This window comes from Haliea sp. E17, assembly GCF_048323675.1.
Lineage (GTDB): Bacteria > Pseudomonadota > Gammaproteobacteria > Pseudomonadales > Halieaceae > Mangrovimicrobium.
In genome coordinates, this window is record NZ_JBLWFK010000006.1 from 57,672 (window position 1) to 173,014 (window position 115,343).

General features: G+C 63.7%; 100 protein-coding genes (2 of these 100 cut by a window edge). 47 read left to right on the forward strand and 53 right to left on the reverse strand.

Features of this window, described 5'->3' with window-relative positions:
• Positions 1-1,343 carry the 3' portion of an aldehyde dehydrogenase family protein gene (locus ACNKU3_RS16325; protein ID WP_418260608.1) on the forward strand. 190 nt of this gene lie to the left of the window's left edge, so 1,343 of the gene's 1,533 nt are visible here — the last part of the coding sequence; its start codon lies beyond the left edge, outside the window; it ends in the stop codon at positions 1,341-1,343.
• A 57-nt stretch (positions 1,344-1,400) separates the two neighbouring features.
• Here the strand turns inward: ACNKU3_RS16325 and ACNKU3_RS16330 are convergent, their stop codons facing one another.
• Both ACNKU3_RS16330 and ACNKU3_RS16335 read right to left on the reverse strand, forming a co-directional pair.
• Positions 1,401-2,411: an NADP-dependent oxidoreductase gene (locus ACNKU3_RS16330; RefSeq protein WP_418260610.1), complete on the reverse strand. Its 1,011-nt coding sequence runs from the start codon at positions 2,409-2,411 to the stop codon at positions 1,401-1,403.
• A gap of 124 nt (positions 2,412-2,535) precedes the next feature.
• Positions 2,536-3,768 carry an MFS transporter gene (locus tag ACNKU3_RS16335; RefSeq protein ID WP_418260611.1) on the reverse strand — a complete coding sequence of 411 codons (1,233 nt, stop codon included), beginning with the start codon at positions 3,766-3,768 and terminating at the stop codon, positions 2,536-2,538.
• Between the two features lie 252 nt (positions 3,769-4,020).
• On the opposite strand from ACNKU3_RS16335, the gene ACNKU3_RS16340 reads away from it, so the two are divergent.
• Positions 4,021-4,794 carry a GntR family transcriptional regulator gene (locus tag ACNKU3_RS16340; RefSeq protein WP_418260612.1) on the forward strand — a complete coding sequence of 258 codons (774 nt, stop codon included), beginning with the start codon at positions 4,021-4,023 and terminating at the stop codon, positions 4,792-4,794.
• A 102-nt stretch (positions 4,795-4,896) separates the two neighbouring features.
• On the opposite strand, the gene ACNKU3_RS16345 is transcribed toward ACNKU3_RS16340, so the two are convergent.
• The 5 genes from ACNKU3_RS16345 to ACNKU3_RS16365 all read right to left on the reverse strand — a co-directional run bounded on the left by ACNKU3_RS16345 (position 4,897) and on the right by ACNKU3_RS16365 (position 9,723).
• Entirely contained in the window at positions 4,897-5,526 is a 630-nt protein-coding gene (locus ACNKU3_RS16345) for an isochorismatase family protein (RefSeq protein WP_418260613.1), read from the reverse strand.
• Positions 5,527-5,593: 67 nt separating this feature from the next.
• Positions 5,594-6,460: an isocitrate lyase/PEP mutase family protein gene (locus ACNKU3_RS16350; RefSeq protein ID WP_418260615.1), complete on the reverse strand. Its 867-nt coding sequence runs from the start codon at positions 6,458-6,460 to the stop codon at positions 5,594-5,596.
• Positions 6,461-6,517: 57 nt separating this feature from the next.
• The gene (locus ACNKU3_RS16355) at positions 6,518-7,669 is read right to left on the reverse strand and encodes an iron-containing alcohol dehydrogenase (RefSeq protein ID WP_418260616.1); all 1,152 of its coding nucleotides are present in this window, start codon (positions 7,667-7,669) and stop codon (positions 6,518-6,520) included.
• A 24-nt stretch (positions 7,670-7,693) separates the two neighbouring features.
• Positions 7,694-8,317, reverse strand: a complete 624-nt coding sequence (gene leuD / locus ACNKU3_RS16360) for a 3-isopropylmalate dehydratase small subunit (protein ID WP_418260618.1) — start codon at positions 8,315-8,317, stop codon at positions 7,694-7,696.
• Positions 8,314-9,723: a 3-isopropylmalate dehydratase large subunit gene (locus ACNKU3_RS16365; RefSeq protein WP_418260620.1), complete on the reverse strand. Its 1,410-nt coding sequence runs from the start codon at positions 9,721-9,723 to the stop codon at positions 8,314-8,316. The genes leuD (ACNKU3_RS16360) and ACNKU3_RS16365 overlap by 4 nt, the downstream gene beginning before the upstream one ends.
• A gap of 258 nt (positions 9,724-9,981) precedes the next feature.
• Between ACNKU3_RS16365 and ACNKU3_RS16370 the strand changes: the two genes are divergently transcribed.
• Together ACNKU3_RS16370 and ACNKU3_RS16375 are read left to right on the forward strand one after the other, a co-directional pair.
• Positions 9,982-10,653 (forward strand): hypothetical protein, encoded by a 672-nt coding sequence (locus ACNKU3_RS16370; RefSeq protein WP_418260621.1) that lies wholly within the window; start codon positions 9,982-9,984, stop codon positions 10,651-10,653.
• 266 nt (positions 10,654-10,919) lie between these two features.
• Entirely contained in the window at positions 10,920-13,445 is a 2,526-nt protein-coding gene (locus ACNKU3_RS16375) for a TonB-dependent receptor (protein WP_418260622.1), read from the forward strand.
• A gap of 425 nt (positions 13,446-13,870) precedes the next feature.
• On the opposite strand, the gene ACNKU3_RS16380 is transcribed toward ACNKU3_RS16375, so the two are convergent.
• The 5 genes from ACNKU3_RS16380 to ACNKU3_RS16400 form a co-directional block, all read right to left on the reverse strand.
• Positions 13,871-15,451, reverse strand: a complete 1,581-nt coding sequence (locus ACNKU3_RS16380; protein ID WP_418260623.1) for an FAD-binding oxidoreductase — start codon at positions 15,449-15,451, stop codon at positions 13,871-13,873.
• 37 nt (positions 15,452-15,488) lie between these two features.
• Entirely contained in the window at positions 15,489-15,800 is a 312-nt protein-coding gene (locus ACNKU3_RS16385) for a c-type cytochrome (RefSeq protein ID WP_418260624.1), read from the reverse strand.
• A gap of 19 nt (positions 15,801-15,819) precedes the next feature.
• The gene (locus tag ACNKU3_RS16390; protein ID WP_418260625.1) at positions 15,820-17,244 is read right to left on the reverse strand and encodes a flavin monoamine oxidase family protein; all 1,425 of its coding nucleotides are present in this window, start codon (positions 17,242-17,244) and stop codon (positions 15,820-15,822) included.
• Positions 17,245-17,318: 74 nt separating this feature from the next.
• Entirely contained in the window at positions 17,319-18,323 is a 1,005-nt protein-coding gene (locus ACNKU3_RS16395) for a DUF1838 family protein (protein ID WP_418260626.1), read from the reverse strand.
• Between the two features lie 43 nt (positions 18,324-18,366).
• Complete coding sequence (locus ACNKU3_RS16400; protein WP_418260627.1) at positions 18,367-19,131, reverse strand: hypothetical protein; 765 nt, start codon at positions 19,129-19,131, stop codon at positions 18,367-18,369.
• A gap of 208 nt (positions 19,132-19,339) precedes the next feature.
• Here ACNKU3_RS16400 and ACNKU3_RS16405 point away from each other — a divergent pair, with 208 nt between their 5' ends.
• Positions 19,340-20,035, forward strand: coding sequence for a Crp/Fnr family transcriptional regulator (locus ACNKU3_RS16405; RefSeq protein WP_418260628.1), 696 nt, complete (start codon positions 19,340-19,342; stop codon positions 20,033-20,035).
• A gap of 4 nt (positions 20,036-20,039) precedes the next feature.
• Here the strand turns inward: ACNKU3_RS16405 and ACNKU3_RS16410 are convergent, their stop codons facing one another.
• The 9 genes from ACNKU3_RS16410 to ACNKU3_RS16450 form a co-directional block, all read right to left on the reverse strand.
• On the reverse strand, positions 20,040-21,068 hold the full coding sequence (locus ACNKU3_RS16410; RefSeq protein ID WP_418260629.1) for an alpha/beta fold hydrolase: 1,029 nt from the start codon (positions 21,066-21,068) through the stop codon (positions 20,040-20,042).
• Positions 21,069-21,104: 36 nt separating this feature from the next.
• Complete coding sequence (leuD, locus tag ACNKU3_RS16415) at positions 21,105-21,749, reverse strand: 3-isopropylmalate dehydratase small subunit (RefSeq protein ID WP_418260630.1); 645 nt, start codon at positions 21,747-21,749, stop codon at positions 21,105-21,107.
• A complete protein-coding gene (leuC, locus tag ACNKU3_RS16420) occupies positions 21,746-23,173 on the reverse strand; it encodes a 3-isopropylmalate dehydratase large subunit (RefSeq protein WP_418260631.1) in 1,428 nt (475 codons plus the stop codon). Before leuC ends, leuD (ACNKU3_RS16415) begins: the two co-directional genes overlap by 4 nt.
• A gap of 25 nt (positions 23,174-23,198) precedes the next feature.
• Positions 23,199-25,067, reverse strand: a complete 1,869-nt coding sequence (locus tag ACNKU3_RS16425; RefSeq protein WP_418260632.1) for a hydantoinase B/oxoprolinase family protein — start codon at positions 25,065-25,067, stop codon at positions 23,199-23,201.
• 17 nt (positions 25,068-25,084) lie between these two features.
• Positions 25,085-27,157, reverse strand: a complete 2,073-nt coding sequence (locus ACNKU3_RS16430) for a hydantoinase/oxoprolinase family protein (RefSeq protein WP_418260633.1) — start codon at positions 27,155-27,157, stop codon at positions 25,085-25,087.
• A 260-nt stretch (positions 27,158-27,417) separates the two neighbouring features.
• Positions 27,418-28,443, reverse strand: coding sequence for a DUF1838 family protein (locus ACNKU3_RS16435; protein WP_418260634.1), 1,026 nt, complete (start codon positions 28,441-28,443; stop codon positions 27,418-27,420).
• 61 nt (positions 28,444-28,504) lie between these two features.
• On the reverse strand, positions 28,505-29,722 hold the full coding sequence (locus ACNKU3_RS16440; protein ID WP_418260635.1) for a serine hydrolase domain-containing protein: 1,218 nt from the start codon (positions 29,720-29,722) through the stop codon (positions 28,505-28,507).
• Complete coding sequence (locus ACNKU3_RS16445) at positions 29,719-30,666, reverse strand: DUF1838 family protein (RefSeq protein WP_418260636.1); 948 nt, start codon at positions 30,664-30,666, stop codon at positions 29,719-29,721. Before ACNKU3_RS16445 ends, ACNKU3_RS16440 begins: the two co-directional genes overlap by 4 nt.
• A gap of 106 nt (positions 30,667-30,772) precedes the next feature.
• Complete coding sequence (locus tag ACNKU3_RS16450; RefSeq protein WP_418260637.1) at positions 30,773-31,861, reverse strand: DUF3089 domain-containing protein; 1,089 nt, start codon at positions 31,859-31,861, stop codon at positions 30,773-30,775.
• A 195-nt stretch (positions 31,862-32,056) separates the two neighbouring features.
• Between ACNKU3_RS16450 and ACNKU3_RS16455 the strand changes: the two genes are divergently transcribed.
• Positions 32,057-33,640 carry an FAD-binding oxidoreductase gene (locus tag ACNKU3_RS16455; RefSeq protein WP_418260638.1) on the forward strand — a complete coding sequence of 528 codons (1,584 nt, stop codon included), beginning with the start codon at positions 32,057-32,059 and terminating at the stop codon, positions 33,638-33,640.
• 5 nt (positions 33,641-33,645) lie between these two features.
• Positions 33,646-35,304: an alpha/beta fold hydrolase gene (locus ACNKU3_RS16460; RefSeq protein ID WP_418260639.1), complete on the forward strand. Its 1,659-nt coding sequence runs from the start codon at positions 33,646-33,648 to the stop codon at positions 35,302-35,304.
• Here the strand turns inward: ACNKU3_RS16460 and ACNKU3_RS16465 are convergent.
• From ACNKU3_RS16465 to ACNKU3_RS16480, 4 genes are all read right to left on the reverse strand, one after another.
• Positions 35,297-35,995 carry a Crp/Fnr family transcriptional regulator gene (locus ACNKU3_RS16465; protein ID WP_418260640.1) on the reverse strand — a complete coding sequence of 233 codons (699 nt, stop codon included), beginning with the start codon at positions 35,993-35,995 and terminating at the stop codon, positions 35,297-35,299. The two genes, ACNKU3_RS16460 and ACNKU3_RS16465, sit on opposite strands and share 8 nt — an antisense overlap.
• 961 nt (positions 35,996-36,956) lie before the next feature.
• Positions 36,957-39,107: a TonB-dependent receptor gene (locus tag ACNKU3_RS16470; RefSeq protein ID WP_418260641.1), complete on the reverse strand. Its 2,151-nt coding sequence runs from the start codon at positions 39,105-39,107 to the stop codon at positions 36,957-36,959.
• A 125-nt stretch (positions 39,108-39,232) separates the two neighbouring features.
• Positions 39,233-39,964, reverse strand: coding sequence for a hypothetical protein (locus ACNKU3_RS16475; protein WP_418260642.1), 732 nt, complete (start codon positions 39,962-39,964; stop codon positions 39,233-39,235).
• Positions 39,965-39,981: 17 nt separating this feature from the next.
• Positions 39,982-40,242: a hypothetical protein gene (locus ACNKU3_RS16480; protein ID WP_418260643.1), complete on the reverse strand. Its 261-nt coding sequence runs from the start codon at positions 40,240-40,242 to the stop codon at positions 39,982-39,984.
• A 424-nt stretch (positions 40,243-40,666) separates the two neighbouring features.
• On the opposite strand from ACNKU3_RS16480, the gene ACNKU3_RS16485 reads away from it, so the two are divergent.
• Entirely contained in the window at positions 40,667-41,401 is a 735-nt protein-coding gene (locus ACNKU3_RS16485) for an SDR family NAD(P)-dependent oxidoreductase (protein WP_418260644.1), read from the forward strand.
• Positions 41,402-41,426: 25 nt separating this feature from the next.
• Here the strand turns inward: ACNKU3_RS16485 and ACNKU3_RS16490 are convergent, their stop codons facing one another.
• The 4 genes from ACNKU3_RS16490 to ACNKU3_RS16505 all read right to left on the reverse strand — a co-directional run bounded on the left by ACNKU3_RS16490 (position 41,427) and on the right by ACNKU3_RS16505 (position 46,327).
• Positions 41,427-42,845: an MFS transporter gene (locus ACNKU3_RS16490; protein WP_418260645.1), complete on the reverse strand. Its 1,419-nt coding sequence runs from the start codon at positions 42,843-42,845 to the stop codon at positions 41,427-41,429.
• 101 nt (positions 42,846-42,946) lie between these two features.
• Positions 42,947-44,107, reverse strand: coding sequence for an FAD-dependent oxidoreductase (locus ACNKU3_RS16495; protein WP_418260646.1), 1,161 nt, complete (start codon positions 44,105-44,107; stop codon positions 42,947-42,949).
• 100 nt (positions 44,108-44,207) lie between these two features.
• The gene (locus ACNKU3_RS16500; RefSeq protein WP_418260647.1) at positions 44,208-45,128 is read right to left on the reverse strand and encodes a hydroxymethylglutaryl-CoA lyase; all 921 of its coding nucleotides are present in this window, start codon (positions 45,126-45,128) and stop codon (positions 44,208-44,210) included.
• On the reverse strand, positions 45,128-46,327 hold the full coding sequence (locus tag ACNKU3_RS16505; protein WP_418260648.1) for a CaiB/BaiF CoA transferase family protein: 1,200 nt from the start codon (positions 46,325-46,327) through the stop codon (positions 45,128-45,130). The genes ACNKU3_RS16500 and ACNKU3_RS16505 overlap by 1 nt, the downstream gene beginning before the upstream one ends.
• A 159-nt stretch (positions 46,328-46,486) precedes the next feature.
• Here ACNKU3_RS16505 and ACNKU3_RS16510 point away from each other — a divergent pair, with 159 nt between their 5' ends.
• Genes ACNKU3_RS16510 through ACNKU3_RS16520 form a run of 3 tightly spaced genes read left to right on the forward strand, consistent with a single transcriptional unit; the run spans position 46,487 to position 49,031 of the window.
• On the forward strand, positions 46,487-47,155 hold the full coding sequence (locus ACNKU3_RS16510) for an isochorismatase family protein (RefSeq protein ID WP_418260649.1): 669 nt from the start codon (positions 46,487-46,489) through the stop codon (positions 47,153-47,155).
• Between the two features lie 29 nt (positions 47,156-47,184).
• Complete coding sequence (locus ACNKU3_RS16515; protein WP_418260650.1) at positions 47,185-48,105, forward strand: polysaccharide deacetylase family protein; 921 nt, start codon at positions 47,185-47,187, stop codon at positions 48,103-48,105.
• A complete protein-coding gene (locus tag ACNKU3_RS16520) occupies positions 48,102-49,031 on the forward strand; it encodes a polysaccharide deacetylase family protein (protein ID WP_418260651.1) in 930 nt (309 codons plus the stop codon). The genes ACNKU3_RS16515 and ACNKU3_RS16520 overlap by 4 nt, the downstream gene beginning before the upstream one ends.
• Positions 49,032-49,040: 9 nt before the next feature.
• On the opposite strand, the gene ACNKU3_RS16525 is transcribed toward ACNKU3_RS16520, so the two are convergent.
• On the reverse strand, positions 49,041-49,580 hold the full coding sequence (locus ACNKU3_RS16525; protein WP_418260652.1) for a VOC family protein: 540 nt from the start codon (positions 49,578-49,580) through the stop codon (positions 49,041-49,043).
• A 300-nt stretch (positions 49,581-49,880) separates the two neighbouring features.
• Between ACNKU3_RS16525 and ACNKU3_RS16530 the strand changes: the two genes are divergently transcribed.
• The 6 genes from ACNKU3_RS16530 (at position 49,881) to ACNKU3_RS16555 (ending at position 54,336) form a co-directional block, all read left to right on the forward strand.
• Entirely contained in the window at positions 49,881-50,078 is a 198-nt protein-coding gene (locus tag ACNKU3_RS16530) for a hypothetical protein (RefSeq protein ID WP_418260653.1), read from the forward strand.
• Positions 50,079-50,347: 269 nt separating this feature from the next.
• Complete coding sequence (locus tag ACNKU3_RS16535; RefSeq protein WP_418260654.1) at positions 50,348-51,112, forward strand: glutathione S-transferase family protein; 765 nt, start codon at positions 50,348-50,350, stop codon at positions 51,110-51,112.
• A gap of 44 nt (positions 51,113-51,156) precedes the next feature.
• Entirely contained in the window at positions 51,157-51,654 is a 498-nt protein-coding gene (locus tag ACNKU3_RS16540; protein WP_418260655.1) for a nuclear transport factor 2 family protein, read from the forward strand.
• Complete coding sequence (nudC, locus tag ACNKU3_RS16545) at positions 51,654-52,628, forward strand: NAD(+) diphosphatase (RefSeq protein ID WP_418260656.1); 975 nt, start codon at positions 51,654-51,656, stop codon at positions 52,626-52,628. Before ACNKU3_RS16540 ends, nudC begins: the two co-directional genes overlap by 1 nt.
• A gap of 69 nt (positions 52,629-52,697) precedes the next feature.
• Complete coding sequence (locus ACNKU3_RS16550) at positions 52,698-53,315, forward strand: paraquat-inducible protein A (RefSeq protein ID WP_418260657.1); 618 nt, start codon at positions 52,698-52,700, stop codon at positions 53,313-53,315.
• A 34-nt stretch (positions 53,316-53,349) separates the two neighbouring features.
• Positions 53,350-54,336: an LLM class flavin-dependent oxidoreductase gene (locus ACNKU3_RS16555; RefSeq protein WP_418260658.1), complete on the forward strand. Its 987-nt coding sequence runs from the start codon at positions 53,350-53,352 to the stop codon at positions 54,334-54,336.
• Positions 54,337-54,369: 33 nt separating this feature from the next.
• Here the strand turns inward: ACNKU3_RS16555 and ACNKU3_RS16560 are convergent, their stop codons facing one another.
• Positions 54,370-55,212, reverse strand: coding sequence for a hypothetical protein (locus ACNKU3_RS16560; protein ID WP_418260659.1), 843 nt, complete (start codon positions 55,210-55,212; stop codon positions 54,370-54,372).
• 237 nt (positions 55,213-55,449) lie between these two features.
• Here ACNKU3_RS16560 and ACNKU3_RS16565 point away from each other — a divergent pair, with 237 nt between their 5' ends.
• From ACNKU3_RS16565 to ACNKU3_RS16605, 9 genes are all read left to right on the forward strand, one after another.
• A complete protein-coding gene (locus tag ACNKU3_RS16565) occupies positions 55,450-56,121 on the forward strand; it encodes a dienelactone hydrolase family protein (RefSeq protein WP_418260660.1) in 672 nt (223 codons plus the stop codon).
• Between the two features lie 316 nt (positions 56,122-56,437).
• On the forward strand, positions 56,438-57,424 hold the full coding sequence (locus ACNKU3_RS16570) for a zinc-dependent alcohol dehydrogenase family protein (RefSeq protein WP_418260661.1): 987 nt from the start codon (positions 56,438-56,440) through the stop codon (positions 57,422-57,424).
• A 4-nt stretch (positions 57,425-57,428) separates the two neighbouring features.
• Positions 57,429-58,673, forward strand: coding sequence for an MFS transporter (locus tag ACNKU3_RS16575; protein ID WP_418260662.1), 1,245 nt, complete (start codon positions 57,429-57,431; stop codon positions 58,671-58,673).
• Positions 58,670-60,580, forward strand: coding sequence for a pyrroloquinoline quinone-dependent dehydrogenase (locus tag ACNKU3_RS16580; protein WP_418260663.1), 1,911 nt, complete (start codon positions 58,670-58,672; stop codon positions 60,578-60,580). The genes ACNKU3_RS16575 and ACNKU3_RS16580 overlap by 4 nt, the downstream gene beginning before the upstream one ends.
• A gap of 3 nt (positions 60,581-60,583) precedes the next feature.
• Positions 60,584-61,018, forward strand: coding sequence for a nuclear transport factor 2 family protein (locus ACNKU3_RS16585; protein WP_418260664.1), 435 nt, complete (start codon positions 60,584-60,586; stop codon positions 61,016-61,018).
• A 3-nt stretch (positions 61,019-61,021) separates the two neighbouring features.
• Positions 61,022-61,999: a hypothetical protein gene (locus ACNKU3_RS16590; RefSeq protein ID WP_418260665.1), complete on the forward strand. Its 978-nt coding sequence runs from the start codon at positions 61,022-61,024 to the stop codon at positions 61,997-61,999.
• Positions 62,000-62,006: 7 nt separating this feature from the next.
• Complete coding sequence (locus ACNKU3_RS16595; RefSeq protein WP_418260666.1) at positions 62,007-62,684, forward strand: phosphotransferase-like protein; 678 nt, start codon at positions 62,007-62,009, stop codon at positions 62,682-62,684.
• A 121-nt stretch (positions 62,685-62,805) separates the two neighbouring features.
• Positions 62,806-64,062: a cytochrome P450 gene (locus ACNKU3_RS16600; RefSeq protein ID WP_418260667.1), complete on the forward strand. Its 1,257-nt coding sequence runs from the start codon at positions 62,806-62,808 to the stop codon at positions 64,060-64,062.
• Between the two features lie 941 nt (positions 64,063-65,003).
• Positions 65,004-65,465 (forward strand): hypothetical protein, encoded by a 462-nt coding sequence (locus ACNKU3_RS16605; RefSeq protein ID WP_418260668.1) that lies wholly within the window; start codon positions 65,004-65,006, stop codon positions 65,463-65,465.
• Positions 65,466-65,608: 143 nt separating this feature from the next.
• Here the strand turns inward: ACNKU3_RS16605 and ACNKU3_RS16610 are convergent, their stop codons facing one another.
• The 9 genes from ACNKU3_RS16610 to ACNKU3_RS16650 all read right to left on the reverse strand — a co-directional run bounded on the left by ACNKU3_RS16610 (position 65,609) and on the right by ACNKU3_RS16650 (position 75,353).
• Positions 65,609-66,376, reverse strand: coding sequence for an alpha/beta fold hydrolase (locus ACNKU3_RS16610; RefSeq protein WP_418260669.1), 768 nt, complete (start codon positions 66,374-66,376; stop codon positions 65,609-65,611).
• 74 nt (positions 66,377-66,450) lie between these two features.
• A complete protein-coding gene (locus ACNKU3_RS16615; RefSeq protein ID WP_418260670.1) occupies positions 66,451-66,795 on the reverse strand; it encodes a hypothetical protein in 345 nt (114 codons plus the stop codon).
• A 150-nt stretch (positions 66,796-66,945) separates the two neighbouring features.
• On the reverse strand, positions 66,946-68,529 hold the full coding sequence (gene ahpF, locus ACNKU3_RS16620; protein ID WP_418260671.1) for an alkyl hydroperoxide reductase subunit F: 1,584 nt from the start codon (positions 68,527-68,529) through the stop codon (positions 66,946-66,948).
• A 181-nt stretch (positions 68,530-68,710) separates the two neighbouring features.
• Positions 68,711-69,949, reverse strand: coding sequence for a cytochrome P450 (locus ACNKU3_RS16625; RefSeq protein WP_418260672.1), 1,239 nt, complete (start codon positions 69,947-69,949; stop codon positions 68,711-68,713).
• A gap of 53 nt (positions 69,950-70,002) precedes the next feature.
• Complete coding sequence (locus tag ACNKU3_RS16630) at positions 70,003-70,590, reverse strand: TetR/AcrR family transcriptional regulator (protein WP_418260673.1); 588 nt, start codon at positions 70,588-70,590, stop codon at positions 70,003-70,005.
• 3 nt (positions 70,591-70,593) lie between these two features.
• Entirely contained in the window at positions 70,594-70,977 is a 384-nt protein-coding gene (locus tag ACNKU3_RS16635; protein WP_418260674.1) for a nuclear transport factor 2 family protein, read from the reverse strand.
• 39 nt (positions 70,978-71,016) lie between these two features.
• Complete coding sequence (locus ACNKU3_RS16640; RefSeq protein WP_418260675.1) at positions 71,017-71,916, reverse strand: SDR family NAD(P)-dependent oxidoreductase; 900 nt, start codon at positions 71,914-71,916, stop codon at positions 71,017-71,019.
• Positions 71,917-72,441: 525 nt separating this feature from the next.
• A complete protein-coding gene (gene ahpC, locus ACNKU3_RS16645; protein ID WP_418260676.1) occupies positions 72,442-73,005 on the reverse strand; it encodes an alkyl hydroperoxide reductase subunit C in 564 nt (187 codons plus the stop codon).
• Positions 73,006-73,133: 128 nt separating this feature from the next.
• Positions 73,134-75,353: a diguanylate cyclase gene (locus ACNKU3_RS16650; RefSeq protein WP_418260677.1), complete on the reverse strand. Its 2,220-nt coding sequence runs from the start codon at positions 75,351-75,353 to the stop codon at positions 73,134-73,136.
• A 172-nt stretch (positions 75,354-75,525) separates the two neighbouring features.
• On the opposite strand from ACNKU3_RS16650, the gene ACNKU3_RS16655 reads away from it, so the two are divergent.
• Positions 75,526-76,416, forward strand: coding sequence for a LysR substrate-binding domain-containing protein (locus tag ACNKU3_RS16655; protein WP_418260678.1), 891 nt, complete (start codon positions 75,526-75,528; stop codon positions 76,414-76,416).
• Between the two features lie 105 nt (positions 76,417-76,521).
• Here the strand turns inward: ACNKU3_RS16655 and ACNKU3_RS16660 are convergent, their stop codons facing one another.
• Positions 76,522-78,300 (reverse strand): SLC13 family permease, encoded by a 1,779-nt coding sequence (locus ACNKU3_RS16660; protein WP_418260679.1) that lies wholly within the window; start codon positions 78,298-78,300, stop codon positions 76,522-76,524.
• A 166-nt stretch (positions 78,301-78,466) separates the two neighbouring features.
• Positions 78,467-78,667 (reverse strand): hypothetical protein, encoded by a 201-nt coding sequence (locus ACNKU3_RS16665; protein ID WP_418260680.1) that lies wholly within the window; start codon positions 78,665-78,667, stop codon positions 78,467-78,469.
• A gap of 663 nt (positions 78,668-79,330) precedes the next feature.
• On the opposite strand from ACNKU3_RS16665, the gene ACNKU3_RS16670 reads away from it, so the two are divergent.
• Positions 79,331-79,546 (forward strand): dodecin, encoded by a 216-nt coding sequence (locus ACNKU3_RS16670; protein WP_418260681.1) that lies wholly within the window; start codon positions 79,331-79,333, stop codon positions 79,544-79,546.
• A 244-nt stretch (positions 79,547-79,790) separates the two neighbouring features.
• Positions 79,791-79,922, forward strand: a complete 132-nt coding sequence (locus ACNKU3_RS16675; RefSeq protein ID WP_418260682.1) for a hypothetical protein — start codon at positions 79,791-79,793, stop codon at positions 79,920-79,922.
• Here ACNKU3_RS16675 and ACNKU3_RS16680 read toward each other — a convergent pair whose 3' ends face one another.
• The gene (locus ACNKU3_RS16680) at positions 79,923-80,540 is read right to left on the reverse strand and encodes a TetR/AcrR family transcriptional regulator (RefSeq protein ID WP_418260683.1); all 618 of its coding nucleotides are present in this window, start codon (positions 80,538-80,540) and stop codon (positions 79,923-79,925) included.
• A gap of 255 nt (positions 80,541-80,795) precedes the next feature.
• Between ACNKU3_RS16680 and ACNKU3_RS16685 the strand changes: the two genes are divergently transcribed.
• The 4 genes from ACNKU3_RS16685 to glsA all read left to right on the forward strand — a co-directional run bounded on the left by ACNKU3_RS16685 (position 80,796) and on the right by glsA (position 83,581).
• A complete protein-coding gene (locus ACNKU3_RS16685; RefSeq protein WP_418260684.1) occupies positions 80,796-81,737 on the forward strand; it encodes a homocysteine S-methyltransferase family protein in 942 nt (313 codons plus the stop codon).
• Between the two features lie 72 nt (positions 81,738-81,809).
• Complete coding sequence (locus tag ACNKU3_RS16690) at positions 81,810-82,124, forward strand: 4a-hydroxytetrahydrobiopterin dehydratase (protein WP_418260685.1); 315 nt, start codon at positions 81,810-81,812, stop codon at positions 82,122-82,124.
• Positions 82,108-82,428 (forward strand): antibiotic biosynthesis monooxygenase family protein, encoded by a 321-nt coding sequence (locus ACNKU3_RS16695; protein WP_418260686.1) that lies wholly within the window; start codon positions 82,108-82,110, stop codon positions 82,426-82,428. The genes ACNKU3_RS16690 and ACNKU3_RS16695 overlap by 17 nt, the downstream gene beginning before the upstream one ends.
• 130 nt (positions 82,429-82,558) lie before the next feature.
• Positions 82,559-83,581 (forward strand): glutaminase A, encoded by a 1,023-nt coding sequence (glsA, locus tag ACNKU3_RS16700; protein WP_418260687.1) that lies wholly within the window; start codon positions 82,559-82,561, stop codon positions 83,579-83,581.
• A 49-nt stretch (positions 83,582-83,630) separates the two neighbouring features.
• Here glsA and ACNKU3_RS16705 read toward each other — a convergent pair whose 3' ends face one another.
• From ACNKU3_RS16705 to ACNKU3_RS16730, 6 genes are all read right to left on the reverse strand, one after another.
• The gene (locus ACNKU3_RS16705) at positions 83,631-84,068 is read right to left on the reverse strand and encodes a DUF4334 domain-containing protein (protein WP_418260688.1); all 438 of its coding nucleotides are present in this window, start codon (positions 84,066-84,068) and stop codon (positions 83,631-83,633) included.
• Between the two features lie 127 nt (positions 84,069-84,195).
• Positions 84,196-85,875, reverse strand: coding sequence for an AMP-binding protein (locus ACNKU3_RS16710; RefSeq protein WP_418260689.1), 1,680 nt, complete (start codon positions 85,873-85,875; stop codon positions 84,196-84,198).
• Entirely contained in the window at positions 85,875-87,017 is a 1,143-nt protein-coding gene (locus tag ACNKU3_RS16715) for an acyl-CoA dehydrogenase family protein (protein ID WP_418260690.1), read from the reverse strand. Before ACNKU3_RS16715 ends, ACNKU3_RS16710 begins: the two co-directional genes overlap by 1 nt.
• Before the next feature lie 216 nt (positions 87,018-87,233).
• Positions 87,234-89,561, reverse strand: a complete 2,328-nt coding sequence (locus ACNKU3_RS16720) for a TonB-dependent receptor (RefSeq protein ID WP_418260691.1) — start codon at positions 89,559-89,561, stop codon at positions 87,234-87,236.
• A gap of 77 nt (positions 89,562-89,638) precedes the next feature.
• Entirely contained in the window at positions 89,639-90,682 is a 1,044-nt protein-coding gene (locus ACNKU3_RS16725; protein ID WP_418260692.1) for an NAD(P)H-dependent flavin oxidoreductase, read from the reverse strand.
• A gap of 33 nt (positions 90,683-90,715) precedes the next feature.
• A complete protein-coding gene (locus tag ACNKU3_RS16730) occupies positions 90,716-91,870 on the reverse strand; it encodes an acyl-CoA dehydrogenase family protein (protein ID WP_418260693.1) in 1,155 nt (384 codons plus the stop codon).
• A 165-nt stretch (positions 91,871-92,035) separates the two neighbouring features.
• On the opposite strand from ACNKU3_RS16730, the gene ACNKU3_RS16735 reads away from it, so the two are divergent.
• The 5 genes from ACNKU3_RS16735 (at position 92,036) to ACNKU3_RS16755 (ending at position 99,540) form a co-directional block, all read left to right on the forward strand.
• The gene (locus tag ACNKU3_RS16735) at positions 92,036-92,662 is read left to right on the forward strand and encodes a TetR/AcrR family transcriptional regulator (protein WP_418260694.1); all 627 of its coding nucleotides are present in this window, start codon (positions 92,036-92,038) and stop codon (positions 92,660-92,662) included.
• A gap of 48 nt (positions 92,663-92,710) precedes the next feature.
• Positions 92,711-93,919: an acetyl-CoA C-acetyltransferase gene (locus ACNKU3_RS16740; RefSeq protein ID WP_418260695.1), complete on the forward strand. Its 1,209-nt coding sequence runs from the start codon at positions 92,711-92,713 to the stop codon at positions 93,917-93,919.
• 55 nt (positions 93,920-93,974) lie between these two features.
• Positions 93,975-96,146, forward strand: coding sequence for a 3-hydroxyacyl-CoA dehydrogenase NAD-binding domain-containing protein (locus tag ACNKU3_RS16745; protein ID WP_418260696.1), 2,172 nt, complete (start codon positions 93,975-93,977; stop codon positions 96,144-96,146).
• A gap of 68 nt (positions 96,147-96,214) precedes the next feature.
• Positions 96,215-98,650, forward strand: a complete 2,436-nt coding sequence (locus ACNKU3_RS16750; protein WP_418260697.1) for a TonB-dependent receptor — start codon at positions 96,215-96,217, stop codon at positions 98,648-98,650.
• A 17-nt stretch (positions 98,651-98,667) separates the two neighbouring features.
• Complete coding sequence (locus ACNKU3_RS16755; protein WP_418260698.1) at positions 98,668-99,540, forward strand: oxygenase MpaB family protein; 873 nt, start codon at positions 98,668-98,670, stop codon at positions 99,538-99,540.
• Between the two features lie 63 nt (positions 99,541-99,603).
• Here ACNKU3_RS16755 and car read toward each other — a convergent pair whose 3' ends face one another.
• From car to ACNKU3_RS16775, 4 genes are all read right to left on the reverse strand, one after another.
• Complete coding sequence (car, locus tag ACNKU3_RS16760; RefSeq protein WP_418260699.1) at positions 99,604-103,131, reverse strand: carboxylic acid reductase; 3,528 nt, start codon at positions 103,129-103,131, stop codon at positions 99,604-99,606.
• A gap of 186 nt (positions 103,132-103,317) precedes the next feature.
• Positions 103,318-104,220, reverse strand: coding sequence for an enoyl-CoA hydratase-related protein (locus ACNKU3_RS16765; protein WP_418260700.1), 903 nt, complete (start codon positions 104,218-104,220; stop codon positions 103,318-103,320).
• A gap of 18 nt (positions 104,221-104,238) precedes the next feature.
• Entirely contained in the window at positions 104,239-105,447 is a 1,209-nt protein-coding gene (locus ACNKU3_RS16770; RefSeq protein ID WP_418260701.1) for an acetyl-CoA C-acetyltransferase, read from the reverse strand.
• 170 nt (positions 105,448-105,617) lie between these two features.
• Complete coding sequence (locus ACNKU3_RS16775; RefSeq protein ID WP_418260702.1) at positions 105,618-106,601, reverse strand: zinc-dependent alcohol dehydrogenase family protein; 984 nt, start codon at positions 106,599-106,601, stop codon at positions 105,618-105,620.
• A gap of 201 nt (positions 106,602-106,802) precedes the next feature.
• Between ACNKU3_RS16775 and ACNKU3_RS16780 the strand changes: the two genes are divergently transcribed.
• The 9 genes from ACNKU3_RS16780 to ACNKU3_RS16820 all read left to right on the forward strand — a co-directional run.
• Entirely contained in the window at positions 106,803-107,576 is a 774-nt protein-coding gene (locus ACNKU3_RS16780; protein ID WP_418260703.1) for a 5-formyltetrahydrofolate cyclo-ligase, read from the forward strand.
• A gap of 59 nt (positions 107,577-107,635) precedes the next feature.
• Positions 107,636-108,262, forward strand: coding sequence for a queuosine precursor transporter (locus ACNKU3_RS16785; protein WP_418260704.1), 627 nt, complete (start codon positions 107,636-107,638; stop codon positions 108,260-108,262).
• Positions 108,263-108,457: 195 nt separating this feature from the next.
• A complete protein-coding gene (locus ACNKU3_RS16790; protein ID WP_418260705.1) occupies positions 108,458-109,639 on the forward strand; it encodes a hypothetical protein in 1,182 nt (393 codons plus the stop codon).
• Between the two features lie 162 nt (positions 109,640-109,801).
• On the forward strand, positions 109,802-111,691 hold the full coding sequence (locus ACNKU3_RS16795; protein WP_418260706.1) for an amidohydrolase: 1,890 nt from the start codon (positions 109,802-109,804) through the stop codon (positions 111,689-111,691).
• 45 nt (positions 111,692-111,736) lie between these two features.
• Positions 111,737-112,549 (forward strand): transporter, encoded by an 813-nt coding sequence (locus tag ACNKU3_RS16800; protein WP_418260707.1) that lies wholly within the window; start codon positions 111,737-111,739, stop codon positions 112,547-112,549.
• Positions 112,550-112,703: 154 nt separating this feature from the next.
• Entirely contained in the window at positions 112,704-113,189 is a 486-nt protein-coding gene (gene ybaK, locus ACNKU3_RS16805; protein WP_418260708.1) for a Cys-tRNA(Pro) deacylase, read from the forward strand.
• A gap of 12 nt (positions 113,190-113,201) precedes the next feature.
• Entirely contained in the window at positions 113,202-113,612 is a 411-nt protein-coding gene (locus tag ACNKU3_RS16810) for a GFA family protein (RefSeq protein WP_418260709.1), read from the forward strand.
• 82 nt (positions 113,613-113,694) lie between these two features.
• Positions 113,695-115,257 carry a phospholipase D family protein gene (locus tag ACNKU3_RS16815; protein ID WP_418260710.1) on the forward strand — a complete coding sequence of 521 codons (1,563 nt, stop codon included), beginning with the start codon at positions 113,695-113,697 and terminating at the stop codon, positions 115,255-115,257.
• 60 nt (positions 115,258-115,317) lie between these two features.
• Positions 115,318-115,343 carry the beginning of an SDR family oxidoreductase gene (locus ACNKU3_RS16820; RefSeq protein ID WP_418260711.1) on the forward strand. The gene runs 271 nt beyond the window's last position, so only the first 26 of its 297 coding nucleotides appear in the window; the start codon lies at positions 115,318-115,320; its stop codon lies off the right edge, out of view.

A 115,343-nucleotide genomic window follows, 5' to 3' on the forward strand; every position in this document is an offset into this window, starting at 1 on the left:
TTGGCGACGCCACCGATATCGACCTGGCTGTGCGCGCAGCGCGCGAAGCCTTCAACGGCCCCTGGAGCCGCCTCACCCACTTCGAGCGCGCGCGCCTGCTGTCCCGCCTCGCCCGCCTGATCGAGGCGAATACCGATCTTTTCACCGAGATCGAGGTGCTGGATAACGGCATGCCGGTGGGCATCTCCCGACTGACCATCGACAACATCGCGGAGATGTTCGACTACTACGCGGGCGCCGCACAGCGCATCGAGGGCACCACCACCAGTCCGCCGCGGCACGTGTCCGCACAGGCGGAAGCGCTGACCTACACCCTGCGCGAACCGGTGGGAGTGGCGGGACTCATCGTGCCCTGGAACGTGCCCATCTCCACCGCGGTACTGAAGCTGGCACCGGCCCTCGCCGCGGGCTGCACCGTGGTGGTCAAACCCTCCGAGGAGACCCCCCTGTCCATCCTGCTGCTGGGCCGACTGGTCGCCGAGGCCGGTTTCCCCCCCGGCGTGGTGAATATCGTCAATGGCTTCGGCGCCAGCGCGGGCAGCGCGCTGGCGCGCCACAGCGATGTCGACAAGGTGTCCTTCACCGGTTCTACCGCCACCGGGCGCAAGGTCATCGAGGCGGCCATCGGCAACCTGAAGAAGCTGTCGCTGGAACTGGGCGGCAAATCGCCGGTAGTGGTCATGCCCGATGCCGACCTGCAACTGGCGGTACCCGGCGTGGCCATGGCGACCTTCTTCCTGCAGGGCCAGAACTGCATGGCCGGCACCCGCATATTCGTCCATGCCTCCATCTACGACAGCCTGGTTGCCGGGCTCAAGGCTTTTGCCGAAGGCATGGTCATCGGTCACGGACTCGACCCCGCCACCCACATCGGGCCGCTTATATCCGCTGCCCACTGTGAAAAAGTGATGGGCTACATCGCCCGGGGCATCGAGGAAGGCGCCACCCTGGTTACCGGTGGCCAGCGCATCGCGGGGCCCGGAAATTTCGTCCAGCCGACGATCTTCGGCGACTGCCGCCCGGACATGGCTGTCGTGCGCGAGGAGATCTTCGGCCCGGTCATGGCGATCCAGCGCTTCGACACCGACGATCTCGACGCCATTGCGGCGATGGCCAACGACACCGACTACGGTCTGTCCGGCAGCGTCTGGACCCGCGACCTGTCGACCGCCCACGCCCTGGTGGCGCGCATTCGCGCGGGTCACGTGTCCGTCAACTGCCATGGCGCCGTGGGCACCAACATTCCCTTTGGCGGCTACGGCCAGTCGGGCTGGGGTCGCGAGTTCGGACAGGAAGGACTGGACGCCTACCTCGAAACCAAGGCGGTTACCGTCCAGCTGTAGTGACAGGAAAATGCGGACTGCAGCGAGCGCCGTGACGCGCTCGCTGCGGGACAACGGTCAGCTGACCGCGATGACCACCTTACCGCGGTTTTCGCCGCGCATCAGGCGACAGAAGGCTTCCGGGGCCTGCTCCAGGCCGACGTAGCAATCCTCGAAGGGCTTGATCTCGCCGGAGCGGATCGCCGGCAGGCAGGCCGCCACGAACTCCTCGCGGCGCGGCTCGAAATCATAGACCACCAGGCCGTGCACCGTGGCCCGCGCCTTGATCCACAGCGCCGGGTGCGGCCCACCGCTGCGGGCGGCGGAATTCAGTTCCGACATGATCCCGCAGAGGATGACCCGGGCGCCAACCGCGAGGCGCATGGATACCTGGTTGAGCAGTTCGCCGCCCACGAGGTCGAAGTAGATATCGATACCCGCGGGACACAAACGGTCGAGTTCGGCGGCGAGATAAGCCATGTCGCCGGCCTTGCGGTCGATACAGGCGTCGTAACCCAGTTCTTCAACGGCCTCACGACATTTCTCCGGACCACCGGCGATACCGATGACACGACAGCCACGCTGCCGGGCGAGTTGCCCGACCATCGCGCCGACCCCGCCGGTCGCCGCCGGCACCACCACCGTATCCCCCGCCTTCGGTCCGGCCAGCCAGACCAGGCCCGCGTAGGCGGTGAGGCCCGGCATGCCGAGGACCGACAGGTAATTGGAAAGCGCCACATCGGTGGCGCTGACCCGACTGAGCGCCTCCGGTGCATGCAGCGAAAACTGCTGCCAGCCGCCGGGGCAGCGCACGATATCACCGGGACTGAATTGATCGCTGTGACTGCTGACGACCCGACTGACCGTTTCCCCCAGCATCACGTCGCCGGGCTTTATGGCGCCGGAGATATGGCGCCCCGCGATCTGGCTGCGCATATAGGGGTCCAGCGACAGGAACAGGGTCTGGCAGAGCACTTGCCCGGGCCCCGCTTCGGGGACGCTTCCCGCGGCGACCTCGAAGTCTTGCGGGACGGGCTCGCCTTCCGGCGTTCTCGCGAGTTTCACCTGCTGGTTGATGGATTCAGTCATGGGGGGTTTCCTGGCGCTTGTGCAAAGGGGACCGCTGCGGTCCAGCAGCCCCGGGGACAATTGAAAAAGCTAACAGCGGGACCCGCCGACGACCATGACAATAGTCACGCGCCGGGGCCGGGTATCAGGCGGCGGCCACCTGCAGCGCGCGTGGCGCCGGCTGGCGCACCTGGGTAATGGCAATGGCTGCGATCACAATCAGGGCGACAAAAATCTGGAAGGCGAGGTCATAGTTGCCGTAGCGGGTGTAAAGCACACCGGTCAACCAGATACCGAGACCGCCGCCAAAACAGTCCAGTACAGTAATGGTGCCGAGGATCTTGCCCGCGGACTTGAGCCCGAAGCAGTTGACGGCGGAGAGCTGCAAGGTGGTATAGACACCGCCCCAGCCAAGCCCGAACAGGGCGACAGCGGCCCAGATCACCTGGCCGTGCAGGTAGGCCAGGCAGAGCGCACCCGCCAGCATCACCACGATGTTGCCGAGGAAGACCTTCTTGAAATTGAGGTAGTCCGACAGCAGGCCGAACAGGAACTTGCCGGTGACCGCACAGGCGAAGAAAGCGCTGATGGCGTTGGTCGCGGTTTTGGCGTCGAAGTCGAGGTCGCGCATGTACAGGAAGAGGTGCGCCTGTACCGCGAGCACGGTGTAAAAGGTGGTCATCGCGGTGATGGCCAATGCCCAGAACGTGCGGGTTTTCAGGGCGTCGAGGTATTCCATGTCCGCACCCACGGCCATGCCGTTGGCCGCCGGGCCGCTGCTGCTCTCCTGCACCGGCTGCATGCCCAGTTGCGAGGGACGGTCGCGCACCAGCAGGAATACCAGAACGAACATGCAGGCGGGGAACACCAGGGCCCAGTTCATCGCCTCGCGCCAGCCGACGGATTGCGCCATCCACGTCCCGTACTGGGGAAACAGCATGCCGCCGAGACTGGTACCGACCAGCGTGATGCCGATAGCGACACCGCGCTTCCCCTGGAACCAGCTCGATACCAGGATGACCGCGGGGTTGAGACCGCAGAGCACCAGCACCAGCCCGAGGGCGGCGTGCACGAGGTACAGGGTGGTCAGCGAATCCATCTGGCTGTAGGCGAAGTAGGCGCCGCCGAGCACCAGCCAGCCGAACAGCATACAGCGCCGCACACCGAGGCGATCGATAAACACGCCGCCGAAGGGCGCCAGCAGGGCACTGGTGGAGAAGGTCACCATATCCCGGAACTTGAGTTCACCGCGGGTCCAGCCGAACTCGTCGATGATCGATTCGTCGTAAACGGACAGTCCGGTAATACTCATACCGTTGCTGACCAGCAGTACCACACAGGCCAGCAGGGCGATCACCCAGGGATAATATTTGTTCATACCTTACTTGCTCCACTTCACCGCAGGCCACCCGGCACGCGAGAGGTATCCATACTGCAACCGAATATTTGATCTAATGTAATATCATTACGCGTTTATGACAACAATGCGTAGGCACTGATTGCGCCGGGCGCCAAGCACAGGGGCGGGCTTCAGTTTCGGGCCGGACTTTGACACTTATCAATAGTCATAATGTACTATTTGCTATAACATTATACTCTTATACGACAAGGAAGCGCGAGAACGATAGTAATGAGCTCCATCGATGTATTGATCAGTCCCCAACAGCGGAAGGCACTGGACCCCGACAGCCATTCCCCACTCTACTACCAGCTCTACAGCCTGCTGAAAAACCTGATTCTGAACGGCACACTGCCCAACGGCACGCTGATGCCCACCGAACAACAGCTGTCGGACGCCTTCGGCGTTTCGCGCATCACCGCCAAGCGGGCGATGGATGAACTGGCCGGGGAAAAACTGGTCGAGCGACGCCGCGGCAAGGGCTCCCACGTCATCTTCAAGTACACGCCGGGGCCGGTCAAAGCGCCGCTGGTGGGCATGCTGCAGGAAATCGAAAGCATGGCCCGGCAGACCGAGGTGCGGGTGATCGAGGTCGCGCGCCTGCAGCCGCCCGCGGAAATTCGCGGCGAACTCTCGCTGGATCCGGGCGACACTGCGCTGCGCATCGTACGCGTGCGCTCGCGCGATGGCGAACCCTTCGGCTTTTACGAAAGCTGGACGGTCGGCCTGAAGAAAAAGCCCAGCCAGCGGCAGCTGGAAACCACCCCGCGCCTGGAAATATTCCGCGAGCAGGGCATCAACATCACCCACGTGAAACAGACCCTGACCGCAATCTCCGCATCCGAGGAGATCGCAACAGCGCTGAAGATCAAGCCGGGCATTCCCCTGCTGAGCATGGTGCGGCGCTCCTACGATTCCGACGAGCAGTTGCGCGACTTCCTGCATGTGCGCTACAACCCGGAATACTTCCAGTACCAGATGGACCTGACCATCGACGAAACCTGAGGCGGCCACAAAAAAGGCGCCTGGCGGCGCCTTATCAAAATCAGTGTGATTGCCCGTTGTAACGGGACAATCCGGATGCCGCTATCACCACCGGGCCCGGCTTCAACCCACCAGCCCTTCGAAGTACTCGACCACTTCAGCCTCCGACACCACATCCGCATACTTCGCGTTCATGTCGAACAGGTTGGCCTCGTGCGGCGCCTGGTGACGGTCGCCACAGGCGTCGCTAACCACGATGGTGATAAATCCGTTGGACATGGCATCAACACAGCTCGCGCGCACGCAACCGCTGGTGGTGAGACCGGTGAGGATGACACTGTCGATACCCTGGGCTGTCAGGGTTGCGGCGAGGGAAGTGCCAAAGAACGCGCTGGGGTACTGCTTGGTCACCACCAGTTCGTTTTCTGCGGGTTCCAGCCCCTTCGCCCAGGCGCCCATCGGCGAACCCTTGACCAGGTGACGCAGCGGCAGCGCCTTCTGGAAGAAGCGCCCGCCGTCGATACCGCTGGGGTGATACTCGACCTTGGTGTAGACCACCGGGATGCCCTGCTCGCGCGCCACCTCGACCAGCCGCAGGGCCGAGGCGAGCTCATCTTCCACGTCGGCGTAGAGATCGCAGTCGCGGTCGAAGTAGGCCTCGACAAAATCGATCAGTACCAGGGCCGGGCGCTTGCCGAAGCCGATCCGGTTGCCGTAGACGCCGGCGTAATTGTCCGCTGCATTTTCTGTCATACTGTTCACTCCACTGTAGCCATTCTGTTCAATTCGCCGCCGGCGCCAGTCACCGGGGTCGACGATATCAGTCCTTCGCCCACTTGCGCTCGAAGGCCCAAACCTCTTCGAAGCCGATCAGCGAGCAGAATTCCTTGAAGTCCATCATCGGCACACCCTCGGGCTGCGGCGAACCGCCCTGCCGCAGCGACTCGCGCAGCGCGTGCTCCACCGCCCAGGCCGAGGCCAGGCTGGTGAGGGAGGGCGCGATGGCGAAGTTGTAGCCCAGCGCTTTCATCTCCTCGATATTGCGCATCGGGGTCATGCCGCCGTTGGACATGTTGGCCATTGCCGGGCCATCGACTTCGGTACAGGCGGTGCGCATCTCCTCGTCGGAGTGCAGGGCCTCGACAAAGGTGACGTCCGCTCCCGCCTCGCGATAGGCCTGTGCGCGCTTGATGGCGCCGCTGAGCCCCTCGGACTGGCGGGCGTCCGTGCGCGCGATGATCTGCAGGTTGGGATCGGTCCGGGCGTCGACCGCGACGCGGATTTTCTCCACCATTTCCTCGCAGGATACCAGTCGCTTGTTGGGAGTGTGCCCGCACTTTTTCGGGAACTCCTGGTCCTCCAGCTGGATACCGCAGACCCCGGCTTCTTGGTAACCGCGCACCGTGTGGTGCACGTTCAGCAGGCCGCCGTAACCGGTGTCGGCGTCCGCCACCACCGCCGCCTTGCTGGTACGTACCAGGGTCGCAACCCGGTCGACCATCTCGGTGTAGCTGACGATACCGGCGTCGGGCAGGCCGTAAGCGGAGGCGGTGAGCCAGTAGCCTGTCGCGTAGACCACCTCGAAACCGACGCGGTCCGCGACCACGGCGGTGATCATGTCCTGGATGCCGGGGGCGAAAATAAACTCGCCGGCGGCGAGTTTGTCTTTAAAAATCGAAGGTACCATGTTCAGTCCAATACTCCAGAAATACGATAGTGGTTGAGGCGGGAGCGGGACCCCGCCTCAATAGGCCTGCCGGTAGATGGACAGGGCGTCATCCTGCGTGACAGGCCGGGGGTTGTTCACCAGCAGGCGCTGCTGCTGCATGGCGTCTTCCGCCAGCATCGGCAGGTCCGCTTCCGCGATGCCGAGGTCGCGCAGCCGTACCGGCAGTTGCACCGCCTCGATCAGGGCATCGATACAGGCGATGAAGGTCGCGCAGTCGGCGGCGACATCACCGCTGGCGGCCACACCGATACAGGGCAGCAATTCCGCATAGCGCGCTGCCGCCTGCGGCGCGTTGAAGCGCAGCACATGGGGCAGCACCAGCGAGTTACTCAGGCCGTGGGAGATGTGGTAGTGCCCGCCCAGCGGATAGGCCAGCGCATGCACCGCCGCCACCGGCGCGTTGGCGAAGGCCTGCCCCGCCAGCATGGAACCCAGCAACATGTGCGACCGCGCCTCGCGATTGCCGCCGTTGTGCACGACCTCCACCAGGTTGGCCGAGAGCAGGGACAGGGCCTCCCGCGCCAGCATGTCGGAATAGGCATTCTTACGGTGCAGGCTGGTAAACGCCTCGATCGCGTGGACCATGGCATCGATCCCGGTGGCCGCGGTCACTGCGGGCGGCAGGCCAAGGGTCAACCCGGCGTCGAGCACGGCGAGGTCGGGCAGCAGCTTCGGGGACACGACACCCGCCTTGGTGCTTTCCCCGGTAGTGATGATGGAGATCGGGGTCACTTCGGATCCGGTCCCGGCAGTGGTTGGCACCAGGACCAGCGGCGCGCGCTGGCCAACGATCTGGTCGACACCGAAATAATCGCTCAATACGCCACTGGAGCGCAGCATGACCGCGATGAGCTTGGCCACGTCCAGGCTGCTGCCGCCGCCAAAGCCGATAACCCCGTCTGCACCGCAGGCCCGGGCCTGCTGCGCACAGTCGACCACCACCGCCTCCGGCGGGTCGGGCTGCACATCCGAGAATACCTGCGCCGCCAGGCCGGCCGCCTCCAGTGAAGCGATCACCGGGTCCAGCAATCCGGTCGCCAGCAGGGGCGCATCGGTCACCAGCAGCGGGCGCCGGATGCCCAGGATCGCGCAGTGTGCGGCGAGTTCCATACTGGCGCCGGGTTTACAGACGATCCTCGGTGCGCTGGCAAATTCGAAATGGTGCATTGTCTATCTCCGCGGGGCGACGCTTCAGAGTTCGAACAACCAGGGCCTGCGCTGGCGCAGACCCTCTTCGAAGGCCTCAATTTCCTCCAGCCGGCACAGCGTACTGCCGATCTGGTCCAGCCCCTGCAGCAACATCTGGCGGCTGGAGGGCGCGATGTCGAAGCTGTAGGTATGCCCGCCGGGCGAGATGACCCGCTGCTGCTCCAGGTCGATTTCCACCTCGCTGCCCTGCGGGTCCGCCTCGACTTCCCCGGCGATGGCCTGCACTGCACTGTCGTCCAGCACGACCGGCAGGATGCCGTTGCGCTCGCAGTTGCCCTGAAAGATCACCCCGAAGCTCGGCGCGATAATGGCCCGGATACCGTATTCAGCCAGCGCCCACACCGCGTGTTCCCGCGAGGAGCCGCAACCGAAATTGCGCCCGGACAACAGAATGCTGGCGCCGCTGTATTCAGGCCGGTTGAGCACGAAGCAGGAGTCGGGTTCACGCCCGCCCGGCGCGGTATAGCGCCAGCCGGCGAACAGTCCTTCACCCAGGCCCTGCTTTGACACCAGCTTCATTTCCCGGGAAGGGATAATCGCGTCGGTGTCGACATTGACCCGCAGCAGTGGCGCCGCCACACCGCGATGAACAGTAAATTTTCTCACGGCAGGTACTCCCTGGGATCGGCGATGTGCCCGGCTAGCGCGGATGCCGCGACCGTCACCGGACTGGCGAGATGGGAGCGCACCCCCGGCCCCTGACGGCCCTCGAAATTGCGATTGGTGCTGGTCGCCACCCGCTGCAGGGGTCCGAAGCCTTCGCCTCCGGCGTAGAAGCACATGGAGCAACCGGGCTCGCGCCATTCGAAGCCCGCAGCGATGAACACCTGGTCGAGGCCCTCCGCCTCGGCCTGGCGCTTGACCGCCTGGGACCCGGGCACGCAGATCGCTCGCACCCCGGGCGCGACCTCGCGGCCCCGCAGAATCGCAGCGGCCTCGCGCAAATCGCTGATACGGCTGTTGGTACAGGAGCCGATAAACGCACCATCGATGGCCAGGTCCTGCAACGCCTGACCCGGCTTCACGTCCATATACTCGAAAGCCTTGCGCATGCTGGTGCTGTCCGTCTCGTCGAGGCTGGCATCGATCGCCGGCACCATGCCGGTCACTTCGCAGGCCTGCTGGGGGCTGGTACCCCAGCTGACGAAAGGACTCAACTGTGAACAGTCGACCTCGATCTCGCGGTCGAAGACCGCGTCGGCGTCAGAGCACAGGCTGAGCCAGTAATCCACCGCCCGGGTCCAGTTCTCTGCGGCAGGCGCATAGGTTTTGCCCTGCAGGTAGTCGATGACTTTCTCGTCGGGCGCGATGAGCGCGGTGAACGCGGAAAACTCCACCGCCATATTGCACAGGGTAAGCCGCCCCTCCACATCCAGCGCCGATACCGCTTCTCCGGCGAACTCGATGGCATAGCCGGCACCGCCCGCCGTGGTGTAGCGCGCGATGAGGTGCAGGATCATATCCTTTGCCGACACCAGTGGCGGCAATTCACCGCGAAAGTTCACCCGCATGGTGCGGGGTTTCTTCACCACCAGAGTGCTGGTCGCCATGGCGTGCTCGGCCTGGCTGGAACCGATTCCCCAGGCGAGCGCGCCGAGCGCGCCCTGGGAGCAGGTATGGCTGTCCGGACAGACCAGGGTACAGCCGGGCTGCACGATACCCAGCTCCGGGGAGACCACGTGAACGATGCCCTGGTCATGGTCGTTGACATCGAAGAGCCGAATACCCGCCTGGCGGGACGCCTGGCGGGTGGACTGGATAAAGTTCTTGCCGTTGGGCACCAGGGTCTCGTCACCGCGACCGGGCAGGGTATCGACGATGTGATCCATGCTGCAGAATACGCGGGCAGGCGCCCGCACTGTACGGCCCTCGCTGGAGAGACTTTCCAGGGCCACGGAACCAGTGCGCTCGTGGAGGAATACGCGGTCGATGTAGACCAGCGAGTCGCCGTCGTCGAGGCGTGCGATCTCGTGGTCAAACCACAGCTTTTCGAATAGTGTCTTTGTCGTCATGTCCCCTGCCCGCTACCTCTCCCCGCGAACCCGCCATCAGCCCATTTGATATAATTATATATCAATAGGTTTTAGAGATTCAATTACCCAGTTCTACAGGAAACCCTACGACGATACGGCGGCCCGCCACTTGACAATTGTTAAGGTAGCTACAAATTCAAGGGACTAGTCTACGCGCAGTTCTAGCGAGCTATTTTCACCAAGTTTTTTGCCAGGAGCGCCCGGTAACGGGGCGCCTGTCCCGAGAGGAAACACATTATGGAACTCGCAATCCTGCGCTGGCTGCACATTCTCGCCATGGTCTACTGGCTGGGCGGCGAATGGGGGGTCTTCCAGACCTCCTACAATATCGTCAACCGCAAGCTGTCCATGGAGGAGCGTCGCCGGCACCTCGAAACCGCTTACCGCATCGACATCCTGGCGCGCACCGGCATCATCATGCTGCTGCCGCTCGGTCTCCATATGGGCTATTTCTGGGGCGTGCAGCCCTGGGGTGGCGCGTTCCTGGTCGGCGTCTGGATCGCCCTCGCCGCCTGGCTGGCCCTGTGCTGGTCGGCGTTTTTCTTCCGTGAAACCGACCTCGGCATCCGCCTGACCAAGCTGGATGAAGCCATCCGTTACGTCCTGATACCGGTTCTGGCTATCGCCGCCATCAGTTCCCTGCTCGGCCACGGTCCCTTCGCGGGCGGCAGCGGCCAACTCTGGTACTCCACCAAGATCCTGATCTTCTCCGGGCTGCTGGTCATCGGCCTGTGGCTGCGCTACGTAATGCGCGAATGGACGATGATTTTCCGTGTGCTGGCGCAACGGGAAGACCCGGCGCTGGAAGCGCGCCTGGAAAAGCAGATCGCGCTCTCCCGCTACATCGCCTACCTGTACTGGATCGGCATCGCCAGCGTTGGCTTCCTCGGGGCGACCAAACCGTTCTGACGCAGGTCAGGGCGACCTTGGTCGTTCCACAACCCGCCCTTGAGGCGGGTTTTTTTTGCCCGCGTTGCAGCGCTATCACACCTGCTCCGCAGCAATTTAAACAGACATGATTAAATAACATTGATATATCAAAATACCTATAGGATTATCACTCGAGTGCTGTTGCCGCGGCGCTCTCGCCGCGCTGATTCCAAGCCACCCATAACCGGCAATGGCCTCTGAACTGAAACGATATTCACGGCAATCACCAGCCTGGAGGTAGGGGAATGAACAGGAAAAGCAGCAAGGTCGTTACAGGGTTGCTCGCGGCCAGCGCCGCCTGGAGCGGAAGCCTTCCCGCACAGGCGCAGACCGATGGCCTGGCGATAGAGGAAGTGGTGGTCACCGCGCGCAAACGCACGGAGAACCTGCAGGATGTACCGATCGCCATCAGCGCCATCGACCAGACCACCATCGAGCGCGCCGGTATCGAGCGCCCCGCGGATTTCATCGGCCTGATTCCCAACGTCACCATGGTGGACGCCGCCAATATCGGCGACACCCAGGTCAGCATTCGCGGCGTGGTCTCCACCCGCGACGCCGAATCGACCTTCGCCTATGTCGTCGACGGCATTCTCAGCACCAACCCCAACAGCTTCAACGAGGAGTTGTTCGACGTCCAGCAGATCGAAGTGCTCAAGGGCCCGCAGGGCGCGCTCTACGGGCGCAACGCCGTCGCCGGCGCGGTACTGGTGACCACCGTTCCACCGAGCAACGAATTCGAAGCCAGGGTCACCGGCGGTATCGCCAACAACAACGCCTACAAGGCCAACGCCATGGTCAGCGGCCCGCTGATCGAGGACACCCTGCTTGCGCGCCTGGCGGTCAGCAACCGGAAAACCGACGGCTTCTACAAGAATATTTTCACCGGTTCCGACGATGCGGTGGACTACCTCGAGGACACCAGCGCAAGGGGCCGAATGATCTGGAATGTCAGTGATGATCTCTCGCTGGATTTCCGCGCCGGCTATTCCAGGGCTGAGTCCGGCGCGATCAACTTCAACGCCGCCTTCGCCATCCCGCTATTTGTCGATGTGCTCGGTTCACCGGAATATTTCAAGGACGTCAACGACCTGGATTTCAACTTTACCTTCAACGTGCCCGGGGAGAACAAACAGGAAACCACCGAGTTCGCAGTGAAGGCGGACTGGGATCTCGGCTTTGCCGACCTGAGCGCCAGCCTGGCCTACAACGATCTCGAGGAGTACCTGCTCTCCGACGGCACCAGCGCCACCTTCTACGGCTATGAGTTGACCCCGGCGTGCCAGAGCGACCGCGCAACGCTCAACAGCTTTACCCGCCCCGACCTGTTCGGCGACGTGCTGGCGCCCTTCCTGGTATTGCCCCCGGGACAGGATTTCCAGGGTGTCTACGGCCCCTACACCGCACTCTCCTGTGACGGCTACCAGTACCAGGAACGCAACCAGGAAGACCTCAGCTTCGACGCTCGCCTGAGCTCACCGGACGACCAGTCCCTGCGCTGGATCGGCGGTATCTACCTGGCGGAAATCGAGCGCGAGGTAGTGGTCGCCTACGGCGCCGACCAGGGCCTCGGCTTCAAACGCGCGCCCTATGTACCGGCCACCGGCCCCAACCCCACCGACCTGCTGTTCTGGGACGACTTCAACACCTCGGTCTACGCGGTGTACGGCCAGATCGAACTGGACCTGACCGACACCCTGGAACTGGCCCTCGCCGCCCGCTACGACCGCGAGGACCGCGAGGTGAAAAACAAGGTGCCCAACGTGAGCAACTCGGGCCTTAACGTCAACCTGCTCGACCCCGTCACTGGCGCCCCGGGACCGCTCAACCCGGCTTACAACAGCAACCCGGATGGCATTCCCAAACGCGACGACACCTACAGCCAGTTCCAGCCCAAGGTCACCCTGAACTGGGCGGCAACCGACAGCGTCAACCTTTACGCCAGCTACGGTATCGGCTTCCGCAGCGGCGGCTTCAACTCGGTGGGTACCGAGGACCTGATCAACTACTGGTTCAACGCCGGCTACGGCGGCCCGGGAGAAACGGTGGATGCCGGGCTGAGCGTTACCGACGACTACGACAAGGAAGTGTCCGAGGCCTGGGAACTGGGCATGAAATCCGAATTCTTCGGGCGCCGCCTGCGCCTGAACGCTTCGGTATTCCGCACCGATGTCGAGGACAACCAGTTCTTCGAGTTCTTCGCCGGCCCCTTCGGCCTGCTGCGCTCGGTCACCACCATCGACAAGATGTACGTGCAGGGCGCAGAAGCGGACTTCACCTTCGTTGCCGCCGAAGGCCTGACGCTTTACGGCGGCATCGGCCTGCTGGATTCCGAGATCGAGAAAAACCGCAACCGGCCGCTGTCCGAGGGTAACGACGTTCCGCAGGCACCGGACACCACCGCCAACCTCGGCGCGGAATGGGTTTTGCCGCTGACCGGCGATCTCAACCTGGTAAGCCGGCTGGACTGGCAGTATGTCGGGGAGACCTGGTTCCACACGCTGCAGGGAGAGCAGACCCCCACGATCTGGAACGCCTTCTTCGGGCCCGGGTTCAACCAGGACTTTTCCAAGGCCTCCCGCGATCCCTATGACACCATCGACATGCGTGTCGGGCTGGAAGCCGAGCACTGGACGCTCACCGCCTGGGGCCGCAACCTGACCGACGAGGACTACCTGCAGGAAGTGATCCCGGCGCCGGAGTTCGGCGGTAGCTTCGACCACCCGTCGGCGCTGCGCTCCTATGGCGTGGATTTCTCTTATCGCTTCTAGTTGCTTCCCCGGGTTTGCGTGGCGGCCTTTCGGCCGCTGCGTGGGAGCCGGGAGCCAGGCTGCCGATTACGGACCAGAGTGCGAAGGCCTGGGGTTGCCCCCGCGTTGCCAGTGGGTGGGAAGGCTCTTTTACGGACTTGGAGGGCGTCGGTGCGAGCTCGATCCTCATGCGGAACCGCCACAGCAACGCGATGCGCCAACCCACCCCACCAGCTACCGTGGACTTCAGTAGCATGTAACCTCAAGCCTTAATCAAAACCCCACAGCCACGCGGCAATTCCGGACACCAAAAGGCCAACGCGCCGCAAGCGCCCGGAATGGAGTAAAAGAGCTTTCCCGCCCGCAGGCCACGCAGCGGCCGCCAGGCCGCCAACCCAAAGGTACAAGAGAGATTCAGCGGGAACCCCAGGGCCCCCGCGGGAGATTTACAGGCCGAGGGATCCCGGGTTGACCCGGTTCTGCGGATCGACCAGTTCCTTGATCGAGCTGATCAGTTTCAGGGTATTGGCATCGAGCCCCTCACGGTAGCGATAGCTCTTGCCGATCTGCAGGTGCACGCCGCCCATTCCGGTGAACAGTTCGATAATGTCCTGGCGGATGGTCGCCACCGCCGCGCGGGAGGCCTCGTTGGCGGGGAAACCCTTCAGGCGCTTGAGGTGGTCCGGGGTAATGCTCTTGCGATGCAGTTCGTTGAGTTCGTCGGGCCAGAAGAACACCGGTTCCAGGGCGAAACAGTTAGTGGACACCGTGGCGAACAGGTAACCCATACCGATACCGTGCTCCTCGATCAGGGCCGCATGGCGTTCCTTGATTGCCTCGACACCGGCGAAGGCCGCGATCACCTTCGAGTGCGGCAGCAGCGCGTGCACCGGCACCCAGCGCTCGCCCTCGGGGCCGACCATGTTGTTGACCGGGCCGAAAGGATTGGCGCGCACGATCTTCGGGATGCTGTTCTCGATCTCGCGGCCATTGTGGCGGGCGATGATATCCCGCACCTGGCGCGCCATCAGCTGTGCGGCTTCCGGACAGCGCTCCTCGACAATCACCTGGATGGAGAAATCCACCTCGTTCATGTAGCGGCGTCCGGCGAACGCGACTTTCGCGCCCTCTTTCAGCGCGCCGAACACGGAGCCGCTGCTTTTCATCACCCCGGTCAGCGACTTCACGTCCGCCGCGAGGCTCTCGCGCTTCATGCGCTGGGACTGCAGGTACGGGTCGAAGCCGAAGCATTCCATGGCCAGGCCCTTGCGGCCAATTTCGCTCATGGCCGCCAGCGCATCTGCACCGCTTTTGAAGTCCATGGCCAGGTATTCCTTCGCCGGGAGCTGGGGAATCAGGCGCAGGGTGATGACCGCCTTGAAACCGAGGGCACCGCTGTCGCAGGTGAACAGGCCGGTGAGGTCGGGCCCATAATGGCGGAAGAACGGGCTGCCGTTGACCTGGGCGCCGGAGCCGGTACGCACGACGGAGCCATCCGCCAGCACGACCTCAAGGCCGATCACCGAATCCGCAGCGCTGCCGAACTGGCCGGAGCCCCAGAAAATCGCGTTCTGCGAAAGGCCGCCACCCACGGTGGCGTAGCGCCCGGAGAGCGTTCCCCAGTAGGGCGTGCGCAAGCCGGTATCCGCCAGCGCCTCGTGCAGGGCCTGCCAGGTACAGCCGCACTCCACCGTGACGTACATGTCCTCGGCATTGATCTCCAATACCCGCGACATCCGCGAGGTATCGACGACCACGCTGTCCGGCTCGGCCGGCACATAGCCGCTGGTATAGGACATGCCGCCGCCGCGGGGAATCACCGCGTAGCCAGCTGCAGTGCAAGCCCTGACCACCGCGGACAATTCCGCGGTTGAGCCCGGACGCGCGACCGCCAGGGCAGGGGTGCCCTGGCTATAGACGTCCTGGGCATAGAATGCGCACGAATAGTCGTCCGTGAGTACGTGCTCCTGGCCGAGACAGCCGGAAAGTTGTTCCAGCAATCCGCTTGACGGTTGGGGCATCGACATCAATTTACTCCTGACAGTTAAAGCCTGGTTCTGGACATCACAGGTTGGCGAAATAGTCCGCAATCGCCGTGATCTGCTCTTCGTTCAGGCTCTTCGCCATCGGACTCATCATCGGGTCCTTGCGGGCGCCACTCTGGAAATCCTTCATCTGCTTGACCAGGTAGGCCGGTTTCTGCCCCGCGAGATTGGGCCACAGGCCACTGGAGCTGATGCCGTCGCTGCCGTGGCAGCTGAAGCAAACTACCGCGCCCGGCGGCGGAGTGGGTTTCTCCGCGCCTTCAGCTGCGACCAGCTGGCAGGTAACCAGCAACAGGGACAGGGACAGGCCCCGGGTAATCTTCGATGTCATAACTAATCTGCCTGAATACTTAAATACGGGAAATGATTTCGCCGGCAGCACGTTCACCGGACTCCAGTGCGCCCTCCATGCCGGAGGCCCACGTGGCGGTGTGCTCGCCTGCGAAAAACAGGTTGCCGTGGGGTTCGGCCAACGCGCTGGCATAGCGCGCGATCTGCCCTGGACGCCACACGGCGAAGGAGCCGCCGCTGAAGCGGGAATCCTGCCAGGACCATACTTTACTGACTTCGACAGCGCCCTTCGCTTCCGGCATGGCTTTGTAGAACTGCGCCATCACCGCCGCTTGCAGCGCTTCGGGGGCCATACCCTCGTAACGCTCCGCGCCCTTGCCGTTGATCCAGATGGTCAGGTTGGTGATCTGCCCGGTTTTCTCCGGGTCGGTCGCGAACACCCGCTCTATCGGGCCGTCGGACCAGATGTTGGGCATGAAGCCGACACCCTTCCAGAAAGGGGCAGTCACCCGCAGGTGCAACTGGGTTACCTTGCCGTAGGCGACGTTCTGCGCCGCCTCTGCCTGCAATTGCGGCAGTCCCGGGCTAATCTCGATGGCGGCCAGGGCCGGCAGTGGCAATGTACAGAGCACATAGCGCGCGCGAAAAGCGGTGCCGTCCTCACACAGGACCTGCATACCCTCGCCGTCGCGGGCGATGGACTTCACCACCTTGCCCTGCAGGACCGGCGTGGCCAGGGCCGCGGCCATGGCCTCCGGCAGGCGCTGGTTACCGCCCACGACCACCTTGTAGCCACCCGGGGTCGAAAAGCCTTTCAACAGCAGCGCCTTGACCCGCAGCATGAACAACAGCGAGGTTTCATCCAGGGTGCGGCCGTAGTTGTTGTTCACGCCCAACAGCTCCACCGCGGGATCGCTCACACCCTGCTCGCGCAGGAACTCGCCGAGCGAGCGGTCCAGATGGAAGAACGACGGTTTCGCCCAGTCGTCGGCGCTGGCGAAAGGCGTATCACCGAGCAACTGCAGCAGCGCCTGGTCCGGCGGCAGCTGTTTCAACGCCTCGGGCAAGGGGTTCAGCGGCGAAGTGGGCCAGTCCGCGGGCATGAGTCGCTGCCCGGCGATATCCATGATCTGCGGCACCGGCTCCGAGCCCTTGCCGAAATCCAGGGTTTCCAGTTCCACCCCGTGCTTGAGGGCGCTGAAAATGAAGCGGCCGTAGGTCGGCCCCACGGTCTGGCCGCCCGCCTCGGGGCGACCCGGCACATCGTCCATGGTGTAGACGCGGCCACCGATCCGCTGACGAGCTTCCAGCACCTGTACCTTCAGGCCCGCGGCCTCCAGCTGCTCCGCGGCGTACAGCCCCGACAGCCCGGCGCCGATAACCACGACATCAAGCGACGAATCGGCAGCGCGCAAGCCCAGGGGCAGCAGCGAACCCGCGGCCAACAGGCCGGCACGGGAAATCAATTGCCTTCTGTTGATCAAGTCATGCTCTCCATTCGCTCCCCCGCGGGATTACCGCAGGGGGAGCCTTCGCACTGAGCGACGCCCGCGGGCAATCACTCAGCGGTTTTCTTCACCGGCGCCGGCTTCTGCTCGCGCGCGTAATGTTCCAGGCTCGAGAAACTGGGCTCCTCGTACTCGGTGGGCGCGTTGAAATACTTCGGATAGTGTTTCTCTGCATAGGCCTTGACCTTCGGCGAGAGTACTTTCATGTCATTGTAGGCGCCCATCATGCAATCGTAGTAGATGTGCCCTTCTGTCTGACCCATCAGCATCCAGGGCAGCCAGGGTGTAATCCGCGACCAGGTACCGGAGTACTCGACACTGGTCTTGCTCGGGTCCGCCAGGTCCTCGCGGTCGATGACATAGGTAAACATCTCGGATACCCGGTTCATCGGGCCGGAAGACTCTCGCGGCCACGCCTCCGGTTGCAGCGCCGAGGGGTAGTACAGGTGAATCGGGGTGCGCAGGAAGACCTTGTTGTCACCGGTTTCGCGCCAGTTGAGCAGCAGCGGGCGCTTCGGCGGCTTTTCCTTGTTGAGACCGCCATAGGAGGGCGGATCCGGGTAGAAGGGGCCGATCTTGTAGTTGAACGGGTCGTTGGCGATGGGCACGACTTTCACCCGCTCGCCTGTGTAGGGGTTGTCCCAGTGTTCGAGAATTTCGCCAGTTTCAAGATCGGTGTAGAAACCGACTTCACGCAGCAGCTTCTGGTAGACACCGTCGCCAATATCCTGCAGGCGGGCAAAGGAGAAACCCTCGAATCCGAACAGCGGCTTGACCTTTTCACCGGGGCGCACGCCGTTGACCGTGCCGGCGTACCAGCCGAATTTCTGCTTGCCGATGTCGAGGTCCGCCTGCAGTCGCGCCATGGCGTCGCGGTTCCAGATGTTGTCATCGTACTTAAGGGTCGAGTAGTCCACCTTACTGGTCGTATCGGTGCCCGCGGCGAGGGCGGAGGCACCCACGCCGGCAATGCCGGCACCGACGGCGGCCTTGCCGGCCATACCAAGAAAATCCCGGCGCGCGTTGTCGACGCCCGGCTGGTGATCTTTCTTCATAGTTCATTCCTCGCTCTGTGTTTCGGTGCCACTGGCATGTTGGTCACTGGCTGCTGTTGTCGATCAAGCTGACGTCTCGTTTTTCATCATTCCCGGCGGACACGATTCCCCCGACTGCATGTACCCGACGCAGTCGCTCGCGCTGGCCTTCCACGTCGTCGGCGCTGATGCGAATACCGCGGGAAATCGCGAAACCGCGCAAGCCGCCGAGGCCTGCACCCGTGTCATTCGGGTCGGACACCATCCCCATGTTGAGAATATACCGCCTGTCCGGCGGGTTGAGGCTGACATACTGGCGGTAGTGTTCGTAGCCGGTCTGCGAATCCAGAACCCGCCGGATTGCGCTGTCCTCGGCGACAACCCGGGTTTCCATGCCTCCGGATTCGACAATCTCAGGGCGGATTGATTCCTGCCGTACAGAGGCCGTATCGGCTATGGCGACATGCTCGCTGATGGTGACCAGTTCCACGCCCTGGCTCGCCAGTATCTGCCCATAACTCAGGTAGGGGCTGGCCTCGCCGGGGGGATAGAACTTGTATTCGGTCTCAATGACGCGGTCACCGCGCACCTCGATACCGGTAAGGGTGTGGTATTCGCGCAGACGGGGGTTCATATCACCATCGAAGTAACTGTTGGTACCGAGCCACCACCCCGCAGCGTGTTGCCAGAAAGGAACGTCTCCGAGATTCATCGCCGCCTGTGCGACACCCAGCTGGGGTAGCAGAGCAGCCAGGAGCGGCAGGACCAGGCGCAGCGCGAACCCGACCCCGACCGGGCCCGATTCCAGCTTCGTTGCACTGCACGCCATTCGCCTCTCCATTAAAATACTATTGATATACTATTAATACTTTATGTATCTCATCATACGCCGGGGATGTCAATACACTTGCGGGTTTCGAAGCACGGCGCGCGCCTTCCACCCCGGATAAATCACCGCTTGCCGATATGACAGATACTTTGCACGGCCTATAATCCAGACACTGCAACTTGTCGGCGCAGGAGACCCAACGCCTGTCATGAATTCTGATAACCCGTCCCGGGGCAACATCGATTTTGGACGTGACTACGACCTCTACAGGGGCCTGAGCGAGAGCGAACTGGGAAGCCTCGCCGATATCGCCCGCCTCAAAATCTGCTCCGAACAGCAGTACCTCTTCACCCAGCACACCCCGGCCGAGCGCGTATTCAACCTGATCACGGGCTGCGCCCTGGTTGAGCGCATGTCCAGTACCGGCCACCGGCAGGTACTCGCGTTCCTGTTTCCCGGCGACTTCGTCGGCCTGAGCAACACCGAGTTTTTTGAATACGGTGTAAAGACACTCACCGAATTCACCGCCCACGAGTTCAACCAGCAAAAGCTGCTTGCGCTCGCCGATAGCGCGCCCCAACTCAAGCGCAACATCAAGGACATCAGTGCCAACGTACTCGCCCACGCCCTCGACCAGGTCTACGTGCTGGGCCAGAAAAAAGCCGACGAGCGCCTGTGCTTCCTGATCGTGGAACTGCTGCAGCGCATGCCCGGCGCCACCCCGGAGAACCTCCTGCTGCCCATGACCCGCCAGGACATCGCCGATTATCTCGGCCTGACCGTGGAAACCGTCAGCCGCTCGCTGGCCAAGCTGAAACGCGATGGCGTCATATCGATCCCCTCCCGCCACGTCTTGCGGGTCGAAAACCTCGCCGAAGTCCTGCACCTGGCGGACATGGAATAACTGCCTAGTCCGCCCCGCCTGCGCCTGCCACGGGTTCAGCGGGCTGCGACTCCGGCACTTCGGGCACCACTGCCTCGACATAGGCTGCGATCATCCGGGCAAAGCGGTGGGGCACCTCCAGCGGCGGGTAGTGACCGACATCCGGCATATACACCCGTGAAATCTGTGCGTTTTCCAGGTAACGGCTAACCGCCACCGCGGCGGACTCGGGCAGCAGTGGATCGGCAGTACCCCAGACCAGCAGGGTCGGCGCCACGATCTTTTTCATTTCGACAATGGCCTGCTTGCCATCGCCGATCCGGGCGATCATCGCAATCAGGTGCTTTTCCGGCGTACGCCGGTTGAAGTCGTAGTACTCCCTGCGGGTTTGTGCGGAAATACGCTCCGCCTCGCCGGAGAAATAGCTCAGGAATTCGTTCCAGAAATCCTGATCCCGGAATCCGCTTGCCTTCGACCGGGCTACCGCGTCCAGGAAGGCCTGCGGCATTACCAGGTGACTGGTATCGACCGGGTCCGAGGGGTTGTTGGAGAGAATCAGCCGCTCGACGATATCGGGACGGCGCGCTGCCAGGTACATGCCCATGGTGCCGCCGCTGGAGACACCGGCGAAGGTCACGCGCTCAATAGCGAGGTGGTCGAGTAGCGCCAGGGGAATGTCGGTGGGCTGCAGCTTACCGACATCGCTGTCGGAAGCGCCATCGGAGAGCCCGTAGCTGGGAACGTCAAAGCGAATCACCCGGTAGCGGTTTTTCAGGTCTTCGGTAATCACGTCCCAGGTGCGCAGGCTGCTCTCCGAGCCGTGCACCAGCAACAGTACCGGGGCATCGCGCGGACCTTCGTCCTTGTAGTGGATCTGCATATCCCCAACGCGGAGATAGCGGCTTTGCGGATCCTCATACTGCTCGCGCAGTTGGCCGATGGTCAGGAAGGGGTAGGATGCATCGGTTGCACTGACCACCCCCGGAATCGCCGACAACAGTGCCAGGCAACAGGCTATGGCGATAATAGCCGGCTTGCCAAGTGTCATTCGCATCTCGATATTCTCCGCATTCTGCAGCCGGGCGGGGCCTCAGCCAGCGGCCCCGAAGAGCCAGGGTTCACGCTCGCGCAATTCGCTTTCAAAACTGCGAATTCGCCCGGCACTGGCCAGCGTCACCGCGATGTCGTCCAGCCCCTCGAGCAGGTGATGGCGCCGGGCGGCGTCGATTTCGAAGGGCCACTGGTAGTCGCCACTGATCACCAGCTGCGCCTCGAGGTCCACCTCCAGTTCAACTGTCTGCTCAACCGTGGCAAGCGCGAACAGGCCCGACACCACCTCGGCGGGCAGGGTCAGTGGCAGGAGCCCGTTCTTGAAGCAGTTGTTGTAGAAAATGTCGGCAAAGCTCGGCGCGATGACCACCCGGAAGCCGAAATCCCGCAGCGCCCACACCGCGTGCTCGCGGCTGGATCCACAACCGAAGTTTTCCCGCGCCAGCAGGATACTGGCGCCCGTGTAGGGGGCGTGGTTCAGGCTGAAATCGGGGTTGGGCCGGCGCGTGCTCGTGTCGGTTTCCGCGTCGCCCGGATCGAGATAGCGCCAGTCGTCGAACAGCCAGTCGCCGTAGCCATAGCGGCTGATCGATTTCAGGTACTGCTTGGGCAGGATGGCATCGGTATCCACATTGCTGCGATCGAGCGGGAAGACCTGGCCGCGGTGGGTCACAAAGGGGGTCACAACGCTACCTCGCTGCTGATGTCGACAAAATGGCCGGCAATGGCCGCCGCGGCTGCCATCGCGGGACTCACCAGGTGCGTGCGCCCGCCGATACCCTGGCGGCCCTGGAAATTGCGGTTGGAGGTCGAGGCGCAGTGCTCACCGGGTTCCAGCCGGTCGGCGTTCATCGCCAGGCACATGGAACAGCCGGGTTCGCGCCACTCGAAACCGGCGGCGCGGATGATCGCATCCAGACCCTCGGATTCCGCCTGCTGCTTGACCAGTCCGGAACCGGGCACCACCAGCGCCTGCTTGACGCTGTCCGCGACCTGTTTGCCCGCAACGATGCGCGCGACTTCACGGATATCCTCGATGCGGGAATTGGTGCAGGAGCCGATAAAGGCGCGGTCGATGCGGATATCGGTGATCGCCTGGCCCGCGTCGAGGCCCATGTAGGCCAGTGCTGACTCGCAGGCACCGGCCCTGGTCTGGTCGTCGAAATCGCTCGGCGCAGGAACTCGCGCGTCAACCGCGACCACCATTTCCGGTGAGGTACCCCAGGAAACCTGGGGGCGGATATCGGCGGCGTCGAAACACCAGGCGTGGTCGAAATGCGCGCCGGGGTCGCTGTGCAGTGACGCCCAGTCGGCGGTGGCGGCGCGCCACCGTTCGCCGGCAGGCGCGTAGGGCCTGCCCTCCAGGTAAGCCTCGGTCACCGCGTCGTAGGCCACCAGGCCGGCGCGCGCGCCCGCCTCGATCGCCATGTTGCACAGGGTCATACGCCCTTCCATGCTGAGCGAGCGCACCGCCTGGCCGGCGAATTCGATAGTGCAGCCGGTGCCGCCGGCGGTGCCGACTTTTCCGATGACGTAAAGGGCGATGTCCTTCGCGGTCACCCCCGGGCGCAGGCTGCCACTGATTTCTACCAGCATGTTGCGGGCCTTCATCTGCCGCAGGCACTGGGTGGCGAGCACGTGCTCGACCTCGGAGGTGCCGATGCCCACACCGAGGGCGGCGAAAGCGCCGTGGGTCGCGGTGTGGGAATCGCCGCACACGACCGTCGTGCCCGGCAGGGTCATGCCCTGTTCCGGCGCGATCACATGCACGATGCCCTGGCGGGTGTCCTGCAGGTCAAACTGCAGCAGGTCGAACTCCTTGCAGTTGCTGTCGAGGGCAATGATCTGCTTGCGCGAGACCGGGTCGCTCACGCCCTCGATACCCAGCCCGCGGTCGGTGGTGGGCACGTTGTGGTCGGGAGTCGCGATGATCGACTCGCGCCGCCAGGGCTTGCGCCCCGCCGCCCGCAGGCCCTCGAAGGCCTGGGCGGAGGACACCTCGTGCACGATGTGCCGGTCGATGTAGATCAGCGACATGCCCTCATCGTCGGTGGCGATGCAGCGCCGCTCCCACAGCTTGTCATACAGTGTTTTCGGGTTTTCTGCCATTGTCCGGTTTCCGCCTCGACCTGTCCTAGCTGGCCTGGCGCCGGAACGTGGGCGCGACCGGCGGCGGCAGGTGGGTTTCCTCCAGGCAGCGGGCCTTGATTTCCTCGATCGTACCACCGCGGTTGAACACCGCAATTTCGCCGCGCGCTTCGGCCATGGTCGCGCGCAGGGCCTCGGTGGCCGCCGTATCGACTGCCCCGTCGACGATCACCACGCCGTAGCGACGGGCGCCGTCCACCGACACCAGGCCGCGATTGACATCCGCCAGCACCAGCTGCGGATCGCGCGCGAAGGGGTCACCCCAGCCGCCGCCACCCCAGGTGTTGAAGTACAGCAGGTCGCCGGCCTTCACCTGGATGCCCTCGCGCTTGGACGGCAGCCATTCCTCGGAGCCATCCGCGCGCACCAGCAGCTTGGTGGAACGCAGGCCCGGCTCGCCGCCGTTGACACCCCAGGGGTACATCAGCCAGCGGTCGTCGTGGATGCCGATCTCGCCGTCGCAGAGGAAGCGGTAGGCCACGCTGAGGCCGTTGCCGCCGCGGTGCAGGCCGGCGCCGCCGGAGTCGGTGATGGTCTCGTATTTCTCGATGCGCATCGGGAAGTAGGACTCGATGAACTCGTTGGGCACGTTGGTGAAGCCCGGCCACAGGGAGTGGCCGTCCGGGCCGTCGCCTACCGGGCGCCCGGGAATGCCGCCGAAGCCGATCTGGAACAGCTGGAACCACTCGCCCTTGTCGTCGTAACCGGAGTAGAACAGGTGCGGCGAATCGGAGAAGCCGGCGGCGTTCAGCAGTTCCTTCGGTGCGCCCATGCCCAGCAGTGCGCCGAGGATGTCGAAAATGCGGCCCAGCGCGTGGGTGCGGCCGGACAGCGCCGCCGGGTAGTTCGGCTTGAGCAGGGTGCCCTGCGGGATGCGCACGTCCACCAGGTCGTAGAAGCCGTCGTTAAAGATGATCTGCGGGTCGACGATGTTGATCGTGAACGAGCCGAAGAACATCTTGAACATGTCCTCGTTGAGGAAGAAGTTCACCGAGCTTTGCGCCTGCGGGTCGGTACCCTCGAAGTCGAAGATTACCCGCTCGCCCTCGCGCCACATCTTGCAGGTGATGGCGTAGGGGCCCATGCCCTTGCCGTCGTCGCAGAGGTAGTCGGTGAACTCGCGCGGCTCCTCGGGGACGATCATCTTGATGATCTCGCTCATGGCCATGCGGTTGCGCTCCAGCATGATCTGCATGGTGGAGTCGAAGACGTCGTCGCCGAAGCGCTCGGCCAGCTCCACGCAGCGGCGCGCGGCGGTCTTGCAGGCCGCGACCAGCGCGTTGAGGTCGAAGCGGTTCCACTGCGGGGTGCGCACGTTGTGCAGGATCATTTCCAGCATGTCTTCCTGCAGCACGCCCTTCTTGTACAGCTTCACCGGAGGAATGCGGATGCCTTCCTGGAAGATGGTGGTGGCCTCGATCGGCATGGAGCCGGGCACCATGCCGCCGTTGTCGGACATGTGGCCGAACATCGCCGACCAGGCGATGTGGCGCCCTTCCTTGAACACCGGCAGCAGCACGATCCAGTCGTTGAGGTGGGACACCGCCGCATTGCACATGTAGGGGTCGTTGGTGAGGATGATGTCGCCCTCTTCGATGTCCCCGTTGTAGGCGCTGTTGAAGCCCGGGATGAAGGAGCCGAACTGGCCGACGACCATCTTGCCCTCGCGGTTGGCGATCATCGGGAAGCAGTCGCCCTGCTCGCGGATGCCGGGAGACATGGCGGTGCGGAACAGCACCGCGTCCATTTCCTCGCGCGCGTTGCGCAGGGCGTTCTCGATGATGTCGACGGTCACGCCTTCGACATCGACGCGCTGCAGGGGAGTCAGGTTGGTTTCAATAATATTGGCTGGCATTGTAAATTCCCCCGTGGTTACTCAGAGACCGCATCGGCCGGGTTGATGAGCAGGTTGCCGATGCTATCGACGCGGGCCGCGTAGCCCGGGAGCACCAGTGTCGTCGAATCCATCTCGCTGACGATGGCCGGGCCCGGCACCAGCATGTTTTCCTGCAGCAGCTTGCGGTCGTAGATGACCGCGTCGTGCCACTGCCCGCCGCTGAAGATGCGGGTGTCGTGCAGCTTGCAGTCGTCCAGGGTCAGGCCGGCGTCGACCAGCCGCTTCAGTGCGATCTCGCCGGCATTGGCCTTGGCCACGGCGCGGATCATGAGAATTTCGTGGCCGTCGCCAAGCTTGAAGGTAAACAGCTTCTCGTGCTCGTTGTCGAAATAGTCGGTGATCAGCGCGAGGCCCTGCTCGCGCAGATCCGCCTCGCTAAACTCGACGCTGATCTCGAAGGCCTGGCCGACGTAGCGCAGGTCGGCCTGGTAGGTCACGGCCAGGTCCTCGGACGGGATGCCATCGGCAATCAGCGATTCCGAGGCGCGCGCTTTCAGTTCCGCCAGGTCAGCCAGCAGTTTGTCCGCGCTGGTGTCTTCCACCATGGTCAGGTAAGTGCGGGCGGCTTCGTCCTGCACCTGGGTGGTGGCGTCGCCGTAGGCGCACAACACCCCGGGGCCGGGGGGCACGATGACCGGCCAGGCGCTGGTCAGGATGCCCAGGGCGTTGGCGTGCAGCGGACCGGCGCCGCCGAAGCCCACCAGGGCGAAGTCGCGGGGGTCATAACCCTGCTCGACGGACACCAGGCGCAGGGCGCCGAACATGGCCTCGTTGGCGATGCGGATGATCCCTTCCGCGGCCTCCATCATATCGATACCCATGGCATCGGCGACTTTCGCCACGGCCTTTTCCGCCGCGTCGCGGTCGATGGCCATGGCGCCGCCCAGTTGCACGTCCGAGGGCAGGTAGCCCAGCACCACGTTGGCGTCGCAGACCGTGGGCTCGACACCGCCTTTCATGTAGGCGGCGGGCCCGGGCACCGCACCGGCGGACTCGGGGCCGACACGCAGCGCCTTGGTCAGTTCGGGAACGAAGGCGATGGAGCCGCCGCCGGCGCCGACCGTGCGCACGTCAACGGAAGGGGCGCGCACGCGCACGTCGCCGACGATGGTTTCGCGGCGCACCTTGGCGCGGGCGCCCTGGATCAGCGCCACGTCGGTAGACGTACCGCCCATGTCGAAGGTCAGGATGTCGTCGTAGCCGGCGCGGGTGCAGAAGTACAGCGCGCCGGTCACACCGCCGGCGGGGCCGGACATCAGCAGGTTGACCGGGGATTCGGCGGAGGCGCGGCCCGAGGCCAGGCCGCCGTCGGAGCGCAGGATCGACAGGTGTACGCTTTCACCCATGCGCTCCTCCAGCGAGTTCTGCAGGTTGTTGACGTACTTGGCCACTTCCGGACGCACATAGGAGTTGACCACGGTGGTCTCGGTGCGCTCGTATTCCTGCATCTCCGGCACTACTTCGCTGGAGATGGAGATCGGCACGTCGTCGAAAATCTCCATGGCGATTTCCCGCGCCCGCATCTCGTGGGCGTGGTTCACATAGGCGTTGATGAAACAGATGGTCAGGGCTTCCACCTGGCCGGTGGCGCGAAGTTTTTCCAGGTCGCTGCGCAGCGCGGCTTCATCCAGTTCAGTCACGATCTCGCCGTTGGCGCCGATGCGTTCGCTGGCACCGATGGTCAGTTCCAGCGGCGCCAGCAGCGGGCTCTTGACGAAGCTCACCCAGCCGCCGAGGCCGCCGGGGCAGAAGGAGCGTGCTACCTGCAGGGTCTGCTCGTAACCTTTGGTGGTCACCAGGCCCACCCGTGCACCCTTGCCGGTCAGCACCGCGTTGGTCGCCACGGTAGTGCCGTGCATCACCCGGCTGATCTGCTTCGGATCGACACCGGACTCCTCGCAGATGCGGGCAACCCCGTTCAGCACACCCACGGAAGAGTCCTGCGGGGTGGAAGGCACTTTGGCGGTGAAGGTTTCCCCGCTCTCCTCGTTGATCAACAGCAGGTCGGTGAAGGTACCCCCGACATCCACTCCCAGACGATAGCTCATACGTTTTAACCTCATCGCAAATACGCTCCGGCGGATGGGTGCGCCGGCGATTGATGCATGACACCCACCTGCATCCGGTCACTATACGCTCTCGTGCGGCATAAAAACCGGTGGCGCGGACGGTGCAGCGGGTAAGAATTACAGAGGATACAGTGAACGATTCAACCGCATAAAAACATGACAATTGTCATCCGTGGTGATCGCATGAGGCCCGGGGGAAATGGCGTCCCGCCGCGGGCCGGGCGGCGGGACGCTGGCAATCAGCCCTCGCGCTTGTAGCCGGGGGTTTCCGGGGGCACCTGCCGGGCGTAGTGCTCCAGCGTACCCACCACGCCGAGGTCGGGGCCGTCAGTGGGTTCCTCGAACAGGTCGGGGCGATCGCGCTCCACCCGGTCGCGCACCACCGCCGGCACGTCATCCATGCCACCGGTGATCTGGTAGCTGTGCATGCGCCCCATCAGGACGCCGTGCACCCCGCTCTGCCCCATCAGCATCCAGGGCCACCAGGGGGCCTGGCGCATGAAGCCAGCGGTGAAGCGCGCGGTCTCCGTGGAGCGGTCGTCGATCTCGTCGCGCGAGGTGAACAGGGTAAAGTGCTCGGACGGGTTGACCCGCGGCCCGGTGGAGGCCTTCGGCCAACCCTCGGGGGTTACCGGGTTGGTGTACTCGTGGGCGTAGTCCCAGCCCAGCAGGTACTGGTCGCCGATCACCTGCCAGGGCAGGCGGAAGGGCTCGCCGCCTTTCGGTTTCTTGCCCATGTCGTTGTTCACGGTCTCGCCGTCGCCCACCCGGAACACCTTGCGCTCCAGGCCGAGGCTGCCGCGGAACGCGTCGTTGAGGAAGGGGAACACCTCGACCCGCTCGCCGGTCCAGGGGTTGTCCCAGTAGTCGATGATCTCGCCGGTGGCCAGGTCGGTGAAGTAACCGGCCTCCTTGCCCATCACCTTGACGGTGCCATCGGGCAGGATCTTGTTGCGGATATTGCCGAAGCCGACATAGCCGAACAGCGGTTTGGCGCGCTCGGAGCCGACGATGGCGTACTGCACGCCCTGGTAGCCGGAGAGGACCGCCTTGTCGCCGATGGTGCCCCAGAGCTTGGCGAAGCCGTAGAGGTTCTCCCGCGGGTCGTCGACATCCAGCGGTTTCAGGTTGGGGTTGGCACCGCTGGCGGGGGGCACGGCGGCCACGGCGATCGCCGGGGTGGCGGCCGCCGCGGTAGCAGCGGCGAGGCCGGCGCCGACAAAGGAGCGGCGCGAGAGATTTTGCTGATCCAGTTCGTGGCTCATGTAGTTTCCTTGCTGGCTGTAAATTGGCGAAAAACGGAAAACAAGGGATCGACCGGCGCGGTCAATCCCCCTTGATACCCCGCGCGACCAGGTTGGGCAGGTAGCTGTTGTCCCACTCGGGGGACTTGAGCGGCGCCTTGCCCACCCGCAGCACGATCAGCTCCAGGCTGGGCATGATATAGACGACCTGGTTGAAGTTGCCGTCAAACATGTAGATACCCTTGTCCACGAAGGGCTCGCTGTGCAGGACCTTGGGGCCGGGGTGGTTGGGGCCGCCGAAGCCGCGGCGCTCGATGTACTCGCCGCCGACCCAGATACCCAGGCCGTAGTGCGGGTTCTGCGCCGTGGGCGTGGTCATCGCGTTGACGTAGCCTTCGGGCAGCAGGCGCTCGCCATCCACAACACCGTCGTCGAGCATGGCGATCGCCATGCGCAGGTAGGTCTGTGCCGGGAAATAGCCGCAGCAACCGGAATGCGCCGTACCACCGGGGCGATTGACCCACTGGCTGCCGCCCGCTGCGCCGATTTTCGCCAGCACCTCGTTGCCGAGGAAATCCGAGTAGCGCTGCCCGGTGGCGCGCTCGATCAGGACCGCCACCAGGTCGGCGGTGGCGTTGCTGTAGACATACACGCTGCCGGGTTCGGCGACCAGGGGATAGCTCTCGACAATATACTTGCCGTGCACCGGTGAGAGGTAGGCCCGGTTCAGGGGGTTGTCAGGGTCGGTGCTGTAGGCCTGGGGCAGCAGGCCGGTGCGCATATCCAGCAGGTGGCGCACCAGCATGCTCTGCTTTTCCGTCCCGCGCCACTCACCAAAGAAATCGGCGAGCGGCTGGTCCAGCGACTTGATATAACCCAACTGGATGGCCCGGCCCACGGCCAGCGAGGTCATCGGCTTGGACAACGACATGGTGGTCAGGGGTGTCGCTGCGGTGACGTCACCGAAGTAGGTCTCCCGCTGCAGCTTGCCCTGGTACCAGACGATGAAGGCGGTGGAATTGTTGTCGCGCGCGTACTGCTCGGCGCGGTCCAGGGCCGCGCTGTCGATGCCGAGTTCCGCCGCGCTGGCGACCGCCAGCGGCGCGACCGGGTCGGCGCCCGGCACCGGTTCCTGCGGCTCGTAGGCCTTGATATAGCCGCCGTTCTCCATGGTGCCCTTGAAGCGCTCCTGGTAGAGCGCCTCCATGGCGTCCATGTCCACATCGGCGTCCGCGGCTGCCGCGGGCAGCGAAGACAGCGCCATCCACAGGGCGATCAGCCCTACCCCGCTACGCCTCATGATTTGGCCGCCTCGCGCTCTGCTTTCGCCTTGTTGTAGTAGTCCATGGAATCGAAGCGCACGTCGTTCCAGTTGTCGGTATCGAAGATGGCCGGGGTGAATTTCTCGAAGCCCGCGCGCACCTGGGGTTCCAGCGCATCGAAGCCGCTGATGTTACAGCCGAAGGCGCGCGCCATGCTGCGGCCCTGGTTGTTGCCGAAGCCGAGCCAGGGCTGCCAGCTGGTGAAATTCTGCATGTGGATTTCCGCCGGGGCACAGGTCAGCTCCGGGTTCAGCACGTCATCGATGTTGGCGGAGAAGGTGTACATGGAATCCCAGTAGACCTTCGGCCCGGTGGAGATCTCCGGCCACTCCTCGGGCGTGAAGACATTGGGGAAGGATTCAATCGACTGGGCCGGAACGAAAACCCGGTTGCCGATCACGTTGATCCGCAGGGGGTTGGGCGCGATGCCCGGCGCGATGATGCCTTCGGGCGTGTACAGGCGGCCTATCGGGCCGAGGATAAAGGGTTCGAACTCGATGGTCTTGCCGGAGAAGGGGTTGGTCCAGTGGGTGATCGGGTTGTCGGTATCGAAGTCGCAGTAGTAGCCCACTTCGTAGTGGCGCAGCTCGGAGGTGCCCGGCTGCACCTGCTTCCACTTCTGCAGGATGTAGCTGTTCAGGTTGAACATCGGCATCAGGTTGCCGTCGCCGGTGTAGCCGTACATGTGAAAGCGCATGAAGGCGTGGGTCTCCTCGGTGCCGATACTCCCCATCACCTTGGTGATCACGCTGGAGCGCGCTTCCGGAGTGGAGAGGTCGAGATCCTTGATGCCGTATTTTGAGCCCATGCCAACCACCGGCTGCGCCGCGGCCTGGCTACCCATGGACGGCAGGATCAGCCCGCCGGCGCCGAGTGCGCCCATGCCCCGCAGGGCGGAACGCCGAGTAAATTTATTTTCCATGCTGAACCGAGCTCCTCTGTTTACGTAATGTGCCGGATGCAGTTTCCCGGCCCTGTGAAATCCTGAAAATACAGCGATCCCGGTATTCCCGGGGCGCCGCTGTTACTCACTTGCCAGCACTGCCAAAAGCGGCGATGCGGCGCGCGACGTTCTGACGGATGTCGGCGTAAAACAGGCCGATATCATGGAAGTGCATGCTGCCGCCGGGCAGCGGCTGCAGGTCGAGCGCGGGGTCTGCCTCCACCACCAGGTAGCCGCCAGTGCACTTCGCGCTGACCAGGCCCGCTTTCAGCGCCTGCGGCGCGCTGGCGTCGGGGGCGCCCGGCACGGCGCCGAGACTGGCGGAGGCCGGCGCCTGGGGCTGGTCGGCGCTGAAGGTCAGCGGATTGACGCAGACACCGGTGCGGCCTTCATCGGTCTGGTACTGCGCGGCGTAACGCGCACCCGCCATGCTCCCGTAGAGGGCGATATCCGCCTCGCCGTTTACCGTGTTCCAGCCGGCAACGCAGCCGGTCTGGTCGGGGGTCGAGCACAACTGCAGGCTGTGGTAGGTGCGCCCGAAGTCCCCCTCCATCAGGTCCAGACCGACCACGTAGGCCACCACCAGTTGCTGTTGCAGCGCTGTCGAATCCACCCGGTCGCGCAGCAGGCGATAGGCCAGCAGGCCGCCCTGGCTGTGCCCGGCGATGACGAAGGGCCGGCCCTGGTTGCGATTGGCGATGTAGTCGTCGAAGGCCCGCAGCACGTCGCTGTAGGCGAGATCGTAGGCAAGGTTGCCGTCCCCGCCCGGAGCGGCGGCGCGCACGGCGAGCACGGTCGCCTGACGGTAGCGCGGCGCGTAGACCCGGCAGCAGGCATTGAACACGCTGGCCTGGCGGGCGATGACGCTGGCATCGGTCCAGGCGTTTACCGCCGCGTCATCCAGCGGCTGGTTCCAGCGGCTGGCGCTGGTGTCAGTGGTGGGATGGATATAGAACACGTCGACGTCGCGCTCGCCGGTGGCCGCCGAAGCCCCCGCTGGGGTCACCTGGCTGGCGCCGGGGGCCTCGGGCAGCGCCGCCCAGGATTGCGCATTGCGGTAGTCCGGGGCCGGCGGCTGCGCCTGCTCCGCGAAGGGGATCACGGCGTCAGTGGCTGCGGTGGTGGCTGCGCCCAGCGCCAACAGCGCGAACGCCGCTATCCTCAAAGGTTTCATTGTTCGATTCCCCGATCCGGTAATCCGGTTTTCATTGTGCTCCAGTTTCCTTTTACACCGCGGCGGCGCCATGACATTAATCAAGGACAGCTGGCGCCAGCCCGGTAGCATCGCCGGAATATCCATCCACCCGGCGACGCCCGGTCGCGCAAGCTGGCGCGCGGCGCCGCCACGGCGCATCCCGGAACCCGACTTATGCCCATCAGCATCGAACTCCACGACACGCTCACCTCCATCGTCGGTTCGGACGCAGTGCTCACCGGCGCCGCCGGCGAGCGCTTTTACACCGATGTCTATCGCCGCCTGGCCACCCCGCTGGCCGTGGTGCGCCCACAAAGCGTAGAACAATTACAGGAGCTGGTGCGAGCGACCGCTGCCCAGGGGGTCACCCTCAACCTGCGCGGCGGCGGTGCCTCCTACACCGACGGCTACATTGCCGACACAGAGGACCAGTTGCTGCTGGACCTCAGCGGCATGGACCGGATTACCGAGATCAACGAACTGGACGGCTACGTGACGGTGGAAGCCGGCGTTACCTGGAAAGCCCTGAAGGAAACCCTCGACGAACGCGGCCTGCGCACCCCCTTCTGGGGGCCCTTCTCGGGCATGATTGCCACCGTTGGCGGCTCCATGTCGCAGAACACCATCAGCCACGGTTCCGGCGCCCACGGAATCTCGGCGCAGTCCGTCCTGGGCATGGATATCGTACTGGCCGACGGCACGCTGCTGCAGACCGGCTCGGCCGCCGCCGGCAGCGGGCCCTTCCTGCGCTATTTCGGCCCGGACCTGACCGGCCTGTTTACCGGCGATTGCGGCGCCCTGGGGATCAAGGCGCGCATCACCCTGCCGCTGCTCAGGCGCCGCCCGGCACACCGCTGTGCGTCGTTTGCCTTCCCCACGCTGGAGGCAATGCACGAATCCATGCGCCTGATTGCCCTGGAGGGACTGGAGGATACCCACTTCTCCCTGGATAGCGCCCTCTCCCAGGGCCAGATCGCCCGCCAGGACAACGCCGGGGAAACCTTCAGGATCGCGTTGTCCATCCTCAACAGCTCGCCCTCCTGGTGGGAGGGCCTGAAACAACTGGCGCGGGCGGGACTTTCCGCCCGGCGGATCATGGGCCGCTCCGCCTACATGACCCACTACATTGTCGAGGGCGTCGACGACCACGAGGTGCGCAGTCGCCTGCACCGCATCCGCCAGCTGGTGGAGCGCCTGGGCAACGAGATTCCCGCCACCGCTCCCTCGGTGGTCCGCGGCATGCCCTTCGCGCCCTTCTACAATACCCTGGGCCCCAACGGCGAACGTTGGGTACCCCTGCACGGCATCCTGCCCCACTCCGCCGTGCCCGGCTTCCACCGTGCCCTCAAAGCCCTGTTCAGCGAGCGCCGGGACGCAATGGATCGGCTCGGCGTGTGGCACGGCGGCATGTTCGCCACCGTGGGCACCTCCGGCTTCCTCTACGAACTGGCACTCTACTGGCCGGACGAGATCACGGCCTATCACCGCGAGGTGGTGCCGGCGGATTACCTCGCGCAACTGCCGGTGTATGCGGGCAGTCCGGAAGCCCGCGAGTATGTGCACGAACTCAAGCAGGCGCTGATCGAGCTCTATGTCGAGCACGGCGCGGTGAATTTCCAGGTCGGCAAGGCCTATCCCTACCGCGAGCGCCTGCAGGGGCCGGCGATGGACCTGGTACGCGCGATCAAGCAGCATAACGATCCGCAGCACCGCCTCGCACCCGGCAACCTGGGCCTGTCCCGGTCGCAGGGCGAGTAACCCGCATGGGCACCCCGGCTGTCAGCCGCCACTACGCCTGCCTCGGTAACCGCCAGGTACACTACCGCGAGGCGGGCAGCGGCCCGGCGGTGGTGCTGATCCACCAGTCGCCGCGCAACTCCCGGGAACTGCTGCCGCTGATCGAATTCCTGGCCCGCGATTTCCGGGTCATCGCCCCCGACACCCCGGGCTACGGCCAGTCCGACCCGCTGCAACCGGTGGATACTGCGCCCTGCCTGGATGAATTCGTCGACGCCCTGGTAGGCCTCTTCGACGCGCTGGAGCTGGAGAAACCGGCGGTTTTCGGCTCGCACTCCGGCGCGATCATTGGCGTCCGCCTCGCCGCCCGCCATCCCCGGCGGGTGGGGGCACTGGTCGCCAACGGAGTGCTGATCAACAGCGAATCCGAGCGCCGGGAACTCTGCAACAGGTATTTTGAGCCGTTCCTGCCCCAGTGGAACGGCAGCCACCTGGCCTGGCTGTGGTCGCGGATCAAGGACCAGCACGATTACTACCCCTGGTACCAGCGCAGCCCTGAAGCGCGCATCCACTGGCCCGCCACCAACGCCGAGATGCACGACAGCGCCATGGACATCATGGAGGCCGGCGACAGCTACCGCGCCGCCTACCGCGCGGTACTCGACTACGACATCCGCGGCGATCTCGGCCATCTGGCTGTGCCCGCGCAACTGCTGGTGGCCAGGCCCGACGCCCTGAGTCGTTACGTGGACCAGTACCCACCCCTGCCCGAACCGGTGGAAACCCTGCTTGTCGATGACTTCGCCGATATACCCGCAGCGACCCGGGAGTTCTTCCTGCGTCACGCGAGAGACATCAGCAGCGGCAGGCCAGTGGGTGTGGAGGAGACGACTCCCGGCCTGCGGCGGGCGTTTCGCCGCTGGAATGAGGGTGAATTTCACTATTTCCACGGCGGTGGCGAAGCACCGGGCCGGCCGCTGTTGCTGCTTCACGACCTCGGCCTCAGCGCGAGTTCGGTCCGCGAACTGGCTCTCGCCCTGGCTGGGGGTCGCAGGGTACTGGCGCCGGACCTGCCGGGCCACGGGGAAACCCGGGTGGCAGCGCCGACCATCCAGCCGCGGGATATGGCGGCGGCCATTGCCGCGTTTCTGCGTGAGATGAGCACAGGCGCAGTGGACATTATCGCCCTGGGCGCGGCCAGCGCCTGTGCGCTGGAGCTGCTGCGCCTGCAAACACCGGGGCACGGCCACCTGCTGTGTTGCGACCCGCGCTTCGACGAGGGCATGGCGACACCCCCTGAGGCAGCACAGTTACCGGACCTCGAGCCCGACGCCGCGGGCTCGCACCTGCTGCGCGGCTGGCACTATCTGCGCGACCGCGCGCTGTACACCGCCTGGCGGCAGCGCGACGCCGCGCACCTGCGGCAGAACGCCAGCGCCCCGGAGGCTGTCGAGTTGCAGGTCGACCTGCTGGCCCTGCTGAAATCGCGGACCGGCCTGGAGCAGCGCCTGGAGGCCGCACTGGCCTACGAGCGCGCGACTTACCGGGCGGAAGGCAGCGTGGGCATGGCGCACAACCCCGCGATGGAATATGCCGACTCAGCGCACCAATTTGTTGCACTGGAAGGCCGGCAGGCGCACTGGGCAGGTGCGATCCTGCGCTATTTCTCCCAGCCCCTCAGCTGATATCCGCCAGCTCCTGCACCCGCTCCATATCCCGGATACAGATCGTCTGCGGTGTCGGCGAGGCGATCAGTCCGTCCCGCTTCAGCTTGGCCAGGGAGCGACTGACCGTCTCCGGGGTCAGGCCAAGGAAGTCGCCGATGTCCTGGCGGCACATCGGCAACTGGATGCGTTCCGCCCGCGCGCCCGGCAGGCGCTCCAGCATGTGCAGCAGGAAGAAACACAGGCGTTCGTGGGCGCGTCGCTGCCCCAGTAGGAACACCTGGTCGAACGTCAGGGCGAGCACACGATCGCGGATGCTCTGGATATTGGCCTTCAGCACCGGCGAGGCCTCGGACAGTTCGACCAGCCGGGAACGCGGGAATTCATAAGCGGAAACGTTGGTCAGGCTGCGAATGCCGTACTCGAAGTAGGCGGAGTTGGACAGGCCGACGAAATCACCGGGGAACACGAAAGCCAGGATCTGGCGGCGCCCCGAGCTGGAAATCCGCTCCACCACGCCGCTGCCCGAGACGATATTGAACACCCGCCCGGAGGGCGAGTTCTGGTCGCTCAGGCTCTGGTTCGGGCAGATCATGCGCAGGCGGGACATTTCCGCGAGGCGGTTCAGGTCCTCCTGTGGGAGGTCGTGAAAGAGCATGCAGTCGGCGTCGAAGTCGACATACGCGGTACTGAGATCAATGGCTTCAAGCATGGCAGGGTACACCTTTCACGTGGCGCGTTGAATCTGGTCAGTCCCGGGGGATGCGTGTTTTGAGCGCTGGCCCCGAAACCCTAATGTCATATCATTAGCAATTATTGCGCCAAAAACGTTCACGGCTGCCCGTTTTTTGTCGGGACGCGTTATTTCTGCTGTTTTGCCTTGGGGGAATGCTCATTTGCTTCAGGCGGGGCGGCCTGGCGGCCGCGGCATTGCCGCCGGGCGGTGCATGTCTTTTGCTCCATTCCAGGCGCTTGCGGCGCGTTGGCCTTCAGTGCCCGGAAATGCCGCGTGGGGCGGCCTGGCGGCCGCTGCGTGGCCTGCGGGCGGGAGTAACCCCGGGCTTTCGCACTCTGGTCTGGTTTCCGTTTGCCTGGCTCCTGGCTCCCGATTGCCGATTGCCGATTGCCGATTGCCGATTGCCGATTGCCGATTGCCGATTGCCGATTGCCGATTGCCGATTGCCGATTCCAGATTCCAGATTCCAGATTCCAGATTCCAGATTCCAGTTTGAGACCAGGCCTCCCAGTCTTTGCACGACACGGAACCCCGTATACAAGACAGTGCGAAGTTCCTTCAGTTGTCGATTGGCACCCGCATTGGCGTCGGGTGGAGCATGTCTTTTGCGGACTTGGAAGGCGTCGGTGCGAACTCAATCTCGCTGCGGAACCGCCTTGCCATCGCCACAGTTCAGCCCACCTCACTGACTGTCAGGGGACCGGGTAGCATGTCATCTCCAAACGAACTCAACCCCCGGCAGCCAGACGGCAATTCCGGGCACTGAAGGTCAACGCGCCGCAAGCGCCTGGAATGGAGCAAAAGACATGCACCGCCCGGCGCCAATGCAGCGGCCGCAAGGCCGCCAAGCCGCAGCAAAAACCTCAGACAACTCATAAAAAAAACCCGCAGCAGCCAAAAAGCCGCTACGGGTTAAATAGCAAGTAATCCAGTACTACTAGAACTGGTAGCTGAGCCCCAGGCGCCAGGTCATCGGGTCAGCCATGAAGCGCGGCTGCACGACACTGAAACCGAAACCGGTGAACCAGTACTTCTCGTCGGTCAGGTTCTTGCCGGACAGCGCCAGCTTCCAGCGGTCCCAGGAATACGAGGCATAGGCATCGACCATGGTGAGCGGCTCGATGTGGCCGATCGGCGCGTTGTCCGAGGTGGAGAAGAAATCGTCCCGGGTATTGACGTTGGCGCCCAGCGCCAGCGTGCCCGGACCGATATCCTGGCTGTAATCGACACCGACAGTAAACTGGTAATCGAACACGTTGGTCATCCGGTTGCCGACCAGGGAACCGGTGGAGACGCCGCCACTGGCCGCCGTATCGGTGTACTCGCTGTCCTGGTAGACACCGTTGGCCCAGAGGGAAATCGAGGGCGTCAACAGCAACGAAATCTCGGCCTCGATACCCTGGTGTTCCGCGTCGTAGTTTTCCGTGATGAACACCCCTTCGTTGGTCACCGCCTGCTGCTGCAGGCTGGCGTACTCGTTGTAGAAGCCGGCGAGGTTGATGCGCAGGCGGTTGTCCCACCACTCGCTCTTCAGGCCGACTTCGTAAGCTTCGACTGTCTGCGGTTCGAAGGGCGAACCCAGTGCCACCGGGTTGTCCGCGAGGCCGTTATAGCCGCCGGCCTTGAAACCCTCGGTATAGCTGGCGAAGACCATCATGTCGTCGGAGATCCGGTATTCCACCGCGGCCTTGGGCGTGAATTCGTTCCAGCTGTCGCTGCGATCGACGGTGCCACCGCCGACGATCGCGTCGATGCTTTTCTCGTCTTCGGTATACCGTCCGCCGAGGGTTACGGTCAGGTCATCGCTGAAGTGCATGCTGGCCTGGCCGAATGCCGCGTAGCTGTCGGTGGTTATGTCGAAGACGGTATACGCCGGAGTGAAGAAAATTTCCGAGGTCACTTCCTGGGTTCCGGTCTCGCGGAAGTAGTAGAGGCCGGCGACATAGCTCACGAAGCTGTCGAAGAGTTCGCCCTGCAGCTGCAACTCCTGTGTGACGCTGTCCTGCTCGCTCACCGATTCACGCTGGAACAGTTCCAGGTAGCCCGGGTAGGGTATGCCCAGCGCCTCGTTGGCGACACCGCCGGAGAAGCCGACGGCCCAGTCGTCATCGAGCTCGCCCCAGGAGGTTACCGAGCTCAGGCTGGTGGTTTCGCCGAGGTCAAAGTCGAGGTGCAGGCTGGCGCCGTACTGGGTGTCCGAGGTGTAGGATTCGTAGGGTGAGAGCAGTTTGTCGATGGCTCCCGAGGTAAACGGAATGTCGTCGTAGGGACGATCCATCTGGAAGGGGTCCAGCGCCGAGGCCCACAGGCCGTCGCTGTCGAAGTCGCTGTAATAGCCCTTCAGCCGCGCCGTGTAGCGCTCGCCCTCGTAGTAGAGATCCGCCTGGAAGCCCTTGTATTCCTCGGCGCCCACTTCCTCGTTGCGGGTGACGTTTTCCTGGCGACCGCCGTCGCGGTCGCGGTACATACCGGAGAATCCCGCGCGCAGCGCACCGTCTTCGGTGAGCGGCCCGGACAGGCTCAACTTGTTGTAGAACTCTTCCCAACGACCCATACCCACCTCGTTGCGCAGGGTGAACTCCTCGGCCGGCCTGGCGGTGATGATCTTCAGGGCGCCCGCCGAGCTGTTGCGCCCGTAGAGTGTGCCCTGGGGACCGCGCAGTACCTCGATGCGCTCGACGTTCAGTGCCTCGATGAAGGAGGCCGCGGAACGCGGCTGGAAGACGTCGTCGATGTAGATGCCGACTTCCGCTTCGGACGTGATGTTGGCGCCATCGGTGGTGCCGCCGCCACGGATGTAGGGACCAATACCCGCGCTGCCGCCGGTCACCGGCTTGAACAACACGTTGGGCATGACCTGGGACAGATCCTTGACGTTGTCGATCTGCAGTTTCTCGACATCCTCGGCACTCAGCGCGGAAATGGATACCGGTGTTTCCTGGATACTTTCCGCCTTGCGCTGGGCAGTGACCACGATGTTCTCGATCACCAGGTTTGAGGCCGGCGCCTGGGCCTGCACCAGCGCGCTGAATGGAATGGCCGACAGGCACGCGGTGCCCGCCAATGTTCTGATACTCCGGTGTTTCATGGATATTCCCCCTACTGAAGCGGCCCTGGGCCGTGTATTGGACTGGCTAAAAAAGACTAAGTTGATTGTTCAATCTGCGGCCATGACAAATATCATGCGCTGTCCGCCAGCGTGACCCGGGCCATTCAACGGGCATCGCCCTCCAGTTCCGCCAGGTGGTAGTACTGGTTGAGTCCGTGGGAAACCACCTTGACCGGCACGCAGTCCTCGCCGAATGCCCAGACCTCGAAGTCGTCCACGCCGGGAACTTCGATCACCACCCGGCGCGCGGTGAAGGTCCCCGCGGGCACCGTGACCTCCTCGAAGCCCATGTCCCGGATAGTGGAGAAGCCCGGGGGAATGGGGATCAGGTCAGGACCCGAGCCGCCGTTGGCCAGCGTCGAGGTAGCGAAGGTGGCGATTTCAAAATCCTGCATATCACCGGTGTAATTGCGCAGCCGGCCGACCAGCCAGGCATCGCCGTGGAGCGCGTGGGTGCCGAAGCACTCGATACCGGTGGATCGTTCGGCACTCTGGGAAATCCTGCCCGCCTCCCGGGTAACGCCCTCGCACTGCGCCTGGTCGCGGGAGAAGGTGTACCAGGTCGACCCCACGGTCTGTTCCTCCACCGACAGGCGGACGAAGGCGTCGATGGGGTACCAGTCCGCACCCACGGTCATCACCACGTCGCGCAACAGGCGGTAGTCGTCCATCTCGCACTGGGCGCGCAGGGTTCGCTCGCCGCCGGGCTGGACCGTGACACTGAAATACTCGCGGCCGGTCTCGCCGACGCCCTCGGTGAAATACAGGAACTTGCCCCGGTAACTGCGGTGGCGCATACCCTGCTGATCGAGTGGCAGGGGCGTTACATTGGCCATGGAAAAATCCTCTTTGCTTACTGGAAATCGGCGAAGGCGCGCAAGTAGACCTCTGCGGTCTCGCGCACCTCACAGGCGCCAACGAAGGTGTCGATGCCATAACAGCCCCGGTGCCAGGATTCGCCGTCGAGCATCACCTGCCCGCCCAGCACCAGGGCTTCCAGCACAAAACCCGGCCACTGGGGGAGATCACCGCAGTACCCTTCGGGCAATTGCAGAATGAACGCGGCCTCGCTGGCCCAGGGCGAGTGGTGGCTCGCGCCAGAGAACGGGTTCAACTCTCCCGGAGTGCCGTGGAGCTGTCGAATTCATTGCGTTCCCACTGCACGCTGGAAAGGTCGATCCGAGGCGTCTGCCTCGAACCGCGAACGGGTTTCTGCATTGCAGGCTCGTCTACTGCTGTCACGTAATTCGGGGCTCCCGGAATCGCTGAGTAGTGTGGTGGAGCAACATGCCGACCGTTTGCGCGGCTCGGGCGCGCGAGTTGCCCCAGACTACGTTTCCGGCGGGAATCCCCTCCATGACAAAAGTCATCCACATCCGCCGCGGCGCGGTGATAGCCTGCTGTCACAGGCGATTCCACGCCCGGGGCATACCCGGTATCGAGAAAGTTCCAGGCAACATTCCTTTTCGCGCGCTCCGCCCACGCCTGGCGGACTGCACTCAGGCAGGTTCCGACAGATGAAATTTTCCGGGAAAAACGTGCTCGTTACAGGCTCCGCCGGCGGCATCGGCAAGGCAATGGTTCGCGCATTCGCCGAAGAAGGCGCACGGGTGATCGCCGCTGACCTGCAGGAGGACGCCAACCGCGCACTGGCCGCCTCGCTGGGTGATGCCGTGGTTCCGCTGGAACTCGACGTCACCAGTGAGGAGCGCTGGATGGAAGTTTTCGCACAGGCGGACAGGGACTACGGCGGCATCGACGTACTGGTCAACAACGCCGGCTTTTTCCAGCCCAACATCCCCTTCGAGGACATGCCGCTGAAACTCTGGCGCCTGCATTTCGCCATCAACCTCGACGGTACTTTCCTCGGCTGCAAACACGCCATTCGCCATATGAAGTCCCGCGGCGGCGCCATCGTCAATATCGGTTCCGGCATGTCCATTACCGCCAACCCCACTGCCAGCGCCTATTGCGCCGCCAAGGCGGCCGTGTTGATGACGACGCGCACAGCCGCCGCCAACGCCGGACGCTATGGCGTCCGCGTCAACGCGGTACTGCCGGGGGCGGTGCCCACCGGGATGCTGATGGGCAACCTGGCGGAGGGGCAGTCAGAGGAAAATTTACTGGAAAACCTGCGCAGCCACAGCCCGCTGGGCCGGCTGGCGACGCCGGAAGACATTGCCGCGGCGACGCTGTTCCTGGCCGATCCGGCCAATGCCGCCGTCACTGGCATCTATCTTCCGGTCGACGGCGGCAACATGCCCGGCGCCTGAAACCGCCGGCGCTCGATGACAGTTTTTACTGCTGGGCCAGATCGCGTTCCGCCGCCTCGACCGCGGGACGGAAGCGGGTAAAGGCGGTGAGACTGAGTACCAGTACACCGGCGGGAATCGTCGAATACAGCCAGATCATGCCGTCGATCGCCTCCTGGTCCTGGGCCACCGCACCACCGGTGGAGGACTGGAAGCCGACCGCGCTCAACACGATACCCGCGAGAACCGGCCCCAGCGCGAAGGCCAGCTTTTCAGTCGCGGAGAAGATGCCGGAAAACAGCCCCTCATCCACATTGCCGGTTTTGCGCCGCTGCAAGCCGATGGTGTCGGTGAGCAGGGAGAAGGTCAGCACCGAGAACCCGGCGTTGGTGCAGCCGATGATGAAGGCGCGCACCAGGACCAGGAAGTGTTGCGTCGGCATCTCGCCCCACAGGGGGAGGGTGAACAGCACATCATCACCGGGGCCGATCCACAGCCAGGTCACCGTTACCAGCCCCCAGCCGATACAGGCGCCCCAGAATGCCCGTTCCTTGCCCCAGCGGCGGGACAGTTTTACCCACATCGGCTGGCTGAGAATCGAACCGCAGGCCATCACCAGCACGAAGGGCAGCAGCAGGTTGATATCGGCGATGGCGTAGAGGAAGACGAAACCCACCACGGTATAGCCGCTGGCCTGGGCGATGGACTGGATGAAAAAGGTCACCGTGAGAACCACGAAGGGCTTGTTCTGGCGCACGACAGAGAGACGCGAGAGCATGTTGGCCGGCGCCGCGTGCACAGTCCGGCCGAAATTGCGCGGTACGCCATAGGCGGTCGCCAGCATCGCCAGCAGGCACAGGCCGCCGAAGATCATCGCCATGGTGCGCCAGGCCGCCGCGTCGCCACCCAGCGCGAATACCAGCGGCTGGGCCAGGCCCACACCCATGATGACCCCGGCAACGGCAAAGATCATGCGAAAAGCAAGAATGGTTGTACGTTCATGGGGGTCGCTGGACAGTTCCGAGGCCACCGCCAAATAGGGAACCGAGAACGCGCTGAAGGCGGTGGAGGCAAGGAAAAACAGGATGCCGATGGTGAGCGCCGCCAGCCAGGGCGAGGGAAAGCCGGAGAAGCTGAACATGGCAACAAAGCCGATGGCGGTCAGTATCGCCCCCGCCACCAGGAAGGGACGGCGGCCGTGGCGCGGTTTGTGGTGATCCGAAAACGCGCCCATCAGCGGGTCACAGATGATGACCCAGAGTTTGGGCAGCAGCACCACGATGCCCGCCAGCCAGGGCGCCACGCCCAGCATGGTGGTCATGAACAGGGGCAACAGGGCGGCCGGGGCATCGCGGAACAGTTGCGCCCCGGTCTGGCCGAAGCCATAGAGGACCATGGTCTTGCGCGGCACCTTTTCCACCGCCGCTTCCTGCTCGCCGGCCATGTACTCTGCTGATGTATCCATAACGCTACTCTTACGGCCTGGCGGCGCCAGCCTGATGGGTTGATCGCCTCATGCTGGAGTCGCGCAGCGGAGCGAGTCGCTGCTCACCCCGGCATCAGCGTTTAAACGGGTTCGGTGGTGCAGTCGTAGAAAAACAGCCCCAGGGTCTCCTCGTTGCGCATATTGCCGACGCCGTACATCTCCGCCTCCGACCCCTGCAGCCGGTCGGCGTTGGCGTTCGACTCCGCCTGGATAAAGCTGGTGCGCTCGTGGCGCGCCGCCTGGAACCGCGCCAGGGCCTCGGCCACGGTCGCGGAATCCTCCAGCGCCCGCGCCAGCATCACCGCATCCTCGATGCCAGTGGCCGCACCCTGGCCGAGGAAAGGTGTCATGGCGTGGGCGGCGTCGCCGATGAGGGTGACCTTGTCGGCAATGGCCCACTGCGCCAGCGGCTTGTGCGCGTTGATGGCCCACTTGAATACCGTGCCCGGGCGTACCGCGGCAATCATCGACTGGATGTCCTCGCACCAGTCGCCGTACAGCGCCTGCAGTTCACCGGGCTCGGCGGGAATCGCCCAGCCGTCCTCGGTCCAGCCGTCCTGGCGGGCAAAAAATACCAGGTTGAGCAGCTCGCCCTTGCGCAGCGGGTAACGCACGACCATCTTGCCGGGACCGATGTGCATGCCCGGCTGATCCACCAGGTGCTGGATGGCGGGGCTTACCGGCGCCAGCGCGCGAAAGGCGATGTGGCCGGTAAAATGCGGCGCCTGGGGATCGAAGAGCTGGCGGATGCGCGATTTGAGACCATCGGCGCCGATCACCAGGTCCGCGCTGGCGGTGGTGTCGTCGGCGAAGTGCAGCAGCGGTTGCTCGCCGCTGGTATCGATGTCGCCCAGGCGCTTGCCGAGGGCGATCCTGCCACCGCGGGCTTCGGCGGCCGCGACCAGGATCTGGTGCAGGTCCGCGCGGTGGATATAAATGTAGTGCGCCCTGTAGGTCTCGAAGGTGGTGCTGCGATCGACTTCGCGCAGCACCCGGCCGTCCTGCCAGTGGGAAATGTGCTGCAACTGCGGCTCCATACCCGTCGCTGCCACGGCCTCCCCGACGCCGACCGCGTCGAGACCGCGCATGGCGTTCGGCGACAGGGTAATGCCCGCGCCGATGTCGCCCCAGGCGGGCGCGGCCTCATACAGCGTGACCTTGTGCCCACGATCCAGGAGCGCGAGCATCGCCGTCAGACCGGCAATCCCTCCTCCGATGACAGCGATGTCCAGTGAAGCCATAACGATTCTCTAACTCGGGCCATGCCGCGACGGCAAAACCAACAGTGATTGGTACGGCCCTAGTCTGCCCGCCGGTACGAAGTAGCGACCATGACAAATATCAAGCGGGCCCGGTACCAGCCTGCTTTTGCAGCCAGGGCTTCAGCCAGGCCTTGGCGCGGCCACCGGGTGCGGTGCCGGTGAGGGCTTCGGACAGGTCGGAGGCCCGCAACAGGGCGTCCAGGTCGATACCGGTGGCGAAGCCCATCTGTTCCAGCATCATCACCACATCCTCTGTCGCCACGTTGCCGCTGGCGCCCGGGGCAAAGGGGCAGCCGCCCAGACCGCCGATCGAGGCGTCGAAATAGCGCACTCCGGACTCGAGCCCGGCAAACACGTTGGCGAGCCCCATGGCCCGGGTGTCGTGGAAGTGGCAGCCGAGACGCTCGGCACCGATGGCCTGCACCAGCGGGTCCATCAACTGGCGCACCTGCTGCGGATTGGCGGCGCCGATGGTATCGGCGATCACGATCCGGTCAGCGCCGATGTCGGCAAAGCGCTGCGCGATATCGCGCACCCGGGCCGGATCGGTGGCGCCTTCGAAGGGGCAGGCAAATGCCACGGCGATGGTGGCGACCACCTGCGCACCCTCCTGGGCGGCGCGGGCGATGATCGCCGCGGTATCAGCCTCGGCCCCGGCCATACTCATCTTCACATTGCGCTGGGCCATGGTATCGCTGGCGTAGAGCACCATCGCCACCGTGCCGACACCGGCGGCACGGGCCAGTTCGTAGCCACGGAGGTTGGGGATCAGTGTGCTGAAGACACCGTCGAGGCCGGCAAGGCCGGCCACCACTTCGTCGGTACCCGCCATCGCCGGCACCGCTTTCGGCGAGACGAAGGCGCCCGCCTCCACATGATCCACGCCCGCCTCGACCAGCGCCCGCACCAGCTGGACACGCTCTGCCACGGTGAGAATCCGCGGCTGGTTCTGCAACCCGTCGCGTGGACCGACATCGTTGACTATGACCTGTTCGCCCATCAGCCGATTACCCCATCCTGTTTCAGTTGCTCGACATCCTGCTGGCTGTAGCCGAGCAGGCTGGTGAAGACTTCATCGGTATGCTGCCCGAGCAGCGGCGCGGGGCTGTACTCGTCCTCGCCGGTGCGGGAGAGCTTGATCGGGTTGCCGGGGCCGCGGGTGGTGCTGCCGTCGGGGTGTTTGAGCTCGACGACCATCTCCCGGTGCAGTACCTGGGGATCGGAGAGCGCCTGGCTGAAACTGTTCACCGGCGCACAGGGGATCCGCATGGCCTCCAGCTTCTCCAGCCAGTAGGCGGAGGTGTTGGTGCCGAGAATCTCGTTGAGCCTGGCGTTGATCATGTCCCGCGCCGCCCAGCGCCCGGGCTGCCCGTCGAGGGCCGGATCATCGAACTCAGCACAGCTCACCACTTCCTTGAGATTCTGCCAGAAGTTGTCGGTAATCACCGCAATGACGATAAAGCCATCAGAGCAACGGAACGTATTGTAGGGCACGTGGACAAAGTGGGAGTTGCCGATCGGGTAAGGGTTTTCCCCGGACAGGAAATACATCGTCGCCATGTAGTTGAGCAGGGAAATCTGGCAGTCCAGCATGGAGATGTCGACATGCTGGCCGCGGCCGCTGCGCTCGCGCTCGTAGAGGGCCGCGAGGATGCCCATGACGCCGAACATGCCGCCGCCAAGGTCGCCGATGGGTATGCCGGCGCGCACCGGGTTTTCCGGGTCTGCGCCGGTGATGGACATGCCGCCGCCGGTGGCCTGGGCCACCTGGTCGAAGGCCGGCCGCTTGTGCCCCGGGCCGTCCGAGCCGAAGCCGGACACGGTGCAGGTGATGATGCGCGGGTTGATTTTACTCAGCGTGGCGTAGTCGATCTTCAGGCGTTCCGGCACGCCGGCGCCGAAATTGCTCAGCACGATATCGGAAATCTCGACCAGCTTGTAGAACTGGGCCAGGCCCGCCTCGCTTTTCAGGTCGATGGCGACGCTTTTCTTGTTGCGGTTGAGAGTGATGAAATAGGCACCCATGCCGCCCAGGGAATTTTTCGGGTCCGTCGCCAGCAGTTTGCGGGTACCCTCGCCCTGCAGGGGCTCCACCTTGATGGTTTCGGCACCGAGGTCGGCGAGAATCATCCCGCCATAGGGGCCGGACAACATGTGGGTGAGATCCAGGATGCGTATACCGTCGAGGGTCTTGTTCATTTTAAACGCCGCTCACTTACTATTTGCTAGTGGGTGCCTTGACGCCGGGAGCGCGCCCGGCGACTTGCAGTATTCGGCACGATTGTATTATTGTTATGCCTTTATATCAATCAATCCGGGAGGCGCGCCGCAGCCCGGGAAACACCAGCAGGAACCAGCATGGAAACCAGCAACAAGACCGCCCGTGAAATCTACCTGGAACTGAAGGCGAACCCCTCCCGCGCGCGCTTCGGCTTCGGCGACAAGGCCATCCTGGTCAACGTCGACCCGCAGAAGGCCTACACCCGCACCGACCTGTTCAAGACCGCCTACGAGACCGACCCGCGGCAGATGGAATACACCGACACCCTGGCGAAGAAATTCCGCGCCCTGGGCTGGCCGGTGGTATGGACCCACGTGGCCTACATGGAATCCGGCGAGGACTGCGGCGTCTGGGGCACCCGCACCGACACCCCGGACTCCCTGCAGAACATCAAGTTCGGCTCCGAGCGCAGCGAGTTCGACGACCGGCTGAGCATCGACCGCGAACGCGACGTGATCTACTGCAAGAAGATGCCCTCGGCCTTCTTCGAGACCCAGCTGCAATCCCTGTGCGTGTGGCACAAGGTCGACACCGTGGTGATCACCGGCGGCTCCACCTCCGGCTGCATCCGCGCCACCGCGGTGGATTCCCTGTCCCGCGGCTATCGCACCATCGTGCCGGAGGAGTGCGTGTCGGACAAACACGAGTCCTACCATTTCGCCAATCTCACCGACCTCGCCATCAAGTACGCCGACGTACTGGAGGTGCAGGAAGTGTTTGACTGGCTGGACAGCAAACGGGGCTGAGCCGAACGGCTCTACCCGGAGGGAATACCATGCAAGCAGACCCCGGTCTCTACGACTACTGGCCCTGGGAAGGGCGCCCGAAGATCAGCTGGCCCGGCGGCGCCCGCATCGCCTTCTGGGTGGCCCCCAACATCGAGTTCTACGAACTCGACCCGCCGGCCAACCCGCAGCGCAAGGCCTGGCCCCAGCCCTACCCCGCCACGCCGGGCTACAGCATCCGCGACTACGGCAACCGGGTGGGCCACGTGCGGCAGATGGAAGTGCTGGACCGCTACGGCATCCGCGGCTCGATCTCCCTGTCCACCGCGCTGTGCGACCACCACCCGGAAATTATCGCCATGTGCGCCGAGCGCGACTGGGAATTCTTCAGCCACGGCATCTACAACACCCGCTACACCTACGGCCTGTCCGAGGAGCAGGAACGGGAGTTGATCCAGGATTCCGTGGACAGCATCGAGAAACACACCGGGCGCAAACCGGCCGGCTACCTGGCGCCCGCCCTGTCGCACTCGGAGCACACCATCGACCTGTTCGCCGAGGCCGGCGGCATCTACACCTGCGACCTGTTCCACGACGACCAGCCCACGCCGGTCCGCGTACGCAATGGGCAGAAATTCGTCTCGGTGCCCTACTCCCTGGAGATGAACGACACCATCGCCTATGTGGTGAACAAGGTGGAGCCGCGGCGCTACGGCCAGATGCTGAAGGACAATTTCGACCGCCTGTACCAGGAGGGTGCGGAGAACGGCACCGTCATGTGCATCCCGACCCACAACTACCAGGTGAGCTGCCCGCACCGCTTGAAGGCATTTGAGGAAGCCCTGGAGTACATCACCGGTCACTCGGATGTCTGGGTCACCACCGGGCGGGAGATCGCCGAGCACTACCTGCAACACCACTACGACACTGCCGTGGCGCACATCGCCGGGCAGCGGGAGGCGAGCGCATGAGCCTGGATCGCGAACACCTCGAATACCCCATGCGCCGCTACGGCATGGACCACGACCGCTACCAGTGGTCCATGCTCAGCGAGCGCCCGCCGATCCGCTGGCCCGACGGCAAGCCGCTGGCCCTGTGGGTCAACGTCTGCCTGCAGTTCTTCCCGCTGAACCAGCAGGGCAAGCCCTTCCCGGTGCCGGGCGGCATGACCATGCCCTACCCGGACCTGCGCCATTTCACCCTGCGCGACTACGGCAACCGGGTCGGTATCTACCGCATCCTGCGCGCCCTCGACCAGTACGGCGTGCGCGCCAGCTTCGCCGTGAACAGCGCCCTGGCCGAGCGCGCGCCGCAACTGCTGCGCACACTGGCCGCGCGTGGCGATGAGTTCGTGGCCCACGGCGTGCACATGGATGCGCTGCACTACGGCGGACAGGCGGAAGCGGAAGAGCGGGAACTGGTGGCGCGCTGCCTCGACACCCTGCGCAAGGCCAGCGGCCAGGCGGTCACCGGCTGGCTGAGCCCGGCGCGCAACGAAAGCGAACGCACCCCCGAACTGCTGCGCGAGCACGGCATCGAGTATTTCTGCGACTGGGTCAACGACGACATGCCCTACCCCTTCCATACCGCGGGGGGCGACCTCTGGGCCATGCCGCTGTCCACCGAACTGGAAGACCGCTTCGTGCTGATGAACAACCTGCACTCGGAGCAATCCTGGCTGGAACAGGTCTCCGACGCCTGCGACTTCCTCCTGCAGGAAGCGCAGGACAGCGGCAGCGGGCGCATCCTCGCCCTGAACATTCACCCCTGGCTGCTGGGCCAGCCGCACCGCATCGGCAAGCTGGAGCAGGCGCTGCAACGTATCACCGGCAAAGCCGGCGTCTGGTCGGCGCCCCCCGGGGAAATCCTCGCGGCGTTCAGCGCACAGCAGGCCTGAAGCCGGGATTTACCCGGCTTGCGGAATGACAGCTGGACCGGTGTTGTTCTGTAGCATCGGGTCCCGCTCGATCAGCGACAACAGGTTGCCGTCGCAGTCGCGAATACAGGCCTCGCTGACCGCCATTCCCCCCAGCCTGAACGCCTGCACCGGGCGCAGGAGCGTACCGCCCGCGCGCTCCAGCCGGGCGAGGGTAGCCGCCAGCGAGCTGACGTAGAACACCAGCGCGATTTCCCCGATACGGGCCGGGCCGCTGATCGCTGCCACTTCTTCCGCCCCCTGCTCCGGGGAAAGCTGGAACAGCCCCAGCATGCCGAAATTGGGCCCGGGGCGCTTGAGTATCCGCGCCGGATAGGGCCGGTGGGTATCGAGGCCAATCACCGCGCTCGCGGAGGGATCTTCCAGCACGGCATCGAGGAAAGTCTCCCTCAGTCCGAGCTCCCGGTAAAACGTCGTGGCCCGTTGCAGGTCCCTGACGAACAGGGTGGCGCGAATCAGCGCGGACACTTCAGCCGCCGGCGCTCCCGCGGCGTTCACTGTTTTTTCCAATGCATTCTCCCGATATCGCCGGTCCGGATAACAGGCAGCACCTCTCCCGCAGGGGATGGCGCCGCTCCAGTTGGCCAGTCTGCGAGCCGCGGCGGCGGTACTCCATGACATTTGTCGGCTGTAAGGGGAGCCCGTGTAGGGGAGAATGCCTGCCCGTTGCCCCCATTGCTGAAGAGCGCACTGCGGCGAAAAGTGGCAGTATTTTGTGACCCATTTCACATATGACCGGGGGACCGGGGGCAAAAAGCCGCGATTCCTGCTACAACAGGCGCAACAACCACGCATCTTCGAAGGTGCCCCATGGTCGCAATCGAAAAACAGCGGTTGAGCAGCGAGCCCGAGCGCAACGATATGTTCCTCGCACGCATGCGGGCCCAGTGTGAACAAATCGAGGCCTACCGCCTCAATGTACTGCGGCGTGAAGGCCGCAAACTGACACTGGACCAGGCCGCACGGGAGTGGATCGAGCGCTACGCGCAGGATTTCACCGCCAACTGACCAAACCGGCTATAGCGACCAGCACCAGCCGGTTTCACCCGCAGCCCGTCACCTCCGGGACCAGCCGCTTCACCCCTGAATCCAGACCAACCCCGAATGTCCCCCCCGAGCTCCGCCGGTTGTTGCCGCTGTGAATTGCGTTTACATTGACCTGTCTCCGTGCGTCGGGTACGGGATTTTGCACAGCCTGCCAGCAACAGCACACCCTGCCGGCCGCAACGTGAAACATCCCGCCAGTGCCCGAAAACAGCGGCGAAGGAGAATAATAATTGATTGAACTCTACGGCAACGCCAGTCCCAACCTGATCAAGGTGCTATTCATGCTGGGAGAAACCCGGCTGCCCTTCGAAGTGAAATACCTCAACCTGATGGCGGGGGAAAACTTCGACGCCGACTATCTTGCCATCAACCCCAACGCCAAGATTCCCGCGATCATCGACCGCGACGGGCCCGACGGGGAAGTGGTCACGGTGTTTGAATCGGGCGCCATCCTCGTCTATCTCGCGGAGAAATGCGGCCAGTTCTACGGCAACACTGCCAGCCAGCGCGCCGTGGTCATGCAGTGGCTGATGCTGCAGATGAGCGGCATCGGCCCGACCTTCGGGCAGGCGGTACATTTTCGCGAGAACGGCCCCGCGCCCGCGGGCAGCGACTACCCGCGAACCCGCTACTTCACCGAGGCGGCGCGCCTCTGCGATGTGCTCGACGCGCGGCTGGCACAGAGCGAAAACCTGGCGGGGGACGAATTCTCCATCGCCGACATGGCAAGCTTTCCCTGGCTGCGCAACTACCCCGCCACCCTGGGTATCGACCTCACCGGCCTGCCCCACCTGCAGCGCTGGCGCGCAGCCACCGAGGCAAGGGAGGGCTTCCAGCGCATCAGGCCGACCCTCGACGCGATGATCGCGCGCGGCCTGGAGGAACAGAAAGTTGCCGACCCGGACAAGCTGGACCGCTTTTTCCGCCGCGGACGCTGGGCGCGCCAACCCGCCAGTAACCCCGGCGGCCCCGCCTTCGGCGACGTCAAACCCTGAATCGCAGGCGCCACTGAATAATCAGCAAGAAAACGAGGTAAAGTATGGCAAACCCGGACATCGAACAGCGGCTGGCCGCACTGGAATCCCGCGTCACCCAACTCGAGGACCAACTGGCAATCCACAAGCTGATCAACAGCTGGGGGCCCGCGGTGGATGGCGACAATCCGGCGGCCGCCGCGTCAATCTGGGCGGACGACGGCGTGCTGCTGTCGGAACTGGAGGACACCCGCCTGGAAGGCCCGGCGGCCGTGGCGGAGATGGTCCGCTACGAAGGGCACCAGCAACTGATTCGCGCCGGCTCGGCCCATATCCAGTCCTTCCCGGTGATTGAACTCAATGGCGATACCGCGAAGGCGGTGGGCTTCTCCCGCGTCTACCTGCACACCGCGGATGGCGGGCACGAAGTCTGGCGGGTTTCCGCCAACCGCTGGGACTTCCGCCGCACGCCGGAGGGCTGGCGGGTCACCCGGCGCAAGAACCACCGCATCGACGGCGGCCCCGAAGCGCGGGCCATTCTCAACCAGGCATTTGAAAACTGATGGCAAGTCCCGACAACCCCAACACCTTCACCGACAATCCCCTCGATCGCGCGTCCCACCTGCGCGCGAACCCGGACTGGCTGGCCGCGGCGCACCGCGACCCGGACAGCCTGTTCCTGCCACTGTGGCAACTGAAGCCCTGCATCCTGCCGCCACTGAAAGCGGGCGGCAGCAGCGCTGTCCGCTGGCTGCGCGCCGCCGATCTCGGGGATTTCGACCTCGGCGAGTCCGTGTTCCTCGGGCGCGACGGCGAGCGCGCCTGTTTCGCGGTGGACATCAGCGCGCTGGAAGACCCGGGACTATCGCCCGCGCTGCGCGATGCGGGCAATTTCATCGACCTGATGGCGGTAATCGCCCAGCTCGAGCCCCGCGATGCCTCGCTGCTGGCCCAGGCCAAGAGCATGGTCGACTGGCACCAGCGCCACGGCTACTGCGCACGCTGCGGCACGCCGACCCTGTTCGCGGATGCCGGCTACCGCCGGGACTGCCCGCAGTGCCAGGCCCAGCATTTTCCGCGCACCGACCCGGTGGTCATCAGCCTCGTGGTCCGCGAGGACAAATGCCTGCTGGGGCGCAACGCCATGTTCCGCGGGCCGATGTTCTCGGCCCTGGCGGGCTTCCTGGAACCCGGCGAATCCATCGAGGAGGCCGTGGCCCGGGAAGTGATGGAGGAGGTCGGCATCGAGGTGAACAACGTGCGCTACCAGTTCACCCAGCCCTGGCCCTTCCCCTCGAGCCTCATGATCGGCTGTATCGCCGATGCCGTTACCAGTGAGATCACCCTCGACGAGAACGAGATTGCCGAGGCCCGCTGGTTCAGCCGCGATGAGTTGCGCGCCGCGCTGGCCGCCTCCGCCCAGGTGGACTACCGGGAGCTGTTCAGTGACAGCGGCAAGTACCAGCCCACCGACGTCGTCCTGCCGCCGCGCTCCGCCATCGCGCACCAGTTGCTGAAAACCTGGGTCGACGCCTGATTTGCTTTCCGCTCCCGGCGCGTACAATAGCGCCCTTTCCCAGGTTGTCCGAGGTTGTGGAGTTCACCGATGTTACTGAAGCGCAAACTGCTGGTTCTGGCCAGCATCGTCCTGTCCCTTGCCCTGCTCTACCCCGGCGTCACCCTGCCGGTGCTCACCCTGCAGGGCAGCATCGAGCGCTCCCAGCTGGCGGAAATGGGCATCACCATGCTGGCCGGCGAAAACGCCAGCGAGCAGCAGCGGCAGATGCTCGGCGGCCTCGCTGCCTTCATGGGGCTGGACCAGATGGAAGGCGAGGTACAGATCTACCACTCCACCCGCTCGATCTGGGAAACCGCGGAGGACCTCGCGGCCTCGCACAACCTCTTCGTCGCCCTGCTGATCCTCACCTTCAGCATCGTCATTCCCACCTGCAAGCTGCTGCTCCAGGCGGTGACGCTGGCGGTCGAACACCCTGCGCTGGTCGCGCTGAACAGTGCCTTGAGCAAGTGGTCGATGGCCGATGTCTTCGTCATGGCCCTGCTGGTCACCTACCTCGCCGGCAGCGCTTCGGGGCGGATGGGCGATCAGCTGACCATGCAGGCGCAGCTCGAACCGGGCTTCTACTGTTTCCTCGGCTACTGCCTGTTCTCGATCGTCGCCGGCGGCCTGCTGCGCCGCGCCGCGGCGCCCGCCGCAAACGCCTGATTCCCGATTGTCGCGGGGCGGTTATACTGGCGCGATGATTCCACTGTCCATACTCGACCTCGCCCAGGTGCCCGAAGGCTGCACCCCCGCCGATGCCCTGCGCAATTCCCGCGAGCTGATCCGCCACGCCGAGCGCTGGGGTTTCCAGCGCTACTGGGTTGCCGAACACCACAACATGGAAGGCATTGCCAGCGCGGCGACCGCGGTGGTCATCGGCAACCTCGCCGAGGCCACCTCGACCATCCGCGTCGGCGCCGGCGGCATCATGCTGCCCAACCACTCGCCGCTGGTCATCGCCGAACAGTTCGGCACCCTGGCCAGCCTGTACCCCGGCCGCATCGACCTCGGCCTGGGCCGCGCCCCGGGAACCGACCAGCGCACCATGCAGGCCCTGCGCCGCCACCTCAGCGGCAGCGTGGACGATTTCCCCCGGGATGTCATGGAACTGCGCAACTACTTCAAACCGGCCCAACCGGGGCAGGCCGTCGTCGCCACCCCCGGCGCAGGCACCGGGGTACCCCTGTGGATCCTCGGCTCCAGCCTGTTCGGCGCGGGGCTCGCCGGGGTACTGGGACTCCCCTATGCCTTCGCCTCGCATTTCGCGCCGGGCTATATGGAAGCCGCCATCGCTCACTACCGCGAGCGTTTCGAGCCCTCTGCCCAACTGGAGCGGCCCTACCTGATGCTGGGCTACAACGTGTTCGCGGCTGACAGCGACGCGGAGGCGCGCTTCCTGCAGACCTCGATGATGCAGTCCTTCGTTCGCCTGCGGCGTGGCAATCCGGGCAAGATGGCGCCCCCCCAGGCGGGCTATGAAGAGACCCTGTCAGCGGCCGAGCGGCAGATGCTGGCGGAGGTCATGCGCTGCTCCGCTGTCGGTTCACCGGCCAGCGTCGCGCAGCAGATGCAGGCGTTTATCGCCGCCACCGGCGCCGACGAGCTGATGATTACCTCGCCAATCTTCGACCACGGCAAACGCCTGCGATCTTTCGAGATCGTCGCCGGCATCGGCAGGGAATAACAGGAATTCGACTGACAGCCGAACCGCAGGTCTTCAGGCCCTGGATCCCCGCTCCGGGACCTGGTTGTCGGCTTCTGTCCGGGATACCGCATCTATCCCCGCCGTGGGCCCGGGTTCAAGACTGGCGATGTACTTGTCGACGCTGAAACTCACGTCGTCCTCGCCGTACTGGTCGAAGGGGTTTTCCAGCTGGTCCTGGATATTGGCCAGCGCCGCCAGGATGACCGCGAACATCACCGGCAGGACGTATACCAGGCCCGTGTAGGAGCCTGCCAACAGGTGTGCGAACAGCGGTCCGTACATCGGCGGCAGCAACAGCAGGAAGAAATTGCCGAAGACCTTGAGCGTCTGCGGTGTGCGGTACTGGTAGACATGCTTGATGGACTCGAAGGCCCCCAGCATGGTGTTCAGGTACTGGTTGGCCCGGGACACCTCGGTCGCCGCCATGCCGCGCTGCCGGTGCTCATCGCGGATGAACCGCGAGAGTTCGGAAAACGCGCGATAGACGGCACTCTCGGACTGTTCCAGCTCCCCGTGCGGGCCATTCAGCAGGTGGACGCAGCTTTCCAGCAACTGCCGCAACAGGCGGCGGTAACGTTCGAGCAATACTTCATCGCGCATGTCGAGCCAGTCGCGGGTCGCGTAGTACAGCGCCCGCCCCTGGCTTTTCAGGCTGGCGTAATCACCGAGGACGCGCTCGCGCCGCTCATAGGCGCTGTGAATGGAAAACACTACCGGGAACACCACCGCGGTCACCAGCAGGGTGATCGGCAGGTCGGCCTTGATACCATAGTGCACGCACACCCAGGTGGACAGCACGGCCAGTATGACCGTGTACAGGGTGCGAAAATTGATGATCAGCGGCAGGCGTTGCATAAATAATCATGTGGCCTCCCGCCCCCTGGCCGGTAAGCCCTGTCGTTCTTCTGTTTCTCCCCTGGAACCGTGAAAGTACGACATCCAGATGACAGAAACGTGACAGTCGATGTGCCGACCCGGCCGAAACGGTTGCAATCCGCCACTGCCACCCTAAACTGAATCCCGCTTCGCTCATCCCGAATGACCTACCCGCCGGGCAGTCCCGCCCGGCACGCAACAGCACAGGAGATACCCATGGGATTCATCACCCTGAAAGCCGCCGACGGCTTTGAATTTTCCGCCTACGAGGCGCAGCCCGAGGGCGCGGCCAAGGGCGCCATCGTCGTCATCCAGGAAGTGTTCGGCGTGAACTCGCACATCCGCTCGGTAGTCGACGGCTATGCCAGCGAGGGCTACTACGCCGTGGCGCCGGCGATCTTCGACCGGGTCGAGGCCGGCGTGGAACTGGGCTACCAGGCCGACGACATGCAGCGCGGCATCGACCTCGCCTTCAACCAGCTGGATATGCCGACCACCCTCGGCGACCTGCAGACCGCCATCGACCACGCCGCCAGCCACGGCAAGGTCGGCGTTGTCGGCTACTGTTTCGGCGGCCTGCTGACCTGGCTCTGTGCCTGCAACCTCAACGGTGTCGCGGCGGCCTCAGCCTACTACGGCGGCGGGATTCCCGACCAGGCCGCCCAGACGCCCAAATGCCCGATCATCCTCCACTTCGGTGACAAGGACAGCTTTATCCCGATGGAGTCCGTGGCGGCCTTCAAGGCCAAACACCCGGACCTGGACTCCTTCGTCTACGCCGCCGACCACGGCTTCAACTGCGACCAGCGCGGCAGCTATGACGCCGAAGCGGCGAAACTCGCCCTGCAGCGCACCCTGGCGCTGTTCAGCGCCGAAGTCGCCGCCTGAACCCACAGCCAGTGCCCCGCAGCGTCCGGTCATCCCATCGGACGCTGTGAGTACCGGGTTGCGCCCGGCACCAGTGCACCCCGTGCTTCCCCTGTGCCCCTACAACGGTCCTGCGCCAGCGACATCACTCCAGCACAGGCAGGTACAAGTCCGACTGCGGCCACAGTAAAGCGCGCAAAAACATGCGTTGTTGCCCGCCGCGGCAAGTCCGGATACCTTTGGGACACAGCTATTCAACCAATAACAGGCAATAGCGGCTCGCGAATACGGCTCACCCTGCATTCGCGCCTGCGACGCCAGACAGAAACAACCCATAATGATAAAAACCGTTCGATTCCACGAACTGGGCGCTCCCGAAGTGCTGCGCCTGGACGACCTTCCCCGCCCCGAGCCCGGACCCGGCGAGGTGCGCATTGCCGTCGAGGCAATCGGCCTGAACCGGGTGGAGAGCATGTACCGCCGCGGCGAATTCGGTGCGCCCGCCCTGCCCTCCACCCTGGGCTATGAAGCCGCCGGCACGGTCGACGCCGTCGGCGAGGGCGTCACCGGTTTCCACCCCGGGGACCGCGTCGCCACCCTGCCTGGACTGGACATGGCCCAGTACGGCACCTGTGGCGAGGCCATCCTCTACCCCGCCAGCATGCTGGTCAAAGTGCCGGACGAGCAGAGCATGGTAGAGGCGGCGGCGACCTGGATGCAGTACCTGACTGCCTACGCCCTGGTGTATGCCGGCAACATCGCCCGCGGTGACCACGTGGTGATCACCGCGGCGTCCTCATCGGTCGGCCTCGCCGCCATCCAGATTGCCAACGCCGCCGGCGCCATTCCCATCGCGGTAACCCGCGGCCGCGGCAAGGCCGCCGCCCTGCTGGAAAACGGTGCGGCCCACGTGATCGTCAGCGACGAGGAGAACGTGGCCGAGGCCGTGCGCGGTATTACCGACGGCCAGGGCGCGCGCATCGTCTTCGACGCCGTGGGCGGCCAGCCGCTGGCGGAACTGGTCACGGCGGTGGCGCCGCGCGGCATCCTGATTCTCTACGGCGCCCTCGCCGGCGAGGAAGTCACCCTCGCACTGCAGGCGGTGATGTTCCACTGCATCACCCTGCGCGGCTACGCCGCCTATGAACTGTTCCTCGACCCCGCAGTCCAGCAGTCGGCCATCGACTATATCTACGCGGGCCTGAAGAGCGGCGCCCTGCGACCGCTGGTCGACAGCACCTTCCCGCTGGCGGAGATCGTCGCCGCCTATCGCCACCTGGAGAGCAACACCCAGTTCGGCAAAATCGTCGTCACTGCAGGCTGAAGCCATGAGCCATACCGATTCCGCCAGTTACTGGAGCGAGTTCCGCCGCGGCTGGCGCCCGCTGGCCGCGGCGACTGTGGGCCTGAGCGCGGGCATGTCGCTGAACGCCTATGTCACCAGCATCTTCGGGCCCTACCTGCTGGAGGCCTTCGCCTGGAGCAAGGCGGCCTTCGCCCTGATGGGTACCCTGTCGCTGGTGACGATTATCCTGATCCCGGTGGTCGGCCGCCTGACCGACCTGTTCGGGGTCCGCGTGATCGCCCTGCCCGGGATCATCGGCTACCCGGTGAGCCTGGTGCTGCTGAGCATGCTGCAGGGCGATATCCGGGTGTTCTACGCACTGATCCTGCTGCAGACGATCTTCTGCATCGGCACCACTACAGCGGTGTACTGCCGCCTGGTGGCGCAGGCCTTCAACCGCAGCCGCGGGCTCGCACTGGCAATCTGCGCCTGTGGTCCCGCGGTGGTCGGCGCCCTGGCCAGCCCGGCCCTGACCAGTTTCAACGAAGCCTTCGGCTGGCGCGCGGGCTACCAGGTGCTGGCGGTGTTCTCCGCCCTGCTCGGTATTGTCACCCTGCTATTGCTGCCGCGTACGAATCGGGAGGCCATGCTGGTCCAGCGCCGCGAGCGCAACGCGCGCAAGGACTACGCCACTATCCTGCGCCACCCGGCTTTCTGGGCTTTGCTGACCGGTGCCTTTCTCTGCAGCATGCCGCATGCGCTGGCCTACTCGCAGATCAAGCTGATGCTGCAGGAGCACGGCGTCACGCCGATGCAGGCGGGCTACATGGTCTCGGTGTTTGCCGGCGGGGTCCTGCTCGGGCGCTTCGGCGCCGGCGCGGCACTGGACCGCTTCCCCACCCACATCGTGTCCGCGGTGGTCATGGGGCTGCCGGCCATCGGCCTGTTCATCATGGCTACGGACAACGCACCGCTGGGCCTGCTGGTACTCTCGGTGGCGCTGCTCGGGCTGTCCTTCGGCGGCGAGGCCGACGTGCTGGCCTACGCCACCGCCCAGTACTTCCCGATTGCAATCTACAGCAGCGTCGTGGGGTTGCTGCTGAGCGCCGTGGGCGTTGCCATTGGCCTCGGCTCCACCCTGCTCAGCTACACCCTGACCCTCGCCGACAGTTTCAGCCTGTTCATGACTGTCGCGGGAACAGCGGTAATTACCGGTGCATTCTGCTTCCTCTGGCTGGGCAGGTTACAACGGACAACCAGGATCGGCGAGGAGATCGCGACCGTATGAAGCATCCATTTTTCGGGCTTTGCGGCCTCGCCATTGCCGCCTTCAGCCTCTCCGGCATGGCCGGCGACAATTTCCAGGAAGGCACCAAGTATTCGCCGCTGAAGAAGATTCATCGCAACAATGTCAGCGAGCTGGAAAAGGCCTGGGAATTCCACAGCGGCGACCTGCCGGGTAAGGATTTCCAGGGCCTGTTCGCCTTCGAGGATCACCCGCGGATCATCGACGACAACCTGGTTATCTGCACGCCCAACCGCCACATCATCGCCCTCGATCCCGCCAGCGGCGACAAGCGCTGGGAGTACGCCCCGGAGGAAAGTCCCGCCGTCACCAAGAAGTGCCGCGGTATCGCCCACTGGGAAGACCGCAGTGCGCCGCGCGGCAGCCACTGCCAGTCGCGCCTGTTGCTCGGCACCGACGATTACCGCCTGGTCGCCATCGATTCGCGCACCGGTACTGCCTGCCGCCGCTTTGGCGACAACGGCGAGGTCCGGATGCCCGCAAGTATCCCGGAGCTGTTTACCGGGGAAGTCGCGGCCAGTTCCGATCCCGCGGTGGTCGGCGACGTGGTTGTGGTGGGGTCCTCGGTCGCCGACAACCAGCGGGTGCACGCGCCCAGCGGGCGGGTGCTCGCCTACCATGCCCGCAGCGGTGACTTCCTCTGGGAGTTCGACCCGGTGCCGCGCGACGCCAACGACCCGGCCATGCGCAGCTGGGGCAAGGGCACCGCTGGCTTCGGCCAGTCCAACGTCTGGAGCTCCATGGCGGTGGACCAGCGGCTGGGACTGGTTTACCTGCCCACGACCAGCACCTCGGATGACTTCTACGGCGGCAACCGCCCCGGGGACAATCACTACTCGACTTCGGTAGTGGCCCTGCACGGGGAGACCGGCGAGGTCGCCTGGCACCAGCAGCTGGTGCACCACAACGTCTTCGACTACGACCTGCCCACGCGACCGATCCTGATCGACTATCCCGGCCGGCACGGTATGGTGCCGGCGCTGGCGCAGATCACCAAGATGGGACTGATCTTCGTCTTTGATCGCGCCACCGGCGAACCCCTGGTGCCGCTGGAGGAACGGCCCGTTCCCCAGGACGGCACAGTCGCCGGCGAACAGCTCTCACCCACCCAGCCCTTCCCCGCGGACATGCCTGCCGTGATCCGGCAGTCGTTCTCTCCGGATGACGTGTGGGGTTTCACCCCGCTGGATGAGGGCGCCTGCCGCAAGAAGGCCGAGCAGTACCGCTACGGGCCGATCTACACCCCGCCCAGCGAGCAGGGCACGATTTTCATGCCCGGCGCCGGCGGCGGCCCCAACTGGGGCGGCGGCGGCTACGACCCGGAGACCGGGATCATGGTCGTGCCCACCAACCGGGTACCCGGCATCATTACGCTGATTCCGCGCGACAGGGCCGGCGACATCAACGGCATGCGCGTCGAAGGTCGCGGCAAGCTCACCTTTGAAAACCGCGGCTCCGACTACGCCTTCATGATCGACCAGTTGTTCTCGCCGCTGGGCGCGCCCTGCTCCGAACCGCCCTGGGCGGCACTCACCGCCGTGGACCTGGTCAACCGGCGCGTGGTCTGGGAAATTCCCCTCGGCAGCATTCGCGAGCTCGCCCCCCTGCCCATCGACTGGGACCTCGGCGCGCCGGGCGCAGGCAGCCCGCTGGTGACCGCCGGCAAGCTGGTGTTTATCGGCTTCTCCACCGACAACGCGCTGCGCGCCTTTGATATCGAGACCGGCCAGGAACTCTGGGAGGTCGACCTGCCCGCCTCCGGCAACTCGGTACCGATCACTTACGAAGTCAACAACGAGCAGTACATTGTCATTCCCGCAGGGGGCCACAGCCTGTATGGCGGCGATGTCAGCGACGCTGTTGTTGCCTACAAATTGCGCCGGGACTGAGCGGTGAAACGCAGCGAGCGCCTGCAGGCCATCGAGGAGATTCGCCAGCTGAAAGCGCGCTATTTCCGCTACATGGATACCAAGCAGTGGGATATGCTGCGTACGGTCTTCACCACCGACATGCGCGTAGTCTCCCCCGAGGGCGCCGTCTGGATCGAGGGCGGCGACGCATTCGCCGCCAGCCTGCAGCACTCCCTCGAAAACAGTGTCTCCTGCCACCAGGGCTTCACCGCGGAAATCGACATCCTCGACGCAGATAAGGCCACCGGTATCTGGGCGATGCAGGATATTATCGCGTGGGACGACCGCCACCCCCGGGAGGGCTGGAAAGCCATTACCGGGCGCGGGCACTACCATGAAACCTACCGCCGGGAGGACGGCGAATGGCGTATCGCCACGCTGTCACTCACCCGGCTGCGACTGGATATAGAGGAGTAAACCATGCCTTCCGGCAGCAACCGACGCGACACCCCGGCCCTTGCAGACCTGCCCCCGGCCGACCGCTTCTGCGACAGCCCCAGCGACAATCCCTACTGGAACGAGAGCGTGTGGTTCTCGGTCTCCATCCCGGACAAGCGCATCCACGGCATGATCCAGTACTACTTCCGGCCCAACATGAACATGCTCAACGGCGGGCCGGTGCTCTGGGACGCCTCCGGCCACAACAGCTGGGATTGCCGCCACTACAACTGGGCCCACCTGCAGGCGCTGCCGCCGGGACAGGAAAAATTCAACATGCAGGCCAACAACTCACTGGCGGTGAAAGTTCTGGAGCCGCTGCAGCGCTACGCCCTGAGTTACGACCACGACGACCTCCGCTTCGAACTCGAGTGGAACGCCATCGGCCCCCTGCACGAGCTGAAAACCGGCGACGCCGGCCAGCAGGCTACCGCCAAGTTCCACATCGAACAGCCCGGGCGCATGACCGGTACCCTGACCAGCCTCGGCGAGACCTTCTCCATCGACTGCTTTTCCATGCGCGACACCTCCTTCGGCGCGCGGGATTATGCCTCGCTGGCCAGCGGCGGGTATTTCTGGGGCATCGCCGCGGAGAGTTCCTTCCATGCGATTGCCATGGGCAAGGGGCGCGAACAGAAAGTCATCGGCGGCTATCTCTACCGCGACGGCGAGCTTTCGAGCCTCGCCTCCGGCGTGCGCCGCATCGAGGAATACGGGCGCTTCGGACCGAAAAAGGTGGTTTTCGAGGCCACCGACAAACTCGGCCGACAGCTGAGCGCCACTGGCAGCATCGACGAGGGCCTGCTGTTTACCGGCTACACTGACCACACCGTGGTATGGTCGCTGGTGGAATGGGACTGGGACGGCATCACTCACTGGGGCGACAATCAGGAATTCGCACCGGCAATGCGCTTCCGCCAGATTGCCCGCGGTGATATCGAGTTGGGAACCGGAGAATAAACGACAAATGGCAGGACAAATCATCATCGTCAGCGGCACCTCCGGGTCCGGCAAATCCACCACCTGTGAGCTGTTCGCCAAGCGCTCCGACGATTTCTGGCTGCTCTACGGCATCGACCATTTCCTCTCGGCCACCTTCCCCGCCAAATTCGGCCACCACGGCCCGCGCAGCGCCGAGGGCTTCCAGGCGGTGCCGATGCACGGGGACGATCCCGACGGCGACCTGAAATGGCGCTTCGGTGAATTCGGCATGAAGGGTTTCAATGTCTTCCACGAGTGGGCCGCCGCAGCCTCCCGCGCCGGCTGCAACATCATCCTCGACCATATCGCCCTGGTCGACCCGCCCATTATCCAGGACTGCGTGCAGCGCCTGCAGGGCTTGCCGGTGCTGTTCGTGTCCCTGAAGCCGCCGATCGAGGTACTGCAGCAGCGGGTGGAACAGCGCAAGATGGACAAGAAAATGCCCACCGCGGATTTCGACAAGGACGACCCGATGCGCCGTATCATCGAACGCCTCAACCGCCTGCGCCCGTGGTTTTATGAGGCCGCTTATGAAGCGGGTATCTACGACCTCGAAATCAACACCAACGATTTCAGTCCCGAACAGGTCTGCGAACTGATCGATCAGCGCCTGGCCGAAGGGCCCGGCACGGCCTTCGGGCAGTTGCAGGCAAAGTTCTCCTGATCACCTGTCGCCGGCAGCACCAGCAGTAATCCCCGGCCATACAACAGGCGTTTTCCCGCCCCCGGGGCAGCGCCTGCTAGACTGCGTTGGCAGTTCCCAAAAACAATAACAGGAGACCGGGATGGCCGAGGGCAATACCGCGGACGACATTGGCTACGACCCCTTCGACCTGGAGGTGATGTCCAACCCCTTCCCCTACTACCGCCTGCTGCGCGAACGCCAGCCGGTCTACTACACCCCGCAGTACGATACCTACTGGCTGTCGCGCTTCGCCGATATCGAGGACATGCTGCAGAACCGGGGCAATGCGCTGGTTTCCACGGAATCGTCCATTCCCATGCCCGAGGTACTGCGCCAGCACCACCGGGGCAAACCGGCCTGGGCATCCCTCGACCCACTGTCGCCCATGACGCTGCTGCACAGCCCCTATTACGAGGACATTCGCCGGGCCCACGCCCAGCCCTTCACCCCGAAGGGCGTGGCCGAACTGGAGGAATTTGCCCGCGAGACCACTCGCGCCCTGCTCGACGAACACCTGCCGCGCGGCGAGTTCGACCTGTTCCTGGACTACGGCGGCCGCCTCAGTGCGCTGCTTACCTGCCGCCTGTTCGACATCGACCCAGGCGAAGCCGGGGACATCCTGGAAACCGTCAACGCCACCACCGCCTACGACCCGGAGCGCGGCGGGATCGACAACAGCCAGCTGTTCGCGCGCATGAAACGTTTCATGCTGCCCTCCATTGCCCGGCGCCGCGCCGCGGGCGCCGACGGCAGCGCCCCACTGTTCGACGGCCTGATCCAGTTGCGCCTGCGGGATAGTGGCCGCGCACTGACCGACGACGAAATCTCCGACGAACTCACCTGCGCCTTCATCGCCAACACCGAGACCCCCGGCAAGGTGGCGGCACAGGGCCTGCTGGAACTGTCCCGGCGGCCGCAGCAACTGGCCGAAATCCGCGAGGACCTGCCGGCCAACGTCACCACTGCCACCGAGGAAATGCTGCGCCTGTGCGCACCGGCGCAGTGGTTCATGCGCACCGTGCACGAGGATTGCGAGATCGCCGGTGTGCAGATGCAAGCCGGCCAGCGGGTGGCGGGGCTGATCTGCTGCGCCAACCGCGACGAGCGCGAGTTCGACGACGCGGAGGAGTTCATCTGGAACCGCCGCCTGCGCAAGCAACTGGCCTTTGGTATGGGCCGCAACCACTGCCTCGGCCTGCATATCGCGCGGCTGCAGATCCGGGTGCTGGTGGAAGAGTTCCTCAGGCGGGTGGACGACTACAGCTTCGACCTCGAGCGGGCCGTGCTGCGGCCGAGTTATTTCCACTACGCCTACAGCAGCCTGCCGGTCCGAGTTTCCCAACAAGGAATACCATAAAACCAGCCATTCTTTTGCGCACTTCATATCGAGCATAGCCAGGTTCCTGTATTTTCACAGGCACATGCAGTCTCCTGAAGTGATTCCCCGAATCGAGACTGATGGTGTAAAACGCCCCTAAAACTCTCAGGAGCTGGTAGGTGACCTTCAGCGGAAATCGAGACCTTATCAACTGAAAATTATGCTTTAAAGCGGGAACTCAATAACGCCAGACATCGATGTCTCATCAGTGAAATTTACCGAAAGCAGGTAATTCTCGCTCATATAACGGCACCTTCCTTGCCCGTGGAACAGGATTCACGTAACAGGATAACCACACTCGAAAACTCGTTTGTGAATTTTGGATCAAATATCAGCCGTCAAACAGCTAAAGCGTGATCTCATCGCATCAATCCGGGCGCGACAAATGCCCTGGTTTCGGAAACAGATTTTTATAACAAAAAATTATATCGCGCCAGAATTATCGACCTAAATTCGCGGGTAGATACTGAAAAAATTGCCCATGATCTGATGCCCGTTTCAACCATGAAAGCCTATGGGTACACTGAGAATATAACCACTAAACCTATTCGCAGCACGCCAGAAGCTCGTTTCCGGCGAAATCAGACTGCTCCAATTCTGGCCGAAGGGTGCATCATGACAGACTAAGCATCGCGGACTTTTGTGAATAACATCAAGCCAGGCCTGGCTGCGGAAAACTCGGATACTCGTCCAAAAAAGTTTTCAGCGACAGCCGCCAGACCTGTCTATAATTTATTCAACTAGGTGAGGCCGCCTGCTAATAGCACCCATGCTGACCTGCTTACCGGCAGACTCAGGCCAAACTCTTTGGTCACAGAACAATCGAAATTCTACCCAAAAGCAACGTGCCAAAAACCAATACCTACCTGACATACGGTCTTTTTCCAGTAATCTGACGAAATTTACTTGAGAAAAGAGGCATGAAATCTTTGATCGAGACTTATGTTGAAGTCACGAACGAGTTCAACAGTGGAATTCGCAATGCCAAGCTATGGGACGACTCTCTTGAATTTGCCAATGGCAACTTTTTAAATGCGAAATACCACTATATAGAAAAACGCGTTCAAAGCCTGAGCGAACAAAACGAAAACGGAACGGTTGGGATCAGGCCAATTCCGCAACCGTTGTATCGTCCTGAAAGTGGCAATACCACGAACGCAATGGCGGATAGGGATGATGCACACCGGGAATATAATACCGATGAAGATAGCTTGTATTGTATTGCTATCAGCGAATTCGAGAGCACCAGGCGTCAGATAGATGTCTGGGCACAAGCTCAGCAACTGGCACCAAACAGCTTGAGAGATGCTAAGCGCCACTATATCCGTCTCCGCGTAAACAGCTTGAAAATGGCTGTGGGCGTCAACATCGACAGCCATTAACACCATAAAATTCCTTTTCCTGAAAGCGGTTCGTCATCACAGAGTTTGAAAATTCTCCACAACGCTCCGACCTCTAGCGTTGTGGATATGCTTTCCGGTCCAGTCTCATGCAGATATCCATTGGAACAGTCGAGTAGGCCAATTTACCTGGGAGACAGCGGACCCACTGGAACAGAATCTACAGCCCGCATGAGTGCATCGACCAGTTCCGCAGGTTTGCTGAAAAAAGGAGAATGTGAAGCGTCGATCAGTACAGGGTTCACCCCTAGGCGCTGTATCACCTGATCACTCATGCTTGTTGGCATCGCCCGGTCCTGCTCGCAGAGAATGAAACTGCGCGGCAATTGCGCGGACCAGAAGTCTGGCACGTGAATCGCCTCGGTATTGAACAGGAGTGGCGCCGGAGTCAGGCGGTCATAGGCCCAGCGAACCGTTGCTTCGTCACAGTCGTGGTAGAAAAATCCCTTGGCCTTTTCCGGGTCGCACACCTCCAGCCGGCCGTCATCGGTGGTCCGCAGGAAGCCCAGCATGCCGGTCTCGTCATCCATCAACTGGGTGACAGCGCCGTCATTGTTGTCCTGCGCGCCGCCGGTGGCTTCGACGATAGTTTTGCCCTCGATGGGCAGACCCGCCGCCAGGAATACCAGGTGCCCTACCCTGTCGATGGCCGCGTTGGCGGCGACGCAAATGTCGTAACCGCCGCCGGAATGGCCGACCAGTACGTCACCGGGCTCCAGCACTTCGAGGATGGCGTCGCGGCGGTCCGCGAGGGTCGAGCGTTCATCCCGGCGCGAGCCGTGGCCGGGCAGGTCGATGGCGATGCCTGCGTGGCCCAGTTTTTCCAGTTCCGGGATCACGCGGTCCCAGCACCAGGCGCCGTGGAATCCGCCGTGAATCAATACAAATCGCATATCTCATCCTTCTTATGGTTATCGTTCGGGTGCAGCAGGTTCCGTAAGGCAGCTGAACCCGCAAATGCAGCAGGCTACTCCCGCCGTTTCCGCGACGGGTCTGCCGCGAGATCGTTGGCCATCGCCTCCAGGGTTTCGATCGCCTCGTCCATGGTCGCGTGGCCCTTGTCCTTGTACTCGTCGAACAGGTTGATATAGCGGTCGGTCTTGCGCCCGAACACCATCAGCCGCAGGTAAAGGCTGCTTTCCAGGGTGGGACTGGTGAGGGCATCGATGCAAAAGACCACGATGCTGAGCGGGCTCATAATGAGGTCGCGCAGCGCGTCTGCGGCGAGCTTGATCTGGAAAGCCACCAGGTGGCGCAGTGCCTTCCAGAAAGTAATCCTTACCGGTGCCTCTTTCGTCTTGCGGAAAAACATCGCTGCCTCGAGAAGTCAATGAAAGCCCTGACCAGTATCGCGCAGTCACCAGCTAACGCAATGCCCTGCGCGCCCTTCAACCGGTATTTTACGCCCAAAAAAAACCGGCGCGCGAGGCGCCGGCAAAGTAGGGTCTCCTGGCCGCTGGGGTTAGGCGGCCATTTCTTCTTCGCTCGGCAGCGGATTGAGCATCAGGTACTCGAATGCCGCCAGTGAAGCCTTGGCGCCCTCTCCCATGGAGATGACGATCTGTTTGTAGGGCACGGTAGTGACGTCGCCGCAGGCGTAGATGCCCTCCTCCGAGGTGCGACCCTTCTCGTCGATTACCACTTCGCCGTGTTTGGTGCGCTCGACCACCCCGTCGAGGAACTGGCTGTTGGGCACCAGGCCGATCTGCACGAACACGCCGGCGAGTTCCACCTGTTTCTGTTCACCGCTGTCGCGCTCCTCGTAGGCGATCGCGTTGACCTTGCCGTTCGCGGCGAGAACTTCTTTCGTCGCCACATTGCGCAGGATGGTGATGTTGTCGCGCTTCTCTGCCTGGTCCACCAGCACCTTGTCGGCCTTCAGTTCGGGCAGGAACTCGAACACGGTCACTGAGTTGACGATACCCGCCAGGTCCAGCGCCGCCTCGATACCGGAATTGCCGCCGCCGATCACCGCCACGTCCTTGCCCTTGAAGAAGGGGCCGTCGCAGTGCGGGCAATAGGCCACCCCGTTACCGATGTTCTCTTTTTCACCCGGCACGCCCAGCTCGCGCCAGCGGGCGCCCGTGGCGACGATGATGGTGCGGGTCTCGATGCGCTCGCCGGAGGACAGGGTCAGGCGCTTGATGACGCCCTTCTCGATGTCGGTGACCCGGAGGTGTTCCTTCAGGTTCACCTCGTACTCGCGCAGGTGTTGCAGCATCGCGCCGGACAGTTCCGGGCCGGTGGTGTAGGGCACGGAGATCAGGTTCTCGATGCCCATGGTGTCCTTCACCTGGCCGCCGATGCGGTCGGCGACGATGGTCACCTTGAGGCCCTTGCGCGCGGCGTAGATCGCCGCGGAAACGCCGGCCGGGCCGCCGCCGATCACGGTCACATCCTGCAGCGGCAGGCTGGCTGTGTCCGCGGGTTTGGCGATTTCCGGGTAGGCTTCCAGCAGCTTGTCCACCAGCGCGGCCGCATCAACCTTGCCGTTGGCGAACAGTTCACCGTTCAGGTAAACGCTGGGCACGCCCTGGATCTCGCGCTCCTCGATCAGTTGCGGGTAGAGGCCGCCGTCGATCATCTCCGCGGTAATGCGCGGGTTGAGTAGGGCGAACTGGTTCAGGGCCTGCACCACGTCCGGGCAGTTGTGGCAGCTCAGGCTGATGAACACCTCGAAGTGCAGGTCTTCGCTAACATTGCCGATCATACCGGCGATACTCTCGTCCAGCTTGATCGCGGTGCCGGAGCTGTGCAGCAGGGCAAGTACCAGCGAGTTGAACTCGTGGCCGCCGGGGATGCCGGAGAAGCGGATACCGGTGTCCACGCCATCCGCCTCCAGCAGGAAACTCACCGGGCTGCGCAGGGTGCCAGCGGTGTCGCGCTCCTCGACGGCGATCCTGTCGGAGACGCCGGCGATGCCGCGGAGGAATTCCAGCAGCTCGGCGCGCCTGGTGTGCTCACCGGTCTGCAGGACGAAGGTTACGGCCTTCTCCATGTTGGCGGTATAGCCCTTGAGTGCTTCGAGAATATCCTTGGTCAACACAGTACGACTCCTTCTCATGAATTGGGGGCTGCTGATGCAGCGAACATGATCAGGATAGGGGCAGACCCATGCTCTGAAAATCAGAATAATCCGATGCTTACGTTCAAAAAATCAGATCGAAGGAATGCGGGTACAGCGCCGTGGCAACACGGCGCGGATGGGGAGAGGCAGGTGGCGCCGATCAGGGCTCCAGCAACAGCGGCAGGCGGTCCACCCCCAGCACGCCACCGGTGTGGTACTCGTAGCTTTCGCCGGGCTGCATGCTGATACGGCTGTAGCGGGACAGGAAGGCTTCCAGCACCACGCGCAACTCGCGCTTGGCCAGGTGCACCCCCAGGCAGAAGTGCGGGCCGGTCCCGAAGCTTACGCTGCGCGCGCCGCGTTCGATGTCGATGGTGTGGGGATCCGGGTACACCAGCGGGTCGCGGGAGGCGAGGTACAGCGGCAACAGGACCGTATCGTTTTCCCGGAACTGGACGCCGTGGAATACGCAGTCCTTCGCCACCCGGCGGTGCGGCGCCGGCACGCCGAAGGCCCGGGTGAACTCTTCCACCGCCTTGGGAATGTACTGGGGATTACTGCGCAGTTGATCCTGCAGCGCCTGGTCGTTGGCGAGGTGGCGCATGATCCAGCCCAGCGTGCTGTAAACCGTGTCGAGCCCGGCGACGTAGAGCAGGAAGCAGGTGCCGAGAATTTCCATGTCATTCATCGGCCGGCCATCGATTTCCCCGTTGATCAGGGTATTCATGAACTCCGTGCGCTGGCTGTTCTGCCGCTGCTGGCTGACGAAGCCGTACAGGTACTTGAAGATCAGTCCCGCAGCCTCCTGGGATTTCTCGAAATCCGCCTGGTCGCCGGAGCGCAGCAATTGCCGCTCCCAGGCCAGGAACTGGGGCAGCTCTTCCTGGGGCAGGCCCACCAGCGAGAGGAATATGGAGTTAGGGAACAGCTCCCCGAATTCACTGATGAACTCGCATTCGCGCTTGCCCGCCAGATCGTCCAGCAGGCGGTCGCAGGTCTGCTGCACCATGTCCACGTAGTGGTTGACATGCTTCGGCGTGAACAGCGGGTTCAGCAGGTAGCGGTAGTGGTGGTGCTCCGGCGGATCGACCTCCACCGGAATCAGGCGCATGATCTCGGCGCCCAGCACATCGCCCGAACTCGTGTCGCGGGTGCTGGAGAAATTCTCCCAGTCGAGGAAGGCATCGCGGATCAGGTCGTGGCGGGTCAGCACCCAGCCGGCCTTGCCGAGCGAGGCCTCCCCGGCCCAGATGATCCCGGGGCCTTCGTGCAGGCGCCCGGCGGCAATGAACGGGTCATCCAGTTCCGCGGCAAACTGGTTGAGGCTGTGGTTCCACACCAGTTCCGGCGGGACATGGGCGGGGACTTCCCCGAACGCTTTTACGGCACTGCCTGACATCGCTCTGTTCCTCTTGCTGCTATCGCCAGCTTCGGCTGGCGCCTGGTTATGGGTTATTGCATGTAGGCGCCGACCACCGGCGCGACCACCAGTTGTTCGTAGATTGCCGCCACCTGCGCAACCGGCAGGCGCTGCGGCTGTTCCAGCCACCAGCCGAGAATTTCCAGGGTCCCCGTGGCCACCAGCCGCACCCCCACCTCCACTGGCGAGGTGGCGCTGGCGGAAATTCGCGACGGCGCATTTTCCCGCAACTGGCGCATGAACTCCTCACGCAGCAGGTTGGCGCCGCCGCCGGTCAGCAGGGTGGACCACAGGGCTTCGTGCTCGGCGACGAACTCGCACAGTGCAATCGAGGCCTGGGCGCTGTCGGTGGTGTCCAGGGTGGTGATACACAGCTCGATCAATTGCGCGAGTTCATCGGTGACTATCGCCCTGAGCAGTGCCTCCTTGTCCGTGTAGTGACGGAAGAAGGTGTTGTAGCCAATGCCCGCGGCAGCGGCGATTTCGCGGATGGTTATCTGCTCCAGCGGTTTTTTGCCGACCAGCGACAGCAGCGCATCGCGCAGCGCCTGGCGGGTCTGCAGGATGCGCGGGTCGGTGGCGGTGGCGTAATGGGGCTGGTGCAGTTTCTGCCGGGTCATGGCCTAGTCCCCGAGCATCCCCAGTTCTTTCACGGTCAGCCGGTCGTAGTAATCGCGAAACTCGACAATCTGGCCATCGACGATGCGGCTGACGTTCATCACCGGCAGCGGCATGTGCCTGTCGCCGATCACGTGGGTATCGATGCGTTCGCTGAGGGTCCACTCGCCATTGGTGGCGCTGTGCAGGACCTCCACGTCGATGCGCGTCAGGTGATCGAAGCAGAACCCCAGCCACTGGCGGATCGCCGCGCGGCCGTGCATCGGCTTTTTCTCCGGCACGTTGTCGTAGATACAGTCCTCGGCGCACAGCGCGGCCATGGCGTCGGCGTCGCGGGTAGCCCAGTAGCCGAGGAAACGGCTGAGGATTTCTTCGTTGGATGGGTGCATGGGTTTTCTCTCCCGTCGTTATGGCCTGGCCGGGCCGGCTCAGTGGCTGTTCCGCTGCCGCTCAATTTCTGCCGCAAAAATCGGGTTGTACAGGGTCGGCGTCATGCTGGCGTTGAGGTCCGGATTCTCCGGCCGGTCCGGCAGCGCGGCCAGAATGGCGTTCGCGCGGGCCTCCAGGCCCCTGCGGTGCTCGTTGTGGGTGAGAATGTAGAGCCAGTCCTGCTCGATGCCCCTGCGCACCAGTTCACCGACTTCATCCGCACCCATCATCCAGTCCGGCAACTGTTCCGCGGTCGGGCCGCCAGTCGCGACGTAGCCGGAACCGGTGTAGTTGTCCGGGCGGTTGCGGGTGGCGTTGGAGATGTCCGAGCGCACCGGGCCGGGGCAGAGCACGGAGACCATCACTCCCTGGGGTTCCAGTTCACTGCGCAGGGATTCGCTCATGCCGATCAGTCCGGCCTTGGTGGTGACGTAGATGCCGGCGCCGGCGTGCGGCAGCAGGCCGGAGGTGGAGGCGGTGTTGAGGATGTGCCCGCCCTCGCCGTGGGCGAGGATGCGCGGCAGGACTGCCAGCAATCCGTTGACCGGGCCGCGCAGGTTGACGTCGATCACCCAGTCCCAGTCACTGGCGCTGGCCTGCTGGATCGGTCCGGACACCACCACCCCGGCATTGTTGGCGAGCAGGTGGATGTTGCCGAAACGCGCCTCGACGGCATCGGCGAAGCGGGCGAACGCCTCCCGGTCGGTGACGTCCAGGTGGGCGACCAGCAGGCCTTCCTGTTCGCCGCCGAGCGCGGCGGTGGCGCGCTCCATGGCGTCTGCCTGTACATCGCCAATCGCCACGTTCATTCCCGCCGCGAGCAAGGCCCGGCTGATGCCGAGGCCGATGCCCGAGGCGCCGCCGGTGATGATCGCTGTTTTTCCTGCCAGGTTTTGCATGGAGTCACCCTGTTATCTGTTTGCCCCGGTGGATATGGCTGGACAGTCCTCTGCGGGGCTGTCTTTGCATCACTGGGGGCTAACGCATTTTATGGAGTATTGTGCTCCATAGTAGCCGGGGGCGAGATTTTGTCAACCGGAATTTCCTGGTGGCACACGCTATGCCGGACTGGCGGTTAGCGCCGCCGAGTGCGAAACGGGCGTTGCCTGCTGGAACACGCCAAAAAGCGCACATCCCTGTGCAGGCTCGGGTGGCGACGTCCTGTCGCCACACGGTTCCAGCAGGCAACGCCCGTCTCACACTCTCCCTGAAGCGCTAAATTGCAGGCTGGCCACTTCGTACCATGCAGAACGATTTAGGGTTTGAACCCTTTAGTGACAAAGCAAATGGGTGGTTGAAGCGACTACGGAAGTCCAAATTAAAACCGCGCCCGACCGCGAAGTGCGGCGCGAAAGCGCGGTGGGGGGGGGACTGGTTACCCCCGCCCTTGCGGCGGGGGTATCAAGTCATCGCGGGTGGCGAGCCTAGATCTTGCCGACCAGGTCCAGGGAAGGCGCGAGGGTTGCTTCGCCTTCTTTCCAGGCTGCCGGGCAGACTTCGCCGGGGTGGGAAGCGACGTACTGGGCAGCTTTTACCTTGCGCAGCAGGTCTTCGGCGTCGCGGCCGATGCCTTCAGCGGTGATTTCCATCGCCTGGATGACGCCTTCGGGGTCGACAATGAAGGTGCCGCGGTCAGCCAGGCCCTGGCCTTCGCGCATCACTTCGAAGTTACGGGTGATGTCGCCGGTCGGGTCGCCGATCATGGTGTACTGGATCTTGCCGATGGTGTCGGAAGAGTCGTGCCACGCCTTGTGGGTGAAGTGGGTGTCGGTGGATACGGAGTAGATTTCCACGCCGCGCTTGGTGAACTCTTCGTAGTGGTCCGCCAGGTCGCCCAGTTCGGTGGGGCAAACGAAAGTGAAGTCGGCGGGGTAGAAGAAAAAGATCGACCACTTGCCCTTCAGGTCTGCATCGGATACTTCGACGAACTCGCCCTGCTTGAACGCAGTCGCATTGAAGGGTTTGATCTGGGTGTTGATAAGGGCCATGTTGGGTCTCCTGATGGTGGTAACACAGTCTGGTTGGCGCCGCTCGCTGCAGCAGTCAGGAGTAGATTAGCCTCGGGAGATCAATCTTAAAAACGGGTTAAATTGAATCTATTGTTCTAAAAATACGATCACTCAACGCTTGCCGCGGAAACATTGCCCAGCAGGTCCACGGTAACCCGGTTGCGGCCTTTCTGCTTGGAGGCATACAGGGCGCGGTCGGCGCGCTCCAGCAAGCTGGTGAGCTCCTCGCCCGGTTGCCACTGGGCGACGCCGAGGCTGATGGTCACCTGCACTTCTTCACGCGACTGGGATTCGGTACTCATATCCTCGACCAGCTGGCGCAATTCCTCGCTGCGCAGGTGGGCCTGGGACAGGATGGTATCCGGCAGCAGGATCACGAATTCCTCGCCGCCGTAGCGGCCCAGAACGTCACTGCTGCGGATACGGCTGTTGACCAACTGGGCGATGGTATTGATGACCTTGTCGCCGGTGACGTGGCCGTAGCGGTCGTTGATCGACTTGAAGTGGTCGATGTCGAACAGCACCAGTGACAGCGGCGTTCCCTGGCGCTCGGCGCGGGCGATCTCGCGCGCGGCGGCGTCCTGGAAATAGCGCCGGTTGAAGGTGCGGGTGAGCGGGTCGATGGTGGCCAGGGTTTCCAGCTGGTCCGCCCGCAGGCGCTGCTCCTCGGCTTCCACCCGGTCGCTGAGGTCGCGCACGTAACCCTGGAAGCCGACCTGCTGGCCCTGCTCGTCAAAGCGCCGGGTAGAGGTAATGGAAACCGGTATCGCGCTGCCGTCTTTCGCCGCCAGGTGGGTTTCCCAGTCCACCACCGTGCCCCGCTCGATCACCGCGTCGAAGAGCTTGCGGCGGCTGTCCCGGGCGCTGATCACGTCGATATTGTCCATGGCCAGGATCTGGTCCCGCCGGTAGCCCAGCAGGTGCGCACAGGAAGGGCTGACGTCGATGATCCGCCCTTCCATATCGGTAATGAAAATCACGTCCTGGGATTCCTCGAACAGCGTGCGGTACTTGCGCTCGCTCTGCTGCAGGCTGAGGTTGCGCTGTTCCAGGTTGCTCGACAGCTCGGCGAGCCGCCGGTCCTTGCCCGCGGAGCGCGCGGAGAGCATCACCGCCTGCACCATCAGGAACGCCAGGAAACCCACGTGGGTGAGGTTGCCATAGGGCAGCACGCCCGCCAGGCCCAGCGCCTCCAGCACGTTGACGATCGCCACCAGCAGGGAGGCCGTGGCGATATACAGCCAATACGGGCGCTTGCGCACCATCAGGCGGAACAGGCAATAGCCCAGCAGCAGTACCTCCAGCAGGGAGAGGAACTGGTAGGGAATGATCACGTAGCTGGCCCACAGCGTCGGAATCACCAGGCAGACCACGCTGAATACGGCGCCCAGCCACCAGAACAGGCGGACCAGGTAGAGACTGTATTCCTGCGGATACAGAGAGCGCATGAAACTGCTGTAGAGCGGGATTGCCAGGAAAAACACCACGTATTCCAGGCGCAGCATCCAGCCCCAGGGCACCTCGGGCAGCAACCAGGCCAGCAATCCCTGGCTGGTCAGGCCACCGCGCAGCACGATGGCAGAGCACAGGAGGCTGAAGAACAGCGAGGATTTGTCCTCTCGATGGAACAGGTACAGCACCAGGTACTGCAGGGCGAATGCGAGAACGATGCCGAGCACGAAGCCGTCGCCGACCCAGGCAAACCGCTGCCAGTCGTGCATCTGCTCCGCGGCGCCCAGTACTACCGGGTTGCGGAAGCCGGCCTTGCGGTGGTGGAAATTGGCGATCTGCACCACCAGCTCCATGTCGCCGCCCACCGCGGGCAGGAAGAAGGTACGGCGGAAGCGCGCCGGGGTGGTGGTTTCCGCGGAGGTGCCGACTTCGCCCACACCACCGAGAAATGTGCCGTTGACCCAGATGGCGTAGGCGGAGCCTTCCCCGGGGCTGTAGAGCGCCAGCGGCCCGTGCCCCGCGGACAACTTCACCCGCAGGCGGAAAGTGGCGAAACCGCCGGGAGGATGCCCGCCCGGGTAATCCGTCCAGTACCCGGGTACCGGCACCAGTCGGGGTTGGCGATTCTCGAACTGGCCGGGCTCGAGCAATTCGTTCCAGTAGAACTCCCAGTTTCCTGAGAGCTGTACCGGTCCCTCGGAACCTGCATTCCAGGAATTGAGATTGAGGACGCCGTCACGCGCCTCCGGGGGAAGGTTGACCGAGGCGAAGAAGGGGTAGAGGGTGACGGTGACCGCGAAGATCAACAACAGCCAGATATAGCCGAAGCGGTCCGCGGCCCGGGCCGAGGTTCCGCCTGTCAGGGAATTGGGCATGGCCGGCCTATTCCATATGCGCCCCACCCGCAAAAGATTGCCTGGGTGCAGGACCGCTGCGTACTGAAAAATCGAGGGTTTCGATACACTTAATCTGGATGCCAGCTGCGATAGGGCATATAGTTCAAAAATTCTGAACAATTATCAAGCTTCATTCGACTAAGCCCTAACAATGATCTCCCTCAAGCAGCTTCACTACGCGCTCGCAGTTGAACGTACCCTGCACTTCAAGAACGCCGCGGAAGAGTGCCACGTGTCCCAGTCCGCCCTCAGCACCGCGCTGTCGGAGCTGGAAAAGCAGCTGGGTTTCCAGATTTTCGAGCGCGATAACCGCAAGGTGCTGGTGACCCCGCTGGGGCGCCAGGTGCTGGACCGGGCGCGGGAGATCTCCCTGCAGGTGGAAGACCTGCAAAAACTCGCCGAGGCGCAGAAGGAACCGCTGTCCACGCCGCTCACCCTCGGGGTCATCCCCACCATCGGCCCCTACCTGCTGCCCAAAGTGCTGCCGGCGATGCAGAAGCAATACCCGCGGCTGGAACTGGAAGTGATCGAGGATCAGACCGCCGAACTGCTCAGCCAGTTGCGCCGCGGCGCCCTGGACGCGGCGATCATCGCCCTGCCCTACGACTGCGAGGGCCTGCTGACCTTCAGCTTCTGGCAGGAGGACTTGTTCTGGATTACCAACTCCAGGGACGAACTGGCCACCGCCGAACGCATCACCACCGAGGACATGCGCCACGCCCACCTGATGCTGCTGAAGGACGGCCACTGCCTGACCGACCACGCGCTGGCGGCCTGCAAGCTGGAGGACCTGTCCACCAACCGCTTCAACGCCACCAGCCTGAACACGCTGATTCCGCTGGTAGCCGCGGGCATGGGCACCACGCTGGTGCCGGAGATAGCGTTGGGGCTGGTCGAAAGCAGCAAGAAGCTGGTGGCGGTGCCGCTGGAAGAGCCGGGACCGCACCGGGAACTGGCGTTTGCCGTACGCCCGAACTATCCGGGAGTGGCGAATATCGAGGCCCTGATCCGCTTGTTCAAGGACAAGCTGGGCGCGAGATGACGCCGCGCGCGGCGAACAATCCGCAGCACAGCGGCAACCTGCCCTGCAGTTGCGCCGTCCAGACACGCCACATCCGGAACGCTGTATTACCGGCGGCAGCGCGGACTATTTTCCTGCCAGCGGCCAGCCGATAAACAGCACGGCGAGCGTGACCGCCCCGACAAACAGGTTCATCGGCAACCCGACCTTCAGGAAATCACTGAAGCGGTAGCCGCCCGGGCCGTAGACCATCAGGTTGGTCTGGTAGCCGAGCGGGGTCGCGAAACTCGCCGAGGCCGCCATCATGATGGCGAACACGAAAGGCTCGTTATTCAACCCCGCTTTCTCCGTCATCTCCAGGACAATCGGCAGCATCAGGACAGCGGCGGCATTGTTGGTGATGGTTTCGGTGAGCAGGGACACCGCGACATAGGTAAGGATCAACATCAGCCAGGGCTTGCCGCCACTCAGATCGATAATGTTGCTGGCCAGGAATGCAGCCACCCCGGCTTTCTGCAGCGCCGCACCCAGGGCAAAGGATGCCGCGATGGTGATAATCACGGTCAAATCCAGGCTTTTTTCCGCCTGGCTGAGCGAACAGCAACCGGTGATGATCATCAGTCCCGCACCGATCAGGGCGGCGTTCAGCATCGAGATAACACCGAAACCGGCAGCCGCCACCACGCCAACCAGGATTCCCCACGAGAGCCACGCGCGCTCATGCCGCGGGGTACGCGTCTCCAGGTCATTGATCAGCAGAAAGTCCCTGTTGTAGCGCTGCCGGGTGACAAACGCCGGCCTCGCCTCCAGCAGCAATGTATCGCCCGCTTCCAGCCGGGTGGTGCCAAGATTGCCCTTGACCCGCTCGCCATTCCTGGCGACGGCCAGTACCACGGCGCCATAGCGATCGCGGAACTTCGCATCGCGGATGTTCCTGCCGAGCGCGCCGCAATGGGGTGACACCACCGCCTCTACGAGGCAGCGCCCCGCCCGGTCTTTGCCCAGCGTGCCCGAATGGCCGTTTTCGGGCGAGGGGATAATGCCGTTGATCCGCAGCAGGTCGGAGATTGCCTGGGTATCGCCGGCAAATACCAGGCGGTCACCGCCGTGCAAAATCTCCTCCGGGCTCACTGCAGTCACGACATTTCCCGCACGCTCGACCTCCACCAGGAACACCCGCTCGAGGTGACGAAGCCCCGCCTGCGCCACGCTCTTTCCCACCAGGGGCCCGTTCGGGTCTACGGTGACCTCCAGGGTGAATTCCCTCAGGTTGCCAAACGCCAGTTTGTCGCTGCGATCCGGCAACCAGCGGGGAAAGAAAATCCAGATAAAGGCGAGCCCGGCCAGGGCTACAGGCAAACCGACCGCGGTAATGGAGAACAGCGAAAAGCCGGCCTCGCCGGTGAGCGCCCGGTACTGCCCGTTGACCACGAGATTGGTACTGGTACCGATCAGGGTCAGGGTTCCCCCGAGGATGGCGGTGAAACTCAGCGGAATCATCAGCTTGGAAGGCGCTATACGAATCCTGCGCGACCAGGCATGGATGGCGGGAATCATGGTGGCCACAACCGGTGTGTTATTCAGGAACCCGCTCAAAACGATCACCGGCACAAAGATGCGGCCCAGGGCGGAGCGAAGCGTGGCGGGGTGCCCCAGCACCTTGTTGACCAGCAGGTCGATGCCCCCGGACCCGTGAATACCCGCCGCGACCACGAACATCGCAGCCACCGTGATCAGGCCGGAGTTGGCAAATCCGGACAGCGCCTCAGCGCTGGTCAGGATACCGAAGGCGCTGAGGATAGTGAGCACCGCCATCATGACCAGGTGCGGGCCGACCCGGGTAAAGGTCAAAACCCCCAACGCGGTTATCGTCAGGGCCAACGAGAACCAGCCTTGCCACTCCATAAAAACAGCCTTTCAGGTATTGGGAGCTGGCAATATAGGCACTTCGGCTAAAGACCATAAATAATATAAAATTCTTTTGTTATTCTAAAATCACATAAATCGGGATGCGGATTGTGGGCCAATGCCTTGCCAACGCCAAGGTCACGCACCGGCCTGAATAAAATTGTCAGGCGGCAGCCGGGCGACGCACGCGCATTGCTCTATGTTGCCGCCAGGCTGCGATTCTGATCACAAGCGCGGCGACGCCAGTCAATGTATAGGGGTCGGTCAGTGGATTGAAACCAATCATTTCATGAGCAAACAGTGCATCAAAATAAGGGCTCAACACGAAGGTGAAAAAGAAGCCCCACATGCCGATGCGGTGCAATACTTTCCACCCACGCCCCAGGCGGCGGCGCGCCCCAGCCGTCGAAGTCAAAACCATTGCCAGCAAGACGGCGTAAGCCCATACACCGCCATCATGGAGACCCGCAGGCGGGAACCGGTCCATCAGCCAACTGTGAGTGCATAGCGCCACCAGATGGGTAAAGAAGCAGCTCGCGAACCCAAGCCCCCACCATCTACGGTCCCGCAGCAATGCCACAGTCCATCGCCGTCTGTACAGTCGCTGGATTGACGAAGCGACGAAAGTGACAAGAAAGAAAGGGTAAGACAATCGAGCTGTATATCGCGCAGCCAGTTGCCAGCATTCCTGAGAATCCTGGCCGACCGACAAGCCGGCCGCCAGAGCCGAAAGCCCGGCTAGCAACCCCAGACACGTTGGCCATGTTTTCAGCATACGATTCTTATAGAGCAGAAGGCCAGAGGCCATCTCCCGTCCAATACTTCAGGTTGCGGCCCGATAACTACCAAACAGCACGGACCCAGCTGCCCGGTTAATTTTTCGTTATTTTCAATAACGCCTGAACAGGGCAACCGCTAAATCAATAGACCTTTATGAGCCAACCTTGCCAACCTTGCCAACCTGATGGAACTGCACAATACTTTTTACCGCTATGCTATAAATTCGATTTAATAAAAGGAAGCTACAATGTCTGATCACCACACTTACAAGAAAATCGAAATTGTCGGCTCATCCAAACATGGCATTGATGACGCAATACGCAACGCCATACAACAAGCGAATAAGACTACAAGAAACCTGGAATGGTTTGAGGTACAAGACACGCGTGGTCATATAGTTGATGGAGAGGTCGCACATTTTCAGGTTACGTTAAAAATTGGCTTCAAAATAGAAAACAGCTAAATACACTATTTGGTCAATTTTACTCCGCTAAATGCGCTTTCCCGTCAACTCGTTTTTTCAAGGGATCGTAACGTTGCCGGCCAGGGCGCGCAGTATGCGCGTCCCGCTGACTGGTCTTGCCGGGCTTGCCCACTTGATGAGTTCAATACGAATAGTTCATACAGTTCGATACTAAAAATCGGTTTATTCAAATTTACCTGCCCACCATAGCTGCGGATACTTTCCCGAAACGGAGGACAATCCCATGCAAACGATCAGGAATTACCTGCGCGACGCCATCGCCAGCCGCCCCCGGGCATCCAGCGCCGAAGTGGTCTGCAACTTCAGCAACAACTACTACGGCGACCAGGTCTGCGTCGTCCGCAAGCCCGCGTAATCAGTGCAGGGGGGTGTACAGCAGCTTGATGTAGTTCCGGTACTGCTTGAGTTGCTGCACCAGCACGGTGTTGTCGCTGAAAATACGTGACAGCAGGATGCCGCCCTCGATCACCGCACTGAGCATGTCCGCCAGTTCGTCGATGTCGACTTCGGTGTTCGGGGTGTAAACCTGCTCGATATTCGCCAGCATGCTGCCGAACATTTCCCGCCACTGCACAGCGCCGGAGGCGATCATGCCGTGTATTTCATCGTCCAGTAACTGGCTTTCGTAGGTAAAGGAGGCCACCAGGCAACCGGGATGGACTTCTTCCAAGTTCTCCATGGCCTCGGCCAGCAGGTTCATGTACAGCAGCATCTGCTGCAGCGGGTCCTCGCTGAGTGATTGCGCCCGGTCCTTCACGCTGGTGAAGAAGTCCATATCGGATGCCAGGTAGCGCTCCACCAGGGCGCGGGCCAGTTCGCGCTTGTCCGGAAAATGGTAGAAAAAGCCGCCCTTGGTGATGTGCGCCTTTTCCAGGATTTCCTCTATCGAGGTGGCGGAAAATCCCTTTTGCAGTATCGCTGCTTCCGCCACGGCGAGTATTTTTTCCCGCCGGTCTTCACCGCGCTGGGCCATATCCCTGTCCCTCCCACGTGATTTCCTCCCCGTTTACTGTACCTGCGGTACAGTAAACGGGCATGTCGCTGGCGACCATCCCCAATGCACTGCCATGATTACGCGCAAGTGATTGATTGCCTTTAGAAAGTAAATAAACACAAAACCGTACCAGTGGTCCACTGGATGGAAATCGCGCCCGGGATTAAAGTTCCTGCCACCGTGAAGTGGCCATTCCGACGCACAAGACATAAACCGAACTGGAGTACGGAAACCATGAATACTAGAACCGAAAGCCTGCGCGCTCAACTTGGCGACCAGCCGCTGTTAACGGATGCAGGCCTGGAGACGGATCTCATCTTCAACCACGGCATCGACCTGCCGAACTTTGCCTCCTTCGACCTGCTCTCCACCGACTGGGGGCGGGATGCACTGGTGAACTACTACCGGCGCTACCTCGACCTGGCCCGCGACTACGGCACCGGGTTTATCCTGGAGACCCCCACCTGGCGCGCCAGCGAAGACTGGGGCAGCCAGATGGGCTACAGCGCCGACGACCTGGACGGGGTGAATCGCGCCGCGGTGGAACTGATGCAGGCCCTGCGCCAGGACTACGCGGATGTCTCCCCGGTGCTGGTCAGCGGCAACATCGGCCCGCGCGGCGATGGCTACGCCGTGCAGACCCGCATGACAGCCACCGAGGCGCGTGACTACCACGCTAAACAGATAGCGGCCTTTGTCGCCGCCGGGGCGGACCTGGCCAGTGCATTTACCCTCAACTACATCGAGGAGGCGCAGGGGATCGCCCTCGCGGCGAAGGAAGCCGGTATTCCTGTGGTACTGTCTTTCACCGTGGAAACCGATGCCCGCCTGCCTTCCGGCGAGGGACTGGAAGCCGCGGTCAGGGCGGTGGATGAAATCAGCGACAGCTATCCGGTGTATTTCATGATCAATTGCGCCCATCCCACCCACTTCAACCCGTTGTTGCGCGAAGGCGGCGCCTGGCTGCAGCGGATCAGGGGCATCCGCGCCAATGCCTCCAGGTGCAGCCACGCGGAACTCGACGCCGCCGAGGAACTGGATGCGGGCAATCCCGAGGAATTCGGCAGCGACTACCGCGAGCTACGCCAGTTGCTGCCCGGCCTGCAGGTCTTCGGTGGCTGCTGCGGCAGCGATTACCGGCACGTTGCGCAGATAGCCGCGGCCTGCTTCCGCTAGGTCTTCACCCGGGACTTCTACTGTTTCTGCACAGTCTATACTGTGCAGAAACAGCCACACCGGAGGTCTGCCATGTCCATTGCTCCCCTGATGCCAGATGAAGTGAATACCCGACTGCATGACCTGCCCGACTGGGAGCTGAAAGACGCGAAGCTGCACCGCACCTTTGAATTCAAGGATTTTGTCAGTGCCTTCGGCTTCATGACCCAGGTGGCGCTGCTGGCGGAGCGAGCCAATCACCACCCCGAATGGAGCAACGTCTACAACTGTGTGACCATTGACCTCACCACCCATGAGGCACACGGGATCACCACCCGGGATTTCGCCCTGGCCACCGCCATCGACCGGCTGGAAGAGGTACACCTGCCCGATGCACTTCATCTTTGAGGTCACCATGGCGCCCGGCTACCCGCCGGAGCGCTATGCCGATGCCTGGGTGCGCGCCAGCGAGATCATCCAGCAGGCGCCGGGGGCGATGGGTACCCGCCTGCACCGCAAGATCGGCCAGCCGGACACCCTGCTGGCCATCGCCACCTGGGAATCCAAGGCCCGACGCGACGCCATGGAAGGCACTCCAAGCGAAGAGGTGCAGCGCATCATTGCCGAGCAGGCGGAGTTTGTGAATGTGCGTGTGATCGGCGAATACGAGGCGCCGGAATGGGAGGTCATTCCGCAGGCGCAAAATCGCTGAGCCCGGGCAATACTCCCGTTACCCGCACCCCAAAACCCGGCATCACCAGCGGCGGCGAGGGGCCTCGCCCGCTTGTCGCCCCCGACCTGCCAGTCTAAGCTCATCCCATTCCCGTACAGAGTGGCAAGCCATGAAACTGATTTTACGCTCCAGCTTCACCGTGCTGATCGCCCTGGGCACTCTCTGTGCCCAGTGGGCACAGGCGGCCAGCCCCAGCCCCGACCAGCTGCAGCAAGTGGTGGACGCGGCCTATGCCCGGTTCAAGGATGTGACCGATGGCAAGAACGCCGATTACATTCCGATCCTCGCCACCGTGCCCAGCGATATGTTCGGCGTGGTTATCGCGACCAAAGACGGCAAGATCTACAGCGCCGGTGAACTCGACTACGTATTCTCCATCCAGTCTGTCTCCAAACCCTTTACCGCCTCGCTGATCATGCACGAGCAGGGCGCAAAAACCCTGCGCGAGAAGATCGGCGTTGAGCCCACCGGCCTGCCCTTCAACTCCAAGCTGGCGCTGGAACTCTACCCGGAACGCTCGGTGAACCCGCTGGTCAACGCCGGGGCAATTGCGGCGGTCAGCCTGGTGGAAGCCAGTAGCGAGGAAGAGCGCTGGCGCAAGGTGCTGGGCAACATCAGCGACTACGCCGGTCGCCCGCTCAATGTACTGGAGGAGGTCTATAACTCCGAGTACGAGAGCGCCTGGAGCAACCGCGGTATCGCCAACCTGCTGTACAACTACGGCCGCCTTTACAGCGACCCGGAGGAGGCCCTGCGGGTCTACACAAAGCAGTGTTCCATCGGCATCAACACCGTGGACCTGGCGATGATGGGGGCCACCCTCGCCAACAGCGGCGTCAACCCGAAAACCGGCAAGCGCCTGCTGGATGCCGAGGACGTGCCGGAACTGCTGGCCATCATGGCTACCGCTGGCTTTTACGACGAGTCCGGTGAATGGATGTACAGCGCCGGCCTACCGGCAAAAACCGGGGTGGGCGGCGGTATCGTCGCCGTGGTGCCCGGCAAGTTCGCCATCGCCACCTTCTCACCGCCGCTCAATGAGGCGGGCAACTCGGTGCGCGGGATGAAGGCGATCCGCTACATCGCCGGGGAACTGGGTGTAGGGCTGTACGGCCCCAACCACGAGGAATAAACGGAAACGGGCCTGTGCGGCTCGCACAGGCCGGGGCCGCCAGAACGAATCAGAGCCGGCGCAGGTAGAAAAACAGCGGGGCCGGCACCCCCTTGTAGTCCATCACCCCCAGAACGGTATCGTCATCGAAGGCGCGGAAATAATCGATGACCGGATGCACATCGTAGATCATCGCGGTGGTCACGCCGCCGCGGTATTTCACCTCGCGCAGGGAGGCCTGTCCCATCACTTCGCTGATCTCTCGCCCTCCACCATCGGTGGAGACGATTATCGGGTACACCTGGTTCGGGTCCACAAACTTCTTCCCCACCCAGTTGAGCGCGGCGAGCCTGCCCTCGCCCGGGTGCCCGGTCGCGAGCAATCCGCCGGACCAGTCACCCTGCAGTTGCCCGGGTTCGACCGCGGCCAGGCTGTCGAAACAGGCGAAGAGTGCTTCCTCGTCGTAAGGGGCAGGCTTTTCCAGCAGGACTTCAAGTAGCGGGGCCATAGCGGATATCTCCGTAACAGCTATTCCTGGGGCATTCTGCCCCTACACACCGATGCGGGCGACCACCTGCACTCGCACTGCCCGCAGTCGTGCGGCCGGCAAGCTGACATGATCGAAGTTCCCACGCCTACTCCCAGATCACCTTGCGCTGCATCTCCCGCCACTCCTCCGCGCGGTGCAGGTACCGGTCTTCGACGGCTTCGCGGCGCAACTTCATGGTCGGTGTCAGCATGCCGCTCTGGATGGTCCAGGGCTCGTTGACGACCACGAGGTAGTCCAGCCGTTCGTGCTCCTCCAGGGACTGGTTGGTGCCCTCCACCAGGGCAGCCAGTTCCGATTCGATGCGTTCGCGGCCAGCGGCCAGATCCAGTTCCGGCGACAGTACCACCAGTGCGAAGGGCTGCGGCTCCCCCGGCCCGGTGGCACAGGACACCTCGACAAAGGGGTGGGCGGCAAGCTTGTTCTCGATCGGCACCGGGGCCACGTACTTGCCCTTGCTGGTCTTGAATAGCTCCTTTACCCGGCCGGTGATCTTCAGGTAGCCGTCATCGGAAATCACCCCCCGGTCACCGGTGCGGAAGAAGCCGTCCCCGGTAAGCAGTTCGTTCGATACCTCTTCCATGCGGTAGTAGCCCAGCATCTGGCCGGGACTTTTCACCAGCACCTCGCCGCTCTCGTCGATACGGCATTCGACTCCCGGCAGCGGCACGCCAACGTAACCGGGACGCGCGGCGCCGGGCGGCGAGGCGTGCGAGGTCGCGGCGTTTTCACTCATGCCGAACACGTCCAGCAGTTCCAGGCCGAGGCCGCGGTACCACTGCAGGATATTCGAGGGCATCGGCGCGGCCCCGGTAAAACACAGCCGCGCGGCGTCCAGTCCCAGTTGGGTAAGGATTTTCCTTTTCACCACCCCTGAAACCAGCGGCAGCGAAAACAACAGCCGCTGGCGAGATGGCGGGATATGCGCGTTCACCGTCTGGTAGAACTTGGTCCACAGGCGCGGCACGCTGAAGAAGCGCGTGGGACGCGCCCGCTTCAGGTCCGCTGCAAAGGTTTCCAGGGAGAGATTGAAAAACAGCGGGAAGCCAAAGACCAGCGAGGGCATCTCCACCGCCACCCGCTCGGCGACATGGGCCAGCGGCAGGTAGGACAGCATGCGATCCGTCGGCGAGGGGTGCCACACCTCGGCAGTACTGCGGCAGGGCGCGGTCAGGGAGTGAAAAGAGTGCATGACGCCCTTGGGCCTGCCGGTGGTCCCGGAGGTATAGACGATGGTCGCCAGGTCGTCGACACCGCGGTGCTCGATGGTCGCCAGCGGCGGGTATTCGCGCTGGATGTTCTCCCAGGTCTGCCCGCGCACTTCCGGCGAATCCGGCAGGCGCACCAGCGGCATCTGTGCAGGAATAATTTCCCGTACCTCGTTCCAGCTGTCGTCCACCCCGCCGAGGCGGCCGACAAAGAACAGGCCGGCGGCGCAGTGCTCAAGGATATACTGCGTCGTCTGCGCATTGAGCGTCGGGTAGATCGGCACGCTGACGTGGCCGGCCATCCAGATAGCGAGGTCGGCAATCACCCAGTGGGCGCAGTTCTTGCCCGAGAGGATAATGTTACTGCGCGGCGGCAAGCCGAGGGCAAGCAGGTAACTGGCCAACCGGCGCGCCTGCTCGTCGACCTGCCGCCAGCTCAGCTCGATGACACTGCCGTCGGCGAGCGGCTGGGTGAGGTAAGTGCTGTCGCCCTGTACCTCGACCCAGTGCGCAAGGGCGTGCAGCGGCGAGGGAAAGTCGAGCCTGGTCGCGGCGTTCATCAGAGGCTCCGGGCGATCAGCTCTTTCATGATCTCGTTGGTACCGCCGTAGATACGTCCGGCGCGCGAATCGATGTAGGCCCGGGCGATGGGGTACTCGAGCATGTAACCGTAGCCGCCGTGCAGCTGTACGCCCTCGTCGACCACCCGGCAGAGCATTTCCGAGGTCCACAGTTTGGCGGCGGCGGCGGCCTCCGGCGTCAGCGCATTGTTCAACACCTGCTCGATGCAGCGGTCGACAAACACCTGGCCGACGGCGATCTCGGTTTTCATTTCCGCCAGCTTGAAACGGCTGTTCTGGAAGTCCGCCACAGCCTGGCCAAAGACCTTGCGCTCGCGGGTGTATTCCAGCGTGGTGTCCAGCGCCGCCTGGGCGGTGGCCACGGAGAGGATTGCGATGATCAGGCGCTCCCAGGCCAGTTCGCGCATCAGCTGGCCGAAGCCCGCGCCTTCCACCTCGCCCAGCAGGTTGCTTTGCGGCACGCGCACATTGTCGAAGAACAGCTCGCAGGTGTCCTGGGCCTTCATGCCCACCTTGTTGAGCGGTTTGGCCTTGGTGAAACCCTCGCGCCCGGCTTCCACCAGGATCAGCGACAGGTCTTTCGCGCCGGACCCACTCTCGCCGGTGCGGCAGACCACCACGGCGATATCGCAGAGATAGCCGTTGGTGATGAATATCTTTGAGCCATTGATGACGTAATCATCGCCGTCCTTCACCGCGGAAGTGCGGATCGACTGCAGGTCCGACCCGGTACCAGGCTCGCTCATGGCAATCGACCCGATCGCCTCGCCGCTGGCCATTTTCGGCAGCCAGTGTTGCTTCTGCTCCTCGCGGCCGAAATTCAGGATGTAATTGGCGACGATGTCGGAGTGCACCGCAAAACCGGGCCCGGTGGCGCCGCAGTAGCTCTGTTCCTCCATCAGCACCGCGCTGTAGGAGCGGTCCACGCCGATACCGCCGTAGGCCTCCGGCACGGTCAGGCAGAGCAGGCCCAGTTCGCCGGCGCGGTACCACAGGTCGCGGTCCACGTGCTGCTGGCGCTCCCAGGCCTCGTGAAAGGGGACGACTTCCGTCTCCATGAAACGGCGCACGGTGCGGCGGAATTCCTCGTGCTCGGGACCGTACAGGGTTCTCGGCAACATCTGTTTCTACTCCTTTTCCAGGCGCCCTGTGCCGGCGCCGGGTGGCTATTTTCTGCGGGCCCTACAGCTTACGCCCGCCTTCCGGCCAGGAACAGCTGGCTGTCCCGGCCCCACTGCCAATTCGCGTCGGGCTCGCATTCCAGCGCCCCGACCGCTGGATAAAAAGCCCGTGAGCTGCCGCATGTCGGCGCGCAGCCCACGGGAACCCCACCGTGATCAGAACGACCCGCGCAGCGTCAGGCCGTAGGTACGCGGGAAGTACACGTAGGCGTTCGCATCGCCGCTTTGCAGGGGCGAATTGAAATGCTGGGTCACGAAACGCTCGTCGGAACAGTTCTGGCACCAGGCCGAGACACTCCAGACACCGGACATGGAGCGCAGGCCCAGGGTGGCGGTGTAGGTGGTCTGGTCGTCTTCCTTGAAGTCGTTGGAGGTGTTGGTATAGATCTCGCTCTTGTAGGACAGGCCGACCCGTCCGAACAGCGCCAGGTTGTCGCCCAGCGGCTGGTCCATGTTCAGCGCCAGGTTGGACGCCCAGTCGGGCGCCCGGGCGAATTCGCGGTCCGCCAGGTTACCGATGATCGGGTCGTTGCCGAATTTCGCCTCCGCCAGGTGCACGACATCGAATTCCAGGGTGAAGGACTCGCTCAGCAGGAGCTGGTTCTCCAGCTCGAAGCCGTAGACTTCCGCATCCGGCGCGTTGTCGATGGAGAAGCGGGTGCCGAGGAATTGCGCCACCTGCAGGTCTTCGATGTCATTGTAGAAGGCCGCGAAATTCGAGCGCGCATGACCGCCGAGGTAGTCGGCCTTGAAGCCTATCTCGTAACCGTCCATGAATTCCGACTTGTAGGTCGGGTCCTCGGGAATTGCGCCGGGCGTAATTGCGGGGTTGTTGGCCACGGTACCCGCCGCGGTGTTGTCGATATTCACGCCGCCGGATTTATAGCCGCGGCTGTAGGACACGTAGGCCATCAGCGAATCGCTGAAGCGGTAGTCGAAGGCCAGCGAGCCGGTGAGCGCGCTGTCGTCGAATTTATCCTTGTACTCCGGGCCGGGCTGTACACCGAGCACGGTGAACACGGTGTTCGGGACCGGCGTGAAGTAGACCTGGTCCATCTGCCCTTCCTTCTCGTCCTCGGAGTAGCGCAGGCCCACGTTCATGCCGAAGCGCTCGGTAAAATCGAGGTTCCAGTGCATGAAGGCGGCGTAGCTCTTGCTGGAAGCGGGCATGTGGGATTCCGCCCAGATACCCGCGGTGGCGTCGGCGATGCCGGGGGGCAGCCCCTGGAACCCCAGCAGGGTATCCCAGTAAACCTGCGCCTGGTCGCCCCAGACCAGTTGGTTGCCCGCGTCGATATCCTCGTCCGCGTAGTACAGGCCGAACACGTAATCCGCCGCGTCGAAGGGACCAAAGCCATCGAGGTCCCCGCTCAGGGTCAACTCCTGGGAAAACATCTCGGTTTCCAGGTACTCGTTGATACTGAAGATGTTGGCACCGGTGAAGTCCGCATCCATGTTGTCCTGTTCTATGCGCCAGTCGCGGTAGCCAGTGACCGAGTTCAGCACCTGGCCCCCGGGCAATTCCCAGTTCAGCGTGAGCACCGCGCCCTGGTCCTCGATCTGCTGGTCCGTATCGAAGCTCAACACCTGCTCGTAGTCGTCGAAATCCGCGGACGGCAGTTTCTTGCCGCGCGCCAGGATCAGCGCGTCGATCAGCGGCTGGGTGGGTCCGTCGACGGCGTCCACCTGGCCGTAACAGCAGTTGTTCTGCTCGTCGGACCAGTCGAGGATGAGGTGGGCCTCGAAGTTGTCGGAGGGCGCAAACAGGAACTGGGCTTTCAACGCGCGCGGCTTGCGGTCGTTGTATTCGCCGCCGTTCGGGTTGTCGATGATCCCCTCCTGCTCGCCCCACAGGCCCGCGACGCGCACGGCCATGGTTTCGCCCACCGGCAGGTTGAGGGCGCCGCGGACCATGCGCTTGTCGTAGCTGCCGACGTCGATGCTGTAGTCGACGATCATCTCGTCCAGGGTCGGCGCGCGGCTGGTCAACAGCAGCGCGCCGGCACTGGTGTTCTTGCCGAACAGGGTTCCCTGGGGACCGCGCAGGATCTGCAGGCTGTCGATATCCAGCCAGTTCTGCATGGCCTGGCCGGCGCGGGTACGGTAGACGCCATCGACAAAGACCCCGACCGCGCCCTCGAAGGCCCGGCTGTTACCCACCGTACCGATACCGCGAATCAGGATATTCGCGCTGTTCGCGGCGCTGTTGGTGACGTCGAACTCGATGGTCGGGGATATCTGCTGGATGCCCATGATGCTGTCGACCCGGGCCATTTCCATGTCGTAGGCGGACACCGCGGTGACCGCCACCGGTACGTCCTGCATGTTTTCCACCCGGCGCTGGGCGGTGACCACCACTTCCTCCAGCTGGAAGGCCGTGCCGCCATCGGCGGCCGCTACCGGACCTGTGGTCAGCGCCGCTACCGCCGCGGCGAGCACGCCATTGGCCAGCGCGCGGTTTGAGGTATTCAGTTTGTTCGCCATGAGATCAGTCTCCTGAGCTAGTTATAATTAGTTCTCTTGCCCCGGCGGGGCGGTCTTCCCGTTTCCTGGCTTTCTGTTCAATGGATGTTCTGTCGGGAAGCCCCCTCCTCCGCCGTCGCGCCAGCGTCGTTGCTGGCCAGCGTTCCGGCGGCAAACGCCGCATTCACCCGCTGCAGCTCAGCGCGCGCTTCGGTGACCATCCTCGCCAGCAGTTCAGCGCAGCTGGGGATGTCCTCGATCAGGCCGATAACCTGGCCGGCGGTCCAGATACCGTCCTCGATGTCACCGCCTTCCAGCACTTTCTCGCGACCGCGCACGCCCGCGACCAGCGGTTGCAGGTCGGCGAAGTCGGTCGCGCCAGGCTGTCCCTCGATGGCCAGCACCTGCTCGGCGACACTGTTGCGGAAGACCCGGGCGGTGTTGCGCAGGCTGCGAAAAATCAGCGCGGTCTGGCGCTCGTCGGCATCCACCATGGCCTGCTTGAGGTTGTGGTGCACCGGCGCTTCGCGGGTTGCCACGAAGCGCGTGCCCATATTCACGCCCTCGGCGCCGAGCAGCATCGCCGCCGCCATCTGCCGGCCATTGCCGATGCCCCCCGAGGCGACCATCGGAATGGACAGTTTCGCGGCCGCCGCCGGCAGCAGGACCAGGTTGGTGACGTCGTCTTCACCCGGATGGCCGGCGCACTCGAAACCGTCCACGCTCACCGCGTCACAGCCGATCGCCTCGGCCTTCAGCGAGTGGCGCACCGAGGTGCATTTGTGGATGACCTTGACGCCGTGCTGCTGGAACAGCGGCATGAACTCTTCCGGGCTGCGCCCGGCGGTCTCCACGATGCGCACACCGCCATCGATGGCCGCCTGCGCGTACTCCGCGTAGGGGACCGGGTTGATCGTCGGCAGCAGGGTCAGGTTGACGCCGAACGGCTTGTCCGTAAGGTCGCGGCAGCGCTGGATCTCCCGGTAAAGCTCCTCAGGGGAGGGCTGGGTCAGCGCGGTGAGAATGCCGAGCCCGCCTGCATTGGATACCGCTGAGGCGAGTTGGGCGCGACCGACCCACATCATCCCCCCCTGGATGATGGGCACCTCGATTCCCAGCAATTCGGTGATACGCGTACGCATTAGTTTCTCCTCTGCCCCGCCTGTGCCTTCCGCTCAGGCATCGCGGTAATCCAGGCCCATCTTGCGCGCGATGATTTCGCGCATGATCTCGCTGGTGCCGGCGTAGATGCGGGAAATACGGGCATCGGCATAGCGCCGGGAAATCAGGTACTCGTCCATGTAGCCGGCACCGCCGTAGAACTGCAGGCACTGGTCGACCACCCTGCCCTCCAGCTCCGAACAGAACAGTTTGACCCGCGCCGCGTCCTCGGCGGCCAGCGCGTCCCTGTTCAGCTCGGTCACGCAACGGTCGAGGTAGACCTGGGCGATGTCGATCTCGGTCTGCAGGCTGGCGAACTGGAAGCGGGTGTTCTGGTAACTGGCCACCGGACGGCCGAACACCAGGCGCTCGCGGGTGTAGTCCAGGGCCTCGGCCATGGCGGCGCTGGCATTGGCCAGCGAGCAGGTGGCGCTTTGCACCCGTTCCTCGGCGAGGTTCTCCATCAGGTAGTAGAAACCGCGGGCCGGATCGCCCAGTGCGTTGCCCCTGGGAATCCGCACACTGTCGAAGAACAGCTCGGCGGTGTCCTGGGCCTTCATGCCCAGCTTTTCCAGGTTGCGGCCGCGGGAGAAACCTTCCATTCCGCGCTCCACCAGGAACAGGCCTATAGCGCGGTCACCGGCAGCGGGGTTGCGCGCGGCCACGACGAAGAGGTCGCCGATAATTCCGTTGGAGATATAGGTCTTGGTCCCGCTCAGGCGCCAGTGGTCGCCGCAATCCTCGACCCGGGTTTTCATCGCGGCGAGGTCGGAACCGGTATCGGGCTCGGTCATGGCAATGCCGAGAATGGTCTCGCCGCTGATGCAGCCGGGAAAGAAGCGTTGTTTCTGCTCTTCCGAGGCCAGCCGGCCGAGGTAGCGGCCCACCAGCCGGTTGTGGGTGCTGAGGAAAATATCGCCACAGGCGACCCGGTAGAGTTCCTCGATCAGGATCTGGTCGTAGCGGAAATCGTTGATGCCCAGGCCGCCGTACTGCTCATCACCCCACATGAACAGGAAGCCCTGCTCCCCCGCCTTGCGGAAGATGTCGCGGTCCACCGCGCCCTGGCGGCGCCATTCGTCCATATGCGGAACCGCTTCGGCCTGCAAAAAACGGCGGACCGATTCGCGGAACATATGGTGCTCGTCGTGGAACTCGCTGCGCTGCATTTCTTATCCTCATTCGCGACTGGAATGCATCCTAGATAATTTACTTGTTTGTTGCAAGCATGTTTTAGTGCTAATCTTCTCCGCGAGTGGGGGCAGCAGAGACCTGCGCCGGCAATTGACGGATACTCGGGCTTCCCCCACCACGGCAATAAAGAGGAATTTTCAATGGCCAAGGCCGAGAAACGACGCACCCAGGCGGAGCGCTCCGCGGAATCCGACCGGCAGATGTTCGATGCGGCGATCCAGCTGATCATCGAGCGCGGACCGGAGCGCACCACGCTGACCGATATCGGTATCAGCGCCGGCTACAGCCGCGGGCTGGCCGCCTACCGCTACGGCACCAAGGACGTTTTTTTCGCCGCCCTGATCGGCCACCTGCACCTGTCCTGGTGCGAGGAGCTGGATAAAACCGTCGGCGATTCACAGGGGCTGGACACCGTCATCCTCGCGGTGAGCGCGCTGCAGAACTACGTCAAGAGCGCGCCGGACGAGCTGCGGGCGATGTTCAACCTCTACTACTACAGCATCGACCACCACTCGGAGATGACCCAGGCGCTGGACAAGATTCACTCCAGCCAGCGCCGCCAGGCCATGCAATGGGCGGAGGAGGCCATCGCCCAGGGCCAGGCACATCAACAGCTTTCCCGCGAGCGTTTCGCGGAACAGTACTGCGCACTGATTTTCGGGGCGATTTACCAGTGGCTGGTGAATCCGAAAAAAGTCGCGCTGGCCGAACTGCTGGAGAGCTGCAAGCACAGCCTGCGGGCGATGCTGCAGATTCCCTCCGGCTAAACCGCGGTGACTCTGCGTCCCCGCCCACCTGAATTGAAGGACTGACTGATGCCAGAACCCGCATTTATCTATGACGCCCTGCGCACCCCACGTGGCAGGGGCAAGCGCGACGGCTCGCTGCACGAGATCAAACCGGTCGCGCTCGCCGCGGGGCTGTTGCGCGCGCTGCAAAGCCGCCACGACCTCGACACCAGTCGCGTGGACGACGTGGTGCTGGGCTGTGTCTCGCCGGTGGGGGAACAGGGCGGGGACGTCGCCAAGACCGCAGTGCAGTTTGCCGACTGGGACAGCAGCGTCGCCGGTGTACAGCTCGACCGGTTCTGCGCATCGGGCCTGGAAGCCGTCAATATCGCCGCACAGAAGGTGGCCTCCGGCTGGGAGGACCTGGTCGTGGCCGGTGGGGTCGAATCGATGTCGCGGGTGCCGATGGGCGCCGCCGGCGGCGCCTGGATCAACGACCCGGAAATGAGTTTCCACGACCGCGCCGCGCCCCAGGGCATCGGCGCCGACACCATCGCCACTCTCGGCGGCTGGAGCCGCGAGGACGTCGATGCCTTCGCCCTGCAATCCCAGCACCGCGCCGCGGCCGCGCGGGACCAGGGCTACTTCGACCGCTCGGTGGTACCGGTCACCGATCTCAACGGCATGACCATCCTCGCGCGCGATGAATTCATCAAGCCGGACACCACGATGGAAGCCCTGGCCGGCCTGAAACCCTCCTTCGAAATGCTCGGCAGTATGGGCTTCGACGATGTCGTTCTATCGAAATACCCGCAGATACCCGTGATCAACCACGTCCACACCCCGGGAAATTCCTCCGGCATCGTCGACGGCGCCTCCGCGGTGCTGATCGGCAGCGAGGCCGTTGGCAGGGAGCTCAACCTGACGCCCCGCGGGCGGGTCGTGGCCACCGCGGTGCTGGCCAGTGACCCCACCATCATGCTGCTCGGCCCGGCGCCCGCGGCGCGCAAGGCGCTGGCAAAGGCCGGCCTGCAGGTGGGCGACATTGACCTGTGGGAGATCAACGAGGCGTTCGCGTCGGTGGCGCTGCGCTTCATGCGCGACCTCGATATCAGCCCGGAGATCACCAACGTCAACGGCGGCGCGATTGCCCTGGGTCACCCCCTGGGGGCCACCGGCGCCATGCTGGTAGGCACGGTGCTGGATGAACTGGAACGGCGCGGACTGAAGCGCGCACTGGTAGCCCTGTGCGTCGGCGGCGGCCAGGGAATCGCCACGATTATCGAACGCGTCTGACACTGCGCGCCAGGGCAACGACGCCAACAACAGGATTCTGAAGAGGGAACACAGCATGGCAGAGAACCTGCACGGATTTATCTACGACCGCGACACGGACGGCATCGTCACCGTGACCATGGACATGGACGGCCCGGTAAACGCGATGAACGCCCAGTTCCGCGACGCCATGGCCGCCGTCGTCGAGCGACTGGAAAAGGAAGACACACTGAGCGGCGTGGTCATCGCCTCGGCCAAGGACACCTTTTTCGCCGGCGGCGACCTCAAGGACATCCTGGCGGCGGAAAAAGGTGAAGAAGCAGCGCAGTTCCAACTGGTTGAGAGCGGCGTCAAGGCGCCCCTGCGGCGGCTGGAAAAACTGCCGGTACCGGTGGTGGCGGCGATCAACGGCGCGGCCCTCGGCGGCGGACTGGAGATCTGCCTGGCCTGCAACTACAGGCTGCTGCTGGATTCCCCGGCCGCGCAGATCGGCCTGCCGGAAGTCACCCTGGGCCTGCTGCCCGGCGGCGGTGGCGTCGTGCGCTCGATCCACCTGCTGGGCCTCAAAGCCGCCCTGCCCTACCTGCTGGAAGGACGGCGCCTGAAACCTGCCGAAGCCCTGCAGGCCGGCTACGTGGATCAGCTGGTGGCGACTACAGAGGAACTGGTACCCGTCGCAAAGGCCTGGATTCGCGCCAACCCGGATGCCTGCCAGCAACCCTGGGACCGCAAGGGCCACAGGATTCCCGGCGGCGACATCTGGAACCCCGAGGTCACCCAGGTCCTGTCTGCGGCGCCGGCGATGACCTTCAAGCTGACCCGCGGCCTGCTCCCCGCACCGGAGCGGATCCTTGCAGTAGCGGCAGAGGCCGTAACCGTGGACTTCGACACCGCGCTGCGCGCCGAATCCCGCGGGCTGGCCTACCTGATGACCACGCCGCAGGCGAAGAACCTGATTTCCTCCGGCTTTTTCCAGATGAACCGCATCAACAGCGGCGCCAGCCGACCCCAGGGCATCGAGCGCAGCGCGGTGAGAAAGCTCGGCATCCTCGGCGCCGGCATGATGGGCCAGGGCATTGCCTACAGCTCCGCGGTCGCCGGCATCGAGGTGGTATTGAAAGACATCAGCCTGGAGGCGGCGGAGAAAGGCAAAGCCTATACCGCCAAAGTCTTCGACAAGCTGATTGCCCGCGGCAAGAAAGGCGAAGCCGAAAAGGCCCAGGTACTCGCGCGCATCCTGCCCACCGACGATTACGCTGAGCTGGCCGGTTGCGACCTGATTGTCGAGGCTGTGTTCGAGAACATGGCCCTGAAAAACACTGTCACCCGGGACGCGGAACCACAGCTCATCGACGGTGGCGTGTTCGCCTCGAACACCTCGACCCTGCCGATCACCCAATTGGCGCAGGCGAGCCGGAACCCGGAGAACTTCATCGGCATCCACTTCTTTTCCCCGGTGGACAAGATGCCGCTGATCGAAATCATCTGCGGCGAAAAGACCAGCGACGCTACCCTGGCCAAAGCCTTCGATTACGCCCGACAGATCCGCAAGACCCCGATCGTGGTCAATGATTCCCTCGGTTTCTACACCTCACGCGTCTTCGGCACCTACATGGACGAGGGCGCGCGCCTGCTGAAGGAAGGCCTGGACCCGGTGCTGATCGACGCCATGGGCAAGCAGGTCGGCATGCCGGTGGGGCCGCTGACGGTACAGGACGAAGTGAGCCAGGAACTCACCCGCAAGGTGGCGGAAACCCACCGCGAACTGGGCGTATTCGGCACTCGCAGCGACAACAGCTTCAACGCGGACCTGGCGGAAATGATGGTGTTGGAGTTCGGCCGCGGCGGACGCTACCACGGCGGCGGCTTCTACGAGTATGCGGAAGACGGCAGCAAGCAGGTCTGGCCGAAGCTCTACGAACTGTTTCACAAACCCGAAGTCAGCCTGCCGGAGGAAGACATCAGGGATCGCATCCTGTTTCGCCAGGCCATCGAGAGCATTCGCTGCCTCGAGGAGGGCGTGCTGCGCTCGGTGGCGGACGGCAATGTCGGCTCCCTGCTGGGCATCGGCGCGCCGGCCTGGAGCGGCGGCTTCCTGCAGGTGGCGAACACCTGGGAATACCGGGGTAAACGCGGCCTGCCGGCCTTCCTGCTAAGGGCCGATGAATTGACGGAACGCTACGGCGAACGCTTTTCCCCACCGGAAATCCTGCGCGAGAAGGCCGCAGCCGGGGGCGAGTTCGCCTGAGGAGAGTGGCATTTTGCAAAGCACTGTTTGCTAACAAGACCTGATAAATAAGAACAAGGAAGGACAGCATGACGCACGCAAAATCAGTAAGCCAGCCCCTGGCCCTCGCACTGGCCTGTGGCACTCTCGTCACCACCTCGCTGGTCCATGCCCAGGACAGCGGGAGTTCAGCGATCGCTCTGGAGGAGATCATTGTCACCGCCCAGCGCAGGGAACAGTCGGTGAACGACGTGGGCATGGCGATCCAGACCTTCAGCGGTGAAAACCTCGACCAGCTGCACATTACCGATGTCGGGGACATGACGGCACTGATACCCGGGTTTACCGTGGCGCAGAGTTTCCAGGGCGTGCCGACCTACACCCTGCGTGGAATCGGCTTCAACACCATCAACATCTCGGCCAAGTCCACCGTGGGTACCTATGTCGACGAAGTCGCCTATCCCTTCCCGATACTCAACTCCGGGCCGCTCTACGACCTGCAGCGGGTGGAGGTGCTCAAGGGGCCCCAGGGCACCCTGTTCGGTCGCAACACCACGGCCGGCCTGATCAACCTGGTCACCAACAAACCCAGCGCGGAATTCGAAGCCATGCTGCGCGGCGAGGTGGGCAACTACGACACCTTCAATTTCGAGGGCATGGTCAGCGGCCCCCTCACCGATACCCTCGGTGCACGGCTGGCCCTGCGCAGCGAGAACAGCGGCGAAGGCTGGCAGAAATCGAATTCCCGCGACGACAAGCTCGGCGAAGTCGACCGCCAGGGCGCCCGCCTGTCTCTGGCATGGGCACCGGGTGACAACCTGAATGTCGATTTCTCCTACAGCTGGTGGCAAAACCAGTCGGACATGCTCGCCGCCCAGGCCATCGGCTTTACCCCCTCGACCACCGGCAGCCTGTTCAATGCGCCCGGCCTGGCCGACTACGTGGCCGCCAACCGGCCGCGCAACAGCGACGAGGCCGACTGGGCACCGTACTCCCGGCGCAGCCAGGACATCGGCACCGGGCTCGGCATGCCCGGTGATCTCGCCGAGGACAGTTCGCTGAACGCCCTGGCCCTGCAGGTGAGCTATGAGCTGCCGAACGGCCTGCAACTGATCTCGCTCACCGGTTACCAGGACCTGGAACGTGACGGGCTGACCGATTTCAGCGGCGCACCCTATGAGCTCCTCATGGAAGACCTGCACGGAACAATCGAAAGTTTTTCCCAGGAACTGCGCCTGCAGGGCGAAGGCGAAAAAGCCAGCTGGCTGCTCGGCGCCTACTATGCCGATGACCAACTGCTGGACTCCAACCGCACCATGCTCGGCGAAAACGCCAATGTGGCCCTGGTGCGCGCCTACACCCTGCAGTTACTCGAGACTCCGTTCAACAGCGGGGGCTATAGCGCCGAGGAGGCCAGCCAGGCCTTCCGCACCTACCGCGACAGCGCCGACATCGACGTGCGCTCCTGGAGCGTGTTCGGCAACCTGACCTGGGAATTCAACGATTCTCTCAGCCTTACCGGCGGACTGCGCTACACCGAGGACAAACAGGACTACGCGGGCTGTTCCAGCGACTTCAACGGCAACATGCTGCCCAACGTCAATATCACCAACCGCTTCCTGTTCTTCAGCTTCTACAATCAACTGCCCGGAGAAGTCTCCCAGGGCAACTGCCACACCTACGACCCCGACAGCGCCAGCTTTGGCCTGGTGAAATCCACCCTGGACGAGGACAACGTGGCCTGGCGCATGGCACTGAACTGGTGGCCAGTGCAGGACGTCCTGCTCTACACCTCGATCTCCCAGGGCGCCAAGTCCGGCGAAACGCCGGTGAATCCCGCCAACCTGGCGGAACAGAACGCGCCGGTGAAACAGGAGGAACTGCTGTCCTACGAGGCGGGCATCAAGGCCACCCTGCTGGACGGCAGCCTGCAGGCCAACGCCACGGCATTTTTCTACGACTACAGCGACAAGCAGCTGAACGTCTACTTCGCCGACCCGATCTACACCGCCCTGCCGCGACTGGACAACATTCCGGACTCCGAGGCCTACGGCCTCGACACCGAGATCAGCTGGCGGATCACGCCGAACCTGACCGCTATCGCCGCGGCCACCTGGCTGCACACCGAGGTCCAGGATTACGAGGGCATCAACTCCGCCGGCCTGCCGGAGAATTTCGACGGCGCGGACTTCCTCTACAGCCCCGACTTCAGCGGCACCCTGACACTGCTGTACGCGCGGCCGATCAGCGAACGCCTGGGCATCAGCGCCAGCTTCAACGCCCGGCACCAGTCGGACTCCTACGCCAATCTCAGCGGCGACGATGACTTCACCATCGACGCCTATTCCCTGTACAGCGCCAGTATCGGCCTGAACACCCTCGACGGGCGCTGGGACCTGGCGCTGTGGGGCGACAACCTCGCCGACGAGTACTACTGGGTCGCGGTGACCCAGGGCGCCAACACCATCATCCGCTTCCCCGGCAAGGCGCGCACCTACGGCGCCACGCTGACCTACCGGTTCTGAGCGCGCAGGGAGCCAACGTGACAGCGACGGAACAAGCACAGGAGGGGCAGGCCGGCCGGCTGATCGACTTCACCCGGCCGGCGGGCGAACCCGCGCTGATCGCGCCGGACTCGGTGTCCTGGCGGGTGTTCAAGAACCCGCTGGCGATGTACATCGGCGGCATCACCGCAGTGATCCTGGAATTCGCCGAGCCGCGCATTCGCACCGGCGTCTGGGAGCACACCTCGTTCCGCGACGATCCCCTGCCGCGCCTGAAGCGAACCGGGCTGGCGGCCATGGTCACCGTCTACGGCGCGCGCAGTGTCGCCGAGCGGATGATTGCCGGGGTGACCCGCATGCACGCGCGGGTGAAGGGCAGCACCCCCGACGGGGTAGCCTACGAGGCACTGGAACCGGAACTGATGAACTGGGTGCAGGCCACGGCGTCCTTCGGCTTCCTGCAGGCCTATCATCACTTTGTACGCCCCCTCAGCGATGCCGAACGGGACAGTTTCTACTTCGAGGCCCTGCCGGCGGCTGCGCTCTATGGCGCCCCCGGCGCCCCCGCCAGCGAAGCTGAGCAACAGGCACTGTTCGAGAGCATGTATCCGCAGTTCGAGGACCACGCCATCGTGCGCGAATTCCTCGAGATCATCGGCACCCGGGTAGCGCTGCCAGGTTTTCTGAGGCCGCTTTCCCACCTGTGCCTGCGTGCAGCGGTAGAGATACTGCCTGGAGAAATCAAGTCACTGCTCGACCTGTCCGCCTTCCCACCGCTGAACGGGTTTCAGCGGTGCCTGCTGCGGTTTATCGGGCGCGTTACCGACCGCATCCCGATTCGTTCAGCGCCACCGGCACGGGCCTGCCGCCGACTGGGCCTGCCGCCAACCTACCTCTATCACCGCAAGTAAGCGAGGCCCGCACCGGTCGGCATGTCAACCTTCGGCACCCGCCGAATCACAGCGTGCCACAATTCAAAGCAAGCCGATGTAGCGAAGATCGGCAATGTACTTCTCGATCATCGCGGACGACAGGCTGGGTATATCCCCATCGCCTGCCCTGATGGCCGCACTGAAGCGAGCGCTCGGCAATTGACTGCCCATCTGTGTGGACTGGGGCCTGGCATAGGGGCTCAGCAGCGCGAGCAGCGAATGCTGCTGCCGGTCCTCGGGCAGCGCATGCATGGCGGTTTCAAAATGCTGCAACCACGCGGCATAACTGTCCAGTCGCTGGATAGCGCAACCGGCCCCGATCATCCAGTCGACGAACTCGTCGAGCCCGACCCCCTGCCTGGCGGGACTGGACAGGTTGTAGCTGGCGTACCCACTGGTGGCCGATGCGCCGATGCCGGTGATCGCCTCCGCCAGGAAATCCACGGCGAAGCCCTCGTAGCGCCCGGCGGGACGCCCCCCGGACAGGTCCTCGGCGTAGAACGTGGGCGGGGCCACCCCGGTGACCGCCAGGCTGTAGAGTAGGCGAGTGAACATGTCCGGCACGTTCAACTGCCCCCGGTAGCGGCTGTGCGCCAGGATCATGCCGGGCCGGAACACCGCCACCGGCAGGTCGAACTGCTCGTGGGCCTCGCGCAACAGCACTTCTCCCGCCCATTTGCTGAGGTTGTAGCCGTTGGCGTAACTCTCGTCGATGTCACCGGCAGGCGCCTGGGCCCGGATATCACCGTCTTCATCGACCGCGTGCCCGGCGCACAACACGCTGACGCCCAGTGTCGAAACATAGTTGAAACGCTTCAGGCGCCCGGTGATGGCGAGGCGCAACAACTCCGCGGTGCCGTTGACGTTGGCGGGAAACAGCTGCTTGTAGGGCAGGCGGTGGTTCACATGCGCACCGCAGTGAACAATCAGGTCCACACTTTCGGCGAGTCGCTGCCAGGTCGCGTCGTCCAGGCCCAGGCCGGGCGCACCGAGATCGCCGGCGACAACCTCCAGATGCTCAGCAGCCAACGCGTCGAAGTGCCCGCGCAATTCCGGGTCGGTGTCGATGGCCGCCACGACCCGCCGACGGGCGTCCGCCGCGTCGCTGCCACGGGCAACCAGGATGAGCTTGCCGCCCGTCTCCGCCAGGCGCTCGAGCCAGGACAGCGCGAGGAAGCGACCGAGGAAGCCGGTGGCGCCAGTCAGCAGCACGGTGTTTACCTCGACTGCCGGCCGCGGCAGGTCCGCGGCGGCGGCGAGGATGTCAGCACTGATGAACTTGTCGAGCCGGAAATCGGCGGCGTGGATGGTCCTTGCATCCTTGCCGTGGACTGCGGCGAAGGTCGTCCGCCTGCCGCTGGCATCGAGTTCACTGTCGATGGCCTCGACCACCTGGGCGAGGCTGCCCGCCGGATTGATAATGGCGCCCACCGGCACTTCTACGGCGAAAATGTCCTCCAGCAAGCGGGAAAACTCCAGTGCCGAGAGCGAGTCCCCGCCGAGGTCGGCGAACCCGTCGCTCAGTTCTACCTCCTCAGGCGAAATGCCGAGGATCGCACACAGTGCCCGGGTAACCGCCTCTGCCCTGGGAAGTTCCGCGCCGGAGTGGCGCAGCACACGCAACTCGTCCACCTGCTCCTGGGCGAGACGGTCGTACAGGGCCTCCAGTTCGTCACTGTAGCGCGCCTTGAGGTTGGGCCGCTGGTGCTTGCCCACCTCGGTAAGGAGGGTATTTGCCAGGCTGAAGGGCTCGGTTTCGACGATGAAATCCCGGGGAATCTCGTAGCCGTTGAGCTCCTCGGCATCCGCCACCCGGCGCAGCGCGCCGCGAATCGCCACCTTTACTGAATCGGCCGCCGCGCCGCCGGCCGCCAGTTGCGCCGCCAGGTCTTCCGAGGGCACCACGACCGCCAACAGGTAGGCGCGCTCGCTCGTGCCGTAGATATAGATCTGGCGGATCTCCTGGGCGTGGGAGTAGAGCGCCTCGAGCTTGGCAACCGCGACAAACTCGCCCTGGGACAGCTTCTGCACGTTGTTGCGGCGGTCGAGATATACCAGGTGGTCGGGGCCGAGCTCCGCCATCACGTCGCCGGTGCGGAAGTAGCCATCCGCGGTGAACTTTTCCGCATTGAGTGCGGGTTGTTTGTAGTAGCCGGGAACGAAGACACTCGATTTAACCAGCAACTCGCCTCGCGGATGGGGCTTGTCCGTTTTGAAATAGCCGAGCTCCGGGACATCATCCAGCCGGTAGTCGACAACCGGGGGCCGCTGTACTTTCCAGTCGACCAGTACCGTGCCGCCGGCGATCTCGGTGGAGGAATAGCCGATGGACATGTGCAGTCCCAGCATCGACTCCATGAACTCGTAGGTAGCCGGCGCCAGCGAAGCCGAGCCGCAACCGACCGACACCAGGCGCCCGCCGAGGGTCTGCTCACGCATCTGGGTCTTGAGTTCCACGGCGATCGCCTCGGGGTCGCCGCCGCCGGCAATGCGACGATCGAACTCACCGAGGTAACGGTGGTAAAACAGCTCGCACACCCGCGGCACCAGCGAAGCCATCGTCGGCCTGGCCAGGGACAGGTCCTCGAACAGGGTGGACAGGTCGGCCTTCGGCGCGCAGTAGCTGGTGCCCCCGTTGCCCAGCGTCAGCACCATATAGCCGTGCCCCACGAGGTGGGCCATGGGCATGAAGCTCAGGGTAATGACGGGCGTGGGGAAACAGCCCAGCCAGGTATTGCGCGACAGTGACTGGGGAAACATCGCCCCCTTCGGGGTCCCGGTACTGCCCGAGGTATAAAACAGCGCGGCCAGGGGGTCCTCACCCTCCGCCGGCGCGTACAGCGGCACTTCCGGCAGGTCGTGCCCCGCGGCGACCAGTCCCGCCAGGGTTTCGATGGCGCTGTCGCAGCCCGCGTCGGCCAGTCGCTTGCGCGCCTGCGCCAGTCGTTCGCGCTGGTCGTCGTCGCGTTCGTCGTATTCGATGACGCTGATCAGTTGCGGCACGTAACCGCCCAGTACCGCGTCGATGGCAGCGTCGAGGTAATCGATGCTCGCCACCAGCACCCGGGCTTCGGTCTCCGCCATGATATCGACATGGTTGCGCACCGGCGCACTGGTTTGCAGGGGTACGTAGACGGCGCCGAGGCGAATGCTGGCCAGGATGGCCTTGGCATAGTCCGGGCTGGTGAAGCCGAGGATACAGACAAAATCACCATTGCGGACGGCAAAGCGCTCGTCGCGGTGCCAGGCTGCCGCGAGCGCGCCACCCTGGGTCCATAATTCCCGGTAGGAAACGGTGTCAAAGCGCGGCAGCAGTTCCAGTCGCCGGCGGCCGCTCGCGGGGTCCTCCACCAGTTCGCGGGCCCGCATGCCCAGGGCGGGGCGATCAGCGTAACCCTCCATGACCGTCTGCACGATCTCGGCCAGGTTCAGGCCGGGCCGGGTTTTCGCCCGCACCACCTCTTCCAGGGGGAATGCGGCGGCGAGTTGCGGGTCGTTTGCCGCTTTCTCTGTCGCCGCCTTGATCATCTGGCGTTTGACGTCATCGTCGAGGTCGGTGCTTGAAGCCATGGCGGGATATCCTGCTTATAAGATTATTCGAGTGCAGGAAATCATATCGAGCCGACCACACCAATACAACCAACTGGTTAGTTTTATTTGGCGAGGTGAAATTCCGGACAAAAAAAGGGAGGCACATGTGCCTCCCTCGATGAATCGGCGCGACACCGCAAGGCGCGCGCCAGTCTCCTTGAACGTTTACTTGCCCTTGTTGAAGAACGCGCCCACCAGTTGCTTGGCTTCCGGGGTCACGGTCAGCGTGCACAGGCCGCGGGTCTCGATCACCAGCGCGGTGTCGAAGTCCACGCGCAGGGCCTGTACCGCGCAGTCGAGGATCTTCGCCGGCGCCGGCCACTTGCCCTGGGTTTTCTTGTAGAGCATGGCCGGGGCCAGCTGGATCAGCTGGGCCACGGCGGGGGCCTTGTCGTTGCCGCCGGGAATGCTGAAACCCTTGACGTCCCAGGGTTTGGTAGCGGCCGCCGCGTTGTCGCGGTTGGCGAGAATCCAGGCCTTGGCCCGGGGCAGCAGTTCCTCGACGCTGTCGACGGTCTCGTCGATCAGGCCGGCTTCCAGCGCCTGCGCCGGGGTCATGCGGGTGCCTTCCAGCAGGAAGGGCAGCGCCTTTTCGAGGCCCAGCATACTCACACTGCGCACGATGCCACCGGCGCCGGGCAGCAGGCCGAGGCCGACTTCCGGCAGGCCGAGGGCGACGCTGTCGTCGTTCCAGGCGATGCGGTGGTTGCAGGCCAGGCAGACTTCGAAGCCGCCGCCCAGCGCCGCGCCATTGATCGCCGCGACCACCGGTACCGGCAGTTTTTCCAGTGCACGGAAATCGGCCTTCATGCCCTCGATCATGTCGAAGAATTCCTGCAGCCCCTCTTTCTCCACGGCGAGGATCTCGTTGAGGTCCGCGCCGGCGAAGAAGGTTTTCTTGGCGGAGGCGAAGACCACACCGGCCAGCCCCTCTTCCGCCTGCAGCTTCGCCACGGCACTGCTCATTTCCGCGCGGTACTCCGCGCTCATGGAATTGACCTTGGCGTCCAGGTCCATGGTGATAGTGACGATGCCGTCGGCGTCTTTCTCGTAGTTGAATCCGCTCATTGCTCTATGTCCTCCGGCTCACACGCGCTCGATGATGGTGGAAATACCCATACCGCCGCCCACGCAGAGCGACACCATGGCGCGCCTCAGGTCGCGGCGCTCCAGTTCGTCGAGCATGGTGCCGACCAGCATCGCGCCGGTGGCGCCCAGCGGGTGGCCCATGGCGATGGCGCCGCCGTTGACGTTGGTCACCTCGTGGTCGATACCGAGGTCCTGCATGTAGCGCAGGCCAATGGAGGCGAAGGCCTCGTTGATTTCCCACAGGTCGATGTCTTTCTTCTCCAGGCCGGCGACCTTCAGGCACTTCTCGGCGGCCGGACCGGGGCCGGTGAGCATGATGATCGGGTCGGTGGAGAGCACCGCAGTGGCGACGATGCGCGCGCGGGGCGTCAGGCCGAGGTCCTTGCCGGCCTTCTCGGAACCGATCAGCACGGCGGAGGCGCCGTCGACGATGCCGGAGGAATTGCCCGGGGTGTGCACGTGGTTGATCTTGTCCAGCTGGGTGTACTTGGACAGGATCATGTCGTCGAAGCCCATGTTGCCGAGGGCCTCGAAGGCAGCGCGCAGGCCGGCCAGCGACTCGAGGGTAGTGCCGGGCTTGATGAAGTCGTCCTTCTCCAGGATCAGCAGGCCGTTTTCGTCGCGCACCGGCACGACCGACTTGTCGAAGAAGCCGTTGTCGCGGGCGTGGGCGGCGCGACGCTGGGATTCCACGGCGAAGGCGTCGACGTCTTCACGGGTCCAGCCGCCGAGGGTGGCGATGGTGTCGGCGCCGATGCCCTGGGGAACGAATTTGGTCTTCAGGCAGAAACCGGGGTCGTTGCCGAAGGCGCCGCCGTTGGAGCCGATGGGCTCGCGGGACATGCACTCGACGCCGCCAGCGACAATCAGGTTTTCCCAGCCGGAGGCGATTTTCGCCGCGGCGCTGTTCACCGCCTCGAGGCCGGAGGCACAGAAACGGTCGAGCTGGACGCCGGGCACGGATTCATCCCATTCCGCGTTCTGCACGATCAGCTTGGCGATATCGGAACCCTGCTCCCCGGTAGGGGTGACACAGCCCATGATCACGTCATCGACATAGGAGGTATCGAGATCGTAGCGGCGCTGCAGTTCACGCAGCAGGCCGGCGCCGAGGTCGACAGGTTTGACTTGATGCAGGCTGCCACCTGCCTTGCCCTTGCTCCGCGGGGTGCGGATGGCGTCGAAAATATAGGCGGTATTGCTCATAGGAATTCCCCATTGCTATTCCGAGGTGGCGCCCATGATGCGGCAGCGCCGCGGTGGCGGCAATGATGGTGCCGTGAATAAAAATTGACAGTAGCGTACACCGCAGCGCCCTTTATTGCGGGAGACCGGCCCCAGCGAGGACTTGCAGGCCCCGCTGCCGGGCCGCTCGATCAGGGCACCAGCACCGCGGCGCCGGTGAAGCGCCCGGCACGCAGGTCATCGAGGGCCGCGTTGGCCTGCTCCAGCGGGTAGGCATGCACCGTGGTCTCGATGGGGATTGCCGCCGCCAGCGGCAGGAATTCCTCGCCGTCCCGGCGGGTGAGGTTGGCGATCGATACCACTTCGCGCTCACCCCAGAGGATGTCATAGGGGAAGGAGGGAATATCGCTCATATGGATGCCGGCGCAGACCACCCGCCCGCCACGGCGCACCGCGCGCAGGGCCCGGGGCACCAGTTCCCCCGCCGGGGCGAAGATGATCGCACCTTCCAGTGGTTCCGGGGCGGGGGCCGCCGAATCGCCCGCCCATACGGCCCCCAGCGAGAGCGCGAACTGCTGTGCTTCAAAATCGCCCTCGCGGGTAAAGGCGTACACCCGCTGGCCGTGATGGCGGGCGACCTGGATCAGGATGTGCGCGGCGGCGCCAAAGCCATAGAGAGCGATGCTGCCGCAGTCGGCGACCCGGCGGTAGGCGCGATAGCCGATCAGGCCCGCGCAGAGCAGCGGCGCCGCCTGCCGGTCATCGAAGCCCGGCGGGATGGGGAAGCAGTAGCGCGCGTCCGCGACGGTGTATTCGGCAAATCCGCCGTTGATCTGGTAGCCGGTGTAGCGGGCCTCATCGCAGAGGTTCTCGCGCCCGCGATCGCAGTACCAGCAGTGGCCGCAGCTCCCGCCCAGCCAGGGCACGCCGAGGCGCTGCCCCGGCGCAAAGCCCTCCACCCCGGCGCCCAGCGCGGTGACTTCGCCGACAATCTGGTGGCCCGGGATCACCGGCAGGGTGGGCTCGGTGAGGTCGCCGTCGACCACGTGCAGGTCGGTACGGCAGATGCCGCAAACAGTCACCCGCAACTGCAGCTGGCCGGGGCCGGGTTGCGGCACCGGCACATCGCGCAGCGCCAGCGGCTGGCCCACTGCGTCGAACACCATGGCTCGCATAAGCATCTCCTGCAAGGATATCCGCTTGCCTGCCAGCGACCATAAGCCGCCGGCTTGTGGCCGGTCAATTCCCCGGGGGCGGCATTCCGCGCACCGCGGCCAGGGAAGCCGCCAGACAGCGGAATCCTGACCAGATGGACAGGTTTTATTGGTATACCTTTTGCAAAAGTTTTGTAGATATTATTCAAGGGGAGCCAAAGCATGACCAGTGGGACGACCGTTCGCGAGGGACGCTGGAGCGGCCGGCACAGCGCCAAGGACGCCCTGCGCCAGCGCGTCTGGGAAACCCTGGAACGCGAGGGATACGCTGTGGGCAACCCGTTCAGCGCCATCCCGGACTTCGTCGGCGCCGAGGTCGCGGCCCTGCAACTGGCCATGCTGCCCTTCTGGCAGTCGGCAAACATCGTCAAGTGCAACCCCGACCGCGGCCAGGGCTGGGTACGGCTGCAGGCACTAAAAGAGGGCAAACGGGTGTACACCCCGGTGCCTGAACTGACTGCGGACTTCCCCTTTATCCACCTCGACCCGTCAGTGCTGCGCGCCCGCGGCATCGCCTTCGATGACGTTATGTACTCGGAGGGCGCCCTCGCCCACGGCGAGCGCGTCGAGTTCGAGGCCATGGCGCCGATGGACATCTGCGTGGTCGGCTGCGTCGCTGTCAGCCCCGCCGGGGGGCGCACCGGCAAGGGCGCCGGCTTTGCGGACCTGGAAATGGGCATCTTCCGCGAACTGCAACTGCTCGCCCCGGACACGCCGGTAGTGACTACCGTGCACGAGGCCCAGGTGGTCGCAGATGAAGACATCGTCATGCAGGCCCACGACACGCCGCTGGACTGGATCATAACCCCCGCGCGTGCCATCGAAACCCGCTCGCCCTACCCGGCCCCCGGGGCACTCGACTGGAGCGCGGTGCAGCCCGACCAGTTCACCGCCATCCCCTTCCTCAGTGCCCTGCGCGCGAGGCTCTCGGCCTGAGCAGCGCGGCCGACAGCCCCCACCACGGCCTGCCCGCGCGGGAGCTGAAGTTCATCGTCATGCTCACGGTGTTTATCGCCTGCATGAGCTTTATCAACGTGGTCAGCGCCAAGCTGTGGACCGTGGCCGGGCTCACCATCTCCGGCGGCATCATGGCCTACTGGCTGACCTTTCCGGTCACCGACGTGGTCGGGGAAATCTTCGGCCGGCGCCGCGCGCAGCTGGTGGTCTGGCTGGGCTTCGGCGCCAACGTGCTGGTGCTGCTCATGTCCCAGCTGGCGGTCGCGTTGCCGCCGTCCCCGATCTACCAGGACCAGGCCGCCTTCAGCACCGTACTCGGTGCGGTACCGCTGATCGTCATCGCCTCGCTGGCTGCCTACCTGGTAGCCCAGACCCACGACGTCTGGGCCTTCGAATTCTGGCGGCGGCGCACCAACGGCCGCCACCTGTGGTTGCGCAACAACCTCAGCACCGTAGGTTCGCAGTTGCTCGATTCACTGGTCTTCAACGGCATCGCCTTCTGGCTGTTCGCCGAGCAGCGCATGCCGCTGGCTGATTTCATCACCATGACCGTCGGCTACTGGGCCTTCAAGGTCGCCATCGCCATCTGCGACACCCCGGTGGTCTACGCCCTGGTCTACTGGCTGCAACCCGCCTCGGCCCGAACGGAGCGGCGGGAGGACTGATTGCCGACCGGTCGCGCAACGCGACGCCCGATGTCCGGTATGGGGAAGGGATGTCCAGATGGCATTCGAACCTTTCATTGCTGACCAACCGTCAACTCCCTAGACTCCAGTGATTCATTGCGGACCTCCCGCCCGTGCGTGGTCTGCACTGGTGCGGACACCCATACCAATAACAGAAAGGGCGCAGGCAAGCCTATGGCACTCAAGCGACGGCGTTTCCTCGGCAACACTGCAACCGCCCTGGCGGGCACCCTTCTCTACCCAGGAGCATCGCGCATGGTCTTTGCCAACGACTTCGACACCTCGCTCAGCAACGCACTGTCGGGCGGCCTGCCCGCGGAAAAGGACCTCGTCTTCCCCGGCCAGCCGGAAAACCCGGAAATGCGCGAGAGCGTCAACATCTGGCTGTTCGCGGAGGACGGCAGCTTCGCCTTTCCGCGCATGGCGCTGGAGGCGGAGGCCTGGTCCTGGGACAAGCGCATGTACGACTCCAACTTCGCCTTCGCCGGCGGCCGGGTAATGAAAAGCTTTGGCTGGGGAGCCGTGCCCTCGCCGATTGACGACCGGGGCCAGCCCGCCGTGTTCGGCGGCGGGCCGCTGACCTTTCGCTGTATCGAGCCTTTCAAGCGCTGGTTGGTGAGCTTCGACGGCGAGGTTGTCGACGGCGATGTCAGCCAGCAGATGGATCGCAGCTTCGGCAAGACCCCCGAACTGGTACCCGTGCGGATGGAAGCCGAACTGGAAATGGTCACCCCCGCCTGGGTGCAGGACCGCGCGCCGGAGAAGGTGGCGCAGATGTCCCGCCAGGACCAGCTCAACGCGGAATTCATGGGTGTCGGCTACCGCTTCGAACACCTGTTCCGCGGCGACGGCGAGCTGAGCGTCGCCGGCGGCCCGAACAAGCCCTTCCGCAGCGTCGGCTCGCGCATTCACCGCCAGAGTGTTCGTCCCTCCACCACGCTCGCCAATGACTGGCTGGGCCACTGCTGGCAGTCCGCGGTGTTTCCCGATGGCCGCGCCTTCGGCTGCTGTGCCTATCCCAACAGCAGCATGGACGGCTGGACCTATAACGATGCCTACGTCTATCTCGATGGACAGATGCACGTGGCGCGCATGGTCAAAACCCCCTGGCTGGATAAACTGCTTGCCGAGGGCGACGACTGCAGCCTGGAACTGGAATACAGCGGCGGCAGGATTCGCATCGGCGGCAGAACCACGCTGACCACCTTTACCCTGATGACCGAGGGCCCGATGGCCGGCTTCGCCCTCAACCAGACCGGCGCCTGGTACAGCTGGGACGACCAGCGGGCCATCGGCATGATGGAGCGTTCCAGCAGTTTTGAGGTGCTGGGCGGGCTTCCCGGACAGGGCGCCTAGGCGCCCCAGCACAGCCCTGCACGGGAGCCTGGCCGCCGGAGTCGACTGACCAAAGCCAGGGGTTCCACAAAAACGTTGCCGCCTGAAGTCGAACTCCCGCCCCCCATTTTGCTAGCGCGACTATACTCCACTCCCGATAACCACCGGTTCCGCGAGCACCACATGCCAAACTGCCTGCTGCGCAAACGCGCCCTCGCTGTACTGATTTTCCTGCCGCTATTGCTCACCGGGTGCCAGAAAGCCGGGGACGAGAGCACCAGCGCGGCGCCAGCCACTCTCCCGCGGGCAGCCGCCCCGACTGAACCGGCACAAGAAGCGCCGTCTTTCGCCGATATCATCTATACGGGGGGACCGATTCTTACCATCGACGAGGCCCTGCCGGACGCAGAAGCTGTCGCGACAAGAGAAGGCCGCATTATCGCCGTGGGTACGCTGCAGGACATGGTCAATCTGCGAGGCCCGGACACTGCGACCTATGACCTGCAGGGCAACACTCTCCTGCCGGGCTTCGTCGACAGCCACGGCCACACCATCATGGGCGGGCTGCAGGCGCTCTCCGCCAACCTGCTGTCGCCACCGGATGGCGCGGTCACCGACATCGACAGCCTGGTGCAGAAGCTCAGGGACTGGGCCAGCGACAACGCCGACACCGTCAAGACCGTGAATCTCATCGTCGGCTTCGGCTACGACCAGTCGCAACTGGCAGAACTGCGCCACCCGACCCGCGACGACCTGGACAAGGTATCCACCGAGGTGCCGGTACTGATCATCCACCAGTCCGGCCACCTGGCCTCGGCAAACTCGCAAGCGCTGGAGATCATGGGCTATACCGCAGCCACCCCCAATCCCGAGGGTGGCGTGATCAGGCGCGATGACCGGGGCAATCCCAACGGGGTGCTCGAGGAAATCGCCTTTTTCCTCGGCGGCAGCAAGGTCATGGGCAATGTCGGCGAGGAGGGCCTGCTGGCCTTTGCCAAAGCGGGCGCCGGGATGTGGGCCAGCTACGGCTACACTACCGCCCAGGAAGGGCGCGCAACGCCCGCGGTTCTCCAGGCCGCGATCAAGGCCGGCCAGCAGGGCCTGTACCCCATCGACCTGGTGGTCTATCCCGACGTATTGATCAACCGTGACATCATCCTGGAGAAAGCATCCCCGGAATATGTCGACCATGTTCGCGTCGGCGGCGCCAAGCTCACCATCGACGGTTCGCCCCAGGGTTTCACCGCACTGCGTGACCGGCCCTACTACGATCCGGTGGGCGACTACCCGCCGGGCTACAAGGGTTATTCCGCGGCGACCATGGACCAGGTCGTCGACGCGATCGACTGGGCCTTCGCCAACGGGATACAGATACTGACCCACGCCAATGGCGAGGGCGCCTCGGACATGCTGCTCTCGGCCATCGATGCCGCTACGGAAAAGTACGGCCCCGCCGACCGGCGCCCGGTGCTGATCCACGGCCAGTTCCTGCGCCCCGACCAGGTGGATTCGATCAAGCGCCTGGCGGTGTTTCCCTCGGTGTTCCCCATGCATACTTTCTACTGGGGCGACTGGCACCGCGACCACACCGTGGGCCCGGTCAACGGCGACAACATCTCGCCCACCGGCTGGCTGGTTGAGCGCGGCATGCAATTCGGCACCCACCACGACGCACCGGTAGCGCTGCCGGACAGCATGCGGGTGCTCGACGCCACCGTAACCCGGCGCACGCGCTCCGGGGATATCCTCGGCCCCGCCCAGCGGGTGGACGTCATGACCGCGCTGAAGGCGATGACCCTCTGGCCCGCATACCAGCATTTCGAGGAGCACGACAAGGGTTCGATCAGCGTGGGCAAGCTTGCGGATTTCGTCATTCTTTCCGGCAACCCGACACAAATTGACCCGGAATCACTGGATACCCTGCGTGTACAGGCTACCATCAAGGAGGATACGGTCATCTATCGCGCCTCCGGGGAGCAAGGCACGCTGGGCTTCCACAGCGATTTTCCACCCGGCGCACGGATGGCGACCGGCTACCAACTGCTGCACAGTACTGAAGATGCCATCCACTGACTTTTCGCAATCACGCCCGGACACGGACACTGCCAGAGCTAAACCATGAACCTGAAAATATCACGCATTTTCCCCATGCTGGCGGTGGCCTCGATGGCCCTGCCAGCCGCCCTTGCCAGTGCGCAATCCCAGGAAGAACTGGCCAAGCAACTGGCCAACCCCATCGCCGCGCTGATCAGCGTACCCTTCCAGTTCAATTACGATACGGACATCGGCCCCGATGACGATGGCGAACGCGTCACCCTGAACGTGCAGCCGGTCATCCCCTTTTCGATGAGCGAGGACACCAACCTGATCAGCCGCACGATCCTGCCCATCATCTGGCAGGATGACGTGGCGCCCGGAGCGGGATCGCAGTCGGGCCTGGGGGATACCGTGCAAAGCCTGTTCTTCTCACCCAAGGCGCCGACGGACAACGGCTGGATATGGGGTGCCGGGCCGGTGTTCCTGCTACCCACCGCCACCGACAAACTCCTGGGCGGCGAAAAATGGGGGGCGGGGCCCACCGCGGTGGCACTGAAACAGATCGGACCCTGGACTGTCGGCGGCCTCGCCAACCATATCTGGTCTTTCGCCGGCAAAGGCGATCGTACGGATGTCGACGCAACCTTCCTGCAGCCCTTCATCAACTACACCACCCCGCAGGGGGTCAGCCTGGTACTGCAGACCGAGGCCACCTATGACTGGGAGTCCGAGCAATGGAGCGTACCGGTCCAGGCCGGCGTCACCAAGGTATTCAGGATCGGTGGTCAGGCTGTGCAGGTTGGCGGCTTCGGCCGCTACTGGGCGGATACCACACCCACCGGGCCGGAGGGGTTTTCCCTGCGCGCAATCGTGGTACTGCTATTCCCGAAATGAGGTCCGCGGCAGTGGCGGATTAAATACTTCCAATACCAACCCTTCGGTGGGTATCATCCTCGCGGTTTTCGCGGCGGACACGATATACAGCATATTGGGTGTCCGCCACTGGATGAACCGCGCCGGGTTTCTGGCGCGATACGGGGACTGCACTATGACACCGGGCATCAACGCCGCCAGGAAGAATCGCGTGAACCACAAGGTGCACGAATACATCCACGACCCGGCCGCCGAATCCTATGGACTGGAAGCAGCCGAAAAAATGGGTGTGGCCAGCGAGCGGGTATTCAAGACCCTGGTCGTCAACCTCGACGGCAAGGTGCTGGCCGTGGGCGTGGTGCCGGTCGACCATAAACTGAACATGAAGCATATCGCCCGCGCCCTCGGTGGCAAGAAAGCCAGCATGGCGGACCCCGGTGATGTCGAGCGCAGTACCGGTTACGTCCTCGGCGGGGTCAGCCCGCTCGGGCAGAAGAAAAGCCTGCGCACCGTCATCGACGAATCGGCTACCCGGTTTCCGACCATTTTTGTCAGCGCCGGGCGCCGCGGCCTGGAAATCGAGCTGTCTCCCGACGACCTGTGTACACTGGTTGACGGCAGCTTTGCGTCGATCAGCGACCAGCCACCCGCACGTGGATAGAGGAGAATAAGCATGGGCAATTTCCCGCTCGAAGGCCGCTGCCAGTGCGGCGGTGTCACTTACCGACTGCTGCAGGAACCGGATTTCATCGTCGCCTGCCACTGCCGGGAATGCCAGAAGCTGTCCACCAGCGCTTTCTCGATCACCGCGATGGTTCCCGCCGGGGCAGTCGAATTCTCCGGCGAACTGGCCCACTGGGAACGCAGTTCCGACAGCGGCAACATCAACGCGGCGAAGTTCTGTCCAACTTGCGGCAACCGCATCTATCACTACAATCCCGCTGATCCGGGCAGGATCAAGCTGAAACCCTCCACCCTCGACGACACCAGCATCATCCAGCCGACCACGCACATCTGGGTGAGCGAAAAGCAGGACTGGTTTGAGATTCCCGAAGGGGTTACCGTACACGAAAAACAGATGTAGCCGGAACGAGGCCGCACGCGGCAAACCGGACTCTTCCAATACAGAACGAACCATCTGCCTTGATGAGGACACAGGGGTAACTATGCCGAACTGTAGCCGCGGCCGGACCACACGCCTTGTTGTACTGCTCGCCGCCCTGCTGCTGAGTGCCTGCAGCTCCCTGCCCAGCCTGGACAATCGCAGCGCCAGCTACGCGCCGCCACCTGACGCCACTACGGCGCTCGCCCAGTACGCCCGTCCGATGCTCGACAAGCACCCCGGCGAGTCGGGCTTCAAGCCCCTGGTCGATGGCGAGGATGCCTTTATCGCCCGCCTGCGGCTGATCGCGGTGGCGGAGAAGACCGTCGATGCCCAGTACTACATCTGGCACGACGACCTGACCGGCCGCGTGCTGCACTATGCGCTGCTGCAGGCCGCGGACCGCGGTGTCCGGGTGCGCCTGCTGCTCGACGACCTGGACACCGCCGGCAAGGACACCGTCCTGCGCACCCTGGATGCTCACCCGAACATCGAGGTGCGCGTATTCAATCCCTTCGCCAACCGGCAGAACCGCGCCGCAGATTTCCTCGGCGATACCAGCCGGGTCAACCGCCGCATGCACAACAAGACCCTCACCGTGGATGGCATGGCCAGCATCTTTGGCGGACGCAATATCGGCGACGAGTACTTCGCCGCCGGGGAAGATGTCGGCTTTGGCGACATGGACGCCGTATCCGTGGGCGGGGTCGCCGGGGAAATCGAATCCCAGTTCGACCTGTACTGGAACAGCGACTGGGCCTACCCGATCGCCAGTTTCAGCTGGGACTCGGCGGTCACAGCAGCAGACCTCGACGCCTACCGCAGCGAGCTGGCGCAGTTCATGGACGAGGCGCGGCACTCCCACTACGCGCAGATTCTCAAGCAGTACCGGCTGGCGACATCCGACCTCAGGGAAAGCGACTTCAGCTGGTCGCCGTGGGTGCTGGCCTACGACCAACCGGACAAGGTCGTGGCGAAAGAGGTCAGCGCAGACACCCACCTGGCGCCGCAACTGCGGAAGGCGCTGGATATCACCCGGCACGACCTGGTGATCGTCTCGCCCTATTTCGTACCCGGAGAGCAATTCACCGAATACCTGACTGACATGGTCCAGCGCGGCGTACGGGTGCGCATCCTCACCAATTCGCTGGCCGCCAACGACGTCTCCCTGGTGCACGCCGGTTACATGCGCTATCGCAAGGCCTTGCTGCGCGGCGGCGTCGAACTCTACGAGTACCGCGCCGACGCCAACAAGGTGACCGCGAAGCGGCGCAAAGAGGAGCGCATCGGCGCCTCCAAGGCCAGCCTGCACGGCAAGTTCTTCGGCTTCGACCGCAGCCACCTGTTTATCGGCTCCTTCAACCTGGATGGCCGCTCCTACGCCCTCAACACGGAACTGGGCGTGTATTTCGCCAGCCCACAGCAGGCCGGCCTGTTATCCGATTCCTTCGACGCCATCGCTGGCCGGCTGGCCTACCAACTGCATCTCGACGACCGGGGGGATATCGTCTGGCACTCCAGATCCGGCGCCAGCGCCGCCACTGTCGACCACGAGCCCGACACGACCTGGTGGCAGCGTTTCAGCACGCGGGTGCTGTCGTGGATCGTGCCGGAATCGCAACTGTAACCCGCTGCGAGTGGCCTGCAGTTACCCTCTCCACAGCAATCAAAGATTAAAACCTCCGGCATGGGCGAACAGGTCGCCCGCATCCG

Coding starts and splice junctions, on each gene's coding strand:
- ACNKU3_RS16330 (WP_418260610.1), bottom strand. CDS start 2,411: ATGACTGAATCCATCAACCAGCAGGTGAAACTCGCGAGAACGCCGGAA.
- ACNKU3_RS16335 (WP_418260611.1), bottom strand. CDS start 3,768: ATGAACAAATATTATCCCTGGGTGATCGCCCTGCTGGCCTGTGTGGTA.
- ACNKU3_RS16340 (WP_418260612.1), top strand. CDS start 4,021: ATGAGCTCCATCGATGTATTGATCAGTCCCCAACAGCGGAAGGCACTG.
- ACNKU3_RS16345 (WP_418260613.1), bottom strand. CDS start 5,526: ATGACAGAAAATGCAGCGGACAATTACGCCGGCGTCTACGGCAACCGG.
- ACNKU3_RS16350 (WP_418260615.1), bottom strand. CDS start 6,460: ATGGTACCTTCGATTTTTAAAGACAAACTCGCCGCCGGCGAGTTTATT.
- ACNKU3_RS16355 (WP_418260616.1), bottom strand. CDS start 7,669: ATGCACCATTTCGAATTTGCCAGCGCACCGAGGATCGTCTGTAAACCC.
- ACNKU3_RS16365 (WP_418260620.1), bottom strand. CDS start 9,723: ATGACGACAAAGACACTATTCGAAAAGCTGTGGTTTGACCACGAGATC.
- ACNKU3_RS16370 (WP_418260621.1), top strand. CDS start 9,982: ATGGAACTCGCAATCCTGCGCTGGCTGCACATTCTCGCCATGGTCTAC.
- ACNKU3_RS16375 (WP_418260622.1), top strand. CDS start 10,920: ATGAACAGGAAAAGCAGCAAGGTCGTTACAGGGTTGCTCGCGGCCAGC.
- ACNKU3_RS16380 (WP_418260623.1), bottom strand. CDS start 15,451: ATGTCGATGCCCCAACCGTCAAGCGGATTGCTGGAACAACTTTCCGGC.
- ACNKU3_RS16385 (WP_418260624.1), bottom strand. CDS start 15,800: ATGACATCGAAGATTACCCGGGGCCTGTCCCTGTCCCTGTTGCTGGTT.
- ACNKU3_RS16395 (WP_418260626.1), bottom strand. CDS start 18,323: ATGAAGAAAGATCACCAGCCGGGCGTCGACAACGCGCGCCGGGATTTT.
- ACNKU3_RS16400 (WP_418260627.1), bottom strand. CDS start 19,131: ATGGCGTGCAGTGCAACGAAGCTGGAATCGGGCCCGGTCGGGGTCGGG.
- ACNKU3_RS16405 (WP_418260628.1), top strand. CDS start 19,340: ATGAATTCTGATAACCCGTCCCGGGGCAACATCGATTTTGGACGTGAC.
- ACNKU3_RS16410 (WP_418260629.1), bottom strand. CDS start 21,068: ATGCGAATGACACTTGGCAAGCCGGCTATTATCGCCATAGCCTGTTGC.
- leuC (WP_418260631.1), bottom strand. CDS start 23,173: ATGGCAGAAAACCCGAAAACACTGTATGACAAGCTGTGGGAGCGGCGC.
- ACNKU3_RS16425 (WP_418260632.1), bottom strand. CDS start 25,067: ATGCCAGCCAATATTATTGAAACCAACCTGACTCCCCTGCAGCGCGTC.
- ACNKU3_RS16430 (WP_418260633.1), bottom strand. CDS start 27,157: ATGAGCTATCGTCTGGGAGTGGATGTCGGGGGTACCTTCACCGACCTG.
- ACNKU3_RS16435 (WP_418260634.1), bottom strand. CDS start 28,443: ATGAGCCACGAACTGGATCAGCAAAATCTCTCGCGCCGCTCCTTTGTC.
- ACNKU3_RS16440 (WP_418260635.1), bottom strand. CDS start 29,722: ATGAGGCGTAGCGGGGTAGGGCTGATCGCCCTGTGGATGGCGCTGTCT.
- ACNKU3_RS16445 (WP_418260636.1), bottom strand. CDS start 30,666: ATGGAAAATAAATTTACTCGGCGTTCCGCCCTGCGGGGCATGGGCGCA.
- ACNKU3_RS16450 (WP_418260637.1), bottom strand. CDS start 31,861: ATGAAACCTTTGAGGATAGCGGCGTTCGCGCTGTTGGCGCTGGGCGCA.
- ACNKU3_RS16455 (WP_418260638.1), top strand. CDS start 32,057: ATGCCCATCAGCATCGAACTCCACGACACGCTCACCTCCATCGTCGGT.
- ACNKU3_RS16460 (WP_418260639.1), top strand. CDS start 33,646: ATGGGCACCCCGGCTGTCAGCCGCCACTACGCCTGCCTCGGTAACCGC.
- ACNKU3_RS16465 (WP_418260640.1), bottom strand. CDS start 35,995: ATGCTTGAAGCCATTGATCTCAGTACCGCGTATGTCGACTTCGACGCC.
- ACNKU3_RS16470 (WP_418260641.1), bottom strand. CDS start 39,107: ATGAAACACCGGAGTATCAGAACATTGGCGGGCACCGCGTGCCTGTCG.
- ACNKU3_RS16475 (WP_418260642.1), bottom strand. CDS start 39,964: ATGGCCAATGTAACGCCCCTGCCACTCGATCAGCAGGGTATGCGCCAC.
- ACNKU3_RS16490 (WP_418260645.1), bottom strand. CDS start 42,845: ATGGATACATCAGCAGAGTACATGGCCGGCGAGCAGGAAGCGGCGGTG.
- ACNKU3_RS16495 (WP_418260646.1), bottom strand. CDS start 44,107: ATGGCTTCACTGGACATCGCTGTCATCGGAGGAGGGATTGCCGGTCTG.
- ACNKU3_RS16500 (WP_418260647.1), bottom strand. CDS start 45,128: ATGGGCGAACAGGTCATAGTCAACGATGTCGGTCCACGCGACGGGTTG.
- ACNKU3_RS16505 (WP_418260648.1), bottom strand. CDS start 46,327: ATGAACAAGACCCTCGACGGTATACGCATCCTGGATCTCACCCACATG.
- ACNKU3_RS16510 (WP_418260649.1), top strand. CDS start 46,487: ATGGAAACCAGCAACAAGACCGCCCGTGAAATCTACCTGGAACTGAAG.
- ACNKU3_RS16515 (WP_418260650.1), top strand. CDS start 47,185: ATGCAAGCAGACCCCGGTCTCTACGACTACTGGCCCTGGGAAGGGCGC.
- ACNKU3_RS16520 (WP_418260651.1), top strand. CDS start 48,102: ATGAGCCTGGATCGCGAACACCTCGAATACCCCATGCGCCGCTACGGC.
- ACNKU3_RS16530 (WP_418260653.1), top strand. CDS start 49,881: ATGGTCGCAATCGAAAAACAGCGGTTGAGCAGCGAGCCCGAGCGCAAC.
- ACNKU3_RS16540 (WP_418260655.1), top strand. CDS start 51,157: ATGGCAAACCCGGACATCGAACAGCGGCTGGCCGCACTGGAATCCCGC.
- nudC (WP_418260656.1), top strand. CDS start 51,654: ATGGCAAGTCCCGACAACCCCAACACCTTCACCGACAATCCCCTCGAT.
- ACNKU3_RS16550 (WP_418260657.1), top strand. CDS start 52,698: ATGTTACTGAAGCGCAAACTGCTGGTTCTGGCCAGCATCGTCCTGTCC.
- ACNKU3_RS16555 (WP_418260658.1), top strand. CDS start 53,350: ATGATTCCACTGTCCATACTCGACCTCGCCCAGGTGCCCGAAGGCTGC.
- ACNKU3_RS16560 (WP_418260659.1), bottom strand. CDS start 55,212: ATGCAACGCCTGCCGCTGATCATCAATTTTCGCACCCTGTACACGGTC.
- ACNKU3_RS16565 (WP_418260660.1), top strand. CDS start 55,450: ATGGGATTCATCACCCTGAAAGCCGCCGACGGCTTTGAATTTTCCGCC.
- ACNKU3_RS16570 (WP_418260661.1), top strand. CDS start 56,438: ATGATAAAAACCGTTCGATTCCACGAACTGGGCGCTCCCGAAGTGCTG.
- ACNKU3_RS16575 (WP_418260662.1), top strand. CDS start 57,429: ATGAGCCATACCGATTCCGCCAGTTACTGGAGCGAGTTCCGCCGCGGC.
- ACNKU3_RS16580 (WP_418260663.1), top strand. CDS start 58,670: ATGAAGCATCCATTTTTCGGGCTTTGCGGCCTCGCCATTGCCGCCTTC.
- ACNKU3_RS16590 (WP_418260665.1), top strand. CDS start 61,022: ATGCCTTCCGGCAGCAACCGACGCGACACCCCGGCCCTTGCAGACCTG.
- ACNKU3_RS16595 (WP_418260666.1), top strand. CDS start 62,007: ATGGCAGGACAAATCATCATCGTCAGCGGCACCTCCGGGTCCGGCAAA.
- ACNKU3_RS16600 (WP_418260667.1), top strand. CDS start 62,806: ATGGCCGAGGGCAATACCGCGGACGACATTGGCTACGACCCCTTCGAC.
- ACNKU3_RS16605 (WP_418260668.1), top strand. CDS start 65,004: ATGAAATCTTTGATCGAGACTTATGTTGAAGTCACGAACGAGTTCAAC.
- ACNKU3_RS16610 (WP_418260669.1), bottom strand. CDS start 66,376: ATGCGATTTGTATTGATTCACGGCGGATTCCACGGCGCCTGGTGCTGG.
- ACNKU3_RS16615 (WP_418260670.1), bottom strand. CDS start 66,795: ATGTTTTTCCGCAAGACGAAAGAGGCACCGGTAAGGATTACTTTCTGG.
- ACNKU3_RS16625 (WP_418260672.1), bottom strand. CDS start 69,949: ATGTCAGGCAGTGCCGTAAAAGCGTTCGGGGAAGTCCCCGCCCATGTC.
- ACNKU3_RS16630 (WP_418260673.1), bottom strand. CDS start 70,590: ATGACCCGGCAGAAACTGCACCAGCCCCATTACGCCACCGCCACCGAC.
- ACNKU3_RS16635 (WP_418260674.1), bottom strand. CDS start 70,977: ATGCACCCATCCAACGAAGAAATCCTCAGCCGTTTCCTCGGCTACTGG.
- ACNKU3_RS16640 (WP_418260675.1), bottom strand. CDS start 71,916: ATGCAAAACCTGGCAGGAAAAACAGCGATCATCACCGGCGGCGCCTCG.
- ahpC (WP_418260676.1), bottom strand. CDS start 73,005: ATGGCCCTTATCAACACCCAGATCAAACCCTTCAATGCGACTGCGTTC.
- ACNKU3_RS16650 (WP_418260677.1), bottom strand. CDS start 75,353: ATGCCCAATTCCCTGACAGGCGGAACCTCGGCCCGGGCCGCGGACCGC.
- ACNKU3_RS16655 (WP_418260678.1), top strand. CDS start 75,526: ATGATCTCCCTCAAGCAGCTTCACTACGCGCTCGCAGTTGAACGTACC.
- ACNKU3_RS16660 (WP_418260679.1), bottom strand. CDS start 78,300: ATGGAGTGGCAAGGCTGGTTCTCGTTGGCCCTGACGATAACCGCGTTG.
- ACNKU3_RS16670 (WP_418260681.1), top strand. CDS start 79,331: ATGTCTGATCACCACACTTACAAGAAAATCGAAATTGTCGGCTCATCC.
- ACNKU3_RS16675 (WP_418260682.1), top strand. CDS start 79,791: ATGCAAACGATCAGGAATTACCTGCGCGACGCCATCGCCAGCCGCCCC.
- ACNKU3_RS16680 (WP_418260683.1), bottom strand. CDS start 80,540: ATGGCCCAGCGCGGTGAAGACCGGCGGGAAAAAATACTCGCCGTGGCG.
- ACNKU3_RS16685 (WP_418260684.1), top strand. CDS start 80,796: ATGAATACTAGAACCGAAAGCCTGCGCGCTCAACTTGGCGACCAGCCG.
- ACNKU3_RS16690 (WP_418260685.1), top strand. CDS start 81,810: ATGTCCATTGCTCCCCTGATGCCAGATGAAGTGAATACCCGACTGCAT.
- ACNKU3_RS16695 (WP_418260686.1), top strand. CDS start 82,108: ATGCACTTCATCTTTGAGGTCACCATGGCGCCCGGCTACCCGCCGGAG.
- glsA (WP_418260687.1), top strand. CDS start 82,559: ATGAAACTGATTTTACGCTCCAGCTTCACCGTGCTGATCGCCCTGGGC.
- ACNKU3_RS16705 (WP_418260688.1), bottom strand. CDS start 84,068: ATGGCCCCGCTACTTGAAGTCCTGCTGGAAAAGCCTGCCCCTTACGAC.
- ACNKU3_RS16710 (WP_418260689.1), bottom strand. CDS start 85,875: ATGAACGCCGCGACCAGGCTCGACTTTCCCTCGCCGCTGCACGCCCTT.
- ACNKU3_RS16715 (WP_418260690.1), bottom strand. CDS start 87,017: ATGTTGCCGAGAACCCTGTACGGTCCCGAGCACGAGGAATTCCGCCGC.
- ACNKU3_RS16720 (WP_418260691.1), bottom strand. CDS start 89,561: ATGGCGAACAAACTGAATACCTCAAACCGCGCGCTGGCCAATGGCGTG.
- ACNKU3_RS16725 (WP_418260692.1), bottom strand. CDS start 90,682: ATGCGTACGCGTATCACCGAATTGCTGGGAATCGAGGTGCCCATCATC.
- ACNKU3_RS16730 (WP_418260693.1), bottom strand. CDS start 91,870: ATGCAGCGCAGCGAGTTCCACGACGAGCACCATATGTTCCGCGAATCG.
- ACNKU3_RS16735 (WP_418260694.1), top strand. CDS start 92,036: ATGGCCAAGGCCGAGAAACGACGCACCCAGGCGGAGCGCTCCGCGGAA.
- ACNKU3_RS16740 (WP_418260695.1), top strand. CDS start 92,711: ATGCCAGAACCCGCATTTATCTATGACGCCCTGCGCACCCCACGTGGC.
- ACNKU3_RS16745 (WP_418260696.1), top strand. CDS start 93,975: ATGGCAGAGAACCTGCACGGATTTATCTACGACCGCGACACGGACGGC.
- ACNKU3_RS16750 (WP_418260697.1), top strand. CDS start 96,215: ATGACGCACGCAAAATCAGTAAGCCAGCCCCTGGCCCTCGCACTGGCC.
- car (WP_418260699.1), bottom strand. CDS start 103,131: ATGGCTTCAAGCACCGACCTCGACGATGACGTCAAACGCCAGATGATC.
- ACNKU3_RS16765 (WP_418260700.1), bottom strand. CDS start 104,220: ATGAGCGGATTCAACTACGAGAAAGACGCCGACGGCATCGTCACTATC.
- ACNKU3_RS16770 (WP_418260701.1), bottom strand. CDS start 105,447: ATGAGCAATACCGCCTATATTTTCGACGCCATCCGCACCCCGCGGAGC.
- ACNKU3_RS16775 (WP_418260702.1), bottom strand. CDS start 106,601: ATGCGAGCCATGGTGTTCGACGCAGTGGGCCAGCCGCTGGCGCTGCGC.
- ACNKU3_RS16780 (WP_418260703.1), top strand. CDS start 106,803: ATGACCAGTGGGACGACCGTTCGCGAGGGACGCTGGAGCGGCCGGCAC.
- ACNKU3_RS16785 (WP_418260704.1), top strand. CDS start 107,636: ATGCTCACGGTGTTTATCGCCTGCATGAGCTTTATCAACGTGGTCAGC.
- ACNKU3_RS16790 (WP_418260705.1), top strand. CDS start 108,458: ATGGCACTCAAGCGACGGCGTTTCCTCGGCAACACTGCAACCGCCCTG.
- ACNKU3_RS16795 (WP_418260706.1), top strand. CDS start 109,802: ATGCCAAACTGCCTGCTGCGCAAACGCGCCCTCGCTGTACTGATTTTC.
- ACNKU3_RS16800 (WP_418260707.1), top strand. CDS start 111,737: ATGAACCTGAAAATATCACGCATTTTCCCCATGCTGGCGGTGGCCTCG.
- ybaK (WP_418260708.1), top strand. CDS start 112,704: ATGACACCGGGCATCAACGCCGCCAGGAAGAATCGCGTGAACCACAAG.
- ACNKU3_RS16810 (WP_418260709.1), top strand. CDS start 113,202: ATGGGCAATTTCCCGCTCGAAGGCCGCTGCCAGTGCGGCGGTGTCACT.
- ACNKU3_RS16815 (WP_418260710.1), top strand. CDS start 113,695: ATGCCGAACTGTAGCCGCGGCCGGACCACACGCCTTGTTGTACTGCTC.